The 113,715-nt window shown below is 65.7% G+C and carries 105 protein-coding genes (1 of these 105 only partly in view); 60 read left to right on the forward strand and 45 right to left on the reverse strand.

Annotated elements, in window-relative coordinates; all coding sequences use genetic code 11:
- Positions 1-228: 228 nt before the first annotated feature.
- Positions 229-2,541: a DNA topoisomerase IV subunit A gene (gene parC, locus EZM81_RS13660; RefSeq protein ID WP_211195420.1), complete on the reverse strand. Its 2,313-nt coding sequence runs from the start codon at positions 2,539-2,541 to the stop codon at positions 229-231.
- Between the two features lie 144 nt (positions 2,542-2,685).
- On the opposite strand from parC, the gene EZM81_RS13665 reads away from it, so the two are divergent.
- The 7 genes from EZM81_RS13665 (at position 2,686) to betC (ending at position 8,619) form a co-directional block, all read left to right on the forward strand.
- Positions 2,686-3,324: an SH3 domain-containing protein gene (locus EZM81_RS13665; RefSeq protein WP_136646103.1), complete on the forward strand. Its 639-nt coding sequence runs from the start codon at positions 2,686-2,688 to the stop codon at positions 3,322-3,324.
- 4 nt (positions 3,325-3,328) lie between these two features.
- Positions 3,329-4,159, forward strand: coding sequence for an SDR family oxidoreductase (locus tag EZM81_RS13670; RefSeq protein WP_136646104.1), 831 nt, complete (start codon positions 3,329-3,331; stop codon positions 4,157-4,159).
- Between the two features lie 82 nt (positions 4,160-4,241).
- A complete protein-coding gene (locus EZM81_RS13675) occupies positions 4,242-4,445 on the forward strand; it encodes a twin transmembrane helix small protein (RefSeq protein ID WP_135448018.1) in 204 nt (67 codons plus the stop codon).
- Positions 4,446-4,447: 2 nt separating this feature from the next.
- The gene (locus EZM81_RS13680; RefSeq protein WP_136646105.1) at positions 4,448-5,020 is read left to right on the forward strand and encodes a cob(I)yrinic acid a,c-diamide adenosyltransferase; all 573 of its coding nucleotides are present in this window, start codon (positions 4,448-4,450) and stop codon (positions 5,018-5,020) included.
- 222 nt (positions 5,021-5,242) lie between these two features.
- Complete coding sequence (locus EZM81_RS13685) at positions 5,243-6,004, forward strand: electron transfer flavoprotein subunit beta/FixA family protein (RefSeq protein WP_135448022.1); 762 nt, start codon at positions 5,243-5,245, stop codon at positions 6,002-6,004.
- Position 6,005: 1 nt separating this feature from the next.
- Complete coding sequence (locus EZM81_RS13690) at positions 6,006-6,932, forward strand: electron transfer flavoprotein subunit alpha/FixB family protein (RefSeq protein WP_135448024.1); 927 nt, start codon at positions 6,006-6,008, stop codon at positions 6,930-6,932.
- A gap of 181 nt (positions 6,933-7,113) precedes the next feature.
- Entirely contained in the window at positions 7,114-8,619 is a 1,506-nt protein-coding gene (betC, locus tag EZM81_RS13695; RefSeq protein WP_136646106.1) for a choline-sulfatase, read from the forward strand.
- Positions 8,620-8,686: 67 nt separating this feature from the next.
- Here the strand turns inward: betC and EZM81_RS13700 are convergent, their stop codons facing one another.
- The 13 genes from EZM81_RS13700 to EZM81_RS13760 form a co-directional block, all read right to left on the reverse strand.
- Positions 8,687-10,300, reverse strand: coding sequence for a GMC family oxidoreductase (locus tag EZM81_RS13700; RefSeq protein WP_136646107.1), 1,614 nt, complete (start codon positions 10,298-10,300; stop codon positions 8,687-8,689).
- A gap of 155 nt (positions 10,301-10,455) precedes the next feature.
- Complete coding sequence (locus EZM81_RS13705) at positions 10,456-10,926, reverse strand: OsmC family protein (protein ID WP_136646108.1); 471 nt, start codon at positions 10,924-10,926, stop codon at positions 10,456-10,458.
- A 12-nt stretch (positions 10,927-10,938) separates the two neighbouring features.
- Complete coding sequence (locus EZM81_RS13710) at positions 10,939-11,838, reverse strand: DMT family transporter (protein ID WP_135448032.1); 900 nt, start codon at positions 11,836-11,838, stop codon at positions 10,939-10,941.
- Positions 11,839-12,180: 342 nt separating this feature from the next.
- Positions 12,181-16,431, reverse strand: coding sequence for a DNA-directed RNA polymerase subunit beta' (gene rpoC / locus EZM81_RS13715; protein ID WP_136646109.1), 4,251 nt, complete (start codon positions 16,429-16,431; stop codon positions 12,181-12,183).
- Between the two features lie 81 nt (positions 16,432-16,512).
- Positions 16,513-20,646 (reverse strand): DNA-directed RNA polymerase subunit beta, encoded by a 4,134-nt coding sequence (gene rpoB / locus EZM81_RS13720; RefSeq protein WP_136646175.1) that lies wholly within the window; start codon positions 20,644-20,646, stop codon positions 16,513-16,515.
- Between the two features lie 234 nt (positions 20,647-20,880).
- Positions 20,881-21,264, reverse strand: a complete 384-nt coding sequence (gene rplL / locus EZM81_RS13725; protein ID WP_135448038.1) for a 50S ribosomal protein L7/L12 — start codon at positions 21,262-21,264, stop codon at positions 20,881-20,883.
- Positions 21,265-21,327: 63 nt separating this feature from the next.
- The gene (gene rplJ, locus EZM81_RS13730) at positions 21,328-21,843 is read right to left on the reverse strand and encodes a 50S ribosomal protein L10 (protein ID WP_135448040.1); all 516 of its coding nucleotides are present in this window, start codon (positions 21,841-21,843) and stop codon (positions 21,328-21,330) included.
- 222 nt (positions 21,844-22,065) lie between these two features.
- Complete coding sequence (rplA, locus tag EZM81_RS13735) at positions 22,066-22,764, reverse strand: 50S ribosomal protein L1 (protein WP_136646110.1); 699 nt, start codon at positions 22,762-22,764, stop codon at positions 22,066-22,068.
- Positions 22,765-22,769: 5 nt separating this feature from the next.
- Positions 22,770-23,222, reverse strand: a complete 453-nt coding sequence (gene rplK / locus EZM81_RS13740) for a 50S ribosomal protein L11 (protein ID WP_135448044.1) — start codon at positions 23,220-23,222, stop codon at positions 22,770-22,772.
- A 91-nt stretch (positions 23,223-23,313) separates the two neighbouring features.
- On the reverse strand, positions 23,314-23,847 hold the full coding sequence (nusG, locus tag EZM81_RS13745) for a transcription termination/antitermination protein NusG (RefSeq protein ID WP_135448046.1): 534 nt from the start codon (positions 23,845-23,847) through the stop codon (positions 23,314-23,316).
- A gap of 148 nt (positions 23,848-23,995) precedes the next feature.
- Positions 23,996-24,181, reverse strand: a complete 186-nt coding sequence (gene secE / locus EZM81_RS13750; RefSeq protein ID WP_135448049.1) for a preprotein translocase subunit SecE — start codon at positions 24,179-24,181, stop codon at positions 23,996-23,998.
- Positions 24,182-24,591: 410 nt separating this feature from the next.
- Entirely contained in the window at positions 24,592-26,115 is a 1,524-nt protein-coding gene (locus EZM81_RS13755; RefSeq protein WP_136646111.1) for a cryptochrome/photolyase family protein, read from the reverse strand.
- Positions 26,109-26,768 (reverse strand): SDR family NAD(P)-dependent oxidoreductase, encoded by a 660-nt coding sequence (locus EZM81_RS13760; RefSeq protein ID WP_136646112.1) that lies wholly within the window; start codon positions 26,766-26,768, stop codon positions 26,109-26,111. The genes EZM81_RS13755 and EZM81_RS13760 overlap by 7 nt, the downstream gene beginning before the upstream one ends.
- Positions 26,769-27,159: 391 nt before the next feature.
- On the opposite strand from EZM81_RS13760, the gene EZM81_RS13765 reads away from it, so the two are divergent.
- Complete coding sequence (locus EZM81_RS13765) at positions 27,160-28,734, forward strand: 2-isopropylmalate synthase (protein WP_135448055.1); 1,575 nt, start codon at positions 27,160-27,162, stop codon at positions 28,732-28,734.
- A gap of 350 nt (positions 28,735-29,084) precedes the next feature.
- On the opposite strand, the gene EZM81_RS13770 is transcribed toward EZM81_RS13765, so the two are convergent.
- Both EZM81_RS13770 and EZM81_RS13775 read right to left on the reverse strand, forming a co-directional pair.
- A complete protein-coding gene (locus tag EZM81_RS13770; protein WP_136646113.1) occupies positions 29,085-29,360 on the reverse strand; it encodes a hypothetical protein in 276 nt (91 codons plus the stop codon).
- Between the two features lie 129 nt (positions 29,361-29,489).
- The gene (locus EZM81_RS13775; protein WP_136646114.1) at positions 29,490-30,248 is read right to left on the reverse strand and encodes an SDR family NAD(P)-dependent oxidoreductase; all 759 of its coding nucleotides are present in this window, start codon (positions 30,246-30,248) and stop codon (positions 29,490-29,492) included.
- A 237-nt stretch (positions 30,249-30,485) separates the two neighbouring features.
- On the opposite strand from EZM81_RS13775, the gene EZM81_RS13780 reads away from it, so the two are divergent.
- From EZM81_RS13780 to EZM81_RS13830, 11 genes are all read left to right on the forward strand, one after another.
- Entirely contained in the window at positions 30,486-31,523 is a 1,038-nt protein-coding gene (locus tag EZM81_RS13780) for a rod shape-determining protein (protein WP_135448062.1), read from the forward strand.
- Between the two features lie 40 nt (positions 31,524-31,563).
- Complete coding sequence (mreC, locus tag EZM81_RS13785) at positions 31,564-32,565, forward strand: rod shape-determining protein MreC (RefSeq protein WP_135448064.1); 1,002 nt, start codon at positions 31,564-31,566, stop codon at positions 32,563-32,565.
- Positions 32,558-33,097, forward strand: a complete 540-nt coding sequence (locus EZM81_RS13790; protein WP_135448066.1) for a rod shape-determining protein MreD — start codon at positions 32,558-32,560, stop codon at positions 33,095-33,097. Before mreC ends, EZM81_RS13790 begins: the two co-directional genes overlap by 8 nt.
- Positions 33,094-35,040, forward strand: coding sequence for a penicillin-binding protein 2 (mrdA, locus tag EZM81_RS13795; RefSeq protein ID WP_136646115.1), 1,947 nt, complete (start codon positions 33,094-33,096; stop codon positions 35,038-35,040). Before EZM81_RS13790 ends, mrdA begins: the two co-directional genes overlap by 4 nt.
- A gap of 10 nt (positions 35,041-35,050) precedes the next feature.
- Positions 35,051-36,190, forward strand: coding sequence for a rod shape-determining protein RodA (rodA, locus tag EZM81_RS13800; protein ID WP_135448070.1), 1,140 nt, complete (start codon positions 35,051-35,053; stop codon positions 36,188-36,190).
- A gap of 12 nt (positions 36,191-36,202) precedes the next feature.
- Positions 36,203-37,117: a glyoxylate/hydroxypyruvate reductase A gene (locus EZM81_RS13805; protein WP_136646116.1), complete on the forward strand. Its 915-nt coding sequence runs from the start codon at positions 36,203-36,205 to the stop codon at positions 37,115-37,117.
- Positions 37,118-37,313: 196 nt separating this feature from the next.
- Positions 37,314-38,204 (forward strand): DMT family transporter, encoded by an 891-nt coding sequence (locus tag EZM81_RS13810; protein ID WP_136646117.1) that lies wholly within the window; start codon positions 37,314-37,316, stop codon positions 38,202-38,204.
- 198 nt (positions 38,205-38,402) lie between these two features.
- Positions 38,403-39,770 carry a glutamine synthetase family protein gene (locus EZM81_RS13815; protein WP_136646118.1) on the forward strand — a complete coding sequence of 456 codons (1,368 nt, stop codon included), beginning with the start codon at positions 38,403-38,405 and terminating at the stop codon, positions 39,768-39,770.
- Between the two features lie 69 nt (positions 39,771-39,839).
- Complete coding sequence (locus EZM81_RS13820; RefSeq protein ID WP_136646119.1) at positions 39,840-41,216, forward strand: aldehyde dehydrogenase family protein; 1,377 nt, start codon at positions 39,840-39,842, stop codon at positions 41,214-41,216.
- 4 nt (positions 41,217-41,220) lie between these two features.
- On the forward strand, positions 41,221-42,381 hold the full coding sequence (locus EZM81_RS13825) for an iron-containing alcohol dehydrogenase (protein ID WP_136646120.1): 1,161 nt from the start codon (positions 41,221-41,223) through the stop codon (positions 42,379-42,381).
- A 40-nt stretch (positions 42,382-42,421) separates the two neighbouring features.
- Positions 42,422-43,657: an FAD-binding oxidoreductase gene (locus EZM81_RS13830; protein WP_248298229.1), complete on the forward strand. Its 1,236-nt coding sequence runs from the start codon at positions 42,422-42,424 to the stop codon at positions 43,655-43,657.
- A gap of 481 nt (positions 43,658-44,138) precedes the next feature.
- On the opposite strand, the gene EZM81_RS13840 is transcribed toward EZM81_RS13830, so the two are convergent.
- From EZM81_RS13840 to EZM81_RS13850, 3 genes are all read right to left on the reverse strand, one after another.
- Positions 44,139-44,354, reverse strand: coding sequence for a hypothetical protein (locus EZM81_RS13840; RefSeq protein WP_136646122.1), 216 nt, complete (start codon positions 44,352-44,354; stop codon positions 44,139-44,141).
- Positions 44,355-44,662: 308 nt separating this feature from the next.
- Positions 44,663-44,866 (reverse strand): hypothetical protein, encoded by a 204-nt coding sequence (locus EZM81_RS13845; RefSeq protein ID WP_135448088.1) that lies wholly within the window; start codon positions 44,864-44,866, stop codon positions 44,663-44,665.
- Between the two features lie 142 nt (positions 44,867-45,008).
- Positions 45,009-45,995: a D-glycerate dehydrogenase gene (locus EZM81_RS13850; RefSeq protein WP_135448090.1), complete on the reverse strand. Its 987-nt coding sequence runs from the start codon at positions 45,993-45,995 to the stop codon at positions 45,009-45,011.
- A gap of 139 nt (positions 45,996-46,134) precedes the next feature.
- Between EZM81_RS13850 and EZM81_RS13855 the strand changes: the two genes are divergently transcribed.
- The 5 genes from EZM81_RS13855 to EZM81_RS13875 all read left to right on the forward strand — a co-directional run bounded on the left by EZM81_RS13855 (position 46,135) and on the right by EZM81_RS13875 (position 51,101).
- Entirely contained in the window at positions 46,135-46,707 is a 573-nt protein-coding gene (locus tag EZM81_RS13855; RefSeq protein ID WP_135448092.1) for an SH3 domain-containing protein, read from the forward strand.
- A complete protein-coding gene (locus EZM81_RS13860; protein WP_135448094.1) occupies positions 46,691-47,587 on the forward strand; it encodes a cation diffusion facilitator family transporter in 897 nt (298 codons plus the stop codon). The genes EZM81_RS13855 and EZM81_RS13860 overlap by 17 nt, the downstream gene beginning before the upstream one ends.
- Before the next feature lie 90 nt (positions 47,588-47,677).
- A complete protein-coding gene (locus EZM81_RS13865) occupies positions 47,678-48,337 on the forward strand; it encodes a TetR/AcrR family transcriptional regulator (protein ID WP_135448096.1) in 660 nt (219 codons plus the stop codon).
- A complete protein-coding gene (locus tag EZM81_RS13870; RefSeq protein ID WP_136646123.1) occupies positions 48,334-49,521 on the forward strand; it encodes a pyridoxal phosphate-dependent aminotransferase in 1,188 nt (395 codons plus the stop codon). The genes EZM81_RS13865 and EZM81_RS13870 overlap by 4 nt, the downstream gene beginning before the upstream one ends.
- Entirely contained in the window at positions 49,518-51,101 is a 1,584-nt protein-coding gene (locus EZM81_RS13875; protein WP_136646124.1) for a 5-guanidino-2-oxopentanoate decarboxylase, read from the forward strand. Before EZM81_RS13870 ends, EZM81_RS13875 begins: the two co-directional genes overlap by 4 nt.
- Here the strand turns inward: EZM81_RS13875 and EZM81_RS13880 are convergent.
- On the reverse strand, positions 51,089-52,234 hold the full coding sequence (locus EZM81_RS13880) for an MFS transporter (protein WP_136646125.1): 1,146 nt from the start codon (positions 52,232-52,234) through the stop codon (positions 51,089-51,091). The two genes, EZM81_RS13875 and EZM81_RS13880, sit on opposite strands and share 13 nt — an antisense overlap.
- 190 nt (positions 52,235-52,424) lie before the next feature.
- Between EZM81_RS13880 and EZM81_RS13885 the strand changes: the two genes are divergently transcribed.
- Both EZM81_RS13885 and pth read left to right on the forward strand, forming a co-directional pair.
- The gene (locus EZM81_RS13885) at positions 52,425-53,030 is read left to right on the forward strand and encodes a 50S ribosomal protein L25/general stress protein Ctc (RefSeq protein WP_135448104.1); all 606 of its coding nucleotides are present in this window, start codon (positions 52,425-52,427) and stop codon (positions 53,028-53,030) included.
- Positions 53,031-53,227: 197 nt separating this feature from the next.
- Positions 53,228-53,902 (forward strand): aminoacyl-tRNA hydrolase, encoded by a 675-nt coding sequence (pth, locus tag EZM81_RS13890; RefSeq protein WP_136646126.1) that lies wholly within the window; start codon positions 53,228-53,230, stop codon positions 53,900-53,902.
- A 37-nt stretch (positions 53,903-53,939) separates the two neighbouring features.
- On the opposite strand, the gene hemN is transcribed toward pth, so the two are convergent.
- Positions 53,940-55,295, reverse strand: a complete 1,356-nt coding sequence (gene hemN / locus EZM81_RS13895) for an oxygen-independent coproporphyrinogen III oxidase (RefSeq protein WP_135448108.1) — start codon at positions 55,293-55,295, stop codon at positions 53,940-53,942.
- A gap of 64 nt (positions 55,296-55,359) precedes the next feature.
- Here hemN and fnrL point away from each other — a divergent pair, with 64 nt between their 5' ends.
- A complete protein-coding gene (gene fnrL, locus EZM81_RS13900) occupies positions 55,360-56,097 on the forward strand; it encodes a transcriptional regulator FnrL (RefSeq protein ID WP_136646127.1) in 738 nt (245 codons plus the stop codon).
- A 2-nt stretch (positions 56,098-56,099) separates the two neighbouring features.
- A complete protein-coding gene (locus tag EZM81_RS13905) occupies positions 56,100-57,044 on the forward strand; it encodes a PhzF family phenazine biosynthesis protein (protein WP_248298230.1) in 945 nt (314 codons plus the stop codon).
- A gap of 47 nt (positions 57,045-57,091) precedes the next feature.
- On the opposite strand, the gene EZM81_RS13910 is transcribed toward EZM81_RS13905, so the two are convergent.
- The 3 genes from EZM81_RS13910 to EZM81_RS13920 all read right to left on the reverse strand — a co-directional run bounded on the left by EZM81_RS13910 (position 57,092) and on the right by EZM81_RS13920 (position 59,062).
- Complete coding sequence (locus tag EZM81_RS13910) at positions 57,092-57,523, reverse strand: hypothetical protein (RefSeq protein WP_136646129.1); 432 nt, start codon at positions 57,521-57,523, stop codon at positions 57,092-57,094.
- On the reverse strand, positions 57,513-58,151 hold the full coding sequence (locus tag EZM81_RS13915; RefSeq protein WP_136646130.1) for a DUF5671 domain-containing protein: 639 nt from the start codon (positions 58,149-58,151) through the stop codon (positions 57,513-57,515). The genes EZM81_RS13910 and EZM81_RS13915 overlap by 11 nt, the downstream gene beginning before the upstream one ends.
- 65 nt (positions 58,152-58,216) lie before the next feature.
- Complete coding sequence (locus EZM81_RS13920) at positions 58,217-59,062, reverse strand: universal stress protein (RefSeq protein ID WP_136646131.1); 846 nt, start codon at positions 59,060-59,062, stop codon at positions 58,217-58,219.
- A gap of 204 nt (positions 59,063-59,266) precedes the next feature.
- Between EZM81_RS13920 and ccoN the strand changes: the two genes are divergently transcribed.
- The 20 genes from ccoN to EZM81_RS14020 all read left to right on the forward strand — a co-directional run bounded on the left by ccoN (position 59,267) and on the right by EZM81_RS14020 (position 79,087).
- Positions 59,267-60,871 carry a cytochrome-c oxidase, cbb3-type subunit I gene (gene ccoN / locus EZM81_RS13925; RefSeq protein WP_135448118.1) on the forward strand — a complete coding sequence of 535 codons (1,605 nt, stop codon included), beginning with the start codon at positions 59,267-59,269 and terminating at the stop codon, positions 60,869-60,871.
- A gap of 15 nt (positions 60,872-60,886) precedes the next feature.
- Positions 60,887-61,630, forward strand: a complete 744-nt coding sequence (gene ccoO, locus EZM81_RS13930) for a cytochrome-c oxidase, cbb3-type subunit II (protein ID WP_135448120.1) — start codon at positions 60,887-60,889, stop codon at positions 61,628-61,630.
- 13 nt (positions 61,631-61,643) lie between these two features.
- The gene (locus EZM81_RS13935; RefSeq protein ID WP_135448122.1) at positions 61,644-61,835 is read left to right on the forward strand and encodes a cbb3-type cytochrome c oxidase subunit 3; all 192 of its coding nucleotides are present in this window, start codon (positions 61,644-61,646) and stop codon (positions 61,833-61,835) included.
- Between the two features lie 3 nt (positions 61,836-61,838).
- Entirely contained in the window at positions 61,839-62,717 is an 879-nt protein-coding gene (ccoP, locus tag EZM81_RS13940; RefSeq protein ID WP_135448124.1) for a cytochrome-c oxidase, cbb3-type subunit III, read from the forward strand.
- 235 nt (positions 62,718-62,952) lie between these two features.
- Positions 62,953-64,368 (forward strand): cytochrome c oxidase accessory protein CcoG, encoded by a 1,416-nt coding sequence (ccoG, locus tag EZM81_RS13945; protein WP_169052379.1) that lies wholly within the window; start codon positions 62,953-62,955, stop codon positions 64,366-64,368.
- 1 nt (position 64,369) lies between these two features.
- The gene (locus tag EZM81_RS13950; RefSeq protein WP_136646133.1) at positions 64,370-64,822 is read left to right on the forward strand and encodes a FixH family protein; all 453 of its coding nucleotides are present in this window, start codon (positions 64,370-64,372) and stop codon (positions 64,820-64,822) included.
- A 125-nt stretch (positions 64,823-64,947) separates the two neighbouring features.
- A complete protein-coding gene (locus EZM81_RS13955; RefSeq protein WP_136646134.1) occupies positions 64,948-67,143 on the forward strand; it encodes a heavy metal translocating P-type ATPase in 2,196 nt (731 codons plus the stop codon).
- A complete protein-coding gene (gene ccoS, locus EZM81_RS13960) occupies positions 67,143-67,301 on the forward strand; it encodes a cbb3-type cytochrome oxidase assembly protein CcoS (RefSeq protein WP_136646135.1) in 159 nt (52 codons plus the stop codon). The genes EZM81_RS13955 and ccoS overlap by 1 nt, the downstream gene beginning before the upstream one ends.
- Positions 67,302-67,375: 74 nt before the next feature.
- The gene (locus EZM81_RS13965) at positions 67,376-68,431 is read left to right on the forward strand and encodes a DUF4424 family protein (RefSeq protein ID WP_169052380.1); all 1,056 of its coding nucleotides are present in this window, start codon (positions 67,376-67,378) and stop codon (positions 68,429-68,431) included.
- Between the two features lie 122 nt (positions 68,432-68,553).
- Positions 68,554-70,182 carry a DUF4139 domain-containing protein gene (locus tag EZM81_RS13970; RefSeq protein ID WP_136646137.1) on the forward strand — a complete coding sequence of 543 codons (1,629 nt, stop codon included), beginning with the start codon at positions 68,554-68,556 and terminating at the stop codon, positions 70,180-70,182.
- A gap of 157 nt (positions 70,183-70,339) precedes the next feature.
- Positions 70,340-70,741, forward strand: coding sequence for a MerR family DNA-binding transcriptional regulator (locus tag EZM81_RS13975; RefSeq protein WP_136646138.1), 402 nt, complete (start codon positions 70,340-70,342; stop codon positions 70,739-70,741).
- A 51-nt stretch (positions 70,742-70,792) separates the two neighbouring features.
- Entirely contained in the window at positions 70,793-72,565 is a 1,773-nt protein-coding gene (locus EZM81_RS13980; RefSeq protein WP_136646139.1) for an acyl-CoA dehydrogenase C-terminal domain-containing protein, read from the forward strand.
- Between the two features lie 25 nt (positions 72,566-72,590).
- On the forward strand, positions 72,591-72,803 hold the full coding sequence (locus EZM81_RS13985; RefSeq protein ID WP_136646140.1) for a hypothetical protein: 213 nt from the start codon (positions 72,591-72,593) through the stop codon (positions 72,801-72,803).
- Between the two features lie 19 nt (positions 72,804-72,822).
- The gene (locus EZM81_RS13990; RefSeq protein WP_136646141.1) at positions 72,823-73,449 is read left to right on the forward strand and encodes a glutathione S-transferase family protein; all 627 of its coding nucleotides are present in this window, start codon (positions 72,823-72,825) and stop codon (positions 73,447-73,449) included.
- A 10-nt stretch (positions 73,450-73,459) separates the two neighbouring features.
- Positions 73,460-74,671: an acetyl-CoA C-acetyltransferase gene (locus EZM81_RS13995; RefSeq protein ID WP_136646142.1), complete on the forward strand. Its 1,212-nt coding sequence runs from the start codon at positions 73,460-73,462 to the stop codon at positions 74,669-74,671.
- Between the two features lie 212 nt (positions 74,672-74,883).
- The gene (locus tag EZM81_RS14000) at positions 74,884-75,261 is read left to right on the forward strand and encodes a hypothetical protein (RefSeq protein ID WP_136646143.1); all 378 of its coding nucleotides are present in this window, start codon (positions 74,884-74,886) and stop codon (positions 75,259-75,261) included.
- A 49-nt stretch (positions 75,262-75,310) separates the two neighbouring features.
- On the forward strand, positions 75,311-75,781 hold the full coding sequence (locus tag EZM81_RS14005) for a cupin domain-containing protein (RefSeq protein ID WP_135448140.1): 471 nt from the start codon (positions 75,311-75,313) through the stop codon (positions 75,779-75,781).
- Entirely contained in the window at positions 75,781-76,260 is a 480-nt protein-coding gene (locus EZM81_RS14010) for a cupin domain-containing protein (protein ID WP_136646144.1), read from the forward strand. The genes EZM81_RS14005 and EZM81_RS14010 overlap by 1 nt, the downstream gene beginning before the upstream one ends.
- 188 nt (positions 76,261-76,448) lie before the next feature.
- Positions 76,449-76,901, forward strand: coding sequence for a hypothetical protein (locus EZM81_RS14015; RefSeq protein WP_136646145.1), 453 nt, complete (start codon positions 76,449-76,451; stop codon positions 76,899-76,901).
- Complete coding sequence (locus EZM81_RS14020) at positions 76,898-79,087, forward strand: FAD-dependent oxidoreductase (protein ID WP_136646146.1); 2,190 nt, start codon at positions 76,898-76,900, stop codon at positions 79,085-79,087. The genes EZM81_RS14015 and EZM81_RS14020 overlap by 4 nt, the downstream gene beginning before the upstream one ends.
- 175 nt (positions 79,088-79,262) lie before the next feature.
- On the opposite strand, the gene EZM81_RS14025 is transcribed toward EZM81_RS14020, so the two are convergent.
- The 6 genes from EZM81_RS14025 to trpS all read right to left on the reverse strand — a co-directional run bounded on the left by EZM81_RS14025 (position 79,263) and on the right by trpS (position 84,007).
- Positions 79,263-79,919 carry a sulfotransferase family 2 domain-containing protein gene (locus EZM81_RS14025; RefSeq protein ID WP_136646147.1) on the reverse strand — a complete coding sequence of 219 codons (657 nt, stop codon included), beginning with the start codon at positions 79,917-79,919 and terminating at the stop codon, positions 79,263-79,265.
- On the reverse strand, positions 79,916-80,875 hold the full coding sequence (locus EZM81_RS14030) for a D-glycerate dehydrogenase (protein WP_135448150.1): 960 nt from the start codon (positions 80,873-80,875) through the stop codon (positions 79,916-79,918). The genes EZM81_RS14025 and EZM81_RS14030 overlap by 4 nt, the downstream gene beginning before the upstream one ends.
- Positions 80,872-81,207, reverse strand: coding sequence for a tRNA-binding protein (locus EZM81_RS14035; protein ID WP_135448152.1), 336 nt, complete (start codon positions 81,205-81,207; stop codon positions 80,872-80,874). The genes EZM81_RS14030 and EZM81_RS14035 overlap by 4 nt, the downstream gene beginning before the upstream one ends.
- Positions 81,204-82,016 carry a pyrroline-5-carboxylate reductase gene (gene proC / locus EZM81_RS14040; protein ID WP_136646148.1) on the reverse strand — a complete coding sequence of 271 codons (813 nt, stop codon included), beginning with the start codon at positions 82,014-82,016 and terminating at the stop codon, positions 81,204-81,206. The genes EZM81_RS14035 and proC overlap by 4 nt, the downstream gene beginning before the upstream one ends.
- A gap of 26 nt (positions 82,017-82,042) precedes the next feature.
- Positions 82,043-82,546: a YbjN domain-containing protein gene (locus EZM81_RS14045; RefSeq protein WP_167850909.1), complete on the reverse strand. Its 504-nt coding sequence runs from the start codon at positions 82,544-82,546 to the stop codon at positions 82,043-82,045.
- A 411-nt stretch (positions 82,547-82,957) separates the two neighbouring features.
- The gene (gene trpS, locus EZM81_RS14050; RefSeq protein ID WP_135448159.1) at positions 82,958-84,007 is read right to left on the reverse strand and encodes a tryptophan--tRNA ligase; all 1,050 of its coding nucleotides are present in this window, start codon (positions 84,005-84,007) and stop codon (positions 82,958-82,960) included.
- A gap of 76 nt (positions 84,008-84,083) precedes the next feature.
- On the opposite strand from trpS, the gene EZM81_RS14055 reads away from it, so the two are divergent.
- The gene (locus EZM81_RS14055) at positions 84,084-84,773 is read left to right on the forward strand and encodes a rhomboid family intramembrane serine protease (RefSeq protein WP_135448161.1); all 690 of its coding nucleotides are present in this window, start codon (positions 84,084-84,086) and stop codon (positions 84,771-84,773) included.
- Here EZM81_RS14055 and murJ read toward each other — a convergent pair.
- From murJ to EZM81_RS14070, 3 genes are read right to left on the reverse strand one after another with little or no spacing between them, the layout of a single operon-like run.
- Entirely contained in the window at positions 84,764-86,308 is a 1,545-nt protein-coding gene (gene murJ / locus EZM81_RS14060) for a murein biosynthesis integral membrane protein MurJ (protein ID WP_135448163.1), read from the reverse strand. The genes EZM81_RS14055 and murJ overlap by 10 nt on opposite strands.
- A gap of 43 nt (positions 86,309-86,351) precedes the next feature.
- Complete coding sequence (locus EZM81_RS14065; protein WP_136646149.1) at positions 86,352-89,147, reverse strand: [protein-PII] uridylyltransferase; 2,796 nt, start codon at positions 89,145-89,147, stop codon at positions 86,352-86,354.
- The gene (locus tag EZM81_RS14070) at positions 89,128-90,303 is read right to left on the reverse strand and encodes a penicillin-binding protein activator (RefSeq protein ID WP_135448168.1); all 1,176 of its coding nucleotides are present in this window, start codon (positions 90,301-90,303) and stop codon (positions 89,128-89,130) included. Before EZM81_RS14070 ends, EZM81_RS14065 begins: the two co-directional genes overlap by 20 nt.
- 70 nt (positions 90,304-90,373) lie before the next feature.
- Here EZM81_RS14070 and rsmI point away from each other — a divergent pair, with 70 nt between their 5' ends.
- The 3 genes from rsmI to gshB are packed head-to-tail and all read left to right on the forward strand — an operon-like array spanning position 90,374 to position 92,671.
- Entirely contained in the window at positions 90,374-91,264 is an 891-nt protein-coding gene (gene rsmI / locus EZM81_RS14075) for a 16S rRNA (cytidine(1402)-2'-O)-methyltransferase (RefSeq protein WP_371685757.1), read from the forward strand.
- A gap of 7 nt (positions 91,265-91,271) precedes the next feature.
- Complete coding sequence (locus EZM81_RS14080) at positions 91,272-91,670, forward strand: YraN family protein (RefSeq protein ID WP_136646150.1); 399 nt, start codon at positions 91,272-91,274, stop codon at positions 91,668-91,670.
- A gap of 56 nt (positions 91,671-91,726) precedes the next feature.
- The gene (gene gshB / locus EZM81_RS14085; protein ID WP_136646151.1) at positions 91,727-92,671 is read left to right on the forward strand and encodes a glutathione synthase; all 945 of its coding nucleotides are present in this window, start codon (positions 91,727-91,729) and stop codon (positions 92,669-92,671) included.
- Between the two features lie 48 nt (positions 92,672-92,719).
- Here gshB and EZM81_RS14090 read toward each other — a convergent pair whose 3' ends face one another.
- The 4 genes from EZM81_RS14090 to cobU form a co-directional block, all read right to left on the reverse strand.
- Positions 92,720-94,237: a YifB family Mg chelatase-like AAA ATPase gene (locus tag EZM81_RS14090; RefSeq protein WP_136646152.1), complete on the reverse strand. Its 1,518-nt coding sequence runs from the start codon at positions 94,235-94,237 to the stop codon at positions 92,720-92,722.
- A gap of 264 nt (positions 94,238-94,501) precedes the next feature.
- The gene (locus tag EZM81_RS14095) at positions 94,502-95,374 is read right to left on the reverse strand and encodes a glutathione S-transferase (RefSeq protein ID WP_136646153.1); all 873 of its coding nucleotides are present in this window, start codon (positions 95,372-95,374) and stop codon (positions 94,502-94,504) included.
- 73 nt (positions 95,375-95,447) lie between these two features.
- Positions 95,448-96,011, reverse strand: coding sequence for a histidine phosphatase family protein (locus EZM81_RS14100; protein WP_136646154.1), 564 nt, complete (start codon positions 96,009-96,011; stop codon positions 95,448-95,450).
- Between the two features lie 85 nt (positions 96,012-96,096).
- Complete coding sequence (gene cobU, locus EZM81_RS14105) at positions 96,097-96,660, reverse strand: bifunctional adenosylcobinamide kinase/adenosylcobinamide-phosphate guanylyltransferase (protein ID WP_371685758.1); 564 nt, start codon at positions 96,658-96,660, stop codon at positions 96,097-96,099.
- 67 nt (positions 96,661-96,727) lie between these two features.
- On the opposite strand from cobU, the gene EZM81_RS14110 reads away from it, so the two are divergent.
- From EZM81_RS14110 to EZM81_RS14135, 6 genes are all read left to right on the forward strand, one after another.
- Positions 96,728-97,606, forward strand: a complete 879-nt coding sequence (locus tag EZM81_RS14110) for an RNA polymerase factor sigma-32 (RefSeq protein ID WP_135448180.1) — start codon at positions 96,728-96,730, stop codon at positions 97,604-97,606.
- 171 nt (positions 97,607-97,777) lie between these two features.
- Positions 97,778-98,971: a bifunctional phosphopantothenoylcysteine decarboxylase/phosphopantothenate--cysteine ligase CoaBC gene (gene coaBC, locus EZM81_RS14115; RefSeq protein WP_136646178.1), complete on the forward strand. Its 1,194-nt coding sequence runs from the start codon at positions 97,778-97,780 to the stop codon at positions 98,969-98,971.
- 81 nt (positions 98,972-99,052) lie between these two features.
- Entirely contained in the window at positions 99,053-99,544 is a 492-nt protein-coding gene (gene dut / locus EZM81_RS14120; RefSeq protein ID WP_135448182.1) for a dUTP diphosphatase, read from the forward strand.
- Positions 99,544-100,590 (forward strand): ThiF family adenylyltransferase, encoded by a 1,047-nt coding sequence (locus EZM81_RS14125; RefSeq protein WP_371685759.1) that lies wholly within the window; start codon positions 99,544-99,546, stop codon positions 100,588-100,590. Before dut ends, EZM81_RS14125 begins: the two co-directional genes overlap by 1 nt.
- 120 nt (positions 100,591-100,710) lie before the next feature.
- Positions 100,711-102,126 carry a YcjX family protein gene (locus EZM81_RS14130; RefSeq protein ID WP_135448186.1) on the forward strand — a complete coding sequence of 472 codons (1,416 nt, stop codon included), beginning with the start codon at positions 100,711-100,713 and terminating at the stop codon, positions 102,124-102,126.
- Entirely contained in the window at positions 102,123-103,115 is a 993-nt protein-coding gene (locus EZM81_RS14135) for a YcjF family protein (protein ID WP_136646156.1), read from the forward strand. Before EZM81_RS14130 ends, EZM81_RS14135 begins: the two co-directional genes overlap by 4 nt.
- Before the next feature lie 98 nt (positions 103,116-103,213).
- On the opposite strand, the gene EZM81_RS14140 is transcribed toward EZM81_RS14135, so the two are convergent.
- The 6 genes from EZM81_RS14140 to EZM81_RS14165 all read right to left on the reverse strand — a co-directional run bounded on the left by EZM81_RS14140 (position 103,214) and on the right by EZM81_RS14165 (position 110,947).
- Entirely contained in the window at positions 103,214-104,482 is a 1,269-nt protein-coding gene (locus EZM81_RS14140; RefSeq protein WP_136646157.1) for a glycosyltransferase, read from the reverse strand.
- A 2-nt stretch (positions 104,483-104,484) separates the two neighbouring features.
- Positions 104,485-106,068, reverse strand: coding sequence for an ABC transporter ATP-binding protein (locus EZM81_RS14145; RefSeq protein ID WP_136646158.1), 1,584 nt, complete (start codon positions 106,066-106,068; stop codon positions 104,485-104,487).
- Positions 106,065-107,174 carry an ABC transporter permease gene (locus tag EZM81_RS14150; protein WP_136646159.1) on the reverse strand — a complete coding sequence of 370 codons (1,110 nt, stop codon included), beginning with the start codon at positions 107,172-107,174 and terminating at the stop codon, positions 106,065-106,067. The genes EZM81_RS14145 and EZM81_RS14150 overlap by 4 nt, the downstream gene beginning before the upstream one ends.
- Positions 107,174-108,319, reverse strand: a complete 1,146-nt coding sequence (locus EZM81_RS14155) for a microcin C ABC transporter permease YejB (protein WP_135448196.1) — start codon at positions 108,317-108,319, stop codon at positions 107,174-107,176. The genes EZM81_RS14150 and EZM81_RS14155 overlap by 1 nt, the downstream gene beginning before the upstream one ends.
- 18 nt (positions 108,320-108,337) lie before the next feature.
- Entirely contained in the window at positions 108,338-110,245 is a 1,908-nt protein-coding gene (locus EZM81_RS14160; RefSeq protein WP_136646160.1) for an extracellular solute-binding protein, read from the reverse strand.
- 174 nt (positions 110,246-110,419) lie between these two features.
- A complete protein-coding gene (locus EZM81_RS14165; RefSeq protein WP_135448200.1) occupies positions 110,420-110,947 on the reverse strand; it encodes a cytochrome c family protein in 528 nt (175 codons plus the stop codon).
- Positions 110,948-111,070: 123 nt separating this feature from the next.
- Here EZM81_RS14165 and EZM81_RS14170 point away from each other — a divergent pair, with 123 nt between their 5' ends.
- Positions 111,071-111,904 (forward strand): prephenate dehydratase, encoded by an 834-nt coding sequence (locus tag EZM81_RS14170; RefSeq protein WP_136646161.1) that lies wholly within the window; start codon positions 111,071-111,073, stop codon positions 111,902-111,904.
- Between the two features lie 6 nt (positions 111,905-111,910).
- Here the strand turns inward: EZM81_RS14170 and EZM81_RS14175 are convergent, their stop codons facing one another.
- Together EZM81_RS14175 and nudC are read right to left on the reverse strand one after the other, a co-directional pair.
- On the reverse strand, positions 111,911-112,396 hold the full coding sequence (locus tag EZM81_RS14175; RefSeq protein WP_136646162.1) for an SRPBCC family protein: 486 nt from the start codon (positions 112,394-112,396) through the stop codon (positions 111,911-111,913).
- Between the two features lie 45 nt (positions 112,397-112,441).
- Positions 112,442-113,395: an NAD(+) diphosphatase gene (gene nudC / locus EZM81_RS14180; protein WP_135448206.1), complete on the reverse strand. Its 954-nt coding sequence runs from the start codon at positions 113,393-113,395 to the stop codon at positions 112,442-112,444.
- 295 nt (positions 113,396-113,690) lie between these two features.
- On the opposite strand from nudC, the gene EZM81_RS14185 reads away from it, so the two are divergent.
- Positions 113,691-113,715, forward strand: partial view of a bifunctional 2',3'-cyclic-nucleotide 2'-phosphodiesterase/3'-nucleotidase gene (locus tag EZM81_RS14185; protein ID WP_136646163.1) — the 5' end (the start) only. It continues 1,934 nt past the right edge of the window; only the first 25 of its 1,959 coding nucleotides appear in the window; its start codon is at positions 113,691-113,693; the stop codon falls past the right edge of the window.

A 113,715-nucleotide genomic window follows, 5' to 3' on the forward strand; every position in this document is an offset into this window, starting at 1 on the left:
GTGCGGTTTCGTCCGTTCAAACTTTGCCTTCGCCATTCTCGATGTCCGCCCTTGTGCTGATCGCTTGCATGGTCGGGCCGGAAGGGGCCCGTGATTACACGCGCGGCGACTTAGCCCGCGCGGGCGGGAAATTCAAGCCTGATCGGGCCACGTCGAACTCGTCTTGGCGTTCGACTGGACAGCCCCTCGGCAATGCCGCAGCCATCGCAAAGGCCCGAGGCGGCACCCTCAGGTGAAGCGGTTGTCCCGCGGGAAGCCGCGCGGGGCCATCTTGCCGGCACCGGCGCGGGCGCCCATCCATTCGGCAAGGTCGGTTTCGGTGCGCGTCCGGCCTGCAGGATCCTTCCAGGACAAGCCGTCGGCCTTCGCGAAGGTGATCGCATCCGACAGGCCGCCGTCCTTGTATTTCTGCAACCGGACACCCTTGCCCCTGGCCATCTCGGGCAGCTCTGACAGCGGGAAGACCAGCATCTTGCGGTTGTCGCCCACGACCGCGACCATGTCGCCCGCGACCGGTCGGCAGACTGCGGCCTTTACCCCCTCGCGCACCGTCAGAACCGCCTTGCCCGCGCGGGTCTGGGCGACCAGCTCCTCGGAAGGCACGATGAAACCGTCGCCTGCGGTCGAGGCGACCAGATACTTCTGCCCCGGACGCCAGACCAGAAGATCCGTTATTCCGGTATCGTTGGGAAGATCGACCATCAGGCGAACTGGCTCTCCCATGCCGCGACCACCGGGCAGATTGGCGCCAAGAAGCGTGTAGAACCGGCCATTTTCCGCCACCAGAAGAATCTTGTCGGTCGTTTCGGCGTGAAAGGCAAAGCGTGGGCCGTCGCCATCCTTGAACTTCTGCTCGGCGGCCAGATCCACATGACCCTTCATCGCGCGGATCCAGCCCATCCTTGAACAGATGACGGTGATCGGTTCGCGGTCGATCATCGCCTCGTAGGGGATCTCCTCGATCTCGGCGGCGTCGGCAAACTGCGTGCGCCGCGCACCCAGGGCCGTGCCCTTGCCGTAAGTCTTGCGCAGCTCCTCCAGGTCCGACCCGATCCGCTTCCACTGGCGGGGTTCGTTGGCCAACAGATCCGCCAGATCGGCGCGTTCCTTCGTAAGGGCGTCGCGTTCGGCGTTCAGTTCCATCTCTTCCAGTCGCCGCAAGGACCGCAGACGCATGTTCAGGATCGCCTCGGCCTGAACCTCGGTCAGCTGGCCCGCAGCACCCTTCACCGGGGGCCTGTAATCCTTTTCGGACGTGGCGCGAACATGTGGTTTCGACCAGTCCTCGGCCATCAGCGCGGCCTTGGGGTCCTCGTCATATCGGATGATGTCGATCACCCGGTCGAGGTTCAGGAAGGCGATCAACAGCCCTTCCAGAACCTCCAGCCTGGCATCGATCTTCTCGATCCGGTGCTGGCTGCGCCGGCATAGCACGTCGCGGCGATGGTCCAGGAAGGCGCGCAGCACCTCCTTCAGCGAACAGACCTTCGGCACCTTGCCGTCGATCAGCACGTTCATGTTCAGGCTGAAGCGCACTTCCAGGTCCGAGTTGCGGAACAGGCTGCCCATCAGCACCTCGGGGTCCACCGTGCGGGACCGGGGTTCCAGGATGAGGCGGATGTCTTCGGCGGATTCGTCGCGCACATCGGCCAGAAGCGGCACCTTCTTCAGCTGGATCAGCTCGGCCAGCTTCTCGATCAGCTTGGACTTCTGCACCTGGAAGGGGATCTCGGTCACGACGATCTGCCAGGTGCCACGCCCCAGATCCTCGACCTGCCACTTGGCGCGTGTGCGGAAGGCGCCGCGGCCGGTGCGATAGGCCTCGAGAATCGACTCACGCGGTTCCACGATCACCCCGCCGGTCGGGAAATCGGGACCGGGGATCAGCTGGACCAGCGCCTCGTCCGACAGGCCCGGGTTCTCCAGCAGGGCCTGGCAGCCGTCGATCAGCTCGTCCAGGTTGTGCGGCGGGATGTTCGTGGCCATGCCCACCGCAATGCCAGAGGCGCCGTTGGCCAGAAGATTCGGGAAGGCCGCGGGCAGCACCACCGGTTCTTCCAGCCGGCCATCGTAGTTGGGGCGGAAATCGACGGCGGTTTCGTCAATCCCCTCCATCAGCAGTTCGGCCGCCTGCGTCACGCGGGCCTCGGTGTAGCGGCTGGCCGCCGGGTTGTCGCCGTCGATGTTGCCGAAGTTGCCCTGCCCGTCCACCAGCGGGTAGCGCATGTTGAAATCCTGCGCGAGCCGCGCCATCGCGTCATAGATCGCCTGGTCGCCGTGGGGGTGGAAATCCCCCATCGTGTCGCCACTGATCTTGGCCGATTTCAGGAACCCTCCCGTCGGCGTCAGCCGCAGCCGCCGCATTGCCCAGAGGATTCGCCGGTGCACCGGTTTCAGCCCGTCGCGGGCATCGGGCAATGCCCGATGCATGATCGTGGACAGGGCATAGGTCAGGTAACGCTCGCCGATCGCGCGCGACAGCGGTTCGGAAAGCGTCATGCCGCCTTCGCCGATCTTGGGCTCGTCATCGTCCGAAGTCATGGATGTTGTGTAGGGAAATCCGGGCCGCCGGTCCAGATGGCATCGCAGCAACAGAAGTAACCTGTAGAGGCGCGATGCGTTTTGGACTCAACCCCGCGCGGGGAGTTGTGCTATGCAAGGACGGCTGCCCAACCGGAATTACCCATGCTGCGCCTGACGTTACTGCTTTGCCTTGGCATGCTCGCCGCGCTTTACACGCTGGGCGAGGACAGGGGTCAGTTGCGTCCCGGTCTTGTCAAGGCCAAGGCCGAAGGTCGGCTTGAACAGGTGTGGGCCGAGGCGCGGGCGAAGGCGGCGCGCACGCTGCCTGCTGCGGCAGAAACCGTCCCGGTGCCGGTCGTGGCCGAAACGGCACCCGCAGCGGCCCCTTTGCCCGAACTGCCGCCTGAACCCGAACCCATGCTGGCCAACGCCAGCCCTGCGATCACCCCGGTGGTCGATGTCGAACCCGGGCGCGAGGTGATCGCCGCCGTGGCGGAACCGGTGTTCACACTGTCCGCCCTGGGCAACGAGCCCGTCCCCGGTGCCGACGGCCGCCCGGTCGCAACAGAGGCCCCCGTCCCGGAGACGATTGCCGAAGGCGCGATCCGGTATGTTACCGCCAGTTCGGTCAACGTGCGTTCCGGCCCCTCGACAGCGGCAGATATCCTCGGAAGGCTGGGCAATGGAGAGGCCGCTCTGCTGGTTGCGGCGGTCGATGACGAATGGGGGCGCATCGTGGTTCAGGGTGACGGCATGGAGGGTTATGTTGCCCTGCGATTCCTGAGCGCCGAAGCCCCCTGAAATCATGCCCCCGCGTTCCATTCTCATCACCGGATGTTCATCCGGCATCGGCCTTGACGCGGCGCGCAGCCTGCATGCCCGCGGCTGGCGTGTGTTCGCCACCTGCCGGCAGCAGGCAGACTGCGACCGCCTGCGTGGCGAGGGACTGGAAAGCTTCCGGCTGGACTATGCCGACGAGGCCAGTATCGCCGCGGCGGTGGCCGAGGTCGTGGAACGCACCGGCGGCACGCTGGATGCGTTGTTCAACAACGGCGCCTTCGCCAGCCCCGGCGCGGTCGAGGATCTGCCGCGCGACGCCCTGCGCGAAATCTTCGAAACCAATCTTTTCGGCTGGCATGACCTGACCTGCCGGGTGATCCCGCTGATGCGGGCGCAGGGGCACGGGCGAATCGTCAACTGCTCGTCCGTCCTGGGTCTTGTCGCGCTGACCTGGCGCGGAGCCTATGTGTCGACCAAGTTCGCGCTGGAAGGGCTGACCGATGTCCTGCGTATCGAAATGCGGGGCACCGGGATCGACGTGATCCTGATCGAGCCCGGCCCCATAGCCACGAAGATCCGCGAAAATGCCATCGCGCATTTCGAAAAGTGGATCGACTGGGAAAATTCCGCCCGCCGCGACCAGTATGTCGCCCTGCGCGGGCGGCTCTATGACCGCAAGACGAAGAAGGATGCCTTCGAACTGGAACCTTCGGCAGTGACGGCGAAACTGATTCATGCCATCGAGGCACGGCATCCCAAGGCACGCTATTTCGTCACGACGCCCACCTATCTGATGGGCTTTGCGCGCCGTCTGCTGCCGACCCGGGCGCTTGACTGGCTGATCGCGAGGGGCTGAGGGCCACCGCCGGCCTTGCCGCGAAATTTGGCTTCGCTTTTCTCGGCCGTGCGCCTAGATCAGTCAGAAAGGGAGTCTGCCCATGCTTTCCGATCCAATCTTCATCTTCGGTGCCTTCCTCTGCCTGCTGGTGCTGGTCATCCTGCTCTTCGGCATCGGCAGCTTTGCCAAGGGAGGCGAGTTCAACAAGCGCAACGCCAACAGGATCATGCGCTGGCGGATCGGCGTGCAGTTCGTGGCGGTGGTCACCATCGTGATCTTCGCCTGGGCCAGAGCAAAGGCCTGAGCATGGTTGTCCTGTCGAAGATCTACACCAAGACCGGCGATGCCGGGGAAACAGCGCTCGGCAACGGCGCGCGGGTGGCAAAGCATTCACTTCGCGTCAGCGCCTACGGCACGGTGGACGAGACCAACGCCACCGTCGGCCTGGCCCGCCTGCACGCGACCGACGAGATGGACGCAGCGCTGAAGCGCATTTCCAACGACCTGTTCGATCTGGGCGCCGACCTTTGCACCCCTGACCGGCATCTGGACGCCACGCTGTCCTACACCCCGCTGCGCATGATCGAGGGGCAGGTGACGCGGCTGGAACGCGAGATCGACGCGATGAACGACCGGCTGACACCCCTGCGCAGCTTCATCCTGCCGGGCGGGTCAGTGCTGGCGGCGCAACTGCACCTTTGCCGCACCGTCTGCCGCCGGGCCGAGCGGCTGGTCGTCGAACTGGCGACGATGGAAGACGTGAACCCCGAGGCGGTGCGCTACCTGAACCGCCTGTCCGACTGGTTCTTCGTCGCCGGACGGATCGCCAACAACGATGGCAAGGACGACGTGCTCTGGGTTCCCGGACTGACGCGCTGACGGATAGCCTGCGCGTCGAGCATGTCGTTCGCGGTTCGTGAGCGCCAAGGACGAGTCCACGAAGGTCTTGGTGAGCAGGCCCTGATCGCCCCCAACGATCAAAACGCGGCGTCGTGTCGCCGGAAGGTGTCGCATTTGCTCTGTTCCGGGGGCTTTCGCTGCGGTAACAGGCGGCGGAGAGCTTGTGCGGCCTCGTGTCGCGACGGATGAGGAGTTTCGGCGATGAAGGTGCTGGTCCCGGTCAAGCGGGTGATCGACTACAACGTGAAGGTACGCGTCAAGGCGGACGGGTCTGGGGTTGACCTTGCGAACGTCAAGATGTCGATGAACCCCTTCGACGAGATCGCTGTCGAAGAGGCGATCCGGCTGAAGGAAAAAGGCATCGCCACCGAGGTCGTCGTCGTGTCGATCGGCGTGAAGCAGTCGCAGGAAACCCTGCGCAACGCGCTGGCCATGGGCGCGGACCGGGCGATCCTGATCGAGGCCGCGACGGATGTGCATACCGACATCGAGCCCCTGGCCGTGGCCAAGCTGCTGGCCGCCGTGGTCAGGGAAGAAGCGCCGGGTCTTGTCCTGTGCGGCAAGCAGGCGATCGACAACGACATGAACGCCACCGGCCAGATGCTGGCTGCCCTTCTCGGCTGGAGCCAGGCCACCTTCGCCAGCGAAGTCGCCATCGAGGGGGACCACGCCAAGGTCACGCGCGAGGTGGACGGCGGCTTGCAGACGATCTCGGTCAAGCTTCCCTCGATCATCACCGTCGATCTGCGGCTGAACGAGCCGCGCTATGCCAGCCTGCCGAACATCATGAAGGCCAAGGCCAAGCCGCTGGCGACCAAGACGCCCGCCGATTATGGCGTGGATGTCTCGCCGCGCCTGTCGGTGGTCAAGACGGTGGAACCGGCGGGCCGCAAGGCGGGCGTGAAGGTCGGCTCGGTGGACGAGCTGATCGCGAAACTGAAAGACGAAGCGGGGGTGATCTGAGATGGCCGTTCTTCTTCTTGCCGATGTGGTTGACGGGAAGCTTGCGACCGATCAGGTCGCCAAGGCGCTGACTGCGGTGAAATCGCTGGGTCCGGTGACGGTGCTGGTCGCCGGAGCGGGCGGTGATGCCGCCGCGGCCGAGGCCGCGACGCTGGACGGCGTGTCAAAGGTGCTGTTCGCCGACGACCACGCCTATTGCCACGGGATGGCCGAACCCACCGCCGCGCTGATCGTGTCGCTGGCGGGCGACTACGAGCACATCGCCGCCGCAAGTGGCGCGCTTTCGAAATCGGTCCTGCCGCGCGTGGCGGCCCTTCTGGACGTGATGGTCATCTCGGAAGTGCTGGCGGTCCATGACGGAGCGACGTTCGACCGGCCGATCTATGCCGGCAACGCGATCCAGACGGTGAAGACCTCTGACGCCAAGAAGGTGCTGACCATTCGCACCGCAACCTTCGATGCGGCCGGCAAGGGCGGCAACGCCCCAGTGGAAAAGATCTCGGCCGTGGTCGATGGCAGCCTGTCGACCTGGGTTGAGGACAAGGTGGCATCAAGCGACCGACCGGAACTGACCAGCGCGGGGATCGTCGTCTCCGGCGGGCGGGGCGTCGGCTCGAAGGAAAGCTTCGACCTGATCGAGAAGCTGGCCGACAAGCTGGGCGCCGCCGTCGGCGCCAGCCGCGCTGCGGTCGATTCGGGCTATGCGCCGAACGACTGGCAGGTGGGCCAGACCGGAAAGGTGGTGGCGCCGGACCTCTATGTTGCCGTCGGCATCTCGGGCGCGATCCAGCACCTTGCAGGGATGAAGGATTCCAAGGTGATCGTCGCGATCAACAAGGACGAAGAGGCGCCGATCTTCCAGGTCGCAGACTATGGCCTGGTCGCCGACCTGTTCACCGCCGTGCCGGAGATGATCGAGAAGCTCTGAGGTTCGGCGCTCTGAAGCGCATCTTGCATCAGGTGACATTGGGTCTTCCGCAAGGGAGACCCTTTTCTTTGGCCACCGCTGAAATGGCGGATACGACCGGCTTCTGTCGGTTGGGGGCCAGACCCTTCCCGGTCAAGCCGTCATTCAGGGCGCGATGCCCCACCCACTCGCGGATCCTCACATGACCGGAAAGCCCAACCTTCTGATCTTCATGGTCGATCAGCTGAACGGGACGCTGTTTCCCGACGGCCCGGCCGATTTTCTGCATACCCCGAACCTGAAGCGGCTGGCCGCACGTTCCACCCGCTTTGCCAACTGCTACACGGCCTCGCCGCTGTGCGCCCCGGCGCGGGCAAGCTTCATGTCGGGCCAGCTGCCCTCGCGCACCCGGGTCTATGACAACGCGGCCGAATTCGCCAGCGACATCCCGACCTATGCCCATCACCTGCGCCGTGCGGGCTATCACACCGTGCTGTCTGGCAAAATGCATTTCGTCGGCCCCGACCAGCTGCACGGCTTCGAAGAGCGGCTGACCACCGACATCTACCCCGCCGATTTCGGCTGGACCCCCGACTACCGCAAGCCGGGAGAGAGGATCGACTGGTGGTATCACAATCTCGGCTCGGTCACCGGGGCGGGCGTGGCCGAGATCACCAACCAGTACGAATACGACGACGACGTGGCCTTCCAGGCCGTGCAGAAGCTTTATGACCTGTCGCGCGGGGCCGATCCGCGGCCCTGGTGCCTGACGGTCAGCTTCACCCACCCGCACGACCCCTTTGTCGCACGGCGCAAATACTGGGATCTCTACGAAGGCGCACCGGAACTGGAACCGCCCGCTGCCATCCCCTACGAGGCGATGGATCCCCATTCCCGGCGCCTGATGGATGCCTGCGACTGGCGGAATTTCGACATCACACCCGACCACATCCGCCGCGCGCGCCGGGGCTATTTTGCCAACATATCCTACATCGACGACAAGATCGGCGAGATCCTCTCGGTGCTCGAGGCGACCCGGCAAGATGCCCACATCCTCTTCCTCTCCGACCACGGCGAGATGCTGGGAGAGCGCGGCCTGTGGTTCAAGATGAACTTCTTCGAAGGCTCGGCCCGCGTGCCGCTGATGATCGCCGCGCCAGAGCTGCCAGCGGGCCGGGTCGATACACCGGTCTCCACCATCGACCTGGCGCCTACCCTGGCCGCAGTGGCCGGCATCTCGATGGACGAGGTGATGCCCTGGACCGAAGGCGTCAACCTGATCCCGGTGGCGAACGGCGCCCCGCGCGGCCCGGTGGCAATGGAATATGCCGCCGAAGGCTCGATCACGCCGCTCGTCGCCCTGCGCGAGGGCGCCTGGAAATACATCCGCTGCGCGGCCGACCCCGAGCAGCTCTTCGACGTGGCCAACGACCCGGGCGAGACCACGAACCTCGCCGCCGATCCCCGCGCCGCCGAAATCCTCGCTCATTTTCGCAAGCTTGCCGATGCCCGCTGGGATCTCGCCGCCTTCGACGCCCAGGTCCGCGAAAGCCAGGCCCGGCGCTGGGTCGTCTACGAGGCGCTGCGCAACGGCGCCTATTTCCCCTGGGATTACCAGCCGCTCCGCGCCGCCAGCGAACGCTACATGCGCAACCACATGGACCTGAACGTCCTGGAAGAGCAGAAGCGCTTCCCTCGCGGCGAATAGACAGGGGGCACGCATCCGACGCCCCCTTGCTCTTTCTTCAAATGCTCCCGCCGGAGGCCCGCCGACCCTAACGCGCGTCGGCCAGCACCCGTTCGGCCCCCATCCAGCCCATCAGGATGGAAGGCGCATTGGTGTTGCCCGCGATGATGTTAGGGAAGGCCGAAGCGTCGATCACCCGCAGCCCGCCGACGCCGTGCACCCTCAGCCCGGGATCCACGACCGAAGTCGCCGGATCCTGCCCCATCCGGCAGGTGCAGCTGGGGTGATAGACTGTCCCCGAGCGGGCGCGGAAATCGGCGATCAGGTCGTCGTCCGTCACAACTTTGGGCCCGGGTCGCAACTCCTCCTTGATTAGCGGCGCCAGTGCCGGCTGCGCGGCGATGCGGCGGACGAACTTCACCGCGGCCAGCATCTCCGCAACGTCGTTGTCGGTCGAAAAGGCGTTGGCGGTGATCACCGGATGATCCTCGGGCCGGGCCGAGCGCAGCCGGATATGGCCCCGACTGGTTGGCCGGCAGTTCGACAGGCCGATCGACATACCCGACCAGGGGTCCGGCGTCAGGATCGGCCGCTCGCCCCCGCGCGGGATCAGCGTCGAGAACGCCTGGAAATACAGCTGCATGTTCGGCCGGTCCAGGTCGGGCCGCGTGCGGAAGAAGCCGCCGCCGTGGTTGATCGACTTCGCCAGCGGCCCCCCCCCGCCCAGGACATACTGCAACCCGGCGCGCAGCTTGCCCCACCAGGGGCGCAGCTCGTCGTTGTAGGTCGGCACCTTCATCGACCAGGTGTAGTTCAGCCCCTGATGGTCGCTCAGGTGGTCGCCGACATTCGGATTGTCGCTGACGACCGGGATGCCCAGCGCCTGCAACAGCGCCCCCGGCCCGATTCCGGACAGTTGCAGAAGCTGCGGCGAGTTGATCGCGCCCCCGGCCAGGATCACCTCGGCGCGCGCCCGCAGCACCCGCGTCGTGCCGCCGTGGCGATACTCGACCCCGACCGCCCGCCCGCCCTCGATCAGCACCCGCGTCGCCAGCGCCCGGGTCAGCACGCGCAGGTTCGGCCGCTTCATCGCCGGCCGCAGGAAGGCCCGCGCCGCCGAATTGCGCCGGGCCGCCTTGATCGTCATCTGGTAGATGCCCGCGCCTTCCTGCTGCGCACCGTTGAAATCGGGGTTTTCCGCCAGACCCGCCTGGCCGCAGGCCGCGACATAGCTTGCCACCAGCGGATGCAGACCCGTCCGGTTGGCCGATATGAACAGAGGCCCACCCGTCCCGCGAAATTCGTCCGCGCCGGCCTCGTTGTCCTCCAGCGCTCGATAGGCGGCGAGGCACTCGTCCCAGCCCCAGCCCGGCGCCGCGCGGCCCCAGTCTTCGTAATCCGCCCGGTGCCCCCGGATCCAGACCATCGCGTTGATGCTGGAGGACCCGCCGAGGATCTTGCCGCGCGGCCAGTGGTCCTGCGCGCCATTCAGCCCGGGGTCGGGTTCGGTCTTGTAAAGCCAGTTCACCGCCGGGTCATAGAACAGCTTGCCATAGCCCAGTGGCAGCTGGACATAGAACCGCCGGTCCGTCCCGCCCGCCTCCAGCACCGTGACCCTGTGGCGCCCGCTGGCCGTCAGCCGATCGGCCAGGACGCATCCGGCGGAGCCCGCGCCCACGATGATGTAATCGGTCTCGTCCATCCGCGCCCCCTGACCCCGGCGCGACCCTAGCGGGGCCCAAGGGCGGAGACCGTCCGGTTTGCGACACTGGATGTCGCGCCCGTGTCGCCCCCCCTGCGCCTTCGGCTTGTCGTCGCGGGCCGCCCTGCGAGGAGCGGCGCAGCCTGCGACGAGCGTTACGCCTGGACCTCGAAGGTCGGCGCATAGTCCACCGGAAAGTTCACCGACCGGGCGATGAAGCAGACCTCGTGGATCCGGTGGTGGATCGCCTCGGCGGCAGCAAGGTCCGTCCCCGGCTTCACCAAGACATGCGGCCGCAGCGTCGCCTTTACGAACCGCCCAGCCCCGCCGCGCCCGACCTCGCCCACGGCCACCGGGCTGTCACTATAGCCCGTGACCACGATCCCCGCATCGCTGGCATAATGCAGATACCACAGCATGTGGCAGGCCGAGAGCGCCGACAACAGCAGATCCTCCGGGTTCATCTTCGCCGGATCGCCGCCCAGGAGCGGGTCGTTCGAACAATGAACAAGGGCCTTTCCCGGCACTGCGATGTCCCATGTCCGGTCATAGGCGTGGTAGTGCGCAGTTCCGTCACCCCGGTTGCCAGTCCACTGGATTCGTGTGGTGTAGTCATGGGTCGGCATTTGCCCCTCCTGTCAGCCTTGCAAACCGGGTTGCGATGCACGGTGCAGTCGAAGCCTCCGCTCGCGCCACAGGGTAAACAGCCCTGCGCCGACGACGATCGCCGCGCCAACCAGCGTCCACAGGTCGGGCAGATCGCCAAAGACCAGAAGACCAAGCACGATGGCCCATAGCAGCGAGGTATAGCGGAAAGGCGCAACGATGCCGATGTCGCCATGCCGCATCGCCATGACCGAGGTCAGATAGCCCACGATCAGGAACAACCCCGCCCCCAGCACCTTGCCAGCCTCGGGCGCGCTCATCGGGGCCCACCCCTGGAAGGACGCGCCGACCCAGCCCATCACCGTCACCGCAACCGCCGCCCCGAGGGCCACCAGGGCCGACGGCACCTGCCCCTGCATGGGCCGCACCGACAGATCGCGGACCACCACACAGACGACCGAGGCCACGCCCAGAAGCGCCCAGCGGTCGAATCCTTCCGTTCCCGGCCGGATGATGATCAACACACCCACCAGCCCGGCCAGGATCGCCGTCATCCGCCGCCAGCCGATCCGGTCGCCGAAGACAAGCGCCGCGCCCAGCGTGATCGCCAGCGGCAGCGCCTGCAGAATGGCCGACAGGTTCGCCAGCGGCATTCGCAGCAGCGCCTCGAGGAACAGGATCGTCGCCGCGACATCGGCCAGCGAGCGCAAGAGGATCAGCCATCCGTCGCGACCGTTGGGGCGGAACCGGAATGCCCCGGTGGCCAGCACCAGCAGACCGAGGCCCACAACGGCAATCAGGCCCCGCAGTCCGATGGTCTGGTAAAGCGGCAAGGTCTGCGTCACCGACTTCATGAAGGTGTCGTTGATGGTAAAGGCGGCCATCGAGGCGCACATCAACAGGATGCCGCGCAGGTTTTCGGAAAGGGGCAAGGGCAGGATCCTTCCTGATCGCTGCCTGAGTAGCAGCCCGCCACGCCAAGCGGAAGATCCCTCTGGCCGATACCCGTCGGCCGATGCGGCGACGCTTTCGCCACCGACCATGTGCCCTGCCACGGGGCGATGCCGCGCACCGGGCAGGGCCCACGGACGGTTCATGCCCCCTTTTGCGAAAAGGTGCCGTCACTGGCAGGATCCGTTCTCTGCCCGCAGCAGCGCCGGTCATGGGGGTTCGATACCCCTTGAACGGCACGCCGTCCCGGCAAGTGCGAAACGAAAACCCCTGCCAGCCTTGCGACTGGCAGGGGCAGGTGTTTCGAACGGCGGCCGCGAGGCTCAGTCGCGGCTTTCGATCGTATCGACCAGACCGCTGTCGGCCTGGCCCTGAACGCCCGTTTCTGCCGCATCCATCGGCGCGGCAAGGGCCGCGGCCTTCTCGGCCTCGCTCCGGCGTGCCTCGATCACCAGGTGGTCACGCTCGGCAGCGATGCGCTTCACCCGCGCAGTCGCCCCGCCGGTACCTGCCGGGATCAGCCGGCCGACGATGACGTTTTCTTTCAGGCCCACCAGCTTGTCGCGCTTGCCCTGGACCGAGGCCTCGGTCAGGACGCGGGTGGTTTCCTGGAAGGATGCGGCCGAGATGAACGACCGGGTCTGCAGAGAGGCCTTGGTGATGCCCAGCAGGATTGGCTCGGCCGTCGCCTCGCGCAGGCCGCGGGCGCGGGCCTTGGCGTTCTCTTCCTCCAGCTCCTGCTTGTCCACATGCTCGCCCTTCAAGAGCGTGGTATCCCCGCTATCGAGGATTTCCAGCTTCTGCAGCATCTGGCGCACGATCACCTCGATGTGCTTGTCGTTGATCTTCACGCCCTGCAGGCGATAAACGTCCTGCACCTCGTCGATCATGTAGTTGGCAAGCGCCTCGATCCCCATGATCCGCAGGATGTCGTGCGGAGCGGGGTTGCCGTCCATGATGTAGTCGCCCTTCTGCACGAAGTCGCCTTCCTGCACCGGAATGTGCTTCCCTTTCGGGATCATGTATTCCATGGGCGGCAGCGTCTCATCCACCGGTTCCACGGTGATGCGGCGCTTGTTCTTGTAGTCCTTGCCGAAGCGGACATAGCCATCGGCTTCCGCGATGATCGCGTGATCCTTCGGACGGCGTGCCTCGAACAGTTCCGCCACCCGGGGCAGACCCCCGGTGATGTCCTTGGTCTTGGCGCCTTCGCGCGGGATCCGCGCCACCACGTCGCCTGGCCGCAGTTCCTGGCCGTCCTCGACGGAAAGGATCGCGTCCACCGACATCGGGTAGGTGATCGGATTGCCGCTGTCGCCGCGCACCGGATCGCCCGTCGCCGGATCCATCACGATGATTTCCGGCTTCAGGTCACCTCCCTTTGGAACCGAGCGCCAGTCGGCGACGATCTTCTGGGTCATGCCGGTGGCATCGTCGGTTTCCTCGCGGACCGAGATCCCCGCGACCAGATCCTTGAACCGCGCGACCCCCGCCTTTTCGGCGATGATCGGCAGGGTGAAGGGATCCCATTCGAACAGCTTGGTGCCGCGCTTGACGGTCTCGCCCTCCTTGACGTGGAGTTTCGAGCCATAGGTCAGCTTGTGGACCGCACGCTCGGTTCCTGCCTCGTCGATGATCGCGACCTGCATGTTGCGGCCGATGACGATCTGCTCGCCTGCGGCGTTCTTCAGGATGTTGGCGTTGCGGAACTCGATCCGGCCTTCCTGCGACGCTTCCAGGAACGACTGCTGGCCGCCCTGGGCCACGCCGCCGATGTGGAAGGTGCGCATGGTCAGCTGCGTGCCAGGTTCGCCGATCGACTGGGCGGCGATGATGCCGACCGCCTCGCCGATGTTCACCAGCGTGCCGCGCGCCAGGTCGCGGCCATAGCACAGCGCGCAAACGCCCTCTTCGGCCTCGCAGGTCAGCGGGCTGCGGATGCGGATCGAAGCGATGGACGACGCGGCGATCAGATCCGCCTTGCGCTCGTCGATCAACTCGCCCCTGGCGACGATCACCTCGTCGGTGCCCGGCGCGATCACGTCCTCGGCCGCGACACGACCCAGAACGCGCTCGCCCATCGGCACGATGACTTCGCCATCGTTGACGGCTGCCGAGGCAGTGATCGCATTTTCGGTGCCGCAGTCATGGACCCGCACGATGCAGTCCTGCGCCACATCCACCAGACGGCGGGTCAGGTAGCCCGAGTTCGCCGTCTTCAGCGCGGTGTCCGACAGACCCTTCCGCGCGCCGTGGGTCGAGTTGAAGTATTCAAGAACGGTCAGACCTTCCTTGAAGTTGGAGATGATCGGCGTCTCGATGATTTCGCCCGAAGGCTTGGCCATCAGGCCGCGCATACCCCCAAGCTGCTTCATCTGGGTCACCGAACCCCGTGCACCCGAGTGCGCCATCATGTAGACCGAGTTCGGCTCCATCTCGGCGCCGTTCTCGTCGAACTTGGGGGCCGAGATGGCCGCCATCATTGCCTCGGTCACCTTGTCGTTGCACTTCGACCAGGCGTCCACGACCTTGTTGTATTTCTCGCCCTGGGTGATCAGGCCGTCCAGATACTGCTGCTCGAAGCCGGCGACCTGCTCTTTCACCTCGTTCACGATCTCCCACTTCGACTCGGGGATCACCATATCGTCCTTGCCGAAGGAGATGCCGGCGCGGAAGGCCTCCTTGAAGCCCAGCGACATGATCTGGTCGCAGAAGATCACCGATTCCTTCTGGCCGCAGTAGCGGTAGACGGTGTCGATGACGGTCTGCACGTCCTTCTTGCGCAGAAGGCGGTTGACCAGATCGAAGGGCGCCTTGGCGTTCAGCGGCAGCAGGTTGCCCAGCCGCAGGCGGCCCGGTGTGGTGTCATACCGCTTCCAGACGATGTTGCCGTGTTCGTCCACCTGACGGATGCGCGCCTTGATCCTGGCGTGCAGATGCAACTCGCCGGCGGCAAGGGCATGTTCGACCTCGTCGATGTCGGCGAAGGCCATGCCCTCGCCCTTCATGCCCTTGCGCTCCATGGTCGTGTAGTAAAGCCCCAGAACCATGTCCTGCGATGGCACGATGATCGGGCTGCCGTTGGCGGGCGACAGCACGTTGTTCGTGGACATCATCAGCACGCGCGCTTCCAGCTGGGCTTCCAGAGAAAGCGGAACGTGCACGGCCATCTGGTCGCCGTCGAAGTCGGCGTTGAAGGCCGAGCAGACCAGCGGGTGCAGCTGGATCGCCTTGCCCTCGATCAGAATCGGCTCGAAGGCCTGGATGCCCAGGCGGTGCAGCGTCGGCGCACGGTTGAGGAGCACCGGGTGTTCGCGGATGACCTCGTCCAGGATGTCCCAGACCTCGGGCCGTTCCTTCTCGACCAGCTTCTTGGCCTGCTTCACGGTCGAGGACAGGCCCTTGGCCTCGAGCCGCGAGTAGATGAAGGGCTTGAAGAGTTCGAGCGCCATCTTCTTCGGCAGACCGCACTGGTGCAGCTTGAGTTCCGGCCCGGTCACGATGACCGAGCGGCCCGAGAAATCCACGCGCTTGCCCAGCAGGTTCTGGCGGAAGCGGCCCTGCTTGCCCTTCAGCATGTCGGACAGCGATTTCAGCGGGCGCTTGTTGGTGCCGGTGATGACGCGGCCGCGACGGCCGTTGTCGAACAGCGCATCCACCGCTTCTTGCAGCATCCGCTTTTCGTTGCGCACGATGATGTCCGGCGCGCGCAACTCGATCAGGCGCTTCAGGCGGTTGTTGCGGTTGATGACCCGGCGATACAGGTCGTTCAGGTCGGATGTGGCGAAACGGCCGCCGTCCAGCGGAACCAGCGGGCGCAGTTCCGGCGGGATCACCGGCAGAACGGTCAGGATCATCCATTCCGGGCGGTTGCCGGATTCCAGGAACGACTCGACGATCTTCAGCCGCTTGATGATCTTCTTCGGCTTCAATTCGCCGGTGGCTTCCTTCAGCTCTTCTCTCAGCTGGTCGGCCACGGCCTGCAGGTCGATCGCAGCCAGCATTTCACGGATCGCCTCGGCGCCGATGTTGGCGGTGAAGGCGTCGGCGCCATACTGGTCCTGCGCGTCGAGATATTCCTCTTCGGTCAGCAGCTGGCCATAGTTCAGGTCGGTGAGGCCCGGCTCGATGACGACGTAGTTCTCGAAATAGAGAATGCGTTCCAGATCGCGCAGCGTCATGTCGAGCATGAGCCCGATCCGGCTGGGCAACGATTTCAGGAACCAGATGTGGGCGACGGGGGCGGCCAGTTCGATATGGCCCATGCGTTCGCGCCGCACCTTCTGGAGCGTGACTTCAACGCCGCATTTCTCGCAGACGACGCCGCGATACTTCATGCGCTTGTACTTGCCGCAGAGGCATTCGTAGTCCTTGATCGGCCCGAAGATGCGGGCGCAGAACAGGCCGTCGCGTTCCGGCTTGAAGGTCCGGTAGTTGATGGTTTCCGGCTTCTTGATCTCGCCATAGGACCAAGACAGGATTCGCTCCGGGGAGGCCAGAGAGATCCTGATCTCGTCGAAGGTCTTGGCCGGAGCAACCGGGTTGAACGGGTTGGTCGAGAGTTCCTGGTTCATTTCATCTTCCCAATCAGAGGGTTGCGGTCAGAGGAGCCGGCTTCCTCGAAGAAACCGGCCCGGAATTTTCGAAAATTCCGGTCACTCCTCCTCCGCATCCAGGAGTTCCATGTTGAGGCCGAGGCCCCGCACTTCCTTGACAAGGACGTTGAACGATTCCGGCACGCCGGCCTCGAAGTTGTCCTCGCCCTTGACGATGGCCTCGTAGACCTTGGTCCGGCCCGCCACGTCGTCCGACTTCACCGTCAGCATTTCCTGCAGGGTGTAGGCGGCGCCGTAGGCTTCCAGAGCCCAGACCTCCATCTCGCCGAGACGCTGGCCGCCGAACTGCGCCTTGCCGCCCAGCGGCTGCTGGGTGACCAGGCTGTAGGGGCCTGTCGACCGCGCGTGCAGCTTGTCATCGACGAGGTGGTGCAGCTTCAGCATATACTTCACGCCCACCGTGACCTTGCGGCTGAACTTCTCGCCGGTGCGGCCGTCGAAGACTTCGCTCTGGCCGGATTCGTCAAAGCCGGCGCGGCGCAAGGCATCGTTGACATCGGCCTCCTTGGCGCCGTCGAAGACCGGGGTCGCGATCGGCACGCCGCGGGTTACGAGGCTGGCCTTCTCGACCAGATCCTCGGGCTCCATGCCGGCGAAGGCTTCATCGTAGGTCTCGTCGCCATAGGCCAGCCGCATCGCCTCGCGCACCGGGGTCAGGTCGCCCGAACGGCGGAATTCGGCCAGCGCCTCGTCGATCTTCAGGCCCAGGCCGCGCGCGGCCCAGCCCATGTGGGTTTCCAGGATCTGGCCCACGTTCATCCGCGACGGCACGCCGAGCGGGTTCAGCACCAGATCGACCGGGGTGCCATCGGCCAGGAAGGGCATGTCTTCCATCGGCACGACCTTGGAGATGACGCCCTTGTTGCCGTGACGGCCGGCCATCTTGTCGCCCGGCTGCAGCTTGCGCTTCACCGCAACGAAGACCTTGACCATCTTCATCACGCCCGGAGGCAGGTCGTCGCCGCGGCGGACCTTTTCCACCTTGTCCTCGAAGCGGTGCTCCAGCGCGCGCTTCTGCGCCTCGAACTGGTCGTGCAGTGCCTCGACCTCCTTGGCGTCAGCCTCCTCGCCCAGCGCCAGCTGCCACCACTGACCGCGGCTGAGGGTGGAGAGCAACTCCTCATCGATGGTCGAGCCCGCCTTGATGCCCTTCGGCCCCTTCACGGCGGTCTTGCCCAGGATCAGCGACTTCAGACGCGCATAGATGTTGCGTTCCAGGATCGCCAGCTCGTCGTCCCGGTCGCGGGCAAGGCGTTCGACTTCCTCACGCTCGATCTGCAGCGCGCGTTCGTCCTTGTCCACGCCGTGCCGGTTGAACACCCGCACTTCCACCACCGTGCCATAGGCCCCCGGCGGCAGGCGCAGCGAAGTGTCTCGCACGTCCGACGCCTTTTCGCCGAAGATCGCGCGAAGAAGCTTCTCCTCCGGTGTCATCGGGCTTTCGCCCTTGGGCGTGATCTTGCCTACGAGGATATCGCCCGGCTGCACCTCGGCGCCGATGTAGACGATGCCCGCTTCGTCGAGGTTGCGCAGCGCCTCTTCGCCCACGTTCGGGATGTCGCGGGTGATCTCTTCCGGGCCCAGCTTGGTATCCCGGGCAGCAACTTCGTATTCCTCGATGTGGATCGAGGTGAACACGTCATCGCGCAGGATGCGTTCCGAGATCAGGATCGAGTCCTCGTAGTTGTAGCCGTTCCAGGGCATGAACGCGACGATCACGTTCCGACCCAGGGCCAGTTCGCCCATGTCGGTGCAGGGACCGTCAGCGATGACCTCGCCCCGCTTCACGGTGTCGCCCACCTTTACCAGCGGACGCTGGTTGATGCAGGAGGACTGGTTCGACCGCTTGAACTTGCGCAGACGGTAGATGTCCACGCCCGGCTCGCCCGGTTCCAGCATCTCGGTGGCGCGCACGACGATACGGGTGGCGTCCACCTGGTCGATCACGCCGGCGCGGCGGGCCATGATGGCCGCGCCAGAGTCACGGGCGACCACGGCTTCGATGCCGGTGCCGACGAAGGGGGCATCGGATTGCAGCAGGGGCACCGCCTGGCGCTGCATGTTCGAGCCCATCAGCGCGCGGTTGGCGTCATCGTTTTCCAGGAACGGGATCAGCGAGGCCGCGACCGACACCAGCTGCTTGGGCGAGACGTCGATCAGGTCGATCGCCTCGGGCGGGTTCAGCATGAATTCCCCAGCCTTGCGGCTGGAAATCAGGTCGTCGGTGAAGCGCCCTTCGGCATCCTGCGCCGCGTTCGCCTGGGCGACGGTGTGGCGCATCTCCTCGGTCGCCGACATGTAGACGACCTCGTCGGTCACCTTGCCGTCGATCACCTTCCGGTAGGGGGTCTCGATGAAGCCGTACTTGTTCACCCGCGCGAAGGTCGCCAGGCTGTTGATCAGGCCGATGTTCTGGCCTTCCGGCGTTTCGATCGGGCACATCCGGCCATAGTGGGTCGGGTGCACGTCGCGGACCTCGAAGCCCGCACGCTCTCGGGTCAGACCGCCCGGGCCGAGGGCCGACAGACGGCGCTTGTGGGTGACTTCCGACAGCGGGTTGGTCTGGTCCATGAACTGCGACAGCTGGCTGGAGCCGAAGAATTCCCGCACCGCCGCCGCCGCCGGTTTCGCGTTGATCAGGTCCTGCGGCATGATCGTGTCGATCTCGACACTGGACATCCGCTCCTTGATCGCGCGCTCCATCCGCAGGAGGCCGACGCGGTACTGGTTCTCCATCAGCTCGCCGACCGAGCGCACCCGGCGGTTGCCGAGGTGGTCGATGTCGTCGATCTCGCCCTTGCCGTCGCGCAGTTCGGTCAGCGCCTTGATGCAGGCGATGATGTCCTCGCGGTCAAGCGTGCGCTGCGTGTCGGGCTTGTTCAGGTCCAGCCGCATGTTCATCTTGACCCGGCCCACGGCCGACAGGTCATAGCGTTCCTTGTCGAAGAACAGCGTGTCGAACAGCGCGGCGGCGGCCTCCACCGTCGGCGGTTCGCCCGGACGCATGACGCGATAGATGTCCATGAGCGCTGTGTCGCGGCTCATGTTCTTGTCGATCGCCATGGTATTGCGGATGTAGGGTCCGACGTTGACATTGTCGATGTCGAGGACCGGAATGTCCGTGATGCCCTGGTCGAGCAGAAGCTTGACCGTGCCGCCCTTCACCTCGCCGTCGCGATCCAGTTCCCAGGTCAGCTCGTCGCCGGCCTCGACCCAGATCTCGCCGGTTTCCTCGTTGATGATGTCCTTGGCGACATACCGGCCGAGGATGTGGTCGAAGGGCACCAGAAGCTCGGTGACCGTGCCCTCGTCCTTCCACTTCTTCACCATGCGCGGCGTGGCCTTGTCACCGGCCTTCAGGATCACCTCGCCCGTTGCGGCATCGACCAGGTCATAGGTCGGCCGGGTGCCCTGAACCCGGCTGGGGAAGAACTTGGTGACCCAGCCCTTGTTCTTGACGTAGCGGAAGTTGATCGTCTCGTAATAGGCATTCATGATGCCTTCCTGGTCCATGCCCAGGGCGTAAAGCAGCGTCGTGACCGGCAGCTTGCGGCGGCGGTCGATGCGGGCATAGACGATGTCCTTGGCGTCGAACTCGAAATCGAGCCAGCTGCCGCGATACGGGATGATGCGGCAGGCGAACAAGAGTTTGCCCGAGGAATGGGTCTTGCCCTTGTCGTGGTCGAAGAACACGCCGGGTGAACGATGCATCTGGCTGACGATCACGCGTTCCGTCCCGTTCACGATGAACGTTCCGTTCGGCGTCATCAGGGGCATGTCGCCCATGTAGACATCCTGTTCCTTGATGTCCTTGACCGACCGGGCCCCGGTGGCTTCATCGACATCGAACACGATCAGGCGCAGCGTCACCTTCAGGGGCGCGGCATAGGTCATGTCGCGCTGCTGGCATTCCTCCACGTCATATTTCGGCTTTTCCAGCTCGTACTTCACGAACTCGAGGACCGCGGTCTCGTTGAAGTCCTTGATCGGAAAGACCGACTGGAAGGTGCCTTGCAGCCCCTCGCCGTCCATCGGCTTGTCGCCGTCGCCAGAGCGCAGGAAAAGATCGTAGGAGGATTTCTGAACCTCGATCAGGTTCGGCATCTCCAGCACTTCACGGATTTTCCCGTAATAGCGGCGGATGCGTTTCTGGCCGACATAAGCTTGCGCCATCTTCCTGGTCACCTTTCATTTTCGCTGGCACACCACCCGTCGGGCCACGGGCGCGCGCCGCTTGCGAAGAGGCCGATGGGTTCCATTCGTGCCACCCGTCCCGAAGGGAGGCTCCCGAACCCGTCTCGCACCTGGGGAGAGACCTTCGCGAAGATCCCTTCCAAGATGCGCACGGCTGGGCCCGAATGCCTCGGGCCCAGCCTGCAAATCCGTGGGGTTGTCCCCCGTGACGGATTACTTCAGTTCGACCTTGGCGCCAGCCTCTTCGAACTTCTTCTTCATCGCCTCGGCGTCGGCCTTCGACACGCCTTCCTTGACCTTGCCACCGGCTTCGGTCAGGTCCTTGGCTTCCTTCAGGCCCAGACCGGTGATTTCGCGCACGACCTTGATCACGTTGATCTTGTTCGCGCCGGCGTCGGTCAGGACGACGTCGAATTCGGTCTTTTCTTCTTCGGCGGCAGCGGCAGCACCGCCAGCGCCCGGAGCAGCAGCCATCATGACGGCGCCACCGGCGGCCGGCTCGATGCCATACTTGTCCTTCAAGATGGTCTTCAGTTCCTGCGCCTGCAGGAGGGTCAGACCGACGATCTCTTCGGCGAGTTTGTTCAGATCAGCCATTTTTCAGTTCCGTTTGTTAAGATGGGTTCCAACGATGCGGGGTCAGCCACACCGGGCAAGGGGTCAGGCCGCGGCCTTCTCCTCGATGGTCGACAGGATGCTTGCGATGTTCGACGCAGGCGCGCCAATGGCCCCGGCGATGTTCGACGCGGGCGCACCAATGCACGACACGATCTGAGCGATAAGCTCTTCGCGCGACGGCATGGCGGCCACGGCCTTGACACCGGCCTGGTCCAGAACCGTTTCGCCCATGGCCCCGCCGATGATCACGAACTTGTCGTTCGTCTTGGCGTAGGCCTCGCAGACCTTGGCCGCAGCCACGGGGTCTTCCGAGTAGGACAGCACGGTCATGCCCGTGAGCAGGTCACCCATCTTTGCGCAGGGTTTCCCTTCAAGGGCGATCTTGGCGAGCGTGTTCTTGGCAACGCGAACGGACCCGCCCACTTCACGCATCTTCGCGCGCAGGTCCTGCATCTGTGCAACCGTCATCCCGGTGTAGTGGGCAACCACCACAACGCCAGAGCTTTCGAAGATCTGGCCGAGTTCCTCGACCACTTTCTCTTTCTGGGCTCTATCCACAGTTTCACTCCAAGGTTGGGGGTTTCCCCCCGGCTCATGTTTGCCGCCCTTGCGGGCGGCGTTCGGGTCCGTTTTGGTTCCCGAGCCCAAGACCACCCGAAGGCGCCCCAAATCTCGTTCCCCATCTCAGGCAGGATTTATGGTGTTTGCGCACCACCCGCCGTCTCGGACAGTGCCGGGCGTGACCGCCCGGCCAACCCACGCCTCGCGGCGCGGGATCTCTTACGCGTGGGTCGCCGAGGCGATGTCCACCGACACGCCGGGGCCCATGGTGGACGACAGCGACACCTTCTTCAGATAGGTGCCCTTGGCACCCGTGGGCTTGGCCTTCGACACGGCATCCACGAAGGCCCGGACGTTCTCGGCCAGCTTGCCCTCGTCGAAGGAAACCTTGCCGATGCCGGCGTGAATGACACCGGCCTTCTCGACCTTGAACTGGACCTCGCCGCCCTTCGCCGCCTCGACCGCCGCCTTGACGTCCATCGTCACGGTGCCGACCTTCGGGTTCGGCATCAGGTTGCGCGGGCCCAGGATCTTGCCCAGACGTCCGACCAGTGGCATCAGGTCCGGGGTGGCGATGCAGCGGTCGAACTCGATCTTGCCGGACTGGATCGTCTCCATCAGGTCTTCCGCGCCCACGATGTCCGCGCCTGCGGCCTTGGCTTCGTCAGCCTTGGCACCACGGGCGAAAACGGCCACGCGCACGGTCTTGCCGGTGCCATTCGGCAGCTGGCACACGCCGCGCACCATCTGGTCGGCATGGCGCGGGTCCACACCCAGGTTCATCGCGATCTCGACAGTCTCATCGAACTTGGCCGAGGCCGCCTGCTTGACCAGCTTCACCGCCTCTTCGACCGTGACGTTCGACTTGCCCGCGAAAAGCTCTTTCGCCTTGGCGATGCGCTTTGCAACTTTTGCCATGGTTCTCAGCCCTTCACTTCGATGCCGCAGGACTTGGCCGAGCCAAGCACGATCTGCATTGCCGCCTCGATCGAGTTCGCGTTCAGATCCTTCATCTTGGTCTCGGCGATCTTGCGCAGCTGGGCCGCGGTGATCGTTCCGGCAACCTCGCGGCCGGGCTTCGACGAACCCTTAGAGCGGTTGCGCTTGCCCACGGGCGGCAGGCCGGCAGCCTGCTTGATCAGGAACGAGGCCGGAGGCGTCTTCAGCTCCAGGCTGAAGGACTTGTCCTGATAGTAGGTGATGATGACCGGCGTTGGCGTGCCGGGCGGGATGTCGGCGGTCTTCGCGTTGAATTCCTTCACGAAGGCCATGATGTTCAGGCCGCGCTGGCCGAGGGCCGGGCCGACCGGGGGCGAGGGGTTCGCCTGCTGGGCTTTGACTTGCAGCTTGAGGCTGCCGATGATCTTCTTGGCCATCTGGCCGTCTCCTTTGTCACAGCGTCGGAAAGACGCGGTTTAGTGGTCCGGTCCGTCACCCCTTGGGGCGCTCGCCTCCCACGCGATGCACTCAGGCCCCTTTCGAGACCTGGGTGAATTCCAGTTCCACCGGGGTTGCCCGGCCGAAGATCGAAACCGTGACCTTCAGGCGGTTGTGCGCCTCGTCCACGTCCTCGACCATGCCAGAGAAACCCTCGAACGGGCCGTCGGTGACCTGCACCGTTTCGCCGATGTCGAAACGGATCAGGTTGCGCGGCGCCTCCTGACCCTCCTCGACCCGGTTCAGGATCGCGTTGACTTCCGAATCACGCATCGGCATCGGCTTGCCCTGGGGGCCAAGGAAGCCGGTGACGCGATTGATCGAGGAAATCAGGTGGTAGCCGCGGTTCGACATTTCCATGTGCACCAGCACATAGCCCGGCATGAAGCGGCGTTCGGACGTGACCTTCTTGCCGCGCCGGACCTCGATAACCTCTTCGGTCGGCACCAGAACCTCGTCGATCTCGTCCTGAAGACCGGCTTCGGCGACGGCGGTCTTGATCTGCTCGGCCACCTTCTTCTCGAAGTTCGAGAGAACGCTCACCGAATACCAGCGCTTGGCCATCTGCCTCTTTCCTCAACTCGGGCCCTGCGGCCACTCATCTTCCCCGGAACAAAAAACAGCGCGCACCCCGAATCGATGCGCGCCGGTGTCCCTTTGGTTGCGGGCGGGCTTACCCCCTGCCCGCCGTCATTTCAAGAGGGAACCCGCCTCATGCACCGATGATGTACTGCAGCGCCGTGCGGATCCCGAGGTCCACGAGACTGAAGAAGGTCGCAGCCAGGGCCGACAGGATGAACACCATCAGTGTGGTCAGCAGCACCTCGCGCCGGGTCGGCCAGACGACCTTGGCCACCTCGTTGCGGGTCTGCTGCAGGAACTGAAAGGGGTTCATCATGGCCTGGGGGCTCCGGTCTCGGGTATCGGCGGGACATACGGCCTTCAGCCCGGAATTTCAAGCGCCGGTCGCGCCTCACAGGTCCGGCATTCTCAGCCGGCATGCCCCGTCATCCTGCACTGCGCGCCTCAAGTTGGCGTCCAGGGTCATGATCTGCGCCACGCAGCCCACCCCGTCCCGCGTGATCGCCATGACAACCGAAGCATGGCCCCGGTCGAGGGCATGTCGTGCATGCCTTGCCGAAGCATGGGGCGCACCGGCATGCCCCGGCCCCGGTTCGCCATGCGTGGTCAGTCGCCCCCGCGGCGCAGGCGCACAAGGCAAACGCGAAAGGAGACACAAGAAGGCATCGGTCCACGCCCGGAAGGCCCTGGCCTGCCACAGCACTGCCCAAAGAACGCGCCATCGGCCTAGACCGCTTCTCCTGCGTCGAGACGCCGCAGCAGGCTTTCGGCGTCTTCCAGCACCTTCTGCCGGTGCCCTGCCTCCATCCCGTCCCAGACCCGATACATCTGCGCCATGCGGGGATTGGAGCGGAACCGGTCCCGGTGGCGGGTCAGGAAATGCCAGTATAGGGGGTTGAACGGGCAGGCCCTTTCCCCGGTCTTGTCCTTCACCCGGTAGTGGCATGCCCGGCAATGGTCCGACATCCGGTCGATATAGGCCCCTGACGAGACATAGGGCTTAGATCCCAGAAGCCCGCCGTCGGCAAACTGGCTCATGCCCAGGGTGTTCGGCGCCTCGACCCATTCGAAGGCGTCGATGTATACCGACAGATACCATTCATGCACGGCAGCAGGGTCCACGCCGGCCAGAAGCGCGAAGTTGCCGGTGACCATCAGACGCTGGATGTGGTGGGCATAGGCCAGATCCCGCGTCTGGCCTATGGCGGCAGCCATGCAGGACATGCGCGTCTCGCCCCCCCAATAGACGGTGGGCAGGGGGCGATCATGGCCCAGCGCATTCCCCTGCAGATAGGCAGGCCCCTGCAGCCCCCAGATCCCACGCACATATTCCCGCCAGCCAATGATCTGCCGGATGAACCCTTCAGCTGCGGCGATAGGCACGCGCCCCGCCTTCCATTCGTCCTCCACAGCCCGGCAGACCTCCATCGGTGTCAGCAGGCCGAGGTTCAGATAGGGGGAAAGAAGCGAGTGGCTGAGAAACGGTTCCCCCTCCAGCATCGCATCCTGTTCCTCACCGAAACGGGGCAGTCGCCCTGTCACGAATTCGGCCAGCGCCTGCAGGGCGCCCGGCCGGTCGGTCGCCCAGCGAAAAGGGCGCAGACGGCCGAAATGGGAAAAGCGTTTCTCGACCAGATCCAGCACCTCTGCGACAACCGGATCAGGCGCAAAGTCGCGGGGGCGGGGGCGCAGCAGGTCGGCTTCTGCGGGCTTTCGGTTGTCATGGTCATAGTTCCACTGACCGCCGGCGGGCCGATCGCCCTCCATCAGCAGGCCTGTCCTGCGGCGCATCTCGCGGTAGAACCACTCCATCCGCAGCTGCCTGCGTCCCTTGGCCCACGCTGCGAATTCGGCCTGCGAGCACAGGAAACGGTCGTCCTCCACAAGCCTGACCGGCAGCGGCAGATCCTCCAGCGCCCGCACCAGCCGCCATTCTCCAGGCATGGTTGCCAGCACTTCACTGGCGCCGTGCTCTGCCGCCCGGCGCAGCAATTCCCCCTGGATCGTCTGGGAATTTGCCGGATCGTCCAGCCGGGAATAGGCGACCTGCCAGCCGTCTGCCCGCAGCACCACCGCGAACTTCCGCATCGCCGCCAGGATCAGCGCGATCTTCTGCGGATGGTGGGGGACGCTGGTCCCCTCGCCCATGACCTCGGCCATGACCACCACATCCCGACCGCGATCCGCCGCGCGCAAGGCCGACATTGCGGGCGACAGCTGATCGCCCAGGACCAGAACCAGCCTCACCACGGAACAACCCTGCCCTGCCAGTCGAAGAATCCGCCAGTGTCGGCTGGCCCCAGACTGTCCAGCACGGCCAGCAGGTTGGTCGCCGCCACCTCGGGCGCGACCGCGGGATGCCCCACCCGCAAGGCCGGCGCCAGCCCGGTTTCCACCGTGCCGGGATGCAGGGCCACCAGGACCGATTGCGGGTGCGTGCGCGTTGCCTCGATGGCGGCACAGCGCACCAGCTGGTTCAGCGCCGCCTTCGCCGCCCGATAGCCATACCAGCCGCCCAAGGCATTTTCTCCGATCGACCCCACCCGCGCCGACAGCACCGCCAGCTTCGCAACCCGGTCGCGCGGCAGCAGCCGCAGCGCATGCTTCGCGACAAGCGCAGGCCCGATGGCATTCACCGCGAACTGCGCCGCCAACCCCTCTGCCGTCACCGCTTTCAGGGTCTTCTCCGGCCCCCGCCTATCCAGCACCAGCGCCCCGGTCGCAACCACGATCAGGTCGAACACCCCCTCCAGCGCGCCCAGAGCCGCCGCGACAGAGGCCTCGTCCGTCAATTCCAGCCCGTCGTCGCGCCGCGAGAGCCCTACTACTTCTCCTCTTGCGTTCAGCGCGCGCATCAGCGCCGCGCCGATCCCGCCGGAAGCACCCACCACCAAGGACCGCATCTTCCCTCCACCGTCCATGCGCGCCAGATAGGCCCGCGATCCAGCGCGACCAGTCTTGCTCCTTGCCAGATGCTCCCGCCAATGGCGCCGCCCGCAATCCCCAGGGCACAATGCGGGGTAACCGAACGGCAGCAGCGCCGCCGAGCGGGGGCTCGACGCCCTCGAGGCGGCACGCCCTTTGCGAAACCCCCTTCCCTTCCGCAATTTCCCCCGTATAGTCGCGGCCCATGACCAAGGGATCTCACATTCTCTCCGCCGTCCGGGCCATCCGCCCCGCGCTGCCCCTTGGCCTTCTTCTTCTTAGCCGCCTCTGAGCGTGCCCCAGGGCGCGACCGCTCAGAGGTGACCAGCGCCCGAAGGCACCAAGGCTGAGAGACAAGGATACCCCCCGATGGCCCAGAACGATACGCAACCCCGCGTCCTGATCTTCGACACCACCCTGCGCGATGGCGAACAAAGCCCCGGCGCGACCATGACCCACGAGGAAAAGCTGGAAATTGCCGGCCTGCTTGACGAAATGGGGGTGGACATCATCGAGGCAGGGTTCCCCATCGCCAGCGAAGGTGACTTCGCGGCTGTGACCGAAATCGCGAAGCGGACGAAGAACGCCACGGTCTGCGGCCTTGCCCGGGCGAACTACAAGGACATCGACCGCTGCTGGGAGGCCGTGCGCCACGCGAAGTCGCCGCGCATCCATACCTTCATCGGAACCTCGCCCCTGCATCGCGCGATCCCCAATCTGGACATGGACCAGATGGCCGAGCGGATCCATGACACGGTGACGCATGCCCGCAACCTCTGCGACAACGTGCAGTGGTCGCCGATGGACGCGACGCGGACGGAACCCGACTATCTCTGCCGCGTGGTGGAAATCGCGATCAAGGCGGGGGCGACCACGATCAACATTCCCGATACGGTGGGCTACACTTACCCGATGGAGTCGGCGAAGATCATCCGCATGCTCCTGGAACGGGTTCCGGGCGCCGACCAGATCATCTTCGCGACCCACTGCCACAACGATCTGGGCATGGCGACTGCCAATGCCCTTGCCGCAGTAGAGGCCGGCGCCCGCCAGATCGAATGCACGATCAACGGGCTGGGAGAGCGGGCGGGCAATACTGCCCTGGAAGAGGTGGTGATGGCGATGCGGGTCAGGAACGACATCCTGCCCTATCGCACCGGCATCGACACGACCAAGATCATGAACCTGTCGCGCCGCGTCAGCCAGGTCTCGGGCTTCCCGGTCCAGTTCAACAAGGCCATCGTCGGCAAGAACGCCTTCCTGCACGAATCCGGCATCCACCAGGACGGGGTTCTGAAGAACGTCCAGACCTTCGAGATCATGCGGCCCGAGGATATCGGGCTGACCCAGAAGAACATCGCGATGGGCAAGCACTCCGGCCGGGCGGCGCTGCGGGCCAAACTGAAGGAGCTGGGCTTCGACCTTGCCGACAACCAGCTGAACGACGTCTTCGTCCGCTTCAAGGCGCTGGCCGACCGCAAGAAGGAAGTCTACGACGACGACCTGATCGCGCTCGTCAGCGATGAGCAGACCAGTGATGCCTACGAATACCTGCAGCTCAAGAAGCTGCGCGTGGTCTGCGGGACCGAGGGGCCGCAGGAGGCCGACATGATCCTGACCATCGACGGCAAGGACCACCACATCGACGCCACTGGCGACGGGCCGGTGGATGCGGCCTTCAATTGCGTGAAGATGCTTTTCCCGCACAAGGCGCGGCTTCAGGTCTATCAGGTCCATGCGGTGACCGAGGGCACCGACGCCCAGGCCACCGTCTCGGTCCGGCTGGAGGAAGAGGGGCGGATCGTCACCGGCTCGGCCGCCGATACCGACACGATCGTCGCCTCGACCCGCGCCTATATCAACGCGCTGAACCGGCTGATCGTGCGGCGGCAGAAGACCGCGCCGGGCGAGGATGTGAAGACCGTCTCCTACCACGCCGAATAGGCAGAAGCCCCGGCCATCCACGCAGGACAGCCGGGGCCGATCCCGGAAAATCCGTGACTTGCCTGTGGGCTTTCAGGGTTCCGCAGCCCCTGATCGCCCCGGTTTCGTGCAGGTGATCCGCGATGGCACACGGATGACGGCGCCTGTCTCTTGTCCCTGCACCCTCGGGCCAGCCCCGCGCGAGGGTCAGAGGGTTCGGGAACCGGCCTGCCGATGCAGAAGGCACCCATCATCGGGGTCATGGGTCGCGTGCAGCAACATCTCGCAGGGCATGGCGCGAAACCCGCGGGTCAGGCCATGGGTCGGGCAGTTCGGCCCCTGCCTGCGGATCGGCCAGTTCGCTGTCACGTTCAGACTGCCGCCCGGTTCGACAAGGGGGGGGGCGGGCTTCCGCCACCCGGAAGAACCGGGAACCCCTGCGCCTCGGCGAAGGCGGTGAAGCCCGCCATGCCTTCGGGAAGACCGCCGAGCAGGCGGAACAGGCAGACCTCGGCCTTGGCCTGCGCGGTGGCCCCGGTCCGGTCCATGCGGGCAAGGCCTTCGGCGATGGCCGAACCGGCCCGTGTCTGCAGGCAGGAGGCCGCGCCGGGAAAGCGATGCAGCGCCAGCCTGAAGCTGGCCTTCAACTGGCGGCATATCTGGTGCCGCCGGACTGGCCGGCTTTCCCGGGTCGAGGGAACGACCTATCAGCACGATCCCGGGCAGCCGGTCTTCCTTGTATGGCCAGGAGGGGCGGCCCTTGGGCGGGGGCCGGATCAGCCCACCTTCATCTCTTGCAGGGTGTTCCCGCCGTCCACCACCAGCATCGCCCCGGTGACATAGGACGCCTCTTCCGAGGCCAGGAATAGCGCGCAGGCGGCGACTTCATCCGGGCGGCCCGGCCGGCCAACCGGGGTGGCGCGCCCTGCGCGGATTTCGTCATCGGACGAGCTTTCGGTTTCGATCCACCCCGGCAAGATCGCGTTGCAGGTCACGCCATTCGGCCCGTATTCCAGCGCGATCGAGCGGGTCATGCCGGTTACGGCGGCCTTGGCAGTGGCATAGGCGCTGCTGCCGTCGATGGTCACCACCGGGCCGGTGACCGAGGCGATATTGACGATCCGGCCATAGCCCCGTTCCGCCATGCCAGGCAGTGCGGAACGGCAGCAATGAAAGGTGGTGTTGATGTTCAGCGCCATGTGGTGGGCCCAGGCGGCATCGCTCCACCCCGCCAGCCGGGCGCGGCCCACCTCCTTGCCACTCTGCACCATGCCAGCGTTGTTCACCAGGATCGCCACGGGCCCCAGGGTTGCCGCGACCGCATCGAAAAGACCTCGGACCTGCGCCGGATCGGTCAGGTCGGCGACATGAGAGAAGGCGCCGATCTCTGCCGCGCGCTCGTGGATACGTGGCGTCGTCGCGGTGATCGCGACCCGCGCCCCGGCATCCACAAGCGCACGCGCGATCGCGAACCCGATTCCACCCGGGGCCCCCGCGCCGGTCACCAGGGCAACCTTGCCAGACACACCCGCCATCGCCGTCCTCCTTCAGCCAAATGCGGCGCAACCATGGCACATGCGCCGCCGGCGGCAAAGGCGGATATCAGCGCCGTTCAGGCGGCCGAAGCGCCGGTCTTCCGAAGCCACGCGGAAGTGAGCGCACGGCCGGGAGCGGGGCTTTCGCTTCCCGCACCGCCCCCCTATAAGAAGGCGCCCCGTCGGGAAACGTCCCGAGTCGGGCGTCTTGGTGTTGCCATCTCTGAAGGACCGCTCATGTCGCTTTTCCCCGGCCTCTTTTCTTCCGACATGGCCATCGACCTCGGGACCGCGAACACGCTGGTCTATATCCGGGGCAAGGGGATCGTGCTGAACGAACCTTCGGTGGTGGCCTACCACAACAAGGACGGCAAGAAGGTCGTGCTGGCCGTGGGCGAGGATGCCAAGCTGATGCTTGGCCGCACCCCCGGCACCATCGAGGCGATACGCCCGATGCGCGATGGGGTGATCGCCGACTTCGAGGCGGCGGAAGAGATGATCAAGCATTTCATCCGCAAGGTGCACAAGCGGTCCACGATCTCCAAACCCAAGATCATCGTCTGCGTGCCCCACGGCGCGACGCCGGTGGAAAAGCGGGCGATCCGGCAGTCGGTGCTGTCGGCGGGGGCCAAGCGCGCCGGGCTGATCGCGGAACCCATCGCGGCGGCCATCGGGGCCGGCATGCCGATCACCGAGCCCACCGGCAACATGGTGGTGGACATCGGCGGCGGCACGACCGAGGTCGCGGTGCTGTCGCTTGGCGACATCGTCTATGCACGGTCCGTCCGCGTCGGCGGCGACAGGATGGACGAGGCCATCGTCAGCTATCTGCGGCGGCACCAGAACCTGCTGATCGGGGAATCGACCGCCGAGCGGATCAAGACCAGTATCGGCACGGCGCGGATGCCCGATGACGGGCGCGGGGCCAGCATGACGATCCGCGGGCGCGACCTGTTGAACGGGGTGCCGAAGGAAACCGAGATCAACCAGGCCCAGGTGGCCGAGGCGCTGGCCGAACCCGTGCAGCAGATCTGCGACGCGGTAATGCAGGCGCTGGAAGCCACGCCGCCGGACCTTGCCGCCGACATCGTCGACCGCGGCGTGATGCTGACCGGGGGCGGCGCGCTTCTGGGCGAACTGGACCTTTCCTTGCGCGAACAGACGGGCCTGTCGATCAGCGTGGCCAACGAGTCACTGAATTGTGTTGCCCTGGGCACCGGGAAAGCGCTGGAATACGAAAAGCAGCTTCGGCATGTGATCGACTACGACACCTGAGGCCGGCGCTGACACGCGCGCCGGTTGGAAAGGCTGACACGTGGCCAGAACCCGCATCGGACCGGAAGAGTTCTCTCGCCCGCTTCGCCGCCTTCTCGTGGGGCTGGCGGTGCTGCTGCTGCTTGGCCTGTTCCTGCTGTGGCGAATCGACAGCCCCCGCGTCGAACGCTTTCGTGCGGCGCTGATCGATGCGGTGGTGCCCAACCTGGACTGGGCGCTGCGGCCTGTGACGGCCTTTGCCGGGATGATCGACGACTTCCAGTCGTACACCCGGATCTACGAACAGAACCAGGAACTCAAGCGCGAGTTGCAGCAGATGAAGGCCTGGAAGGAGGCCGCGCTGCAACTGGAACAGAAGAATGCCCGCCTGCTGGACCTCAACAAGGTGCGGCTAGACCCCAAGCTGACCTATGTGACCGGCGTGGTGATGGCCGACAGTGGCAGCCCCTTCCGCCAATCGGTCCTGCTGAACGTGGGGGCGCGCGACGGCATCCGCGACGGCTGGGCCACGATGGACGGGATCGGACTGGTCGGCCGGATCTCGGGCGTGGGCCAGCGCACCAGCCGGGTGATCCTGGTCACCGACACCAACAGCCGGATTCCGGTGACGATCCAGCCGTCGGGACAGAAGGCGATCCTGTCGGGCGACAATTCGCCCCTGCCGCCACTGGAGTTCATCGAAAACACCGACGAAGTGCGCCCCGGCGACCGGGTGGTGACCTCGGGCGATGGCGGGGTTTTCCCCGCGGGGCTTCTGGTCGGGCAGGTGGCCCTTGGCACCGACAAGCGGCTGCGCGTCGTTCTGGCGGCGGATTACCAGCGGCTCGAGTTCCTGCGGGTTCTGCGCAGCCACGAACTTGAGCCGATCACCGACCCCGGCAGCCTTATTGCGCCGCCGCTCCTGCCGCCGCTGCCCGACACCTCGGCCGAAAGCGCGGAACGTGCAGCCAAGGCGCCGCCGGCGCGCACCGAAGGCGGCAATGTCGAGGCGGCAGGTTCCGGCGACGGAGAAGGCCCCGCCGAGGAGGCCGTGGATGGTTGAGGTCTGGCGGCAGACGCACTGGATCTTCCGGGGGCTGTTTCTGGCACTGGCACTGCTTCTGCTGTTCCTGCGCCTGCTTCCCCTGGGTCATGCCCCCGGGGCGCTGCCGGGGCCGGACCTGCTGCTGTGCCTGATCCTTGCCTGGATCGTGCGGCGGCCCGATTTCCTGCCGATGCCGCTGATCCTTGCGGTGATTCTGGTCGAGGACCTCATCCTGATGCGCCCGCCGGGCCTGTGGACTGCGATCGTGGTGCTGGGCACCGAATTCCTGCGCAGCCGGGTGGCCTTGACGCGCGAGCTGAACTTCCTTGTGGAATGGATGCTGATCTCGGGCATGATGCTTGCGATGATGCTTGTCTACCGACTGGTCCTGGGCCTTGCCTTCGTGCCGCAGCCCGCCTTCGGTTTTGCCGTGGTGCAGGTGCTTTGGTCGGTCGGGCTGTATCCACTGGTCGTCGGCCTGTCACGCCTGGTGCTCGACCTGCGCAAGCCCGCCATGGGTGAGGTGGACGATTTCGGGAGGCGCGTATGAGACGCACGGCGCGCGACACCGAGGAAACCACCCGCACGCTGCACCGCCGCACGCTGATGATGGGTGGCGCGATGGCGGCCATGGTCGCCATACTGGGTGCGCGCATGCGCTATCTTCAGGTGGACCAGGCTGACGAATTCAAGCTTCTGGCCGAGGAGAACCGGATCAACATCCGCCTTATCCCGCCAGAACGCGGGCTTATCCTCGACCGCAACGGAAGGGTGATCGCCGGCAACGAACAGAACTACCGTGTGGTCATCACCCGTGAAGCAGCAGGCGACGTCGATCTGGTCCTGCGCCGCCTGGCCGGCATCATCCCGATGACCCCGGAAGAGCTGGAGCGCGCCATCGCCGAAGTGAAATCCCTCCGCGCCTTCGTGCCGGTAACGGTTGCCGAGCGGTTGAGCTGGGAGGATTTCTCGAAGGTCGCACTGAATGCCCCCGCCCTTCCCGGCGTGGTGCCCGAGGTTGGCCTATCACGGCGCTATCCCCTGGCCGAGGATTTCGCTCATGTCGTGGGCTATGTCGGCCCGGTCAGCGAGAAGGATCTTGAAGGGCTGGAACAGCCCGACCCCCTGCTGCGCATTCCCAAGTTCCAGATCGGCAAGATCGGCGTCGAACGCTGGATGGAGGACACGCTGCGCGGCAAGGCCGGCACCAAGCGGATCGAGGTCAACTCGGCCGGGCGCGTCATGCGCGAGCTGGAACGCAAGGAAGGCGAAGCGGGCACCGACATCCGCCTGACCATCGACGCGGGCGTGCAGAACTTCGCCCAGGCGCGGCTGGGCGAAGAAAGCGCCGCAGCGGTGGTGATGGACGTGACCAACGGCGAGATCATCTGCATCGCTTCCTCGCCTTCGTTCGACCCGAACCTCTTCGTGCGCGGGATCAGCCACAGCGACTACAACGCGCTGATGGAAAACGACCACCGTCCCCTGGCGAACAAGACGGTCTCGGGCGCCTATCCGCCGGGTTCGACCTTCAAGATGGTCACGGCCCTGGCCGCGCTTGAGGCCGGCGTCGCCACGCCCGACACCCGCGTGCGCTGCCCGGGCTACATCGAATTCGGCGGCCGACGCTTCCACTGCTGGAAGCGCGGCGGTCATGGCACGGTCAATCTGGTCCGCTCGCTGAGCGAAAGCTGCGATGTCTACTATTACGACATCGCGCAGAAGGTGGGCATCGACAAGATCGCCGAGATGGGCCGAAAGCTGGGCCTTGGCCAGCGCTTCGACCTGCCGATGAGCGCGATCACCGAAGGCATCATGCCGAACAAGCAATGGAAGCTGGAACGCCACAAGCAGGACTGGCGGATCGGCGACACGATCAACGCCTCGATCGGGCAGGGCTATGTCCTGACCTCGCCCCTGCAACTGGCGGTGATGACGGCACGTCTGGCCAGCGGCCGGGCGGTCGTCCCGCGTCTTGTGCGCATGATCAATGACCGTGAACTGCCGATGGACGAGGCGCCGCCCCTGGGCATCCCTGCCGAGCATCTGGCGGCGATCCGCCGCGGCATGTACGAGGTGGTGAACGACGACCGCGGCACTGCAAAGTCCAGCCGCATCGTGGCGCCCACCATGGTGATGGCCGGCAAGACAGGGACCAGCCAGGTGCGCAACATCACCGCAGCCGAACGCGAGGCCGGGGTGATCTCGAACGACCAGCTGCCCTGGAACCGGCGAGACCACGCGCTGTTCGTGGGTTACGCGCCCTATGACAACCCGCGCTATGCGATTGCGGTGGTGGTGGAACATGGCGGCGGCGGCTCCACCGCCGCGGCGCCGATCGCCCGCGACATCATCCTGCGCGCCATGTCTGACGGCCTGCCGCCGCTGGAGGCCTATCCCGCGCCTCAGCGTGGCAGGATCGAATCGATGCTGAACGAACTGCCGCTGCGCGATCCGGCAACCGGCGCGACAACGGTCCGGACCAGGGCATGAGGACCGCACGATGAGCTTCCTGGAATACCGGGTCAAGCAGGTGCCCACGGGCCTGCGCAAGGTGCTTTACCTGAACTGGCCGCTGGTGGTGCTGGTGACCGCCGTGGCCTCGGTCGGGTTCCTGATGCTCTATTCCATCGCGGGCGGGAACCTCGACACCTGGGCGCGACCGCAGATGGAACGCTTTGCCGCCGGCATGGTGCTGATGTTCATAGTCGCCATGGTGCCGATCTGGTTCTGGCGCAACATGGCCGGCGTGGCCTATCTGATCGCCTTCGTGCTGCTCTTGATCGTGGAATTCTTCGGCACGGTCGGCATGGGCGCCCAGCGCTGGATCGACCTTGGCTTCATCCGCCTGCAACCTTCGGAGATGATGAAGTTCACCCTGGTTATGATGCTGGCCGCCTATTACGACTGGCTGGATCACCGCAAGGTTTCGCGCCCGCTCTATGTGCTGATACCAGTGCTGCTGACCGTGGCCCCGACGGTCCTGGTCCTGATGCAGCCCAACCTCGGCACCGCGCTGATGCTGATCCTTGCCGGCGGGACGGTGATGTTCGCGGCGGGCGTCAGCCTGTGGTATTTCGGCGCCGTGCTGGCAATGGGGATCGCAGCCGTGGTGGGGGTGTTCACCCTGCGCGGCACACCCTGGCAGTTCCTGCACGACTACCAGTACCGGCGGATCGACACCTTCCTCGATCCGTCCGCCGACCCGCTCGGTGCGGGCTACAACATCATCCAGGCCAAGATCGCGCTGGGTTCGGGTGGCTGGTCGGGCAAGGGCTTCATGCAGGGCACGCAGTCGCGCCTGAACTTCCTGCCGGAAAAGCACACCGACTTCATCTTCACGACCCTGGCCGAGGAATTCGGCTTTGTCGGGGCCTTCTCGTTGCTGACACTCTATGCGCTGATCATCGGTTTCTGCCTGTTTGCCGCCTTCCAGAACCGCGACCGGTTCTCGGCCCTGCTGATCGTGGGGGTGGCGGCCAACTTCTTCTTCTACATCGCCGTGAACCTGTCGATGGTCATGGGCATGGCCCCCGTCGTAGGCGTTCCGCTGCCGCTTCTCAGCTACGGCGGGTCGGCGATGATGGTGCTTCTGGTGGGCTTCGGGCTGGTACAAAGTGCCCATGTCCACCGACCCCGATAAACCGAGGCCCTGATGACCACCGTCCTTTTCGCCGCGCCCGCGCTTTGGGCCGAATACGAAACCGAACTGCCCAAGGCGCTGGCCGAGGCGGGCGTTGCCGCCCACGTCGTGACCATGGCCGATCCTGCCGAGGTCGATTACATCGTCTATGCCCCGTCCTCTCCGGTGCAGGACTTTGCGCCCTATGTGCGGACAAAGGCGGTCCTAAGCCTGTGGGCAGGGGTGGAGCGGATCGTGAACAACCCGACGCTGACGCAGCCCCTGTGCCGGATGGTCGATCCCGGCCTGACGGAAGGAATGGTGGAATGGGTCGTTGGCCATACGCTGCGCCACCATCTGGGGATGGACCGGCACATCGTGAACCCCGGCCATATCTGGGATCCGACCTGCCCGCCCCTGGCCCGCGAACGCCCGGTGACCGTGCTGGGCATGGGGGCACTGGGCTCGGCCTGTGCTGCGGCGCTGCGGGGGCTGAACTTTCCCGTGACGGGCTGGAGCCGCACGCCGAAGCCCGGCTGCCTGCATGGGGAAGCCGGGTTGCGTCAGGCCCTGGCGACAGCGCAGATTCTGGTGCTGCTGCTGCCGAAAACGCCCCAGACCGAAAACATCCTGAATGCCGAAACGCTTGCCCTTCTGCCCCATGGCGCGGTGGTCCTGAACCCCGGCCGCGGCGCGCTGATCGACGATGCGGCGCTGCTGGCCGCTCTCGAATCCGGTCATGTCGGCCATGCCACGCTGGACGTGTTCCGCGTGGAACCCCTGCCTTCGGATCATCCCTACTGGAGCCATCCGCGCGTCACCGTCACCCCGCATATCGCCGCCGACACCCGTGCCCACAGCGCCGCGCGGGTGATCGCCGAGAACATCCGCCGCGGTGAGGCGGGCGAGCCCTTCCTTCACCTCGTCGACCGCGTGCGCGGCTACTGACCCAGGGCTTGGCGGAGGCCGATCATCGCTTCCTGCGGTCGCTCTTCGCCGCGAGGCGTGCAAGCGAACCCTGGCCTGTCGCGAACAGGACAGAACCCTGCGTCGCTCCGTGTCAGCGATGCGACCGATGCGCAGAGAGCAGCCAGGGCAGGACCGCCTGCCAGGCGGATCAAGCGCAACCGGGCAGGAGACAGGCATGCGATACGGCCAAGGCGTGGCCCTGGTGCTGGCGGCAGGATCGCTGTGGTCGCTGATGGGCCTCGGGCTGCGGCAGATCGAGGCCGCAAACGTCTGGCAGATCCTTTTCTGGCGCTCGGTCGGGTCACTTCCGGTGCTTCTGGCCTTTGTCTGGTGGACTTCGGGCGGGCACCCGCTGCGACAGGTGCGCAAGGTCGGGCTTGCCGGGGTGGCAGGCGGCCTTGGTCTTGTGTTTGCCTTTGCCGGGGCGATCTACGCGATCCAGACCACCACCATCGCCAATGCGGTGTTCCTCTTCACCGCTTCGCCCTTCGTGGCCGCGATCCTGGGCTGGGTTCTGCTGGGCGAACGCGTCAGGGGCTGGACCTGGGCCGCCATCGCGCTTGCGGTCGTTGGCATGTATCTGATGGTGCGCGAGGGGCTGGCGATGGGCGCGCTTGCCGGCAACATCGCGGCGCTGCTGTCGGCGGCAGGCTTCGGCGCCTTTTCGGTCGCGCTGCGCTGGGGCAAGGTAAAGCAGATGCTGCCCGTGTCGATGCTGGGGGGCCTGTTCTCGGCCATGGTGGCAGCGGCGGTCCTGGCCTTTCAGGGCTCGTCCCTGGTCCCGTCCGGCTGGGACATCGGCATTTCCCTGGGGATCGGCGCGCTGATCCTGGCGCTCGGGATGGTCATGTACACGCTTGGCAGCCGTGTGATCCCCGCGGCGGAACTCACGCTTCTGTCGTTGATCGAGGTGCTGCTGGCACCCCTGTGGGTCTTCCTGTTTCTTGGCGAGACGGCAAGTCCCGCAACATTTTTCGGTGGCGGAGTTCTGCTGGCCGCGGTGGCGTTGAACGCCGTGATGGGCACGCGCGCACAACGGACAGGGGGGCTTGCGAAAGCGCCCTGACCTGTGAATGAATGATCAAATTCACGGGGCGCGCAGATCCCGTGACAGGGAGACCATCGGATGCGGTCGGAACCGCAGGATACGGAAAGCGGCCCCTGCTGGCCGCGCAAGCCCGAGTTCGGCGGCGGAGGCCCGGCCCGTCCCGCCACCGGGGCGCATCGCCCCTGACCCGACATCCGATCACAACAGAGAGGCACCATGCCCGGAAATCTGACGCTTGAGGAATTGAAGAAGGCCGTGAAGGCCGGCGAAATCGACACGGTGATTGCCGCCGGCATCGACATGCAGGGCCGGCTGATGGGCAAACGGTTCCATGCCGAGTTCTTCGTGAACGGCGGCTACGAGGAAACCCATTGCTGCAACTACCTGCTGACCGTGGACATGGAGATGAACACGGTGCAGGGCTACAAGTCCTCGTCCTGGGAAACCGGCTATGGCGACTATGTGCTGAAGCCCGACCTGCGCACCCTGCGCCGCATCCCCTGGCTGCCGGGCACCGCGCTGGTCCTGGGCGACACGCAGGACCATGCCACGCATGAGGATGTGCCGCATGCCCCGCGCTCGATCCTGAAGCGTCAGGTCGCCCGCGCCCGCGCCATGGGGTTTGAACCCATGATGGCGACGGAGCTGGAGTTTTACATCTTCGAGAATTCTTACGAGAACCTGCGCGACGGCGGCCTGCGCGATTTGCGCCCGATCAGCGGCTACAACGAGGATTACCACATCTTCCAGACCACCAAGGAAGAAGACGTGATGCGCGCTGTCCGCAACGGGCTTTATGGCGCGGGGATCCCCGTCGAGAACTCCAAGGGCGAAGCCGAGGCCGGGCAGGAGGAGATCAACTACAAATACTCCGACGCGCTGGATACGGCCGACAACCATGTGATCATCAAGAACGGCATCAAGGAGATCGCCTGGTCCAGGGGCAAGTCGGTGACCTTCATGGCGAAATACGACCACCGCCGCGCGGGGTCGTCGAGCCATATTCACCAGAGCCTGTGGACGAAGGACAGCAAGCCCGCCTTCGCCGACAAGGCCGACAGCCACGGCATGTCGGAGCTGATGAAGCACTACCTTGCGGGCCAGTTGCACCACGCCCGCGACATCACCGCCTTCCTTGCGCCTTACGTCAACAGCTACAAGCGCTTCTGCGTCGGCATGTTCGCCCCCACCAAGGCGGTCTGGAGCGCGGACAACCGCACCGCGGGCTTCCGCGTCTGCGGCGCTCACACCAAGGCCGTGCGGGTGGAATGCCGCATTCCGGGCAGCGACGTGAACCCCTATCTTGCCTGCGCCGCGCTTCTGGCCGCTGGTCTGGACGGGATCGAGAAGAAGATGGCGCTGGAGCCGGAACTGAAGGGCGACATGTATTCCGCAAAAGGCATCCGCGAGATCCCCAAGACCCTGCGCGAGGCGGCCGAGCTGATGCATGGCTCGACCATGCTGCGGCAGGCGTTCGGCGACGACGTGATCGACCACTACCACCACGCCGCCCAATGGGAGATTTCCGAGACCGACCGCGTCGTCACGGATTTCGAACGCGAGCGGCTCCTGGAACGCGCGTGATGCAGGGTGGGCAATCTGCCCACCTTCCCGAGCAATGGTCGGCAGATTGCCCACCCTACGAGGACGAAGATGAAACCGATCCAACTGATTTCCCCCGTTGACGGCCGGGTCTATGCCGAACGGATGCCGCTTTCGCCCGAGGCCGCCGATGCGGTCGTCGCCCGCGCCAGGGCCGCACAGAAAGCCTGGGCCGCCCGCCCGCTGGACGAGCGCATCGCCCTGGTCAAGGCCGGGGTGGCGAAGCTGAACGCCATGTCCGATGTGGTGGTGGAAGAGCTGGCCTGGCAGATGGGCCGGCCCACCCGCTATGGCGGCGAGTTCGGCGGGGTAAACGCGCGCACCGACTACATGGCCTCGATCGCGGCCAAGACGCTTGCGCCCGAGATGGTGGAAGACAGCGACAAGTTCCGCCGCTATCTGGCCCGCGAACCCGTCGGCGTCGTCTTCATCATCGCGCCCTGGAACTACCCCTACCTGACCACGATCAATACCCTCGTCCCCGCGCTGATCGCCGGGAACACGGTGGTGCTGAAGCACGCCAGCCAGACCCTGCTGGTCGGCGAGCGTCTGGCCGAGGCCTTCCACGCGGCCGGCGTGCCCGAGGATGTGTTCCAGAACGTCGTGCTCGACCATCCCACCACCGAACGGCTGATCGCGAACCGCAGCTTCGGCTTCGTGAACTTCACCGGCTCGGTCGGCGGTGGCCAGGCGATCGAGCGCGCGGCGGCCGGCACCTTTACCCCCCTGGGGCTGGAGCTTGGCGGCAAGGATCCCGGCTATGTGCGCGAGGATGCGAACCTCGACGTGGCGGTGGACGTGCTGATGGACGCCGCGATGTACAATGCCGGCCAGTGCTGCTGCGGGATCGAGCGGATCTATGTGCACGAGAAACTGTTCGACAGCTTCGTGGAAAAGTCGGTCGCCTGGGTCGGCCAGCTGAAACTGGGCAATCCCTTCGACGCCTCGACCACCCTTGGCCCCATGGCGCACAAGCGGTTCGCGCAGGTCGTTCGCGACCAGACGGCCGAGGCCATCGCCAAGGGAGCGAAGCCTCTCCTCGACCCGAAGAAATTCGCCGATGACGGCGGCGCCTATCTGGCCCCGCAGATCCTGGTCAACGTCGATCATTCCATGCGGGTGATGAAGGAGGAATCCTTCGGCCCGGTGGTCGGCATCATGCCGGTGAAGAACGACGAGGAAGCCATCCGGCTGATGAACGACAGTCCGTATGGCCTGACCGCCAGTATCTGGACCGAGGACTACGACACCGCCGCCCGGATCGGGGCACAGATCGAAACCGGGACCGTGTTCATGAACCGGGCCGACTACCTCGACCCCGCGCTGACCTGGACCGGGGTCAAGGACACCGGGCGCGGCACCTCGCTGTCCTATCTGGGCTATCACTCTGTCACCCGGCCGAAATCCTATCATCTGAAGAAAGTCTGAAGCGATGTCCCACAACGTTCCCAACCGGAACTGGTCCTATCCGACCGCAATCAAGTTCGGCGTCGGCCGCATCGCCGAACTGGCCGAGCATGCAAAAAGCATCGGGCTGAAGAAGCCCCTGTTCGTCACCGACAAGGCCCTGGCCAGCCTGCCGATCACGGCTCAGGCGCTGGAGGTGCTGGAAGCCGGCGGCCTTGGCCGCGCCATGTTTTCCGAGGTGGACCCGAACCCGACCGACAAGAACATGGAAGCCGGCATCGCAGCCTACAAGGCAGGCGGCCATGACGGGGTAATCTGCTTCGGGGGCGGCTCGGCGCTGGATCTGGGCAAGATGATTGCCCTGATGGCCGATCAGCCGAAGAAGCTGAAGGTCTGGGATCTGGAGGATATCGACGACTGGTGGACGCGCGCCGATGCCAGCAAGATCGCGCCGATCATCGCGGTGCCGACCACTGCGGGGACCGGCTCGGAAGTGGGCCGCGCGGGCGTTCTGACCAATTCCGAAACCCACAAGAAGAAGATCATCTTCCACCCCAAGCTGATGCCCGCGGTCACCATCTGCGACCCGGCGCTAACCGTTGGGATGCCAAAGTTCATCACCGCCGGCACCGGGATGGATGCACTGGCCCATTGCCTGGAGGCCTACTGCTCGCCCTTCTACCACCCGATGAGCCAGGGCATCGCGCTGGAAGGGATGCGTCTGGTGTTCGAAAACCTGCCCCGCGCCTACAAGCACCCCGACGACCTTGAGGCCCGCGCCCACATGATGAGCGCGGCCGCAATGGGTGCGGTCGCCTTCCAGAAGGGGCTTGGGGCGATCCATGCCCTCAGCCACCCGATCGGTGCGATCTACAACACCCACCACGGCACCACGAACGCCGTGGTCATGCCGATGGTGCTGGACTTCAACCGCAAGGCGGTGAAGGACCGGCTCGCCGCCGCCGCGGCCTATTGCGGGATCAAGGGCGGGTTCAAGGGCTTCCGCCAGCGGATCATGGACCTGCGGGCCGAACTGCACATCCCCGAGAACCTGACCAAGCTGGGCGTGAAGGATCCCGATCTGGACATGCTGACCGCGATGGCGCTGGAGGATCCCTCCTGCGGCGGCAACCCGGTCAAGATGACGAAGAAGAACACGCGCAAGCTGTTCGAGGCCTGTCTCTGACGGTGCGCTGTAGCGCACCCTACGCCCAGGCGCGATGCTGATGCGCGAGACGACCGACATCGCCGTGATCGGCGCGGGCGTGATCGGCCTGACCATCGCGCTTGAACTGATCGACCGGGGCCGCGAGGTGGTGCTGGTCGATCCGAACCCGCCCGGCACAGGCGCAAGCTACGGCAACGCCGGCACCATCGCCGGCTATGCGGTCAGCCCCGTCGGCACGCCGGATGTGCTGCGGTCGCTGCCCTCGCTTCTGTTCAGCCGCACCTCTCCGCTGGCCATCCGGCATCGCGCCTTGCCCAGCCTGTTGCCCTGGCTGCTGCGCTTCCTGCGCCAGTCCCTTCCCGGTGCGACGGCGCGCAACGCGCAGGCGCTGGCCCTCCTTCTGGCCGATGCGGGCGAACGTTGGGACGACCTTGCCTTGCGCGTCTCGGGCGCAGGCATCCTGCAACGTCGCGGCTGCCTTTACCTTTTAGAGACCCCCGAGGCCCTGCGCGCCGCCGAGGCAGAGATGACCCGCCGCCGTGCGCTGGGCGTCGAGGTGGAGCTGATCGGCCCCGACCGGCTGGCCGAGCTGGAACCCGGCCTGCCGGGGCATCTGGCCGGGGCGGCCTTCTTCCCCGGCGCGACCTTCCTTGATGATCCGGGCCGGATGATGCGGCTGATCGCGGGTTCAGTGCTGGGACGGGCGCGCCTGCTGCCACGGCGTGCCGATCGTCTGACGCGGGGGCCGGACGGGGTGGTGGTCGAAGGGCCGGGCCTGCACCTGCACGCGAAACGCGTTGTCATCGCGGCCGGCGCCCATTCGCGCGCGCTGGCACGGCAGGCGGGCGACCGCATTCCGCTGGATACCGAACGCGGCTACCACGTCGAATGGGACATGGCCGAACCCCTGCTCAATCGCCCCTGCTGCCCCACCGCGCGCGGGTTCTATTTCTGTCCGATGGCCGGGCGTCTGCGGGTAGCAGGAACGGTCGAACTGGGCGGGCTGACACTGCCCCCGTCGCCACACCGGGTGCGCAATCTGGTCGAAGGCGCGCGCGCCTTCTTTCCCGACCTCGGCGAACCCGACCGCGAATGGATGGGCTTTCGCCCGTCGCTGCCCGACAGCCTGCCGGTCATCGGGCCGTCACGCGGTGGGGATGATGTGATTCTGGCCTTTGGTCACGGGCATCTGGGGGTAACGCTGGCGCCGGTCACGGCCAGCATCGTCTTGTCCATGATCCAGGGGAGCACGCCCCCGGCCGATACGCGGGCCATTCGGCCCGAAAGATATTGAAAGGGCCGGAAGCGTGGCTGCACGCTTCCGGCCCCATAGTTAGCTATTCAGGCTAAGTAAGCTTCAGCTCTTATTGCGCAAGCGGAAGATCCTCATTCGGCTGATCTTCATCGTCGTCACCGCCGCACAGCGCGACGCAGAGGACGATGCCGACCAGCAGCAGCGGCAGGATGCCGGCCGAGGATGCGGGCTTTTCGGCCACGACTTCGGGTTCCTCAACAACGACGACCGGGCCGCCGGCATGGGCGGTCGCGGCCGACAGGCCGACGGTGGCGGCAAGTGCAGTAGCAAGAAACTTCTTCATGTTTGGTCCTTTCCGGTNGGGTTCCTCAACAACGACGACCGGGCCGCCGGCATGGGCGGTCGCGGCCGACAGGCCGACGGTGGCGGCAAGTGCAGTAGCAAGAAACTTCTTCATGTTTGGTCCTTTCCGGTTCAGTCCAGATTCCCAGCGGCCCCGATCGACCGCCGAAACGGTGTGTTATTGAGACCGCTGTTCTTCGTCGTCATCGCCGCCGCACAGCGCGACGCACAGAACGACGCCGACCAGCAGCAGCGGCAGGATGCCGGCCGAGGATGCGGGCTTTTCGGCCACGACTTCCGGCTCTTCCGCCACGACGACCGGACCGCCGGCATAGGCGGTCGAAGCCGAGATGGCGAGCGACGCGGCAGCGACAGAGGTGAGGAACTTCTTCATGTGTCACTCCAATAACCGGGGCCAGCACGCAAATGGCCCACCTGACGTCACGGACGCTAACGTCTTGGTGATCGCTTCTCAAACAGATTCGCGGGCATGCAGCGCCAAGGCCCCACGCCTGTTGCAAAATAGCACGATATGTCGGGATGCGCCCGCTGCCCTGTAACGCAGAATCGCGCGTCTGGAGGCACTGACCGGAAACCGGGCAGGACTGCCTCCGGAAAGGAAGACGAAGGGGCGCCCGCAAAAGGTCTTGGGGCGCGCCCCGCTGCAACAGCCGCGCCGGCCGGCTGGCCGGCGGCAGATGATCAGCGCTGATCTTCGTCGTCGTCACCGCCGCACAGCGCGACGCACAGAACGACGCCGACCAGCAGCAGCGGCAGGATGCCGACCGAGGAGGCGGGCTTTTCGGCCACGACCTCGGGCTCTTCGGCGACGACGACCGGGCCGCCGGCAGTGGCAGCCGAGGCCGCAAGCGTCAGGGCCATGACCGATGCGATGATCTTCTTCATGATGTTCTCCGGGTTCCTGGATCTTCCTGCCCGAATGGCAGACGCGCGGCACCCTGGACCCGGCGCAGGGCGACGGCAACGGGGCAAGCCTTCGCCAAGATGGGGCGTTGCATGAATGCCACGCGTGCCGGGAGGGCAGGGCTCAGAACATGCCCGGAACCACCTGATCCGGGGGGCGATGCCCATCGGCGAAGGTCTTGATGTTGATGATCACCTTTTCGCCCATCTCTATCCGCCCCTCGATCGTGGCCGAACCCATGTGGGGCAGAAGAACCACGTTCGGCAGCTCGCGCAGGCGCGGGTTGATGTCGGTGCCGCGTTCATAGACGTCCAGGCCCGCCCCGGCCAGTTCGCCCGCGCGCAGCGCGCGCGTCAGGGCGTTTTCGTCCACCACCTCGCCGCGCGAGGTGTTCACGACCACGGCAGAGGGCTTCATCAGCTTCAACCGCCGCGCATTGAGCAGATGGAAGGTCGAAGGTGTGTGCGGACAGTTGATCGACAGGATGTCCATCCGCGCCAGCATCTGGTCGAAGCTTTCCCAATAGGTCGCCTCGTGCTCGGCCTCGATGTCGGGGTGCAACCGCTTGCGGTTGTGGTAGTGGACCTGAAGCCCGAAGGCCCGCGCCCGCCGCGCCACGGCCTGGCCGATCCGGCCCATGCCCAGAATGCCCAGCCGCCGCCCCCCCAGCCGGCCGCCCAGATTCCCCATCGGCGACCAGCCTTCCCACTTGCCCGACTGCATCAGCGCCAGGCCTTCGGGAATCCGGCGCGTCACGGCAAGGATCAGCGCCATGACCATGTCGGCGGTGTCCTCGGTCACCACACCCGGGGTGTTCGACACCAGGATCCCGCGCTGCCGGGCCGTCGCCACGTCGATATGGTCCACGCCCGAGCCGTAGTTGGCGATCAGCTTCAGCTTGTCGCCCGCCTGGGCCAGCAGGGCCGCGTCGATCGTATCGGTGATCGTCGGCACCAGAACATCGGCACGGCGCATCGCGGCGGCCAGTTCCTCGCGCGTCATGGCAACGTCGGGGTCGCGCAGTTCCACGTCGAAAAGTTCCTTCATCCGCGTTTCCACGGGCTCGGGCAACCGTCGCGTCACAACCACAGTCAGGCGGGCGGCAGGCATGGCATTCTCCCCGACACTTCCAAATCCGGCATCCTTCGGGCAAGGTTAAGCCAAGCGGGGCGATGCACAAGCCCCGGGTTGGGGCAATCGGCCGCGCTGCCTGTCGGGCTGGCGGGCCGGTCAGGCAGGACGGTCGCGGATGCAGCGGTTGATCGCGGGTATGGTGATTGGGGTGTTTCTGGCCCTGCCTCTGGCCGCACAGGACGCCGAAGGGCCGCCCCCATCGCCCGAAGCGTCGCAGGAAGGCGCCGCAGCGAAGCCTGCCGACAAGCAGTGCCAACCCGATGTCGGCTGCGTGACCAACCTGCCCCTGCCCCGCTTTGTCTCGCTCAAGGGCAGCGAAGGGAACGCCAGGCGCGGGCCGGGGCTGACGCACCGGATCGACTGGGTGTTCACCCGCGCGGGAATGCCCCTGCGCATCACCGCCGAATACGAAAACTGGCGCCGGGTCGAGGATTTCGAGGGCGCGGGCGGCTGGGTGCATTATTCGCTTCTGTCCGGTGTCAGGACAGTGCTGGTCACCCTCGACATGGCCGAATTCCGGGCACGGCCATCGGACGATGCGCCGGTGATCGCCCAGGCCGAAATGGGGGTGATCGGGCGGCTTCTGGCCTGCCAGCCCGATTGGTGCCGCGTAAGCCTGGAAGGTGAACGCGGCTGGGTGCGCAAGTCGGCCATCTGGGGCGTGAAGGCCGATGAAGTCTTCGAATAGAAAGCAGACCGGCCGCGAGGGGCTGGCCATCTCGGCCGGACTGGCATCGGTGCTGGTGGCATCGGTGCTGGTGGCGCTGAAGCTCTGGGCGCTGGCCGAGACGGGCGCGCTGTCGATCGCCGCCTCGCTGGCCGACTCGGCGCTTGACCTGATGATGTCGCTGGGGGCTGCGGCGGCCATCGTCTATGCGGCCCGCCCCGCCGACGAAGACCATGCCTTCGGCCATACCTCGGCCGAGGATCTGGCCGCACTGGCGCAGGCGACCTTCATCCTGGCTTCGGCCGGGGTGATCGGCTGGGCCTCGGCCTCGCGGCTTCTGGCGGCCGAGCCACCGGTTCTGGCGTCGGAAGGGCGCGGCATGGTGGTCATGGTGATCTCGATCGCCCTGACTCTGGGGCTTGTCTGGTGGCAGGGCCGCGTGGCCAGGATGACGGGCAGCAAGGTGGTTGCCGCAGACCGGCTGCACTATCTGGGCGATCTTCTGCCAAGCCTGGGCGCGCTGGTCGCCCTGTGGGCTTCCGGTCAGTTCGGCATCGGCTCGATTGATGCCGTGGTGGCGCTGGCGGCGGCCGGGGTGATGGTGTTGGGGGCACTGCGCATCGGCAAGGCCGCCTGGGACGCGCTGATGGACCGCGCCGCCGACCCCGCGATCCAGGCCGGAATCGCCGCCATCGCCCGCGACTGGCCGGGCGTCCGCGGGTTCCACGACCTGAAGACCCGAACCGCCGGCAGCCGGGTGTTCGTGCACCTGCATATCGAGCTTGACGGTGACCAGACCCTGCGCGAGGCGCACGAGATCGGGGCCGGCCTGCGCCGCGCGATCATCGAGGCCTATCCGCAGGCGGATGTCATCATCCACAAGGATGTACATGGCGACTGAGGGGGCGCAGTCGCGCATCCCTGGCGCATCCTTGCTTGACTTTGCCCCTGCAAGGCGCAAATTGCCCGCGCGTATAATTGAGGACAGGCCATGGAACCCGCCCGCCGCGTCTATCGCCGCGAAAGCGAGGAAACCCGCCGCGCCGCGCTGATCGCCGCCACGCAGGAGCTTGTTGCCGAGGGCGGGCCCGAAGCCGCGACCGTGCGCGCCATTGCGGCCAGGGCCGGCGTGACGGCCGGGCTGATCCGGCACTATTTCCAGTCGAAGGATGAACTGACCCGTGCGGCCTATCGTGCGCTGATGGACGGAATGACGGCCAAGGGATCGGACGCGCTGGAAGGGGTCGGTGCCTCGCCCGAGGAGCGGCTTGCCGCCTTCGTGGCCGCCTCGCTGCGTCCGCCCGTGCTGGATGTGGGTTCGGTGGTGCTGTGGGCGGGATACATGCACAAGGTCCGCAACGATCCCGAACTTCTGGCCGTGCACGAAGCCGCCTACACGACCTATCGGGACGTTCTGCAATCGCTGATCGCAAGGCTTCCGCGCGAGGCGACCGAGGCCCAGCTGCGCGGCGAGGCCATCGCCTGCAATGCGGTGATCGACGGGCTGTGGATCGAGGGCTCGATCCTGTCCCACACCTTCGCCCCGGGCGAGATCGTGACGCTTGGCCTGAAATCCGTGGGCGCGATCCTCGGGGTCGATCTGATCGCCCATTCCACCATGTTGCCTGATCCGGGAAAGACGCTGGCATGAGATACGCATCCGTTACCGACCGTCTGGCTGGCCTTGGCGGCGCGAAATGGGCGGTACATGCCCGTGCCCGCGCGCTGAAGGCGGCCGGCGAAGAGATCATCGAACTGACGATCGGCGAACCCGACGTTCCCACGCCGCAACCGCTCCTCGGGGCGGCGGCGCGCGCGATGCAGTCCGGGCGTACCGGCTATTCCAACGGTCGGGGCGAACCGGGGCTCGTCGGTGCGCTGGCCGCGCGCTACACCGCCCGCCGCGGGCGCGAAATCGGGGCTGATCAGGTGATGTGCCTGCCCGGCACCCAGACCGTGCTTTACGGTATCCTGCGCACCCTGGTGGAGGCGGGGGACGAGGTGCTGCTGGGCGACCCGATGTATGCGACCTACGAAGGGCTGATCGCCCAGACCGGCGCGCGCATGGTGCCGGTGCCGCTGCGCCCCGAACACGGCTTCCGCATGCAGGCGGCGGATGTGGCTGCACGCATCACGCCCCGGTCGCGTGTGCTGTTCCTGAACACGCCGCACAACCCGACCGGCGCCGTCCTGCGCCCCGAGGACATCCGTGCGCTGGGCGAGCTGGCCCGAGAACATGATCTCTGGATCGTTTCGGACGAGGTCTACGAGGATCTGGTCTTCCCCGGGGTTTCCTTCATCTCGCCGCTTGACTTTGCCGATCTGGCCGACCGGGTGGTAGTGGCTTCCTCGATTTCCAAGTCGCACGCCGCACCGGGGTTCCGCTCGGGCTGGTGCGTGGGGCCGGCAGAGTTCTGCGAACGCCTGTTGCCGCTTTCGGAAACCATGCTCTTCGGCTCGCAACCCTTCATCGCCGACATGACGGCGCTTGCGGTTTCCCAACCTTCGCCCGTGGCCGCCGGAATGACCGAACGCTTTGCCCGCCGGGCCGGGCTGATCGCAGGGGCGCTGGACGGGACCGCAGGCCTGCGCGTCCACCGGCCAGAGGCGGGAATGTTCGCCCTGGTCGATGTGCGCGCGACCGGGCTTTCGGGCGAGGCTTTCGCCCTTGGCCTGCTTGACCGGGAAAAGGTGGCCGTCATGCCCGGCGAAAGCTTCGGCGCGGGGCTGAACGGGTGGCTGCGGCTCAGCCTGACCCAACCCGACGAGCTGATCACCGAGGCTTGCACCCGTATCGCCGCCCATGCGGCCAAGGCGCTGGAGAACGCAGCATGACCACCGTTGGCATCCGTCTGGTCGAGGGGCTGATCGACCGGGGCATCGAAGTCGTCTTCGGCATTCCCGGCGTCCACACGATCGAACTTTATCGCGGTCTCGCCAAGGCCGGCGACAAGATCCGCCACGTCACCCCCCGGCACGAACAGGGCGCGGGCTTCATGGCGGATGGCTATGCCCGAATTTCGGGCAAGCCGGCCGCGGCCTTCGTCATCACCGGACCCGGGCTGACCAATTGCCTGACCGCAATGGCGCAGGCGCGGGCCGATTCGGTGCCGATGCTGGTCGTCTCCGGGCTTGGGCGCAGCGATACGCTGGGCAAGGGCTGGGGCCGGCTGCACGAGCTGCCCGACCAGGGGGCGATGGTGGCCACGCTTTGCCACACCGAAACCGTGACCGACCCGAAGAAGCTGGGCGAGGTGCTGGACCGCGCCTTCGCCGCGATGACAGCCGGCCGGCCTGGACCGGCCCATATCCAGATTTCCACCAACATGATGGGCCAGCCCTGTCCGGCCCTGCCGCCGCCCGTGGTGGCCGCGGCGGCCGTGCCTCTGCCCATGGGCCGGATGCGCAGCATCGCCACCACGCTGAACAATGCCGAACGGGTCGTGATCCTGGCCGGCGGCGGCACACGCGGCGCAGAGGACGAGCTGCGCAAGCTGGCCGAGATGCTGGATGCCCCGGTGGTCCTGACCGCGAACGCCCGTGGCGCGATGCACGGCCACCGGCTGGCCGTCCCCGCCTCGCCCAGCCTGAATGCCGTCCGCAAACTGATCGCGGCGGCGGATCAGGTGCTGGCCATCGGCACCGAACTTGGCCCCACGGATTATGATGTCTATGCCAAGGGCGGCGTGCCGGATCTGTCGGGCATGATCCGCATCGACATCTGCGCCGATCAGCTGGCCCGCCATCCAGCCCGCATGGCGATCAAGGCCGATGCCGGACCGATGATGGCGGCCCTTCTGCCGATGCTGCTTCCGGCGAACCGCGAGGGCGCCCACCGGGCCGAGACCACCCGCGCCGCGGCGCTTGCCGAGATGGAAAGCCTGAATCCGGTGCTCCTGGATCAGCTGGCTATCGTCGAGTCGATCCGCACGGCCATTCCCGGCGCGATCATCGTCGGTGACAGCACCCAGCCGGTCTATGCCGCAAACCTCTATTACGATCACGACCGCCCGCGCGGCTGGTTCAACGCGGCCACCGGATACGGCGCGCTGGGCTACGCCCCCGGGGCCGCCGTCGGGGCCGCCATCGCGGCCCCCGGCACACCGGTCGTCTGCCTGATCGGCGATGGCGGGCTACAATTCAGCCCCGGCGAATTGCGCACGGCGGTGGATGAAAAGCTGCCCATCACCTATGTCGTCTGGAACAACGCCGGCTTCCGCGAGATCGCCGAGTCGCTGGCGCAGGCCAAGGTCGATCCTATCATCGGCTGCGACCCCTCGCCCTTGGACATGGAACATTTTGCCATGGCATGCGACATGCTGTTTGCGAGGGTTCCGCCCGACCCCGAAGCCCTGGTCGAGATCCTCGCCACGCCGCAGGACGGCCCGCGCTTCCTGGAAGTTCAGGTCCGCTGACGCGCCAGAAGCGGCGCCAGCAGGAGGACGACGCAGACCATCACGGCGGCCCAGACAAAGGCCATGCGCAGGCCGAATGTGCCCGCGATCAACCCCAGAACCGGCGGACCGAAGAAATAGCCGAGATAGCCCAGCAGCGTAGCGCGCGCGACAGCGCGCGCCCTGGCCTTCGGGTCGCTCAGCTGGCCTACCAGCGAAAAGGCCGTGGGCGCGAGGACCGAAGCCCCGATGCCCATGACGAAGAATCCCAGATAGGCCCCGGCCGGGCTGCCGGCCTGGCTGGCGATGAAGGCGCCGATGCCTGCCACCAGCGCGCCGGCACGCAGCAGCGTATAGGGATCTACCCGCCCGGTCAGCCATTGCCCGCCCAGCCGCGCGAAGCCCATGGTCAGGGCCAGCATGGCCGGACCCAGGGCCCCTTCCTCGGGGCTGCCGCCCAGTGTCTTTTCGATATGCAGCGCCGACCAGTTCTCGGCCGCATTCTCGGTCATGAAGGCAATCAGCACGATCCCTCCGCCGATCACGGGCACCAGGCCCAGGGGCAGGGCGCTGCCATCCTTCGGCTTGCGCAACCCTTCGATCCGCCCGTCCGCCTCGATCGACAAGAGCGCGCAGAGCAACCCCAGTCCCGCCATCGTGGCCATCACCCAGCCCGGCCCCCAGCCCGCGCCGCGCAGGATGCCGGTCAGGATCGCGCCGCCTGCATAGCCGAAGGAATAGACCGCGTGGGCCAGGTTCATCAGATGCAGGCCCCGCGCATTCTCCATCGCCGCGACGCGGGCGTTCATCAGGACATCGGTCAACCCCGTCGCTGCCCCCGCGCAGGCCATCGCCAGCGGAAAGAGCCAGATCACATGCACCTGCCCCGGCAACGCAAAGCCCAGCGCCATCAGGGCAACCGCCAGGGGCAATGCGACCCTCCCCATCAGCGACCCGAGGATGGGTGCCGCCAGCATGGCACTGATCGCGGCAAGCGGCGTGAAGAACAGAAGAAGGCCCAGCTGCGACTCATCGACCCCCAGCTGAGCCTTGAGGTCGGGCAGCACGGCGGCAAAACTGCCCCAGAGCACACCCATCGCACCAAAGGCCGCCACGGCGGGACGGGAATAGGCCAGGGTCGACAGGGCGGACATGCGGGGCTCCTTCGCGCGAAGCCGACAGCTAGCCCGGGGTCGCAGGTGCATCCACTCCACCCGCGACCATCCGGCCCGCCGAATGCGACACCGGAACTTCCCGCTTTCCTTCCCGCCGATTCCCCGCTATAGGCCCCCGGTCGCGCCATGCACCCTTGGAGGATGGCGGACCTAACACTGGAGAAAACCAATGGCACGCCAGATCATCGATCTCGTCGCCGAGGTACGGACGGGGACAGGCAAGGGGGCCGCCCGTCAAGCCCGTCGTGAGGGCTACGTACCCGGCATCATCTACGGCGATGGGCAGGAACCCACGCCGATCAAGGTGAAATACAACTACCTGCTGACCAAGCTGAAGCAGGGCCGCTTCCTGCAGACGCTCTTCAACCTCAAGGTCGAAGGCCAGCCGGACGTGCATGTCATTTGCCGCGGCGTGCAGCGCGACGTGGTCAAGGATCTGCCGACGCATGTCGATTTCATGCGCATCCATGACGACAGCCGCATCAACCTGTTCATCCACGTCGAATTCGTGAACCAGGACGCGAGCCCCGGCCTGAAGCGTGGTGGCGTGCTGACTGTGGTTCGCCCGGAAGTCGAACTGGAAGTCACCGCCGGCGACATTCCCGACCACATCACGGTCGATCTGACCGGCAAGGTCATCGGCGACGTGATCCACATCAACGATGTGGTGCTGCCGAAGGGCGCGAAGCCGACCATCGCGCGGAACTTCGTGATCGCGAACATTGCTGCGCCTTCGGGCCTTGTGGCCGAGGAAGCCGCCGAAGCCGGCGCCTGAGTATTGCGATCCCACAGATGTTGCGGGGGGCCTTCGTGCCCCCCGTCCGCTTTCAGAAACCATGGGCCGATCATGCCGCCGCAGGGGCAGGATGCCACGCGACCTACCGCCCGCACGGCCACGTTCCGCCCCCCTCAAGGTTGAGCCCTGCCCGCCCCCGGTCTATATCCGGCTGGGCAACAGGCGGGGGCGGTCAGGTGAAGCTGTTCGTGGGGCTCGGCAATCCGGGGCCGAAATATGCCGGCAACCGGCACAACATCGGCTTCATGGCCGTTGACCGGATCGCTGCCGACCATGACTTCACCCCGTGGCGCAAGGCGTTTCAGGGGCTGGTCAGCGAAGGCCGGCTGGGCACGGAAAAGGTTGCGCTGCTGAAGCCCGAAACCTTCATGAACCTCTCGGGCCAGTCGGTTCAGGCTGCCGTAGCCTTCTGGAAGCTGCCGCTGAGCGATGTCATCGTATTTCACGACGAACTGGACCTTGCCCCCGGCAAGCTGCGGCTGAAGCAGGGCGGCGGCCATGCCGGGCACAACGGCCTGCGCTCGATCAGCGCCCATCTGGGCGACGGCTATGGGCGTGTGCGGCTGGGGATCGGGCGCCCCGGCCACAAGGATGCCGTGGCTGCCTATGTGCTGCAGGATTTCGCGAAGACGGATCAGGACTGGCTTGAAAACCTGCTCTGCGGCATTTCGGAAGGGGCCGAGGCGCTGGCCATGGGCGACGGGCAGAAATTCATGAACGCGGTTTCGCTGCGCACCTCTCCGCCCCGGTCATCGACCACAAGGGAAAGGACCGATCCCCCCGCCCCGCCGGCGCAACCGGCTGAAGATACCCGCAGCCCGATGCAGCGGCTGCTGGATCGGTTCCGCTGACCGCAGGGGCATTGCACCGCACAGTCGGCCAAGCGCACTAAACCGCCGAGGAATGCCTTGCCTGGGCCGAATCATAGGCGTCGAAGGCCCGCGCGATCATTCGGGTCAGGGGCTTCGCACGCTCCGGGATCGCGAAGGTTTCGTCGGTAAGGCGGACCATGTCGCCGAACTGGCCGACTGCCTTCTGGAACATCGCGTCCAGCCGGGCCGGCGTCACGTCGAAGTCGCGCAGCAATTCCGCCTTCGACACGGCAAAGTCGCACATCAATGCCTCGATGATCCGGGCGCGCAGCGTGTCCTCACCCGCGAAGGCATGGCCGCGGTGGGTCGAGAACTGACCCTCGCGGATCGCCTTGGCATGGGCGGCAGTGGCGCTGGCATTCTGGGCAAAACCCTGCGGGAACCGGCTGATCGCCGATGCCCCCAGCCCGATCAGCACCGACGCCGGATCATCAGTATAGCCCTGGAAGTTGCGCCGCAGCCTGCCCGCCCGCTGCGCCCGTGCCAGGCCGTCCTCGGGTTTGGCGAAATGGTCGATGCCGATTTCCTGATACCCGTCCCAGAGGAACAGCTGCCGGGCGGTCTCGAACAGCGACAGCCGCTCCTCGGGCGTGGGCATCGCGTCGGACGGGATCATCTGCTGACGGCGGCTCATCCAGGGCACATGGGCATAGCCGTAAAGCGCCACCCGGTCCGGCGCGAGCGTCAAGAGCTTCTGCACCGAATCCGCGATCCGCGGGCCGGTCTGGCTGGGCAGGCCATAAAGGATGTCGGCATTCAGGCTGGCCACACCGCGCGCCCTGATGCGTTCGGCGACATCGCGGGTCAGGGCATAGCTCTGTTCCCGTCCGATCATCTTCTGAATCAGGGGGTCGAAATCCTGCACCCCGATCGAGGCCCGGTTCATCCCGGCCCGTGCAAGCGCGTCCAGACGCGGATCATCGATCTCGTTCGGGTCGATCTCGACCGAGAACTCGCCCCCCGGCGCCATGGGTGCCACCTCGAACACCGCCTCGGCCAGCATCTCGATCCGGTCGGCCGACAACAGCGTCGGCGTCCCGCCGCCCCAGTGCAGCCGGCTCAAGGTCACGCGCTGCGGCAGATGTTCGCGCAGCATCGCCAGTTCGGCGATCAGCGTCTCGACATAGGCATTCACCGGCTCGTCCGAGGTGGTCCCCTGCGTGCGGCAGGCACAGAACCAGCACAACCTGCGACAGAAAGGCACATGCAGGTACAGCGATATCTCGCTGCCCGCGGGAATTGCGGCGATCCAGCTGGCAAACTCCCCAGGTCCTACGCCGGATCCGAAGTGCGGCGCAGTGGGATAGGAGGTGTAACGCGGCACACGCGCGTCAAATAGCCCGAGACGAGCGAGTTGCGGATCGTGGGTCATCAGATTAGGCTATTGAATTGAGAGGTGATACTCTTTGACGCAGATCAAGGGACAGGAGCGGGACATGCAGGATCATTCGACCCATGTGCAATGCTCGGAATGCCCGATCCGTCACCGTGCGGTCTGTGCCAGGTGCGAATCGGACGAACTGTCCAGACTGGAGCAGATCAAGTATTACCGCAGCTTCCAGGCGGGCCAGACCATCATCTGGTCCGGCGACCGCATGGATTTCGTGGGTTCCGTCGTCACCGGTATCGCAACCCTGACCCAGACGATGGAGGATGGCCGGCGGCAGATGGTTGGGCTGCTGCTGCCGTCGGATTTCGTGGGGCGGCCGGGCAGGTCGGTCGCGGCCTATGACGTGACGGCGACCACCGATCTGGTGATGTGCTGCTTCCGCAAGAAGCCCTTCGAAGACATGATGGCCGCCACCCCGCACATCGCCCAGCGCCTGCTGGAGATGACGCTGGACGAACTGGACGCTGCGCGGGAATGGATGCTTCTGCTCGGGCGCAAGACCGCGCGGGAAAAGATCGCCTCGCTGATCTCGATCATCGCCCGGCGCGAGGCTGCGCTGCATCTGCGCAAGCCAAAGGGGATGCTGTCGGTTGACCTGCCCCTTACGCGCGAGGAAATGGCCGACTACCTGGGCCTGACGCTGGAAACCGTCAGCCGCCAGATCAGCGCGCTGAAGAAGGACGGGGTGATCGCCCTGGAAGGCAACCGCCATGTCCAGATCCCCGACATCGACCGGCTGCTGGAAGAGGCGGGCGACGACAGCGACGGCGGCATGCTGGTCTAGCCATGCCGGCATCGATGCTGGCGTTCCATACCTGGGACGTCTTCACTGACCGTCCCTTTGCTGGCAACCCTCTTGCCATCGTGCTTGGCGCCAATGACCTGACGCCGCCGCAGATGCAGACCATCGCCCGCGAATTCAACCTTTCCGAGACGATCTTCGTCCAGCCGCCCCGAAACCCGGCAAATACCGCGCGCGTCCGCATCTTCTTTCCCACGGCGGAAATTCCCTTTGCGGGCCACCCGACCATCGGCTGCGCGATCCATCTGGCCTGCGCGAGAGAGGCGGGCGATTTCGAACGGAACCTGGTCCTGGAGGAAGAGGCAGGACCGGTCCCGGTACGGGTCTGGCGCCAGGGCGGCACGACGGGGGCAGAGTTCGTGGCCCCCGTCTTACCGCACGAGGTAACCGACGCACCCGATCAAGCGACGGCGCTGGAAGCAGGGCGTCTGGCGGCCGCGCTTGGGCTGGAGGAGGCAGAGATCGGCTTCGGCGCGCAGCGACCTGGCCTCTGGCAGGGCGGGCCGAGGTTCCTTTACGTCCCGGTTGCAGGTCTTGACGCCCTGTCCCGTGCGCGACCGATCGAGCCATTCTGGTCAAGACAGATGCAGGCGGCGGGGGTGGACAGCATGTATCTGTACACGCCCGGAAGCGGATCCGACTACCGCGCGCGGATGTTCTCGCCCGCTGCGGGTATCCCGGAGGATCCGGCCACCGGTTCGGCCAGCGCGATCCTCGCCGCACAGCTTCTTTCCAGCGGAGCGCTGCCTGAGGGCGAAGCCCGGCTGGCCCTGCACCAGGGGGTAGAGATGGGACGACCAAGCCGGATCGGCCTGACGACCGTCGTCAGCGGCGGCGTACTGAAAGAGGTCCGGGTCGCCGGCAGCGCAGTGCCGGTCAGCGAGGGACGGATCAGGGTGCCCATGGTCCAGGGCAAGGGCCGATCGTGAGCACCGGAATATGGGCCCGCCAGTGCACCGGAACCGGCCTTGCGGGCTCAGCGGAACCAGCCGTAAGCGCAGCCGGTTTCCGGATCGAACAACGCGCCGAACCATCCGTCATCGTTGAGGCGATGCGTGCGCGCTGCATCATGGAAGGTGGCGCAGACCGAAAAGTCGTGATCATCTTTCCGAGCATAGGTGTAGGGCTTTCCGGTTTCATCATCGGTCAGGTCTTCACCCGAAATCCCGGCGCTGCTGCAATGGACCCGCAGCGCTTCGACGGTCAGCTCGGCCGGCAATGCGCTGCCCGGAGTGCGGAAGCCCTGCTCGCACAGAAGAGCGCGGGCAAGCCTGCCCAGCTCCAGGTAGCGTTGCCTGTCGAACTTGTCGCGCTGGCCCTGAACCGGCCCTCCGACGATCAGGAATCCCCCGACCACGGCAGCACCTATGGCTGCAATCGCCAGGGCCAGAAGCAGCCTACCGCTCATCGGCGCGTTCCTCGATGTCGCGCAGATAGAAGGCGAAGATCGCGCCGCTGACGAGGGCGACGGTCAGGGCCTTCAGCACGAAGCGCAGCGTCGCCTCGCCGGTCAGAAAGCTGTAAATCACATAGACAGCATCACCGAAGAACACCAGGGCCGCGCCAAAGAGCGCCAGGTAGGTCAGCCACTTGCGTGCAGGCGACCACCACTGTCCGACGTCGCGCCGGATCTGACGGCGGATGTAGTGGGTCATCCAGGCATATACGGGCGTGAAGACCAGAAGTGCGGCAATCGACCAGCGGATGCTGTCCGTCACATACCGCTCCTCGCGGTCGGCGGTCGGGTCGGGTAGGGCCAGGTCCAGGATCCCGTGGACGAGACTGACAAGATTGAAGGCAACGAAGCACAGGCTGGCAAACAGCAGCAGATGTAGGAACGTGTCTCGTGCGGTCAGGTGCTGCCGCGGTCGCGGCACGGGCGGGGCGAAGTCGGTCGCCGCGAAGGCGTCCAGGGATTCGGTGATTTCCGGTTTCGACCAGCCCGCCTCGGCCAGGGTGGCGCGGATCTCCTCGCGCGAGCGACCGGCAGAAAGCGCATCGTGTACGAACTGCAGCAGACGGTCGTCAACAGACATGGCGTGTCTGTTCCCTTTGCGGAACCGATGAAACCGGCGGCCGAGGCGTGCCGCCGGCCCCTTGATCAATGCGCCAGGAAAACCGGCACCTCGGCCTTTTCCAGCATGTCGCGCGTGGCGCCGCCCAGAATGGCCTCGCGGAAGCGCGAATGGCCGTAGGCGCCCATCACCAACAGGTCGGCATTCGTATCGCGCAAGTGGCGCACCAGAACGTCCGACACACGCGGCAGGGTCTTGGCCAGAACCGTCACTTCGGCCCTGACACCGTGGCGCACCAGCATCTGGCAGAGTAGCCCGCCCGGGTCCGAACGCTCCGGCCCGTGGGTCGGCGGATCGATCACCACGATCTGCACATTGTCGGCCCTGCGCAGGAACGGAAGAGCGCGACGGGCAGCGACAAGTGCCTCGCGGCTCTGGTTCCAGGCAACGACGATGCGGCGCGGATCGGCCGTAGCCATGCCCTTCGGCGGCACGACCAGCACCGGGGCCATGCCTTCGAAGAGCGCAGCCTCGATCACCGCCTCGTCCTCGACCCCGCGGCCTTCGCCATAGGGCAGCGGCAGGACCACCAGATCGGCATAGCGCGCCCGGGCGGCCACGACCTCGGTCAGGGCGCCAAGCTGGGTCACGGCCGTATCGACCGCATAGCGCAGGTCCGGCGACTGGGCATTCATCGCGTCATTCATCGCCTTTTCGGTCACGCGCGCTTCTTCCTCGGCACGTTCCATCGCGGCGGCGATCATCACGGCACCCGACCCGACATAGGAATAGCCGATCTGTGTCCGGTCGACGCCAAGGACCAGCGCATCCAGATGCGCGTCTGTCCGAACGGCGATCTGCGCTGCTGCGGATACTACCGGCAAGAGCCCCTCGGAAGAGGTCGCGACAGTCAGAAGGGATTTGTAGGCCATGGGTAAACTCCCGTTTGGAATGCCCGATCATCACACCGAGGCTGCGCCCGCACCTTGACCAAGGTCAACCCCCTTCGGCGAAGGGATTGACGCAGATCAAGGCGACTATCGCCGCCGCACCGCAGAAGTCACACTGTCGGAGTGTCTGGCACGGGTCCGACTCGTATCGCATCTGGCCAGGCAGACAGGACGAAGGGACACAAAATGTGGGATTACCTCAAACTGGCCGGGCTTGGCCTTGTCGCGGTCCTCGCCGCGATAGCCGCCAACTATGCCCGCGACCTGGCCTATCAGGTCAACGCGATCACGGTGATGCTGGCAGCGGGCATCGCCTTTCTCTGGGTGCTGCGGACGGCAGGAGATCCGAAGCCGGACCTCAGCCATGAATACATGGACGGGGTCGTGCGCGCCGGCGCCATCGCCACCACCTTCTGGGGGGTGATCGGGTTTCTGGTCGGAGTGGTCATCGCCTTCCAGCTGGCCTATCCGCAACTGAACTTCGACTGGCTTCAGGGCTACGGCAACTTCGGCCGGCTGCGCCCGCTGCACACCAGCGCCGTCATCTTCGCCTTCGGCGGCAACGCGCTGATCATGTCGTCGTTCTACATCGTCCAGCGCACCTGCGCGACGCGTCTGTGGGGCGGCAGCACCGCGTGGTTCGTGTTCTGGGGCTGGCAGCTGATCATCGTCCTGGCGGCAACCGGCTACATTCTGGGCGGCACGCAGTCCAAGGAATATGCCGAGCCGGTCTGGTATGTGGACTGGCTGATCACCGTGGTCTGGGTGGCCTTCCTTGCGATCTTCATGGGCACGCTGTTCAAACGGAAAGAGCCGCACATCTACGTCGCCAACTGGTTCCTTCTGTCCTTCATCGTCACCATTGCCATGCTGCATGTGGTGAACAACATGGCCATCCCGGTGTCGATCTTCGGCTCGACTTCGGTGCAGGTCACGGCCGGGGTGCAGGACGCCATGATCCAGTGGTGGTATGGCCACAACGCCGTGGGCTTCTTCCTGACGGCGGGCTTCCTGGGCATGATGTACTACTTCGTGCCGAAACAGGCCGAGCGTCCCGTTTACAGCTACAAGCTGTCGATCATCCACTTCTGGGCGCTGATCTTCCTGTATATCTGGGCGGGTCCCCACCACCTGCACTACACTGCTCTGCCCGACTGGGCCTCGACCCTGGGCATGGTGTTCTCGGTCATCCTCTGGATGCCGTCCTGGGGCGGCATGATCAACGGCCTGATGACCCTGTCCGGCGCCTGGGACAAGCTGCGCACCGACCCGATCATCCGCATGATGGTCGTCTCGATCGGCTTCTACGGCATGTCCACCTTCGAGGGCCCGATGATGTCGATCAAGGCGGTGAACTCGCTGTCGCACTACACCGACTGGACCATCGGCCACGTCCATTCCGGCGCGCTCGGCTGGAACGGCATGATCACCTTCGGCGCGCTCTATTTCCTGGTGCCGCGCCTGTGGAACCGCGAGCGGCTCTACAGCCTGTCGCTGGTCAGCTGGCACTTCTGGCTCGCCACCATCGGCATCGTGCTTTACGCCTCGTCCATGTGGGTCACCGGCATCATGGAAGGCCTGATGTGGCGCGAGGTCGATGCGAACGGCTTCCTCGTGAACGCCTTCGCCGACACCGTGGCTGCGAAGTTCCCGATGTATGTGGTGCGCGCGCTGGGCGGAACGCTCTACCTGACCGGGGCGATCATCATGGCCTGGAACCTCTGGATGACGGTGAAGGCCCAGCCGGCAAAAGCCCCGGTGAACGCCAACAACGCCGTTCCGGCCGAATAGGGAAAGGGATCGCAAATGGCTTTCCTTGACAAGCACAAGGCAATCGAGACCCACGCCACGCTGCTTCTGGTCCTGGCCTTCCTGGTCGTGACCGTCGGGGGCATCGTGCAGATCGTGCCGCTGTTCTATCTGGAAAACACGATCGAAAAGGTGGAAGGGGTGCGCCCCTACACGCCGCTCGAACTGGCCGGGCGCGACGTCTACATCCGCGAAGGCTGCTATGTCTGCCACAGCCAGATGATCCGCCCGATGCGGGACGAGGTCGAACGCTACGGCCACTACAGCCTGGCGGCCGAGTCGATGTATGACCATCCGTTCCAGTGGGGGTCGAAGCGCACCGGGCCGGATCTGGCGCGGGTCGGCGGGCGCTATTCCGACGAATGGCACCAGGACCACTTCCGCAATGCGAAGTCGGTCGTGCCGGAATCGGTGATGCCGCCCTATGGCTTCCTGTTCAACCGGGTGATCGACGGGCGCTACATCCGCGATTCGCTGGAGACCCATGCCCTGGTCGGCGTGCCCTATACCGAAGAGATGATCGCAAATGCCCAGGCCGACTTCGCGGCGCAGGCAGATCCGATGGGCGACAGTTCGGGGCTTGAGGCGCGCTATGGCGCCGATGCCTTCGGCACACCGGTGAATGTGCGCAACTTCGACGGCCAGCCCCAGCTGACCGAGGCGGACGCGCTGATCGCCTACATCCAGGTGCTGGGCACGATGGTCGATTTCTCGACCTATACGCCCGTGGCGAACCGGTAAGGGGAGGGCAGGCATGGAAACCTACACCTTCCTGCGCCAACTGGCCGACAGCTGGTTTCTGCTGGCCATGACGCTGGTCTTCCTCGGTGTCTGTGTCTGGGCCTTCCGGCCCGGCAGCCGGGCGATGCACCGGGATGTCGCGAACTCGATCTTCCGCCATGACGACCGTCCGGCGGAAGCCAACCCTGCCAAGAAGGAGGCCTAGCCCATGTGCGCCAAGCCAATCAGGAAAGAGCCGCGGCAGGTGGAAACGACCGGCCACGAATGGGATGGCATTCAGGAATGGAACAACCCGCTGCCGCGCTGGTGGGTCTGGGTGTTCTATGCCACGATCATCTGGGGGATCGGCTACACCATCGCCTATCCCGCCTGGCCGCTGCTGAAGGAGGCGACGCCGGGCCTTCTGGGAGCCTCGACGCGTGCCGATGTTGCGGCCGAGATCGCCCGCGTCGATGCCGCCAACGCCGCAATCAAAGAGCGGCTGATCGCCGCCGACCTGAATGCCATCGGTGCGGACCCGGAGCTTGCCAACTACGCCCAGAATGCAGGCGCTGCAGTCTTCCGCACCAATTGCGTCCAGTGTCACGGGGCGGGGGCGAACGGCTTCGCAGGCAAGGGCTATCCAAGCCTGATCGACAACGACTGGCTCTGGGGCGGCACGATGGAGGATATCTACCTGACCATCTCCCACGGCATCCGCAACACCACCGACCCGGACGCGCGCTATTCGATGATGCCGGCCTTCGGGAAGGACGGGTTGCTCGAGCCCGACCAGATCGCCCAGGTGGTCGAACATGTCCTTGCGATCTCGGGGCAGGAACATGATGCGACGCTTGCAGCGGCGGGGGCCACGGTCTTTGCCGAGAACTGCGCCGCGTGCCACATGGAAGACGGGTCGGGCGACAGGACCCAGGGTGCACCCAGGTTGAACGACGCGATCTGGCTGTATGGCGGGACGCGCGAGGCCATCACCGAGACGGTCGTCAACGCCCGCTTCGGCGTGATGCCGAACTGGAACACCCGCCTCAGCGAAGACCAGATCCGCGCCGTGGCCTTCTACGTCCACGGCAAGGGCGGCGGCGAATAGTCCGTAACGAGTTGTGCGTAACGAGTGAAGACGTGGAAAGGGGCCTTCGGGCCCCTTTCCTGCATGGCGCAGCGCGGGCTGACCCGGGCTTGCAGCGCCCGACGCATCCGTTTGTGGCACCATGTCGCATTCGAACTGCCGGGTTCGGCACGCTTATTGATGCAGGTCAATGCCGGGCGGCCCACAATGCCCGATGGCAAACATGAGTTGCGCGCCTGCGCCAGGAGTTTTCGTCGTGTCCAATTCCGAATCCCCCCCCAGCCTCTACGCCGCCCGAGAGCCGGTGTTCCCGCGCCGGGTGAAGGGCACCTTCCGCACCCTGAAGTGGTGGATCATGGCGGTCACCCTTGGCATCTACTACATCACGCCCTGGATCCGCTGGGACCGCGGGCCCTCGCTGCCCGATCAAGCGGTTCTGGTCGATCTGGCCAACCGCCGCTTCTTCTTCTTCATGATCGAGATCTGGCCGCACGAATTCTACTTTGTCGCGGGGCTTCTGATCATGGCGGGGCTGGGGCTGTTCCTGTTCACCTCCGCTGCGGGGCGGGTCTGGTGCGGCTATGCCTGCCCGCAGACGGTGTGGACCGACCTGTTCATCCTGGTCGAGCGATGGATCGAGGGCGACCGCAACGCCCGCATCCGGCTGTTCCGGCAGAAATGGGATGCGGAAAAGATCCGCAAGCGTGCGATCAAATGGACGGTCTGGTTCCTGATCGGGCTGGCCACCGGTGGGGCGTGGATCTTCTATTTCACCGACGCACCGACACTTCTGCGCGATCTGTTGACCGGACAGGCGCACCCTGTTGCCTACATCACCATGCTGATCCTGACGCTGACCACCTTCGCTTTCGGCGGTTTCGCGAGGGAACAGATCTGCATCTACGCCTGCCCCTGGCCGCGCATTCAGGCGGCGATGATGGACGAGGACACGTTGACCATAGCCTACCGGGAATGGCGGGGCGAGCCGCGCGGCAAGCTCGGCACCCCCGGCGCGGGCGACTGCATCGACTGCATGGCCTGCGTCAATGTCTGCCCCATGGGCATCGACATCCGCAACGGCCAGCAACTGGCCTGCATCACCTGCGGGCTGTGCATCGACGCCTGCAACGACGTGATGGACAAGATCGGCAAGCCCCGCAACCTGATCGGCTATCTGGCATTGACCGACGAGACGCGCGAACGGGCCGGTCAGCCGCCGAAGAACGTCTGGAGCCATGTGTTCCGCGTCAGGACCGTGCTTTACACGCTTCTCTGGGCCGGGGTCGGCGTGGGGCTGATCGTGGCGCTGTTCATGCGCTCGCCCATCGATGTGAATGTGACGCCGGAACGCAACCCGACCTATGTGCTGCTCTCCGATGGCAGCATACGCAACGCCTATGAACTGCGTCTGCGCAACAAGCAGGGCACCGACGCGCGCTTCACCATCGCCGTCACCTCGGATGCCTTTGTGACCCTGTCGCTGGAAGGTGTCGACGGGCTGACCGTCACCGTTCCGGCGAACGAAACCAAGTCGCAGCGCGTGTACCTGACAGCGCCCCCCGGCAGCCGTGCCGCGACCAGCGAAAGGACCGACGTGCGTCTGTGGGTCGAGGAACAGGGGACGACGAACCGCGTCTATCATGATACGATCTTCAACGGGACTGGAGAGTAGGATGGCCGAGCTGAAGGGAAAGCATGTGCTGGCAATCACGGTGGGCTCTTTCGCCGTGATCATCGCGGTCAACCTGACGCTGGCCTTCAAGGCGGTGAGCACCTTTCCGGGTCTCGAGGTGAAGAATTCCTACGTTGCAGGCCAGGGCTTCAATGCGCGCAAGGCCGCACAAGAGGCACTGGGCTGGACACTGGCGCCGAAGTATTCCGACGGGCGGGTAGAACTGGCCTTCACCGACCGTGACGGTCTGCCTGTGCGGGTTGACGACCTGCAGGTGCTGATCGGACGGACGACCGAGGCCGCGAACGATGTCTGGCCCGAATTCGTGCTGGCGGGGGATGTGTATTTCGCCCGCGTCGATCTGGCGCGCGGAAAGTGGATGGTGAAGGTCACCGCCCGGGCACCCGACGGCACGCTGTTCGAACAGCGGTCCGAACTTTTCGTGCAGGGCTGATTCATGACCGGCGATGCATCCCTGATCTGCCGGGCGCGTCCCTCCCACCGCTGCGGGGAAAGAATGGTGTGGGGGGCGAACCTGCCGGGGCTGTCTAGCGACCTGTCTGCCACAGGGGGAACGCGATGACCACGATCGAGGATTTCGGGCGTGCACCCGCGTCAGCCTGCCCGGCCTGCGCGGTGGTTCCGGCCGCCGAACGCATCGCTGCGATGCGCGCCGATCGCGAAGGCCGGATCGTCCTGTCGCTGCCAAAGGCCGAAGGGGCACAGACGATTTCCGCGGTGGAGCGGCTGTTGCAGGATGTGCCCGGCGTCCGTTCGGCCCGGGTCAACCTGACCCTCAAGCGCGTCAGCATCGAGGCCGGCGCCGGGGTCACGGCAAAGGGCCTGGTGGCGCTTCTGGCCGAGGCGGGGCACGAGGCGCACGAACTTGACCCCGGCCTTCTCAGCGCCACCGAGACCGACCGCCAAGGCCGGGACCTGCTGATGCGCCTGGGGGTGGCCTTCTTCAGCATGATGAACGTGATGCTGCTGTCGGTTGCCGTCTGGTCCGGGGCCGAGGACGCGACGCGCGATCTGTTCCACTGGATTTCCGGCGCCATCGCGCTGCCGACTGTCATCTTCGCCGGCCAGCCCTTCTTCAAGTCGGCGTGGGCATCCTTGCGCCAGGGCAAGCTGGGCATGGATGTGCCGATCAGCCTGGCGCTGATCCTCGCGTCTTCGATCTCGGTCTATGAAACGGCGATGTCCGGGCATCACGCCTATTTCGACGCTGCGGTGATGCTGGCCTTCTTCCTGCTGCTGGGCCGCTACCTTGACCACCGCACCCGCGCCATCGCCCGTTCGGCGGCCGAGGAACTGGCCGCGCTGGAGGTGCCCCGTGCCATCGTCCTGGTGGATGGGGAAGAGGTGGAAACCGTGACCTCGGCCGTGGTTCGGGGCGATCTGGTTCTGGTCCGCCCCGGTGCGCGGATGCCGGTGGATGGTGTGGTGGTCGCGGGCGCGTCCGAGGTCGACCGCAGCCTGCTGACCGGGGAAAGCCTGCCGGTGCCGGCGGGCGAAGGCTGCCAGGTCAGCGCGGGTGAGGTCAATCTGACCGGCCCCCTGACCGTGCGGGTGACGGCTGCGGGCAAGGATACCAGCCTGCACCGCATGGCTGATCTCGTGGCCGTCGCCGAAGGGGCGAAGACCCGTTACACCAGCCTGGCCGACCGGGCATCAAAGGCCTATTCGCCGCTGGTGCATCTGCTGTCCTTCACCGCCTTCGGCTACTGGATGTGGGCAACAGGTGGCGACCTGCGGCACGCAATCAACATCTCGGCTGCCGTCCTGATCATTACCTGCCCCTGCGCCTTGGGCCTGGCGGTTCCGGCGGTGGTGACCTCGGCCTCGGGCCGGCTGTTCCGCAAGGGGCTGCTGATCAAGCATGGCACCGCGCTGGAACGCCTGGCCGAGGTCGATACGGTCGTCTTCGACAAGACGGGAACCCTGACCCTGGGCGTGCCGAAACCGGTGGGCCTGGCAGACCATCCGCAGCAGGCGGTGGCTGTGGCCGCAGCGCTGGCGGCGGGGTCTTCGCACCCGCTGGCGCGCGCGCTGGCCGAAGGGGCGCGTACAGCGGGCATCGCCCCGGCCGGGGTGACCGCGATCCGCGAAGTCCCGGGCCACGGGATCGAAGGCGAATGGCAGGGTGGCCGCGTCCGCCTTGGCCGGGCCGAGTGGTGCGGCGCAGAAGCCCTTCCCGAAACCGCGACCTACCTCAGCCTTGCCGGCGAAGCACACGCCTTCACCTTCACCGACCGCCTACGCCCCGGCGCCGAACAGGCCGTGCGGGCGCTGCAAGCCGCCGGCATGCAGGTCGAACTGCTGTCGGGCGATGCGGATGCGCCGGTGCGCGACCTTGCCACCCGGCTCGGTATCGCCGACTGGCGGGCGGGCGTACTGCCGGAAGACAAGGCCGCGCATGTTGCGGCGCTGGCGGCGCGGGGCCGCAAGGTTCTGATGGTCGGCGACGGGCTGAACGACACGGCGGCGCTGGCGGCGGCGCATGTGTCGATCTCGCCCGCCTCAGCGCTGGATGCGGCGCGCGTCGCCTCGGACATCGTGCTGCTGGGCCAGGATCTTTCCCCCATCGCGGACGCAGTGCGCATCGCGCGGCAATCGGCGCGCCGGATCGTCGAGAACTTTGCCATTTCGGGTGGCTACAACGTGATTGCGGTGCCCATCGCGCTTGTCGGCATGGCCACGCCGCTGGCGGCCGCGCTGGCGATGTCGCTGTCCTCGATCACCGTCACCCTGAACGCGATGCGGCTCAAGTAATGGAAATCCTGACCATCCTGATCCCGGTCTCGCTGTTTCTGGGCGGGATTGGCCTGATCGCCTTCTTCTGGGCGATGAAAACGAAACAGTTCGATGATCCCGAAGGCGACGCGAACCGCATTCTGACAAGGGACTGGGACGACCGGCCAAAGCCCTGAGCCCCCGGGTGCGGGGCTTGCGGGAATCTCTCGCGCGGCATCAGATGGCCCGGACCCGTCTCCCGGAGGTCTGGATGAAACCGGCGCATTCCTTTCTGTCCCTGTTTCTCGCCGCCGTCATTGCCGCACCCAGCCTTGCCAATGACGGCTTCGGCGGCCTGTCAGCAACCGGCCTGACCTTCGGCCAGACCGAGGCCGTGGCGATGGAGGAAGAAGATCTCTTCATCGGCATCGACCGCATCGCCGTCGACTACGTCTTCCGCAACCGGACCGGCAGCGACGTGACCGGCGAGGTGATCTTTCCGCTGCCACCGATCCCGGTCTGGCAGCTGGTGGAAAGCCAGTGGAACCTTCCCGAAGACCCCGATCGCGAGAACCTGGTGAACTTCACCGCCACGGCCGACGGCAAGCCTGTCGCCTTGCGCATCGACCGCATCGCGGTGGTCGCACCCGAACCGACCGGGGTCTGGGTGCCCTCTTCCACGCAATACGACACTCCGGGCCGCGACGTGACCGCGGATCTGGCCCGGCTCGGCCTGCCACTTACGCTGAGCGCAGAGAAGATCATGGCTGCGCTGGCCGCGCTGACGCCCCGGCAACGGGACGAGGCGAGCGAACTTGGCCTTGCCGAATTCCACGACGACGGCCCCCAATACGGCTATGCCTTCCCGCGCTGGTCGGTCCTGATCCGCTATCACTGGACCCAGACCTTCCCCGCAGGCCAGACAGTCAGGATCAGCCACGCCTACGAGAACCGTTCGCCTGGCGGAATTTTCGTCTGGGCCCACCCGCCCGAGGACTACATGCAGGAGATTGCGGATCTCTACTGCATCGACGAGGGCACATCGAAGGGGCTGATGCGGGCACTGGCGCAGCCGCAGACAGACGGCAAGGCGCAAGCGGTGGGCCTGTCATGGAACATTTCATACATCCTGAGGACGGCCAACAGCTGGGCCGGTCCGATCAAGCGGTTCCGGCTGACCCTGGACAAGGGCGCGCCGGGCAACATCGTCTCGCTCTGCGCGCAGGGTATCAGGAAGACGGGGCCCACCACCTTTGTCATGGAAAAGGCCGACTATGTGCCCGACCGTGACCTGCACATCCTGATCGCCACACCGCTGGAGAACTGACCCCCTTCGACGCGGGCCGGCGGCCTTGCCTTGGGCTGCGGCCGGGGCGGGTTTCCCGCCTTGTCGCTGCGCCCGGAAGGGGCCTAGGCTTGCGGCATCGTTCCCCGCGAAAGGCCATTTCCATGCGCGCGCTTCTTGCCATCCTGCTTGCCACGACCGCCCTGCCGGCCCTGGCAGAAACCATCGTGGCCACCAGCCGGATCACCGCCGTCACCGTCTATCCCGATGGCGCGCGGCTTACGCGCCAGATCGGCTTTACCGCCCCGACCGCCGGATCGCACGAACTTCTGGTCGCCGACCTGCCCGCCTCCAGCCAGCCAGGCATGATGCAGCTTGCCCCCGGCACGGGCCTGGGGCTGGGGGCCTTTACCCTGCGCGCCGATCGCCTGCCACCCCGGGACGAGCCGCTGACGCCCGACCAGCAGGCCGCCAGGGCCGAGGTCGAACGCCTGGAAGCGGAACGGGTCAAGGCCGCGCTGGCGCTTGACGCCGTGCGGGCCCGTGTGGATGCCGCCGAAGCGCAGGCGCGCTTTCTGTCCTCTTTCACCGGTGCCCTGCCAGATGATGCCACGCCAGAAACCATCCGCGCCATGGCGGCGATGATCGGGGCCGAAACGCTGGCCGCCCGCCAGGCGGCGCTTGCCGCCAGCGCCGACCTCTTCCCCGCCGAGAAGGCGCTGGAAAAGGCTGACGAGGCCCTGGCCAGGGCCCGGGCCGCCTTTGATGCGTTGCCCTCGGCCGACCGCGACTATACCGCACTCTTGGTGGCATTGACCGCCGCCGAGGCCGGCGAACACACCATTACCGTCACGCAATATGTCTCGGATGCCAGCTGGCGCCCCTTCTACGAGCTGAACCTCAGCCGCAGGGGTGGCGACAGGCTGACCATCGACCGCGCCGTTCTTGTCAGCCAACGCACCGGCGAGGACTGGACGGGCGTCGCCCTGACCCTGTCTTCCGCGCGACCATCCGAACAGGCCGCGCCCTCGACGCTGTGGCCCGAACTCCGCCGGATCGTGCCCGAACCGGCGGATCAGGATCTGGCCCGCAAATCCGGCCAAGCCGCAGATGCGATCATGCCTGAAGCCGTGGCCGAAGCTGCGCCTGCGCCGATCACCGCGGGCGCCGCGATGGAAGGTGACACTGTGGTCCACGTCTATCCCCAACCCGTCACCGTTGCCTCGGGTGCCGAAAACCTGCGCCTGCCGCTTGACCGGCTGACTTTTGTCCCCGTGGTCAGGGCCGTCGCCGTGCCGCGCCACGACAGCACCGCCTTTGTCGTGGCAAGCGTCACCAACCCCTCGGGCGAACCCCTGCTGCCGGGCGAGGCGATGCTGTTCCGCGAAGGGGTTCTGGTCGGATCCACCTGGCTCGACACGATCGCGCCGGGGGCGGAAACCGACCTGCCCTTCGGTGCCATCGAAACCCTGCGCCTGTCACGCAGGATGCCAATGGCCAGCGAAGGACAGACTGGCGTGTTCACCACCGCCAACGAACGGACCGAAAGCGCAGTGATTTCCGTCGAGAACACGGGAACCGAGGCCTGGACCGTGCGCCTTCTGGATCAGGTGCCCTACAGCGAACAGACCGACCTACAACTGACCGTCAAGGCCGACCCCAGCCCCGACGAGACAGACGTGGATGGCCAGCGCGGCATCCTGGCATGGACCTTCGACCTCGCCCCGGGCCGAAAGCAGACCGTCACGCTGGAACACAGACTCAGCTGGCCACGGGGCATGGTCCTGCGCTGACCCGGGGGGGGGCCGCCACAAGGCCCGGGCCGCTGACGGCACGTCAGCCGATTTCATGACGTGACGTTACACTGACGTGAACGTCAACGGCTCTGGTAATCTCGGACGCGGGTCCGCATCTGACGCAGGATGATGAGACCAAAGTCACGAGTTTGCCATGAAACCCGAAGCATCCGGTGATGTGATGACAATCCGCGAAATGTGCGAGGCCTATGACGTGACCCCGCGCACCTTGCGGTTCTACGAAGCCAAGGCGCTGCTTGCCCCGATCAGGATCGGGACAAGGCGGCTGTTCACCCGGCGCGACCGTGCGCGGCTGACGCTGATCCTGCGGGGCAAGCGCTTCGGCTTCAGCCTCGAGGACATCCGCGAGACACTGGACCTTTATGACCGCGACGGCTCGGACGCCGCCCAGCGCGACCGGGCCTGTGAACTGGCCCGCAAGCGCCTGGCCGAGATGGAGGCGCAGCGTGCCGAACTGGACCAGGCCATCGCCGAGCTGAAAGAGGCGCTGGCCCATGCCGCCGATGAAGGCCAGGCCCCCCAGCGCGCGGCCTGATGGAAAGACCCGCCCGGAAGCGGGCGGCAAGTACAGGGAAGAGGACCGAGAATGCCGACCTATACCGCCCCCGTGAAGGACATGCAGTTCCTTCTGCATGACGTTCTGAAGATTTCGCAGGCCGACATCCCCGGCTATGCCGACCTTGACACGGGCTTTACTCAGGCGGTGCTGAGCGAGGCCGCCAGGGTGGCGGAACAGGTTCTGGCCCCCCTGAACGCCGTGGGCGATGCCGAAGGCTGCAAGCTGGAAGCCGGCGTGGTGCGCACGCCTTCCGGTTTCAGGGCGGCCTTCGACACCCTGCGTCAGGGTGGCTGGATGTCGCTGGACGCCGCCCCGGAATACGGCGGGCAGGGCCTGCCCTACCTGATGCACACGGCGGTGAACGAGACCTTCGTTTCGGCCAACATGGCCTTCAACATGTATCAGGGCCTGACCCACGGCGCCTATTCCGCAATCCTGGCGCACGGGACCGAAGAGCAGAAGCGGAAGTGGCTGCCCAAGCTCGTGACCTGCGAATGGACCGGCACGATGAACCTGACCGAGCCGCATTGCGGCACCGACCTGGGGCTTCTGCGCACGAAGGCCGAGCCGCAGCCGGACGGGTCCTACCGGATCACCGGGCAGAAGATCTTCATCTCGGCCGGCGACCATGACATGGCGGAAAACATCGTCCACCTGGTGCTGGCCAAGGCCCCGGGTGGCGGCGAGGGGACGAAGGGGATCAGCCTCTTCATCGTGCCGAAGTTCCTTGTGAAGGAGGACGGCAGCCTGGGTGCGCGCAATGCCGTCTCGGTCGGCAAGATCGAGCACAAGATGGGCATCCACGGCAACGCGACCTGCGTGATGAACTACGACGGCGCGACCGGCTGGCTGCTGGGCGAGTTGCACAAGGGCATGCGCGCCATGTTTACCATGATGAACGAGGCACGGCTGGGCGTCGCGCTGCAAGGCTATGCCGTGGCCGAGGCCGCCTACCAGAACGCGCTGGCCTATGCGAAGGACCGGCTGCAGGGCCGGGCCGTCACGGGTGCCGCGAACCCCGACGGCCCGGCCGACCCGCTGATCGTCCACCCCGACATCCGCCGCAACCTGATGGAGCAGAAAAGCTTCGTCGAGGGCGCCCGGGCGCTGACCTTCTGGGGGGCCACGCTGATCGACCGGGCCCACAACGGCGATGCGGCGGCAGACGGGCTGGTGGGTCTTCTGACCCCGGTGCTGAAAGGCTTTCAGACCGACAAGGGCTTCGAGATGGCGGTGCAGGCCCAGCAGGTCTTTGGCGGCCACGGCTACATCGAGGAATGGGGCATGTCGCAGTTCGCCCGCGACGCCCGGATCGCCATGATCTACGAAGGCGCAAACGGCATCCAGGCGCTGGATCTGGTGGGTCGCAAGCTTGCCCAAGACGGTGGCAGGCATGTCATGGCCTTCTTCGAGATGGTGAAGGCCGAATGCAGGGCCCACGACGGCGACGAGCGGATGAAGGGCTTCACCGAACCTCTGAAGGCGGCATCCAGGCAGTTGCAGCAGGCGGGAATGTTCTTCATGCAGAACGGCATGACCAACCCCGACGCCGCGCTGGCCGGGTCATACGATTTCATGCACATGATGGGCCATGTCTGCCTGGGCCTGATGTGGACGCGGATGGCGAAGGCGGCCTATGCTGCGCTGGACGGGGGCGCAGACGACCGCGACTTCCTGAAAGCCAAGATCGCCACCGGCCGGTTCTACATGGCCCGCCAGCTTCCCGCCTGCGCCATGCATCTGGCGCGGATCGAGAGCGGCGCCGACCCGGTGATGGCGCTGCCGGCCGAGGCATTCTGAAGCCCCGGCCAGAGTGGGGGAAAAGATGCCCAGACGCTTTCGACTGACCCGCCGGTTCCCGGCCGCGATGACCGAAGAAGCCCACCGCGCCTTCCGCCGCTTTCAGGCGGAAAGCGGATTGGAACCCGGCGAGGCGCTGAGTTTCATCTTCGAGAACCTGAACGGCCTGGTGGACGCAGACGAACTGGCGAAACGTCTGACGGCCTTTCGCGGCGACCTGGACGAACGCAAGACCTAGCACCGTGGGAGGGGCCGGCATGCAGCTCTATTGTTTCGGCGAAAGCGGCAACGCCTACAAATGCGCGCTGGCGCTGGAAATGGCCGGAATCGCATGGGAACCGGTCCACGTCGATTTCTTCCGGGGCGAGGCGCGCAGCCCGGAGTTCAGGAAGATCAACGAGATGGGCGAAGTCCCCGTTCTGGTGGACAACGACACCACGCTGACGCAGTCCGGGGTGATCCTGGACTACATTTCATCGAGGACCGGCAAGCTGGGGGGCCGCTCGGCCGCCGAACGGCGCGAGGTGCTGCGCTGGCTGTTCTGGGACAACCACAAGCTTTCGACCACCATCGGCACCTGCCGCTTCCTGATGAACTTCCTGCCGCCCGAGAAACGCCCCGAAGGCGTTGTCCCCTTCCTGCAGGGGCGCTTGAAGGCCGCCTACACGGTGCTGAACGATCACCTCGCCGGCCGCGACTGGATGGTGGGCGACGCCCCCACCATCGCTGACCTAAGTTGCTGCGGCTATCTCTACTATCCCGAGCCCTACGGCTTTGCCCGCGCCGAGTGGCCGCACATCGACCGATGGCTGGACCGGATCGCGGCCCTGCCCGGCTGGAAACATCCCTACGACCTGATGACGCGGGCCTTCCCCGCAACCTGAGGAGACGACCATGACCGATGCTTACATCTACGACGCCGTCCGCAGCCCCCGCGGCAAGGGGCGGCCCGATGGATCGCTGCACGAGGTCACGGCCGTCGCGCTGTCGGCACGGATGCTGAACGCGATCAAGGAAAGGAACGGGCTGTCAGGCCATGCGGTCGAGGACGTGATCTGGGGCAACGTCACCCAGATCGGCGAACAGGGCGGATGCCTTGCGCGGTCGGCTGTGCTGGCATCCGACCTTGACGAAGCCATCCCGGGCCTGTCGATCAACCGCTTCTGCGCCAGCGGGATGGAGGCGGTGAACCTGGCCGCGAACCAGGTGAAGGGCGGCGCAGGTCAGGCCTACATCGCCGGTGGGGTCGAGATGATGAGCCGCGTCCCCATGGGGTCGGACGGTGCGGCGATCGCGGTGGATCCGTCTCTGGCGATGAAGACCCATTTCGTGCCGCAGGGAATTGCCGCCGACATCATCGCAACCCGGTTCGGCTTTACCCGTGAACAGGCCGATGCGCTGGCCGTCGAATCCCAGCGCCGCGCGGCACGGGCGTGGAAGGAAGGCCGATTTGCCGCATCAATCGTGCCGGTCAGGGATCAGAACGGCCTGACCATCCTGGACCATGACGAACACATGCGGCCGGACACCGACATGCAGGCCCTGGCCCGGCTGGAACCCAGCTTCAAGGCTATGGGCGAGGTCATGCCCGGCTTCGACAAGGTGGCGATCATGAAGTATCCGCATCTGGAGCGGATCAATCACATCCACCATGCCGGCAACTCGTCAGGCATCGTGGACGGGGCGGCAGCGGTGCTGATCGGCACTGCCGCGTTCGGTCGCGCGCATGGGTTGAAGCCCCGGGCCCGCATCCTTGCCACCGCGAAGATCGGCACCGATCCGACGATCATGCTGACCGGGCCGGTGCCGGTCACGCAGAAGATCCTAAGGGATGCGGGCATGGCGATTTCCGACATCGACCTTTTCGAGGTCAACGAGGCCTTCGCCAGCGTGGTCCTGCGCTTTCAGCAGGCCTTCGACGTCGATCCAGAGGTGGTGAACGTGAACGGCGGCGCAATCGCCATGGGCCATCCGCTCGGCGCAACCGGGGCCATCATCATCGGCACGCTTCTGGACGAGCTGGAGCGTCGGGACAAGGCAACCGGGCTTGCCACCCTCTGCATCGCCAGCGGAATGGGCGCGGCCACGATCATCGAACGGGTCTGACATGACCTTCCGCAACAATAATGCGCGCTGCGGGCAGGCTTGCCATCATGTCGCCACAGCTTTTTGGCAACCAGACCCAATCTGTCGCGTTGGGGGTGATTCTCCAGGGTTCCGGCCTTTTTTCGGCCACAATCCAGCTAGTCAACGGGGTGGGTCGCGGGGTGCAGCATTCGGAGGTTCTGTCCGTATTCGTGAGGCGGGGCGCGCTGTTCATGGCCGGCCGTCTGGACGATCTTGCGGCCGAGTATGCCTATCCGCTGCCTCTGCATCTTGGACAGAAGCGGGTGATCGTGCGTTCGGCGGCCGAGGGGGCAGCAATGCTTTCGGTGCTGCGATCGGCCCTTGTCGAACGCGGCGTCGAACATTTGCAGCCCCGGGTCAGGGCGATGGACATTCCGCGCGCGGGGCGACTGCGTGTCTGGCTGGACTGGCTGGAACTGTCCCCGTCCGAGGAAACGCCGCGTCTGTCATCGGGTGTGTACTACAACCGGATGACGCCGTTCGGCCTGCGGACCGAAATGGTGGCCTACAGCCGTGTCTCCATGCCCGAACTGAAACCACAATTGACCGCACATGCGCTGATCGCCTGACCTTCGGGGTTGCTCGACAGGGCATGGTGCCCGCAGCAGGAGCCCCCCGATGCCCGTGATCGACCCCACGAAGATTCCGGCAAGGACCGGATCGATCTACCCGGAACCCTACGCCAGCATGATGAAGGGGCGGTCGTCGCTGCGCCTCGGGGATGCAGGCGGGCTGACGCAGTTCGGCGTCAATCTGGTGACCCTGGAACCCGGGGCCATGTCCTCTCTTCGTCACTGGCACCAGAACGAGGACGAATTCGTGATGGTGACCGAAGGCGAATGCACCCTGGTGCAGGACGCCGGCGAAACGGTGATGCGCCCGGGCGATTGCGCAGCCTTTCCGGCGGGCAGCACCGACGGGCATCACTTCGTCAACCGCTCCGACCGGGTGGCGCGCTTCCTTGTCGTCGGCACCAAGGCCCCGCGCGAGGTGGCGACCTATTCCGACGTGGACCTGCGGGTAGAGATCGAGGGCGGCAAGGCGCGGTTCACCTACAAGGACGGCACCGACTGGGCGGGGCCGCGCTGATGCCGAAGGTCGTGCTTCCCCCCTGGGCAGAGGAACCCGATCCCGTCCACCCCGTTCTGGGTTCGGGCAACGGGCCATACCGCTATCTGCTGATGTCCGATCCAGGCGGGCTTACGCAGTTCGGTGCCTTCCTTGAGGAGCTGCCGCCCGGCAGCCGCTCAGGCCACCGCCACTGGCACGAGGAAGAGGACGAGATGATCCTGATGCTCGCGGGCGAGGTTGTGCTGGTCGAGGACGTCGAGACCGTCCTGCGCCCGGGCGACGTGGCCGCCTGGCCCGCCGGTCTGGCCATCGGCCACCGGCTGGATAACCGCACCGAGGTGCCCGCCCGCTACCTAGTCATCGGCACCCGCAACACCCGCGACCGCGTCCATTACACCGACCATGACCTGATCACCGAAAAGGACGGCCCCGCCCGGCGCCACCTGCGCCGCGACGGCACGCCCTGTTCTGGCTGTGCGCGCGAGGTCATCAGATGAAACGACAGGCAGTCCTGCGGGCGTCGTCTCATGCGCTTGGAACATGGCGACATTCACATTTTGTTAATTCAACCTCTGATTGCGGTGTAGTATACAATTACTTGTTCCGTGTTCTCTTTCGGCGGAACTCTGGTGATTTCGGTTTATTGCAGGCTCATACGGCCAAACCGGACTCAACGCGAGGGACGATGACCGCAACGGAGACGCTTCAGAAGTTCCTCGACGGCATTGCCCTCGCCTTGATGCAGGGCAACTTCGAGTCCTATCGCGACTTCGTAGAGCTTCCGTTGTCGATCATCACCTCGACAGCAAACCTTATTGTCGGGACAGAGGAAGATCTGGTCGAAGGCTTTGACGAGCTTTGCGACATGCTGTGCTGCCGCGGGGCCAGCGAAGCGCGACTGATCGGGCGCCAGGCTAGGTTCGACGGCGCGGACCGGATCATAGGTCACTATGAATCGCACTATCTCTGCGACGGCATACCGCTGATTCCGACTTTCTACAGCCGGATCTGGCTGGAACGCCGCGATGGCGCGTGGAAAGCCACCAGGGTTCACAACACGACCAGCGAGACCCGTTGGCCGATCCTGCTGACCAGGGTCGAGCCCAATCAAGAATTGCCGATGGAGTTCACGCAATGACCGATTTCACCATGACCTCCGATGCCGAGGGCGTTGCCACCATCACCTGGGACGTGACGTCCAGGTCGATGAACGTGATGTCCACCGAGGCCTTCGCCGCGCTGTCCGACCTGATCGACCGGGCGCTGGCCGACGCGGGGGTGAGGGGCATCATCATCACCTCGGGCAAGAAGGATTTCGCCGGGGGGATGGACCTGAACGTGATCGCGCGAATGCGTGCGGGCGGGGCGCAGGCGATCTTCGATGGCGTCATGCAGATGCACCAGGTCCTGCGCAAGATCGAACGCGCAGGCATGGACCCGAAGACGCTGAAAGGCGGCAAGCCGATCGTCGCCGCGCTGCCCGGCACCGCGCTGGGGATCGGGCTGGAACTGCCGCTGGCCTGCCATCGGATCATCGCGGCCGACAACCCGAAGGCCAAGATCGGCCTGCCCGAGATCATGGTCGGGATCTTCCCAGGTGCTGGCGGCACCACGCGGCTGGTGCGCAAGCTGGGCGCGATGATGGCCGCGCCCTTTCTGCTGGAGGGCAAGCTGTCCTCGCCCAGGGAGGCGAAGGCGGCCGGGCTGATCGACGAGGTCGTGGCCCCGGAAGACCTGCTGAAACGCGCGAAGGACTGGGTGCTGTCGGCCACCGATGCCGACCTGGTCAAGCCCTGGGACCGCAAGGACTACAAGATGCCGGGCGGCGCGCCCTATCATCCGGCGGGCTTCATGACCTTTGTCGGCGCCAGCGCGATGGTGCAAGCCAAGACGATGGGCGTCTATCCGGCGGCGAAGGCGCTTCTGGCGGCGGTCTATGAAGGGGCGCTGGTGCCCTTCGACGTGGCGCTGCGGATCGAGGCGCGGCATTTCACCAGCGTGCTGATGAACCCCTCGTCCAGCGCGATGATCCGCAGCCTGTTCATCAACAAGGAGGCGCTGGAGAAGGGCGCGAACCGGCCCAGGGTCGAGGATCAGGCGGTGAAGAAGCTGGGCGTGATCGGCGCGGGCATGATGGGCGCGGGCATCGCCTATGTGGCGGCGAATGCCGGGATCGAGGTCGTGCTGATCGACGCCAGTCAGGAGGCCGCCGACCGCGGCAAGGCCCATTCCGAGGGGCTGCTCGACAAGGGCATGAAGCGCGGCAAGGTGACAGCGGAGAGACGGGCCGAGGTTCTGGGCCGCATCACCGCCACCACCGATTACGCGGCGCTCGCCGGCGCCGATCTGGTGGTGGAGGCGGTCTTCGAGGATCCGAAGGTCAAGCACGATGTGACGGCCAAGGTCGAGGCGGCGGTGGGGCCGGACTGCATCTATGCCACCAACACTTCGACCCTGCCGATCACCGGGCTTGCCGCCGCCAGCCAGCGGCCCGATCAGTTCATCGGGATCCACTTCTTCAGCCCGGTGGACAAGATGAACCTGGTCGAGATCATCCGGGGCAGGAAGACCGGAGAGCGCGCGGTTGCCAAGGCGCTGGATTTCGTGCGCCAGATCCGCAAGACCCCGATCGTCGTCAACGACGCGCGCTTCTTCTATGCCAACCGCTGCATCATCCCCTACATCAACGAAGGCATCCGCATGGTCGCCGAAGGGGTGGAACCGGCGCTGATCGAGAACGCGGCAAAGCTCGTCGGCATGCCGCTGGGCCCGCTGCAACTGGTGGACGAGACCTCGATCGACCTGGGCGTCAAGATCGCCAAGGCCACCAAGGAAGCCATGGGCAAGGACTACCCCGACGAGGCAGTGGACCATGTGCTGTTCTGGATGGCCGATCAGGGGCGTCTGGGCCGCAAGGCGAAGGCCGGCTTCTATGCCTATGATGACAAGGGCGAGCGTCTGGGCCTGTGGGAGGGGCTCGCGCACAAGTATCCCCTGGACAAGATGCAGCCCTCGCTGGCCGATGTGCAGCACCGGATGCTCTTTGCCCAGGTGCTCGAGGCGGTGCGGGCGCTGGAAGAGGGTGTCCTGACCGACATCCGCGAGGGCGACGTGGGCGCGATCCTCGGCTGGGGTTTCGCACCCTGGTCGGGCGGGCCGTTCAGCTGGCTCGACATGATCGGCGCCGCGCGGGCGGTAGAGATCTGCCGCGGCCTGACCGCGCAGTTCGGCCCGCGCTTCCAAGCGCCTGCCCTTCTTCGCGAGATGGCGGACAAGGGCGAAACCTTCTACGGCCGGTTCGGCGGCGAGAAGGCCGCCGCATAGACCGCCGCTCATCAGCCGTAACCGGCTTCTTCGCTGGCCCCGGCACAGCGAAGAAGCCCGTCAGGGATGATGAGCGGTTCACATCCACCGCTTGAAGGATTTCCGTTCTCACGCGCGTCGGGGCGGAAGGATGATCAGGGAACTTCTCTTGACGCGACAGGTCAACCAAGGGACATCAGGCGCCTGGATCGAAGCTGTATCCGAACCGCGCAACATCCTCGCCGCACAGATCCGCCACCAGCGCCGCATCCGCGTCAGAGTAATAGACCCGCCAGTCCCGTGCCCTGTCGCTGGCATTGGCCTTCGGCAGTGTCAGGCGAAAGCCGAGATTGTCGAACAGCGGCGCGGCATCCGTCTCGAACCTCTCCAGCCTCAGGAAAAGGCTGGGCTTTTCCGATCCATCCGGCCTTCGCATATAGGCGCCATAGGGCCAGAGCCGCAGCGACGCCATCGTCTGCGGGTGGTTCAGGAACCCGCTGAAATCCCGTGCCTTGGCCAGACCCACCGCAGGGTTGGCAAAGCTTTGCGCGCGCAGCCAGTGATAATAGCTTACCACCCGGTCCCAGGGATTTCGAACCAGCGTGACCGTCAGAAATGATTCCACTTCCTCGGTGCTCACCAGCCCGATCACGTCCGCCAAGGTAGAATGCTTCCACACGCGCCCGGCGGTCTTGATCCCCTTCCATCGCCCCGCCCGCTTGCGCGCCTTGGGCGTGTCGCCGATCAGGATGTCGTCCTTTGCGGCCCGTGCCTCGTAGGCCAGGGCAAATGCTGTCCCGCCGGTCTTCGGGGCATGGGCAAAGATGAACCGGCGCGCGCGGGAAATGATCATGGATTCAGCAGGTTGGGCGGCGCCTTCCCCTCGGCCCAGGCGATCAGGTTCGTCACCGCCATCATCCCCATGTCCTCGCGCACCTCAAGGCAGGCGGTGCCGAGATGGGGCAGCAGGGTGACATTCTCCATCGCGATCAGGGCGGCCGGAACCTGCGGCTCGAACTCGTAGACATCCAGCCCTGCACCGGCGATCCGGCCCTCCTGCAAGGCCGCAATCAGGGCGGCCTCGTCCACCACATCGCCGCGGGAGATGTTCACGAAGATCCCGGATTTCCGCATCATTCCCAATGCCTTGGCGTCGATCAGGTGATGCGTGGCCTTCCCGCCCGGCACGGCCACCACCACGAAGTCGGCAGCCATCGCCTCGGCCATCTCTACCTGCCGTGCAGGCAGGCCCGGATCGGGAACGGCCGAGCGGTTGTAGAACACCACCTCCATGTCGAACCCGTAATGGCAGCGCTTCGCAATCGCCTTGCCGATGCGGCCCATCCCGATGATTCCAAGCCGCTTTCCGGTAACATGGGTGCCCAGCATCTGCACCGGTCCCCAGCCTTCCCACCGACCTGCGCGCAGGATGCGTTCGCCCTCGCCCAGGCGGCGGGCAGTCATCAGGATCAGGCTTACCGCAATATCCGCGGTCGCATCCGTCACTGCGCCGGGGGTGTTGGTGACCATCACGCCCGCGGCCTTCGCGGCCTCGATGTCGATGTGGTTGTAGCCCACCCCGAAGTTGGCCAGAATCTTCGCCCGGGGACTGGAAACATCTGCAAAGACATCCGGTTGGAAGCGGTCGCCCAAGGTCGGCAGCACCGCGTCGAAGTCACGCAGCGCGGTGCGCAGCTCCTCTGGCGACAGCACCTCGGTCCGGTCGCGCAATGTCACGTCGAACCGGGCGCAGGCGGCTTCCAGCACGCGGTCAGGCAGTCGGCGGGTGATCAGAAGCTTCGGATTCAAAACAGTTTCCCCCCCAAAGGAACCTCTTGCCCCGGCCCGATCAGCACCACCTCGCCCTCCGCATCCGGCACGCCCAGCACCAGCACCTCGGACTTCACCGGTCCGATCTGGCGGGGCGGAAAGTTCACCACCGCCAGCACCTGCCGCCCGACCAGACCTTCGGGAGTGTAATGGCGCGTCAGCTGCGCAGACGACCGTTTCTCGCCAATCCCGGGGCCGAAATCGACCCATAGCCTGATTGCCGGCTTGCGCGCTTCGGGAAAGGGTTCAGCCCTTGTAATCCGGCCGACGCGGATATCGACCTTTTCGAAATCGGCGTAGGTGATGGTCATTTGCCCAGCTCCCTGCCCCGGTCGGCTGCCGCCTTGACCGCGCGGCGCAGCAGCGCAGGAAAGCCGGTTTCCGGATCCATGAGAACCGCCAGCGCCGCAGCAGTGGTGCCACCGGGCGAGGTCACGTTGATCCGCAACTGGGCAACGCTTTCGGGGCTCTGATAGGCCAGTTCCCCCGCGCCGCAGACCGTGGCGCGGGCAAGCTGCATCGCCACATCGGAAGGCAGCCCCTCTGCCTCGCCCGCTGCGGCCATGGCCTCGATCAGGTGAAAGACGTAGGCCGGCCCCGAACCCGAAACGGCAGTCACCGCGTCGATCAGGTCTTCACGCTCCAGCTCCACAACCTGGCCGACAGCCGCCATCAGGGCCCGCGCCAGCGCCATGTCGTCGGCCGTTGCATGTCGGTTGCCGATCAGCGCGGTTATCCCCCTGCCTACCATGGCAGGCGTGTTCGGCATGGTTCGCACGATGGGCGTGCGATCGCCCAAGACAGCCTCGAAGCTGGCAATCGTCGTCCCGGCGGCAATCGAGACGAACAACGTCGTCCCATTTCCCAGCGCCTGCAGCGACGGCAGCGCCTTGCCCATCATCTGCGGCTTCACCGCCAGAAGCGCCACCGCCGGGGCCGGCGGAAGACCTTCGTTCAGATGAACCCCGGTCTCGATCAGCCAGTCGGTCGGATTGGGCTCCAATACCCAGACCGCATCCGGTTTGACCCCCGCCTTGAGCCATCCAGCCAGCAGGGCAGACCCCATCTTGCCGCATCCAAGCAATACCAGCCCGTCGCGGGCCACACGTTCCAGAGCCATGAAATTCCCCCTTTCGGGGGCCAAGGTTAGGCGCGGCCGTATGCCTCGGCAATGGCGACTTTCATCGCCTCGGCCGGGGACTGATCCCCCCAGGCCACCATCTGGAATGCCGGATAGAAGCGCTCGGCCGCCATCACGGCACTGACGATCAGCCGGTCGATCTGCTCGGGCCCTGCCATCTGCCCCCCCGACAGGACCAGGCCATAGCGCCAGACCATCAGCTTCTGTTCCGCCCACCAGGTGAAGGCACCCGACCAGACCATGTCGTTGCAGCGGTTCAGCAGGTCATAAAGCGCAGGCAGCTTCTGGGCCGGCGGGTCCATCTCGAAGGTGCAGATCAGCCGCAGGGTTTCGTCGTGCGGCGACCAGGCCATGGTCAGCGAATAGGTGCGCCACTGGCCTTCCACCGCCATGGCGATCTGGTCGTCGGTCACCCGATCGAATTCCCACGCGTGGTGTTCGGCCAGGGTCTCGACGATGTCGATGGGGTGCAGATCCTCCATCGCTGCGTAGTCTTCGGAAAGCGACATGCCCGGCCTCATGATGAAGCTTCAGGCGGGCCAAGACCCACTAGAAGCTGGGTGTCTGGCAAGGGTCAGCGTTTGCCCGACGCTGCCCTTACTAGATATGGTGGGACACGAGCGAAAGCCTGTAAAGCGCTTTCTTCCGAAATAAGCTGTGGAGAACCCGATTTCCGCTTTGTCAGCCTTCGCAGAGTCAAGGACTTGGCGATCTGCCCTGCCTGGGCGGGCGCAGCAGGAAAAAAATCGCCCCCATGCGGGGGCGCATGGGGGCATGTCGGCAAGGCGCGGCCATCTCAGGGGACAGAGGGGCCGAACCTCGGGCGATGGGGACAGATCGCGCCACCGGACAGGATCGGTCTAGCGCCGGCCTGAATCAGGTCTGTGACATGGCCGTGTCGCGCCGAACCTTCCTGTGGATTACTTGCGCGACCGGATCATGCCCACGATGTCCTTGGTCTGGTCAAGGATCGGCCGCGCGATGGCATCGGCGCGTTCGGCCCCATCCGCAAGAATGCGGTCGATTTCCGCCGGATCGGCCATCAGCCGGTTCATCTCGGCGGTGATCGGCGACAGTTTCGCCACGGCAAGATCGGCCAGCGCCGGCTTGAAGGTGCCGAACTGGGCACCGGCAAAGTCGCGAATCACCTGTTCCACGCTGTGACCGGCAAGGGCTGCGTAGATGTTCACAAGATTGCGCGCCTCGGGCCGGTCCTTCAGGCCCTCGGGGCTGTCGGGCAAGGGCAGCGGGTCGGTCTTGGCCTTGCGGATCTTCTGCGCGATGGCGTCCGCATCGTCGGTCAGGTTGATCCGGCTCTGGTCCGAAGGATCCGATTTCGACATCTTCTTCGTGCCGTCCCGAAGGCTCATGACCCGCGTCGCCACGCCCTCGATCAGGGGCTCGACGACAGGGAAGAAGTCCACCCCGTAATCGTTGTTGAACTTGATCGCGATGTCGCGGGTCAGTTCCAGGTGCTGTTTCTGGTCCTCGCCCACCGGCACCATGGTCGCATGATAGGCCAGGATGTCGGCGGCCATCAGCGAGGGGTAGGCGAACAGGCCCAGAGAGGCTGCCTCGGCATTCTTGCCGGCCTTGTCCTTCCACTGGGTCATACGGCTCATCCAGCCCATGCGGGCGATGCAGTTGAAGATCCAGCCCAGTTCGGCATGCGCGCTGACCTGGCTCTGGTTGAACAGGATCGAGCGCTTCGGGTCGATGCCCGCGGCGATGAATGCCGCCGCCCCTTCGCGGGTCTGGCGGCGCAGGGCCTCGGGCTCCTGCCAGACGGTGATCGCGTGCAGATCGACCAGGCAATAGATCGTCTCGATCCCCTCGTCCTGCTTTTCGACGAACCGCTTCAGCGCGCCGAGATAGTTGCCGAGGGTCAGCCCGCCCGAAGGCTGGATGCCCGAGAAGATGCGGGGCTTGAAGGTTTTCGGCGTTTGGACCGCCGAAGCCTGCGAGGTCATGGGATCGCTCCGTCTGGATAAAGCTACCGAACCCGCGTAATCCAAGGGCAACAAGCCGTCAACGCCGGGGCAGGGCATGAAACAGGACCACAACGAGGCACCGCTGAATCCCTTGCCGCTGATCGTCTGGGTCTTGGCCCTGCCGCTGATCGCGATGGAGCTGGTGCTGTCGCTGGCGACGGCCGGCTTCGTGGGGGGCCCGCAGGGCGTGGGCTGGCGCCTGCAGGCGGTGGAACGCTTCGGGATGTTTCCCGAACTTCTGCGTTACCAGTGGCAGACCGGCGGCGCGCCCTATGAGGAACTGGTGCGGCTGGTCAGCTATCCGCTGGTCCATGCCAGTTTCAGCCATGCCCTGTTCGCCATCGTCCTGCTTCTTGCTCTGGGCAAGATGGTGGGCGAGATCTTCCGCTGGTGGGCAGTGCTGGTCGTGGTTCTGGGGGCCTCGGCTCTTGGGGCGGTGGCATATACCTTCCTGGTACCCGGGAACCGGATGCAGCTGATCGGCGCCTATCCGGCGGTCTACGGGTTGATCGGTGCCTTCACCTTCCTTCTGTGGGTCAACCTGGCGCGGACCGGGGGCAACAAGTATCGCGCCTTTTCCCTGATCGGGGCTCTGCTGTTCTTCCAGCTCGTCTTTGGCCTTCTGTTCGGCGCGGGCTGGGACTGGGTGGCCGACATCGCCGGCTTTGCCGCGGGGTTCCTGCTGTCCTTCGTCGTCAGCCCCGGGGGCTGGGCGCGGGTGATGGACAAGATCCGTCAGCGCTGACGGCGGAACGCGCCTTTCAGTTCCACCCAGCTCATCCCGCCGATCGCCAGGACGGTGCCGAAGTAGACCACCATCGACACCAGCACCATCGCCCCAAGCGCGGCGGTGCGGACACCCGGCGTGGTCAGGGGCCCGGCCAGCGCGACCGACATGCCCCAGAGCACCAGCCCCATCAGGGCCGAGGCCAGGGCCATGCGCGGCAGGCGATACAGGAACCGGTCATCAAGCCGCGCCGCATCGCCCATCACCCGGCTGCCGCGCCAAAGCTGCCAGACCATGACCCATGCCGAAACCGTGGTGGCAATCGCGGCCGCCAGCCAACCGATCAGCGGCAGAAGGCCCACGGCCAGCGCCGCATTCACCACCATCGACCAGACCGCATAGCGGAAGGGCGACCGCGTGTCCTCGCGCGCGTAGAACAACGGTTGCAGCACCTTGTGCAGCACGAAGGCCGGCAGACCAGCGCCATAGACCGCCAGAGCCCAGGCCGTGTTCACGGTGGCCACAGGCCCGTATTCCCCACGCTGGAACAGCACGCTGATGATCGGCCAGGCAATCACCATCAGTGCCACGGCTGCGGGCAGGGTCAGCAGCAGCGCAAATTCCGTCCCCCGGTTGAAGGATGCGCGCGAACCCTCGTGGTCCTCGGCCCGCAGGCGGCGCGACAGGTCGGGAAGCAGCACGATCCCGATCGCAATGCCGACGACACCGAGAGGCAGTTGATAGATGCGGTCGGCGTTATACAGCCAGACCACCGCGCCATCGGTCAGACTGGCGACCTGACGGCCCACGATCAGGTTGATCTGGACCACCCCCCCGGCCAGCACGGCAGGCGCGGCGATGATGGCCAGACGCTTGAGATCGGGTGTCAGATGCGGCCAGCGAAAACGCATCCGGTAGCCCAGTCGCCGGACCGCAGCCCAGGTGACCAGCAGCTGAAGCAGGCCGGAAATCGTGACCGACCAGGCCAGCGTCCGCCCCATGTCCCAGCCCATCCGGTCAGCCAGGACCATCCCCGCGATCATCGTGGCCGACAGCAGCACCGTCACGACCGAGGTAACCGCGAACCGGCCACGCGCGTTCAGCACGCCCGACAGAAGCGCCGTGAGCGAGATGAAAAGGATATAGGCAAAGGCGATCCTGCCCAGCGTCACCGCCACGGCAAAGCGATCGTCCCCGACAAAACCCGAGGCCATCAGCACGACCAGTCCGGGCATGAAGACGATGCCCAGGGCCGAGAACAGTGACAGGAAGGCCGCCATGCCCCAGAAGGCATCGCGGGCAAAGCCTTCGGCATCCTCTTCTGCCTCGACCTTCTTGGCGAACATCGGCACGAAGGCAAAGTTGAAGGCGCCTTCCGCAAAGAAGCGGCGAAACATGTTCGGCAGCGACTGCGCCACGACAAAGGCCTGCGCCACGATGCCGTCGCCCAGATAGCGCGCCAGGAAGATGTCGCGGATCAGGCCGAAGACCCGGCTGACCAGGGTCCAGAAGCCCACGGTCAGGAAGCCCTTGACGATGCGGACGGGTTTCATGGTGCAGTTCTTTCCGGAGAAGTGGGGCGCGAGTCGGGTCGCATCATGCCTGCGCCCGTTCCGCGCCTTCGGCGATGGCGCTGCGCAGCTTGCGTTCCAGGGCTTCCTGCCTGTGCTTCTGGTGCAATTTGAGCCCGAACATGTCCTTGACATAGAAGGTATCGACCACCTGTGCGCCATAGGTCGCGATCACGGCAGACGCAATGTAGATGTTGTTGTTGGCCAGCGTCCGCGTGAGGTCATAGAGCAGCCCCGGACGGTCGCGGGTATCGACCTCGATGATCGTGTAGATGTCGGACCCTTCGTTGTCGAAGGTGATGTGGGTCGGAAAACGGAACTCTCGGTCGCGCTTCTTCAGCTTGTCGCGGTCCTTCAGCGCCTCGCGGGCCACGACCTCGCCCTTCAGCGTCTTGTCGATCATCTGGCGCAGGCGCGGCAGGCGGCTGACCTCGTAGGGGTGGCCTTCGATGTCCTGCACCCAGAAGACGGCAGTCGCATAGCCGTCCTTCGATGTATAGGTGCGTGCGTCCACCACGTTCGCGCCCACCAGCGCCAGCGCCCCGGCCAGGCGGCTGAATATGCCGGGATGGTCTGCCAACGCGAAGCAGGCCCGGGTCGCGTCGCGGTCGGGCTCGGGGTGCAAGTCGATGCGGATTTCGTCGTCGCCGATGCCTTGCAGAAGCCGGGCAAAGACCTCGTGCGTGTCGGTGGTCAAACCCTGCCAGTAGGGGTCGTAATGGCGGTCGAGTTCATGCTCGATTTCGGCGGCGCCCCAGCCCACAAGCCGCTTTCGCAGGGCAAGTCTCGCCTCGTCCTTGCGGTTCTCGCGGTTGAGCGTTTCGAGCCCCCCCTCCAGCGCCTCGGCGGTCTGCTTGTAAAGCTGGCGCAGCAGCATGGCCTTCCAGTTGTTCCAGGTCCCCGGCCCCACGCCGCGGATGTCGCAGACCGTAAGTACCGTCAGAAGGTCCAGCCGCTTGCGCGTCTTCACCGCCTTGGCAAAGTCGCGCACCGTGCGCGGATCGCCAATGTCGCGCTTCTGCGCCATGTCGGACATCAGCAGGTGATAGCGCACCAGCCATTCCACCGTCTCGCATTCCTCGGGATCGAGGCCAAGGCGCGGGCAGACCCGCCGGGCGATCTGGGCGCCGAGGATGGAATGATCCTCGGGCCGGCCCTTGCCGATGTCGTGCAGCAGCAGCGCCACATAAAGCACGCGGCGGTTCACGCCGGCCTTCAGGATACCCGAGGCGATCGGCAGTTCCTCGACCAGTTCCCCCCGCTCGATCTGGGCAAGGCAGCTGATCGTCTGAATGATGTGCTCGTCCACCGTGTAGTGGTGATAGACGTTGAACTGCATCATCGCGACGATGGGTTCGAATTCGGGGATGAAGGCCGAAAGCACCCCCAGTTCGTTCATCCGGCGCAAGGACCGTTCCGGGTTGCCGTGCTTCAGCAGCAGATCCAGGAACAGCCGCTGCGCTTCGGGGTTCTCGCGCATCTCGTCGTCGATCAGATGCAGGTTCGCCGCCACCAGGCGCATGATGTTGGGATGCAGCAGATAGCCGGTGCGCAGCGCCTCTTCGAAGACGCGCAGAAGGTTCAGCTTGTCCTTCAGGAAGGCTGCGGGGTCGGTCACGTCGATGCGGCCCTGGACCAGCTTGTAGCCGGGCTTGACCCGCTTTGTGCGCTTGAAGATGCCGAAAAGGCTGGCCTCGCGCTTGGCATGGCGGGCTTCAAGCTCGGTCAGGAAGATTCGGGTCAGCTCGCCCACGCGGGTCGCGTGGCGGAAGTAATCCTGCATGAAATGCTCGACCGCCCGCCGCCCGCCCGCGTCGCGATAGCCCATGCGGGCCGCGACCTCGACCTGAAGATCGAAGGTCAGCGTATCGGTCGCGCGCCCGGTGATGTAGTGCAGATGGCAGCGCACGGCCCACAGGAAGTCCTCGGCCCGGGCGAAACTGTCGAACTCTTCGCGCGACAGAAGCCCCGCGCCGACCAGACCTTCGGCCGAAGGCACCCGGTGCAGGTATTTCCCGATCCAGTAGAGCGTCTGCAGATCGCGCAGGCCGCCCTTGCCTTCCTTCACGTTCGGCTCAAGCACATAGCGCTGGCCGCCCTGCCGCTTGTGCCGTTCGGCGCGTTCGGCAAGCTTCGCCTCGATGAACTCGGGGCCGGAGTTCCGGAAGAGATCGCCCCACAGCCTGTCGCCCAGCTCGGTGGCCAGTGGCTCGTGCCCGCAGATGAAGCGGTGTTCCAGAAGTGCGGTGCGGATCGTCACATCCTCGCGGCCAAGTCGGATGCAATCCTTCACCGTTCGGCTGGCGTGGCCGACCTTCAGCTTCAGATCCCACAGGATGTACAGCATCGTCTCGATGACGCTTTCAGCCCATGGGGTGACCTTCCAAGGCGTCAGGAACAACAGGTCCACATCCGACTGTGGCGCCATTTCGGCCCGGCCATAGCCACCGACGCCCAGGACGGCGATCCGTTCGGCCTCGGTCGGGTTGGCAAGGGGATGCAGTTTCTGGGCGGCTGCAAGCGCAACTTTCACCAGCACGTCGGTCAGCGCCGCCTGAGCCGAAATCAGCGCGCGTGCCTGGCGCGGGGCAGCGCGGAAGGCTGCCTCGAAGGCAGTCGTGGCCTGCGTCCGTGCATCGAGCAGGTGGCGAACCACGCCGGCGCGCGCGGCCCTGGCATCCGGTGCGTCGGCAATGCCCGTCAGAATCGTTACCGTCAGGGCATCCAGATCGGGCATCGGATAAGCGGAAGTCGCGGCAGCGGCGGGCGCGGCCGGGGCCTCGGCGGCGCGTGTCACGGTGTCAGAACCCGGCGCCGGCAAAGCTGCGCGGGGCCGGGTCGATCACCACGACCTGATTGTTGCGGATCGTCGCCACGGCCAGGCCACGCTGGTTGGTTCCGTTCGGCAGGAAGCGGAAGACGCCCGATACGCCTGCGAACCCGGCCGACTGGGTCAGTGCCTCACGGCTGATTGGCGCGCCCTTCGATGCGCGGGCCAGGGCCCCGATCGCAGCGATCCCGTCATAGGCAAGGCCCGCGACGGCCACGGGCGCCGTGCCGAAGGCTGCCTGATAGCGCGACTGGAACTGCGCCTGCAGGCCCGGGTCGGGCAGGGCAAACCAGCCGCCTTGCACACCGGGCAGGGCCAGCGTCGCGGGCGGAATGTCCCAGCGGGTCAGACCGATCAGCTGCGTCGTGGCCCGGTCGATACCGTTATCGACCAGAAGCTGGCTGAGCAGCGGCAGCGCCCCGGCCGTGTCGGCCGTCAGGAACAGGGCGGTCGCGCCCGACGACCTGGCGGTTCCGACAATTCCACTGGCCGCCTGCACGATGCCGTTCTGCGAGAATTCGTAGGAGGTCACGCCCACGACCGACCCGCCGGCTGCCGCTACCCCCCGTTCGATGGCAGCCTTGCCGACCTCACCCGCGACGTTGCGGTCGTGAACGATCAGGATCTTCGACTTGCCGTTGCGCACGGCATAGGAGGCCAGCCGCCGCGCCGTGTTGTCGAAGGTCTGGCCAAGCACGAAGACATTTCCACCCGCGATGGCGGCGTTGTTCGAAAAGGCCAGGACATTCACGCCGGAATTCGCCACCGCGACGCCTGCAGCATTCGCCTCTTCGGAATAGAACGGCCCAAGGATCACCTGGGCCCCTTCGTCTACCGCCTGCTTCGCCAAGGCGCTTGCCCTGGCCGGGCTGCCACCGGTGCGATAGACGCGCAGGTCGATGGCTACCCCCGACAGGTCGCGCATCGCCAGACGCGCGGCATTTTCAAGGTTGGCGCCGAAAAGCTCGTCCTGCGCCTGCCCCGAGCCCGAGGGGATCAGCAGTGCCACCTTGACCGAACCGCCCGATCCCTGCGCCGGGCCTGTCGCCGGACCATCCGCCGGAACACAGGCTGCCAGCACCACCGCAAAGAGACCAGTGACCAGGTGACCCAGCGACTTGCGGGCCCGGCTCAGAACGGACAACATCGGACTTCCTCACTTCGGCGCTACGGCGATTGCCGGGCAGGGTAATGGGTTCGGAAAGGGAAGTAAACTTGTGAGCCAGCCGTCCGACCCGCACCAGAACACCCCGAAACCCGACCTGCGCGCCATTCCGCCGGGGTTGCATTTCGTTTCCACCCCCATCGGCGCGGCGCGTGACATCACATTGCGGGCGCTGGACGTGCTGGCCGGCGCCGATGTGCTGGTGGCCGAAGACACGCGCACCCTGCGGCACCTGATGGAGATTCACGGCGTTCCGCTGCGCGGGCGCCCTCTGATCGCCTATCACGACCATTCCGGCGAAGGGGCGCTTTCCCGGATCCTCGCGCTGATTGGCGAAGGCAGAAGCGTGGCCTATGCCTCGGAGGCAGGCACGCCGCTGATTTCCGATCCCGGCTTCGAACTGGCGCGGGCAGTCGCGGCGGCCGGCCTGCCGATGACAGCCGCCCCCGGCCCCTGCGCCGCGATCTGCGCGCTGACGCTGTCGGCACTGCCCTCGGACCGGTTCCTCTTTGCGGGGTTTGCACCGACGGCGCAGGGGGCCCGACGGGACTTTCTGGCCGGACTTGCGGCGGTTCAGGCCACCCTGATCCTGTATGAAAGCCCGAAGCGACTGGCAGCGTTGCTGGCCGACCTGGCCGGAACCCTTGGCGCGGCACGCCGCGCCGCCGTCTGTCGCGAGCTGACGAAGCGTTTCGAGGAAGTTGTCCGCGGAACCCTTGCCGAACTTGCCGATGACTTCAGCCGCCGCGAGGTCAGGGGCGAAGTCGTCGTTCTTGTGGACCGGGCCGCACCCGAAGCCGCAACCGAGGCGGATATCCGCAGGGCACTGGAAACGGCATTGCAGACGATGCGCGTTAAGGATGCTGCAACTTTCGTGTCGCAGACTCTGGGGGTATCGCGCAAACTTGCCTACCAGATCGCCGTCGACCTTCGTCAGGAATAGGGTTGCCATGCCGTTCGATTTTGCTTCAGTACCCGCGCGCCGCGGCCGATCTGCCAGGGGCCTTGCCAATCATCTGGCCGGCCATGCTGCCGAAGCTGCGGTTGCAAGGGTGTATGAAGACCGTGGCATCCCGATCTGCGGCCGCAACTGGCGAGGCAGCCGCGGCGAGATCGATCTGATCGGCCGGAACGGAAACGAGGTCGTGTTCGTCGAGGTCAAGTTCAGCCGCACGCACGACCTTGCCGCCTCGCATGTGACGGCCGCACAGGTTGCGCGGATCTTCGCAACCGTCGATGAATTCGTGGCGCGGGAACCGAAGGGGCTTCTGACCGACGTTCGAATCGATCTTGCGCTGGTCGATGGCAGCGGGCGGATCGAGATCATCGAGAACGCTTTCGCCGGCTGAATTGCATCTTTCCCGGGCTTGGGCCATCAATTCCTGCGACCCAGGCGGAGTGGACGATGAAACTGAAGGTAGCCCTGCAGATGGACCCGATCGGGTCCGTCAACATAAACGCCGATTCCACCTTTCGCATCGCGCTCGAGGCGCAGGCGCGGGGACATCGCCTGTTCTATTACACGCCCGATCGGCTGGCCTATGTCGAAGGGCGTGTGCTGGCACGGGGATGGTGGATCGAGGTCCGGCGCGAAGTCGGCAACCACGTCAGCTTCGGAGAGGAAACCGAGGTCGATCTCGGCGAGGTCGATGTCGTCTGGCTGCGCCAGGATCCGCCCTTCGACATGGGCTACATCACCACGACGCACCTGCTGGAGATGATCCACCCGAAGACGCTGGTGGTGAACGATCCGTTCTGGGTGCGCAACAGCCCGGAAAAGCTCTTGGTCCTGCGTTTTCCGGACCTGACCCCACCCACTGCCATCGCCCGTGATCTGGCGACGATCCGGGCCTTCAAGGCCCGTCACGGCGACATCATCCTGAAACCGCTTTACGGTAACGGTGGTGCCGGGGTCTTCCGGCTGGATCCGAACGACCGGAACCTGTCCAGTCTGCACGAGCTGTTCATGGGCCTCAGCCGCGAACCGGTGATCGTGCAGAAGTTCCTGCCAGCCGTCGAAAAGGGGGACAAGCGGGTGATCCTTGTCGATGGCGAGCCGGTAGGCGCGATCAACCGCGTGCCTCAGGCCGGCGAGACCCGGTCGAACATGCATGTCGGCGGCCGACCGGAAAAGGTGGCACTGACCGAACGGGATCTGGAAATATGCCGGGTCATCGGTCCAACCCTGCGCGAGAAGGGGCAGATCTTCGTCGGCATCGACGTGATCGGAGACTGGCTGACAGAGATCAACGTGACCTCTCCCACCGGCATTCAGGAGCTGGAGCGCTTCGACGGCACCAATGCGGCGGAACGGATATGGCAGGTGATCGAGGCCAGGCGCGGCGCCTAGGATAGGGCGATCCCGCCTTCCTTTCCCCGCGCGGGGTCCGGCAATCCGTCACAACCCGCCGGTGGCAGAGGACAGGCGAAAGCTGATCGCCTCGGCGACATGGGGTCTGCGCACGACCTGGCTTGCATCCAGATCGGCAATGGTGCGGGCCACGCGCAGGATCCGGTGGAATCCGCGCGCCGACAGTCCCATGCGTTCGGCCACGCGCGAGATCAGGTCGCGGCCTTCGGCATCGGGGGTGGCGAAGTGCTCCAGGGCGGCGCCTTCGAGGTCGGCGTTGACGCGCAGCCCATCGTGAGAGGCGTATCGGATGCCCTGCCTTTCTCGTGCCCTGGCAACGCGGGCGGCAATTGTGGCGGAGCCATCTCCGGCAGCAGGAAGGTCGAGGTCGGCAAAAGCCACGGGTGGCACTTCGACACGCAGGTCGAACCTGTCCATCAGCGGCCCCGATATGCGGCCGAGATAGTCCTCGCCGCATAGCGGCGCGCGGCCACAGGCGCGGCCCGGATCGGACAGATAGCCGCACTTGCAGGGGTTGGCGGCCGCGATCAGCAGGAAACGGCAGGGATAGCGGACATGGGCGTTTGCCCGGGCAACCATGACGCTGCCGGTTTCGATCGGCTGGCGGAGGGTGTCCAGCACCGCGCGGGGAAATTCCGGAAACTCGTCGAGGAAAAGGACACCATTGTGTGCCAGGCTGATCTCGCCCGGTTTCGCACCCTTGCCACCGCCGACGATGGCGGCCATCGAGGCGGTATGATGCGGCTCGCGGAAGGGCCGGTCGCGCGAAATGCCACCTTCGGTCAAGAGACCGGCCAGCGAATGGATCATCGAGGTTTCCAGAGCCTCGGCCGCAGAAAGCGGCGGCAGGATGCCCGGCAAACGGGCGGCAAGCATCGACTTGCCCGAACCGGGTGTTCCGACCATGAACAGATGGTGGCGACCCGCGGCGGCGATCTCCAGCGCGCGCTTGGCGCGTTCCTGGCCCTTGACCTCGCGGAAGTCGCGGGGGTTCCGGCTGCCCGTCACCTCGCCCGGCTGCGCCGGGTTCAGGGGCGTGCGACCGGTGAAGTGGTGAAGAACCGCGTCCAGCGCGGGAGCGGCATAGACCTGTGTCGCCCCGACCCAGGCGGCCTCTGACCCGCAAGCCGCCGGGCAGAGAAGCGCGCGATCTTCCACGGCTGCAGCCATCGCGGCTGGCAGTGCCCCGGCCACGGCGATGAGCCGGCCATCGAGCGAGAGCTCTCCGAGGGAGACTACACCTTCGGCATCCTCGCGCGGGATGAGGTCAAGCACAGCGAGCAGTGCCACAGCAATCGGCAGATCGAAATGCGAGCCTTCCTTGGGCAGGTCGGCTGGCGAGAGGTTCACGGTGATCCGTTTCGAGGGCAGTGCAATGGACAGGGCCTGAAGCGCGGCACGGACCCGTTCGCGGGCCTCGGACACCGCCTTGTCCGGCAGGCCGACCAGTGTGAAGGCCGGCGCGCCGGGGGCGACGGCGCACTGCACCTCGACCAGGCGGGCCTCGATGCCTTCGAAGGCGACGGTATAGGTGCGGGCGATCATGCAGCGCCCCATGTCGTCACGGCATCGCGGGTGGTGCCGGCTGTAAAACTGGGCGGCTGCGCCGCAAGCCTTTTGTCTCGCCTCTGCGCGCCGTCGGCGCGCAACCGGCTCGGCGCCTCGCCTCCGGCGGGGATATTTGGGCAGAGAGGAAGACAGGGGTCGGGTATGGCGCGGGAGAGCGCACCCGATAGTCCGTCTGACTGTGCCGGTCCCTGCATTGCGCCCTGCCCGATTCACCTTGGTTAACGGGTAGGGTTGAATGGTTTACGATTGGTAAAGTGCGATGAAGGCGGGCCAGGCCTCGGGGTCGGCGGCGGTCTTGTCGCGACAGAAGGCACTGCAGAATCCGAAGCTGCGGCCGTAAAGCTGCAGCGCATGGGTGACGGGTTGGCCGGAATAGGGGCAGGTCGGGTTCGCGGTATCGGTGCCGGGAACGGCTCTGGCTGGCAGGGGGACGGGGCCGGGCCAGTCGCGACGCGGGTAGTCGCGGCGGTAGAAGCCCTGATCCGGGCCGTCCACCAGCCCCATCGCGCGCCAGCGGCGGAAGCTCGGGTGGGCAAGGTGCGCGTTGACATAGAGCATCGCCTCGGCGTTGACCGGCAGGTTATAGGTGGCAATGCGGCTGGCGACGGGGGCGAAGAAGGCGTCCGCCGCCGAATAGGCACCGCAGAGCCAGGGGGTGGCGGAGCCGGTTGTACGCCGTGCCCAGGACCAGAGCGTTTCGAGTCGCGCGAGGTCGGCCAGCACCCCGGGCGGTGGCGCGCACCCGCTGTAGCTGACGCGCAGGTTCATCGGGCAATAACTGCGCAGGTTGGCAAAACCGGCATGCATCTCGGCGGCGAGCGCGCGGGCGGTGGCGCGGGCATGCGGGTCGGCGGGCCAGATTCCGGCTTCGGGATGGCGGGCGGCCAGTTCCTCGGCAATGGCGAGGGTGTCGGCGACGACGGAGCCATCCGGTGTGCGCATCGTGGGGACGGTGCGGGCAGGGAAGAAGTCATTCAGAACCGAGGCGAATTCGTCGGTGTAAAGACGGGCCGACACGGTGCGGACGGGAATGCCGAAAGCATCGAACAGCAGCCAGCCGCGCAAGGACCAGCTGGAATAGGCGCGGTCGCCGATCACGAGGGTGTTAGTCATGGCATGGATCCTTTCGCGGGTATTTCACCTGGAACGCCGACCGAAGGAAAACGACAATTCGTGGCGCGCCGCATCACGGCCTGTGATTGACGCCGTGGACCCGCGGGGGGGAGATCGTCAGGCAGGTAACCGAGAGGGTGTCGATCCTGTGCGCGAATGTTTCCAGCGCGCTACGGCCCGTGGCACGTTGCAGGGCGGCGAGAATCGGGCCGAAGTGGGCAACGACGACAATCTCGGGCGCGATACCGTGCAGTCGGTCGAGCGCAGCCCAGGTGCGGGCAGTCAGTTCGTTCCAGCTTTCGCCGCCCGGGGGACGGATCTGGCCCGGCTGGTCCCAGAAGGCGCGGATCAGGGCGGGATCCTCTGCCTCGACCTCGGCAAAGCTTCTGCCTTCCCATTGGCCGAAGTGGATCTCGCGCAGGGCCGGGTCGTGCGGCAGGCGAAGGGCTGGCTGCAGCGCGTCGGCGGTGGCCACAGCACGGGCCAGGTCGGAAGAGATGACAGGGGCCTGGGCCGGAAGGTGGGCCCTGAGCCGGGTGAGTGCGGCGATGTCCGACAGGTCGGCGGGCAGGTCGGTCCAGCCGATCATGGTCTTTGCATGGGTGGGCCCGTGGCGCACCAGCCAGAATCGGGTCATCCTTCGGCTCCATTAATCGCTTGAACCAGCCGCCTTTTCACTCGGGGGAAGCGGCGGTGCAGGCCTGCACGCGTCGGGCCCCAGGTCATGCCGGGATCGTTCCCTTCAGGGCCAGGGGCAGGCCCGCAATCACGGTGACGACAAGATCGGCCACATGGGCCAACCGCTGGTTCAGCCGTCCCTGTTCGTCGCGGAACCGGCGCGCGAGCGCGTTTTCCGGAACGATACCCCAACCGGTTTCGTTGGACACGACGACCACGGGCGCGCGACAGGCCGACAGCGAAGACACAAGCGCCTCGGTCCGGGCTGGCAGGTCGTGACCGGCCAGCAACTGGTTCGTCAGCCACAGCGTGGCGCAATCGATCAGCACGGCCTCTTCCGGCCGGGCCGAGGCCAATGCCGAAGGCAGGTCAAGCGGGGCCTCGACCGTGGTCCAGTCACTACCGCGGTCGCGCTGGTGCCGGGCGATGCGGTCGCGCATCTCGGCATCCCAGGCTTCGGCAGTGGCGATGTAACGGCGGGGACGGCCCGATGCCACGACCAATCTTTCGGCGAAAGCCGATTTCCCGGACCGCGCGCCCCCGACGACCAGAGTGAGCGGCGGCAGGTCCGCTGGCGAAAGAAGGTTGCGCGGGGGTGATCCAGGCAAGGGGTTGCCTCGTAGAACTGTCAAAAGATGGCGGAAGCGCCGCAGTCAGCCCATCCAGGAGGTCATCATGGCACTTGACGGATATACTGACCAGACGATGTCGCGCCAAGCGATGAAGGCGGAATTGCTGGATGCCGAAACGGAGCTGCGCCTTGCCTACGCCTGGCGCAATCAGCGCGACGAGGCCGCGCTGCACCGGCTGATCACCGCATACATGCGCCTGGCAATCAGCATGGCCGCAAAGTTTCGCCGCTACGGCGCACCGATGAACGACCTGATCCAGGAAGCCTCCCTCGGCCTCATGAAGGCGGCCGACAAGTTCGACCCCGACCGGGGCGTCCGCTTTTCGACTTATGCGGTCTGGTGGATCAAGGCCTCGATCCAGGACTATGTGATGCGCAACTGGTCGATGGTGCGCACCGGCTCTACCTCCAGCCAGAAGGCGCTGTTCTTCAACCTGCGCCGGGTGCAGGCCAAGCTGGAGCGCGAGGCCAGCCAGCGCGGCGAGGTGCTGGATCAGCATCAGTTGCGCCAGATGGTGGCAGCCGAAGTCGGAGTACCGGTCGCGGATGTCGAGATGATGGAGGGGCGGCTGTCGGGCAGCGACTATTCGCTGAACGCCCCCCAGTCGATGGACGAGGACGGCCGCGAATGGATCGACGCCCTGGAGGACGAAGGCACGCAGGCGGCCGATGTCGTCGAAGGTGCGCACGACGGGGCGCGGCTGCGCGGCTGGCTGGTCAAGGCGATGCAGGGCCTGAACGCGCGCGAGCGCTACATCGTGGCCGAGCGCAAGCTGAAGGATGAGGGGCGCACGCTGGAATCGCTTGGCGAGGAGCTGGGCCTGTCGAAAGAGCGCGTGCGTCAGCTGGAAGCCGCCGCATTCGCCAAGATGCGCCGCAGCCTCGAGGCGCAGTCGCGCGAGGTCCGGCATTTCCTGGCCTGATTCCGGGTCAGGATAGGCCGTGGCCCGACGGGTTTGAACGCACCCTTGCTGCCGCAGGGGCACAGGGCGCCCCCTGCCCGACGGCATTGCCACGGTCAGGGACAGGCGCGAGGTGTTGAGTTTGGCCGCCCGCAACCTTACACCTGAAGGCAGGCCATGGGGGATCTGCCGATGCTGGCGGGCAAGCGCATTCTTCTGATCATCGGCGGCGGTATCGCGGCCTACAAGAGCCTCGAGCTGATCCGGCTGATCCGCAAGGAAGGGGGCTCTGTCACACCTGTGCTGACCCGGGCGGGGGCAGAGTTCGTCACACCCCTGTCGGTCGGGGCCCTTGCCGAAGCCAAGGTACACGAGGCGCTGTTCGACCTGACCGCGGAAGCCGAGATGGGGCATATCGAACTGTCGCGCTCTGCCGATCTGGTGGTCGTGGCCCCGGCAACGGCGGACCTGCTGGCCAGGATGGCGGGAGGGCTGGCGGACGATCTGGCCTCGACCCTGCTTCTGGCGACAGACAAGCGGGTTCTGGTGGCGCCGGCCATGAATGTGCGGATGTGGCAGCACCCTGCGACCCGGCGCAACCTTGCGGCGCTGCGGGGCGACGGGGTGCTGACGGTCGGCCCGGACAAGGGCGAGATGGCCTGCGGGGAATACGGGCCGGGGCGGATGGCAGAACCTTCGGCGATTGTCGCGGCGATCTCGGCGGCGCTGGGTGCCGGGCCGCTTCTGGGCAGACATGTGATCGTGACCTCGGGGCCGACGCATGAACCCATAGATCCGGTGCGCTATATCGCCAATCGGTCGTCCGGGGCGCAGGGCGCGGCGATTGCGGCGGCGCTGCGCGACCTGGGGGCACGGGTGACCTTCGTGACCGGGCCGGCCGTGGTGCCGCCACCTGCCGGGGTTTCCGTGGTTGCTGTCGAAACCGCGCTGGAGATGGCCGACGCAGTCAAGGCGGCGCTTCCGGCCGACGCTGCGGTGATGGCCGCGGCGGTGGCCGACTGGCGGGTGGCGAATGCTTCTGTCCAGAAACTGAAGAAGGATGGATCGGGCAAGGCCCCGGTGCTGGAATTCGCCGAAAATCCCGACATTCTTGCGATGGTCGCGCAGGGTGCCCGGCGACCGCGGCTTGTGGTTGGTTTTGCGGCCGAAACCACCGATGTGGTCGCCAATGCCACGACAAAGCGGCTGCGCAAGGGCTGCGACTGGATCGTGGCCAACGATGTCTCGCCCGGAACGGGGGTCATGGGCGGGCCAGAGAATGCCGTGGTGTTGATTTCCGAGGAAGGGACCGAAACCTGGCCCAGGATGGGCAAGGACGAAGTGGCGCGAAGGCTGGCGGTGCGAATTGCCGAGGCGCTGCGCTGAGGGGGGGCATTGGCACCAGCAACGGGCGATCCTGTCTCGCCAGTCTTGCGGATGTCAGTCGAAAGGGATTTGGGTCAGAAGATGACTGATCGGGTTCGTCTGCTGGTGCGCGTGTTGTGGGAGGACTGGGCCGACCGGAGCCTGCCCCTTCCCTCCTACCAGACACAGGGCGCAGCGGGCGCGGATCTCTGCGCGAACTTTCCGCCAGAGGCCCGGCGGGACGGGCTTACCCTTGCCCCGATGCAGCGGGCGATCTGCCCGACCGGCATACGGGTGGCGATCCCGGAAGGCTATGAAATGCAGGTGCGCCCCCGCTCGGGGCTTGCATCGAAACACGGAATCACCTTGCCGAACACGCCGGGCACCATCGACAGCGATTATCGCGGCCCTCTGGGCGTTTCGCTGATCAACCTCGGGACCGAGCCCTATACCATTCGCCACGGCGACCGGGTGGCGCAGGCCGTGGTCGTGCCGGTGATGCAGGCGGGATTCATGGTGGTGGACGCGCTGGACGAAACGGCGCGGGGCACCGGCGGGTTCGGATCGACCGGTATCGGGGCAGGACAACCTTGATCGGTCTGCTTGGGTTCGCGGGTCTGTGGGCGCTGGGGCGCTGGCGCGGCTGGGGCGACCGGTGGCTACTGCCGGCGACTGGCTGGTGGGCGTTTCTGCTGGCGATCAACCTGCCCCCCGTGGCTGGCAACCCGGTTGCCCGGCTTGTGGGGGGCGATTTCCGGGCCTGGCTGGTCTTTGGCCTGATGGCAGCCCTTGCGCTGGGCTACCGCCAGGGTTTGCGCGCACTGCGCCGGCGGAAGCGGACGGATCCGCGGCCCGAGACCGCACCCGGCACCTTCCGCGAGGCAGAACTGGAACGTTACGCCCGGCACATCCTTCTGCGCGAGATCGGCGGCGCCGGGCAGAAGCGGCTGAAGGCGGCCAGAGTGCTGGTCGTGGGGGCCGGGGGGCTGGGGTCGCCGGTCCTGCTGTACCTTGCCGGTTCGGGTGTGGGAACCATCGGCGTGATCGACCCGGACGTGGTGGAAAACACCAACCTTCAGCGCCAGGTGATCCATTCGGACCAGCGCATCGGCATGCCAAAGGTCTTTTCGGCCGAGCTGGCGATGAAGGCTCTGAACCCCTTCATCGAGGTCAGACCCTACAACCGCAAGCTTGACGAAGAAACGGCGCAGGCCCTGATCGGCGACTACGACCTGGTGCTGGACGGAACGGATGACTTCGACACCCGATACCTCGTGAACCGGGCCTGCGTCGCGACTGGGGTGCCGCTGATCAGCGGCGCCATCACCCAGTGGGAGGGCCAGCTGGGCCTGTATCACCCCCGGTCGGGCGGGCCGTGCTATGCCTGCGTCTTCCCGGTGAAGCCGGCTGCGGGGTTGGTGCCGACCTGCGCCCAGGCCGGGGTGGCCGCACCGCTGCCCGGGGTGATCGGGGCAATGATGGCGATGGAGGCGGTCAAGTGGGTCACCGGGGCGGGCGCGACGCTGTCGGGCAGGCTGATGATCCACGATGCGCTGCATGCCGAGACCCGCGTCATCACCGTGAAACGCCGCGCAGACTGCCCGGTCTGCGGAAGCCATGTGGCCGGTTGGCATGGCTGAGGAGATGAAGGGGGCGCAGCCCACGCCCGACAGGTCCGGCGGGATCGTCTGTGCGGCCCTGGCCTCTACCAATCGGTCTGGCGCCGGCCTATCCTGCGCGGGCATGGGCGAGGGACCGACGTGGCGCTTTCGGGACTGACGGAGGGGATATCGCGTGGCCTCGAAGGGGCCGGGGCGACGCTTTCCGAGACCCTGTTCGACACGACGCTGCGTCTGGGCGTCACGGGACTGGCACGCGCCGGCAAGACCGTATTCATCACCGCACTGGTTGCAAACCTGCTCAATCGCGGGCGGATGCCACAGCTGGTGGCGCAGGCCGAGGGGCGGATTCAGGCGGTCTATCTGCAGCCGCAGCCCGACGTCACCCTGCCCCGCTTCGATTACGAGGCCCATCTTGCCGCGCTGACCGGCGATCAGCCGCGTTGGCCGGACTCGACCCGTGCGATTTCGGAACTGCGGCTTTCCTTCCGTGTGCAGCAGAAAGGCCTTCTGTCATCATGGCGTGGCCCCCGCACGCTGCACCTCGACATCGTGGACTACCCGGGCGAATGGTTGCTTGACCTTTCGCTTCTCGACCAGGGCTACGAAGCCTGGTCTGACGCAACGCTCGCCCGCATGGAAAAGCGCAGCGAAGCGGCCGACTATCTGGCCCTGGCCCGGGCCGAGGACGGGGCGCTTCGCCTGGATGAAGGCAGGGCGCATGCCCTGGCCCGCGCCTTTACCGCCTATCTGGCGGCAGCACGCGAGCTGGGCCGGATCGATGTCACCCCGGGCCGCTTCCTGCTGCCCGGAGATCTGGCCGGGTCGCCGGTTCTGACATTCGCGCCCTTGCCGAGGCCTGCCCTGACCCCGCGTGACTGCCTGTGGCGCGAAATGATGCGGCGCTATGAGGCCTACAAGGCCAAGGTTGTTCGTCCCTTCTTCCGCGACCATTTCGCAAGGATCGACCGGCAGGTGGTGCTGGCCGATGTTCTGGGGGCGATCCATCAGGGCCCACGCGCGGTAGAGGATCTTCGCCGTACCATGGCCGAGATCCTTTCCGCCTTCCGGCCGGGCCGCAATTCCTGGCTTTCCGGCCTGTTCGGCAGTCGCAGGGTGGAACGGATCCTGTTCGCCGCCACCAAGGCCGACCATCTGCACCACGAACAGCACCCGGCGCTGACCGCGATCACTGCGGCGCTGCTGTCCGATGCCAGGTCGCGGGCCGACTTTTCCGGCGCCCGGACCGAAGCTCTTTCCCTGGCCGCGTTGCGTGCCACAGTCGAAGAAACCGTGATCCGCGACGGTGTCGCACTTCCGGCGGTGCGGGGCACGCTTCAGGCCACCGGAAAGCCTGCGGTCATGTATCCGGGCGCCCTTCCCGGCGATCCCGCGCGGCTGCTGTCGCCCGCGCGGGAAGGGGCAGAAAGATGGCTGGATGCCGATTACGAGCTGATGACCTTTGCCCCTGCCCGGCTGAACCTGAAACCTGGAGAGGGCCCGCCGCACATTCGCCTTGACCGGGCGATCCAGTTCCTGATCGGAGACCAGTTGTGAGCCGCCCGCCCAAGCCCTTCGTCCAGGAGATCGACGCAGCACCTGATCCCTCCGAAGCGCCGCCCGTGCCGGACAACCTGCCCGAGGGTCGGGCGATCCAGGGGCTTGCAGCCCTGTCGCAGCCCGGAAGCTCGTCCCTGACGCGTCTCGCGATCTGGGCCTTCGGGGCGCTGTTCACCTTCACCCTTTCGGTCGCCGCCTGGGATTTCGTGACCGGCCTCATGGCGCGGAGCCCTGTCCTGGGATGGATCGCCGTGACGCTGGTGATGCTGGCGCTGTTTGCCGCCGTGGTACTGGCCCTGCGCGAGTGGGCAGCGTTCCTGCGCCTGCGGCGGCTGGACAGTCTGAGGCTTCGCGCCGAGGCGGCGCGGACCGGCGCGGATCTCAGGCAGGCGCGGCATGTGGTCTCGGCGCTTGACGGCCTTTATGCCGGCCGTGCCGATACGGCTTGGGGCCGGGCCCGGCTGGCCGAGCGCAGGGAAGAGGTGATGGACGCCGATGCCCTGCTGTCGCTGGCGGAACGGGAGCTGCTGGCAACACTGGATGCCGAGGCGCGCGCGGTCATCGAAAGCGCGGCACGGCAGGTGGCAATGGTAACGGCACTGGTCCCGCTGGCACTGGCGGATGTGGCGGTTGCCGGCATGGCCAACCTGCGGATGATCCGGCGGATCGCGGAAATCTATGGGGGGCGCTCCGGCAGCCTTGGCAGTCTCAGGCTGCTGCGGCGGGTCTTCGCCTCGCTGCTGGCGGCAGGTGCGCTGGCACTGACCGATGACATGATCGGCTCTGTCGCGGGGGGCGGGATGCTGTCGAAACTCTCGCGCCGGTTCGGCGAGGGGGTGGTGAACGGCGCGCTGACCGCAAGGGTGGGCGTGGCAGCGATCGAACTTTGCCGGCCGATGCCCTTCGAGGCATTAGAACGTCCGGCCGTGTCTTCGCTGATCTCTCGCGCGCTGACCGGTGTGTTCGGAAAGGACACCACGGGCTGAACGTCCGGGACCGAGCCTGCACCGCGCGGTCTACCTTGCCCGAGATATCGCCTGATCGGGGCCCGCGCTTGCGACCGCAAGGGGGCCAGCCCTGCCCCTCATGTGGCAGGCGCCTCCTGGGCCATTGGCCTCGATGCCGTGTGCCAGCCGCGTTCCAGCCTGGTCAGAAGGTCGATCTGTCTTGGCAGGCAGATGCTGCGCAGGTCATAGTTTGCGCGCACCATGGCCCGCGCCGCCTTGCGCATCGACAGATAGGCTTCGGGTCTGGCCAGCGCGTCGATCAGGGCCGCCGACCAGCCATCGACATCGAAGAAATCGACAAGCCGTCCGGTGACGCCATCCTCGATCATTTCCTGCACGGGTGGCGTGCGCGACCCGATGACCAGCGCCCCCGCTGCCATTGCCTCGACCATCGACCAGGAAAGCACGAACGGATAGGTAAGATAGGCATGAACCCGGCTGACATGAATCAGGTTCACCAGACGATCGTAGGGCACCTTGCCGGTGAAATGCACACGGGTAAGGTCCAGCCGGTCCCGCACCTCGTTCAGGATCACGTCCTTCCACTTTCCCCCCTGTTTCGGCGGCTGGCCATAGCTGGTCTCGTCGCCCCCGACGATCACCACCTGCGCTTCAGGGCGTGCCGCCAGGACCGCAGGCAGGGCGCGCATGAAGATGTGGTAGCCGCGATAGGGTTCGAGGTTGCGGTTGACGAAGGTCAGAACCTCGTCGCCGACCTTCAGCACCCGCCCGTTCGGCAGGGAAAAGCTGGCGGCGGGGTTCGGCGTCAGGCGGTTGCAGTCGACCCCGTCGAAGATCACCTCAAGGTTCTGGCGCAACAGCGGCGGATGCGTGCTGGCCTGCCAGCGGGTCGGGGTCAGGCCGCAATCGGCATGGACGACGGCCTGCGCCTGATACGCCGCCCTGCCCTGCGCGATCATCACCTGATCGAAGCCCGCATTCTGGAATTCCGGGTCAAAGCCGGCGTCGGCCCCCCTGCCCTGGTAATAGAACTCGGAATAGACAAGCAGCCTGGCTTCCGGCCAGACTTCCTTCAGGAACAGGGTCTCGCCCCAACCGGAATGGCCCAGGATCACATCCGGCACATAACCCCTTTCGCGCAGACTGCGGCAGTGACGCGCAACGACCACGCCCCGGTCACTGGTCATGGTATAAGTGCGCCCCAACCGTGTGGCGGCAGGATCCACCGGTTGCGGCCTGAAGGAATAGCGCGACAACGGAACCAGAGGGGGGCAGTTGTTCACCGCATCGCAGACCGCACGGACATCATGCCCACGGCGCTGCATCTCGGGCGCAAGGTGCAGGAACTGGCCGGGAAAGTTCTGGTGAACGAAAAGAAGCTTCAAGGTCAGGAACCGAAGGCTGCCGCCATCAGAGCCTTGGTATAGTCGGATTTCGGTTCGGTAAACACGGCCTGGCAGTCGCCGCTTTCCACCACATCCCCCGCCTGCATCACCATGACCTTGTGCGCCATGGCGCGGATCACCCGCAGATCGTGGCTGATGAAGATGTAGGCCAGGCCCCATTTGCGCTGCAATGCGCGCAGCAGTTCGACGATCTGGACCTGCACCGTCATGTCCAGCGCACTGGTCGGCTCGTCCAGCACCACCAGCCTGGGGCGCAAGATCATGGCGCGGGCAATGGCGATGCGCTGGCGCTGGCCGCCCGAGAATTCGTGCGGGTACCGCGCCATCATGGCCGGGTCAAGGCCGACCTCGCGCATGATTTCAGCGACCATCTCGGTGCGGTTGCGGCCCGGGGCAACCCCGTGAACCCCCAGCCCTTCGGCGATGATCTGTTCCACCGTCATCCGGGGGGAAAGGCTGCCGAACGGATCCTGGAACACGACCTGCATTTCGCGGCGCAGGCTGCGCAGCGCCGCGCCACGGCAATCGCGCAGATCGCGCCCCAGAAAGCTCACCCGCCCGGTCGAGGGGATCAGCCGCAGAATCGCCAGCGCCACAGTCGTCTTGCCCGAGCCGCTTTCGCCCACGATCCCCAGGGTTTCCCCGGCGCGGACGGTCAGGCTGGCATCGTTCACCGCCTTCACATGGCCCACGGTGCGCTTCAGCAGACCCTTCTGGATCGGAAACCAGATGCGCAGGCCCTCTGTCCGCACGATCTCTGGCGCATCGAGGGGCACCGGGTCGGGAACGCCCTTCTGTTCGGCGGCAAGAAGCTTTCGCGTGTAGGGATGCCGCGGATCGGCAAAGATGTCTGCGGTCGCCCCCTGTTCGACGATCTCTCCGCCCTGCATCACGCAGACCCGGTCGGCGATGCGGCGGACAATACCGAGGTCATGGGTGATGAACAGAAGGCTGAGGCCTTCCGACCGCTTCAGGTCGGCCAGAAGGTCAAGGATCTGCGCCTGGATGGTCACGTCCAGCGCCGTGGTCGGTTCGTCGGCGACAAGAAGTTCCGGCCCGTTCGCCAATGCCATGGCGATCATCACCCGCTGACGCTGGCCGCCCGACAGCTGGTGCGGGTAGGCGCCCAGGCGGCTTTCCGCGTCGCGAATGCCGACCTTGCCCAGCAGCTCGATGATCCTTGCCCGCGCAGCGTTCCCCGAAAGACCCTGGTGCAGGGCCAGGCTTTCGGCCATCTGCTTTTCGATCGTGTGCAGCGGGTTGAGGCTGGTCATCGGCTCCTGGAAGATGAAGCTGATGTCGTTTCCCCGCACCCGGCGCAACTCGTTTTCCGATGCGCCGACCATCTGCCGCCCTGCATAGGTGACCGAACCCTGCACCTCGGCGGTATCGCCAAGCAGCCCCACGGTCGACAGCGCCGTGACCGACTTGCCCGATCCGCTTTCACCGACCAGGGCGACCGTTTCACCCTTGCCGACAGTGAAGCTGACACCCTTCACCGCCTCGATCAGCCGACCGTCCTGGCGGAATGTCACCTTCAGGTCTCTGACCTCCAGAACGCTCATTTGAAGGTCTTCCGCGGATCGAAGGCATCCCGGACGCCTTCAAAGATGAATACAAGCAGGCTGAGCATCACCGCGAAGGTGAAGAAGGCCGTGAAGGCCAGATGCGGCGCCTGAAGGTTCTGTTGCGCCTGTCTCGACAACTGCCCCAGCGAGGGCGAGGATGAGGGCAGCCCGAAACCAAGGTAGTCAAGTGTTGCCAGTGCGCCGATCGTGCCGGTGATGATGAAGGGCAGGAAGGTCAGAGTGGCCACCATCGCATTCGGCAGCACATGCCTGAACATGATCTGCCAATCGGGTACGCCCAGCGCGCGGGCCGCGCGCACATATTCGAAATTCCTGGCCCGCAGGAATTCGGCCCTGACGACACCGACAAGGCCGGTCCAGCCGAACAGGACCATCAGCCCGACCATCAGCCAGAAGCTTTTCGACCAGACCGCCGTGACGATGATGATCACATAAAGCGTCGGCACCGAGGACCACAGTTCGATGATGCGCTGAAAGATCAGGTCGGTCAGTCCGCCGAAATACCCCTGTACCGCCCCTGCGATGATGCCGATGATCGAGGTCAGCGCCGTGACGAGCAGCGCAAAACTGACCGACAGGCGGAAGCCGTAGATCACCCTGGCCAGCACATCGCGGCTGGTGTCGTCAGTGCCAAGCCAGTTCTGCGCCGACGGCGGCCCGGGCGCCACGCCACCGGTATCCACGATGGTATTGTAGCTGTAGGGGATGAGCGGCCAGAGCAGCCAGCCCTTCGTGACCGGCTGCCCATCCGCCGTGCCGCGCGTCTCAACCTCGGTGATGATGCCCTCGGGGTCGTCCCAGCAGGCCTCGGATCCGCCGGCCTTGATGAGGCATTGCACTTCCACCGTCGAATACTTGGCCTCGGTCCGAAGATCGCCACCGAAGGCTGTCTCGGGGTAGAACCTGAACACGGGGGAATAGAGATCGCCGTTGTAGCTGACAAGGATCGGGCGATTGTTGGCGATCAGCTCGGCGCACAGCGAAATCCCGTAGAGCACAAGAAAGATCCACAGCGACCACCAGGCCCGCCGGTTCGCCATGAAATTCCGCCAGCGCCGCTGGTTCAGGGGCGAAAGCCGCATCAGTCCCGCCTCTCGAAGTCGATGCGCGGATCAACCAGCACGTACATCAGATCGGAAAGGATGCCGACAATCAGACCGATCAGCCCGAAGGCAAAAAGCGTACCGAAGATCACCGGATAGTCACGTTCCACCGCAGAGCGGTAGCCAAGCTGGCCCAGACCATCCAGCGAGAAGATGAACTCGATGATCAGGCTGGATCCGAAGAAGATGCCCAGGAACAGCCCCGGAAAGCCGGCGATGACGATCAGCATCGCATTGCGGAAGACATGGCCGTAAAGCACTCGCGCCTCGGACAGGCCCTTTGCCCGGGCGGTCATGACATAGTGCTTCTTGATCTCGTCCAGAAAGCTGTTCTTGGTCAATAGCGTCAGCGTCGCAAAGGCCGAGATCAGTTGCGCCGTCACGGGCAGAACGATGTGCCACAGGTAATCGGTCACCTTCTGGTACCAGGGGAAGGTTTCCCAGCCCTCGCTGGTCAGCCCGCGCAACGGAAACCATTGCAGATACGACCCGCCCGCAAAGACCACCATCAGAAGGATCGCGAACAGGAAGCCGGGAATGGCATAGGCCGCGATGATGATCCCGCTGGTCCAGGTATCGAAGCTTGACCCGTCGCGCACGGCCTTGCGGATTCCCAGCGGGATAGAGATCAGATAGGCGATCAGGGTTGACCACAGGCCAAGGGTGATGGAGACGGGCATCTTTTCCAGCACCAGATCGACGACCGAAATTGACCGGAAGTAGCTTTCGCCGAAATCGAAGGTCAGGTAATTGCCCATCATGATCAGGAAGCGTTCCGTCGCGGGGATCTGTTCCTTGCGGCATTCGGGCGCGTTGATCGAGGGCGTGCCGGTGAAGCCCTCGTCGCAGACGATGCGGGCGAACCCGAACTGGACTTCAAGCTTCGCCAGAAACTCGGGCGGAAGGCCGCGGGCGCCGACATAGCCCTGCTCTTCGCCCGGGCCCGAGGTCGCGTCTCCCGTGCCGCCAAGGGCCTGGATCGCATCGCCTTCGCCTTGCAGCCGGGCCTGGATCTGGTCGATCGGACCACCCGGGACGAACTGGGTCAGCGCGAAGTTGATCAGCATCACGCCGAACAGCGTGGGAAGCACCAGAAGCAATCGCCGAAGAATATAGGCGCCCAAGATCCCTGCCCGTTCTTCTTATTTCAAGACGCCTGCTGCCCTCAGCGCCTCGGCCTTTTCGGCGTCATACCACCACAGCGAGTTCTGGCCAAGCGCGTAGGGCGGAATGACATCCGGGTGGCCATACATGTCGAAATAGGCAACCCAGTGTTCCGCCTTGTACCACTGCGGCACCCAGAACCGTTCCGCCCGCAGCACGCGGTCCAGCGCCTTCGTGGCAACGGTCAGTTCCTCGCGGCTGTGGGCCGAAATGACCACATCGATCAACCGATCCACCGCCGGGCTCTTCAGGCCCATGGTATTGAACACCGACACATCGGCCGTCTCGGAACCGTAGAACTGCTTCAGCTCCGGCCCCGAGAAGTAGGTGGAATTCGCCCCGTCGGTGATGATGTCGAAATCGTACTGCGGGTTGCGGGTGCGGGCCTCGTATTGTGCCGGATCGACGTTCTCCAGCCTCGCGTCGATGCCAAGGGCGATCAGGTTCTCGACATAGGGCGAGATCACCCTGTCGAATTGCGGGTTGGCATTCAGGAATTCCAGCTTCAGCACTTCGCCCTTGTCGTTGCGACGCCTGCCGTCCTCCCCGACAATCCATCCGGCTTCGTCCAGCAGGGCGCTGGCCTTGCGCAGGTTGGCCCGGTCAAGCTGGCGCTCGCCGCTGGTCGGTGCCATCACCGCGGGTTCGGTCAGGATCGAGGCGGGCAGCAGCCCTTCGTCGACCAAAGGCTTGAGCAGTGCAGCCTCTTCGGGGGTCGGCGGCCCTTCGGCGGCCATCTCGGTGTTTTCCCAGATCGAGTTGATCCGGCTGTACAGCCCGTAGAACAGCGTCTGGTTCGACCATTCGAAGTTGAACATCAGCGCGATCGCCTGACGAACCCTGGGATCCTGCAGGTGCGGGCGGCGCAGGTTGAAGATGAAGGCCTGGCCATTGGCCTTTGCCCCGCTTGGCAAGGTCTCCTTCACCACATGCCCGTTCTGGACGGCGGGGAAATTGTAAAGCTCGGCCCAGGTCTTCGACGAATTCTCGATGCGGAATCGGTAGACCCCGGCCTTGAACCCCTCGAACGCCGCGTTGCCGTCGGCGAAATATTCGTAGCGCAGGGTGTCAAAGTTGTTCTGCCCCACGTTGATCGGCAGATCCTTGCCCCAGTAATCGGGATTGCGCCGGTAGATGATGGATCGGCCGATATCCATTCTGTCGAACATGTAGGGGCCAGACCCGAGGTGCGGCGTGATCATGCTTTCCTCGAGATCCATGTTCTTTGCCGTGTAGTAGGCCTTTGACAGGATCGGCAGGCCACCCACCTCCTGCGGCAGGTCGCGCTTGGGGAAGCCGTCCTTGAAGGTGAACTTGACGCGGTGGGGGTTCAGCACCTCGACACTTTCGACCTGCTGCGCAAGGACGGTGCGATAATCCGTCAGCCCCTTGCTGACGAAGGTTTCATACGAAAACTTCACATCCTCGGCCGTAAGTGGCGTTCCGTCCGAGAAGCGCACCTCGGGCCGCAGGTTGAAGATCACCCACGAACGGTCGGGCGGGTATTCCAGGGTCGAACACAACAGGCAGTAGCTGGCGCCGATCTCGTCAGCCGTGCCAATGAGGATCGATTCCAGCATGATCGAAGACCCCGCCGCAGCAAGGCCCTTGGCGGAAAAGGGATTGAGCGAATCGAAGGTGCCGGCCGCCCACTGGCTGAGTTCGCCGCCCTTCGGGGCGTCGGGGTTGACATAGGGAAGATGAGTGAAATCCGCCGGCAGCTTCAGGTCGCCAAAGGTAGAGATGCCGTGACTGACGATTACCTCCTCTGCACGGACGGAAATGGTCTGCGCCGCAAGTGCCAGGATCAGCGCCCCGGCCGCCGCAACCGGCCCCAGGATCCGCCGAACCGCCACACTTGCCATCGCCTGCGAAGACTTCCGCATCCGCACCCTCCCTGACTGAGCGCCCTGTCAATTCATTTATGCAAAATCCTGCTTTGTCGAGGCAACATGCCGCGATCGCGACACGCTTTTGCGTGAATGCATCCGGGGACAGGGCGACCGAAACGACAAAGCCGCCCCGAGGGGCGGCTTCGGTGCGCGCGCAGTGCGCGGGATTCAGGGATTGGCGGCCAGATAGGCGATCAGGTTCGCCCGGTCCTCGGGCTTCGGCAAGCCGGCAAAGGCCATCTTGGTGCCGGGAATCGCAGCCTTGGGGTTCGCCAGGAACTCGAACAGGGCTTCTTCCGACCAGGGCTCGGCCGATTTCGCGGCCATCGCTTCCGAATAGGCAAAGCCTGCCACGGCGGCATGATTGCGGCCGACGACACCATTCAGGTGCGGGCCGACGCCGTCGGTGCCGTCCAGCTTGTGGCAGGCGGCGCACTTGCGGAAGACGGCTTCGCCTGCCGCCGGGTCCGCCGAAGCCATCAGCGTTGCCAGATCCGGCGCAGCCTCGGCCTCCGCATTCGAGCCGCCGGCATCACCGGTGTCGATCGTGTAGGCCTGGGTCAGCCCCTCGCCGCCATGGCCGCCGCCATGACCCACCGTGTAAAGCGCATCGCCCGCCCAGCCCGCCAGCATGAGCACCAGAAGCGAGCCGCAGACCGCGCCCACCGCCTTGGTCATCGTCATCGTGTCGAACATGGGTCACCTGTCTTGGGTCTGAAGTTGCGCGCTATCTATCCGCTTCCCCCCGCAGGTTTCAAGGTGTAGACGCGCGACGAAACGCCCCTATCCGCGGGTTTTTCGGAACGGAGACGCCAGCAGATGACCGGACGCATCGCATTTCAGGGCGAACTCGGGGCCTATTCGCACCAGGCCTGCCAGCAATCGCGCCCCGACATGGAGCCCGTTCCCTCGACCACCTTCGAGGAGGTCGTGGAAAAGGTCGCCCGCGGCGAGGTCGATCTTGGCATGCTCGCGGTCGAGAATTCCACCTATGGCCGGGTGGCCGACGTGCATTCGCTGCTGCCCAAGGCGGGGCTGCACATCGTGGACGAGGCCTTCGTGCGCGTGCATGTCAATCTTCTGGGGGTAAGGGGAGCGCGGCTGGAGGACGTGAAGGAGGCCTACGGCCATGTCGTGATCCTGCCGCAATGCGCGGGTTTCCTGAAGGCCCATGGCATCAGGGGCCGCGTCAGCAGCGACAATGCCCGCGCTGCGCGCGAAGTGGCAGAGGTCGGCGACCGGACCCGCGCGGCACTGGCCAGCGAACTGGCGGCCGAAATCTACGGCCTGGACGTGCTGGCGCGGCATATCGAGGATCAGGCGAACAACACCACCCGCTTCCTGGTAATGTCGCGCACGCCCGACCACAGCCGCCGCGGCAACGGCAAGATGATCACCACCTTCACGTTCCGCGTGCGCAACATTCCGGCCGCGCTGTACAAGGCGCTGGGGGGCTTTGCGACCAACGGCGTGAACATGACCAAGCTGGAAAGCTACATGGTCGGGGGCACCTTCACCGCGACGGAATTCTACGCCGATATAGAGGGCCACCCGGAGGATCCGAACGTTGCCCTTGCGCTGGAGGAACTGCGCTATTTCACCACCGAGGTGCGCATTCTGGGTGTCTATCCGGCCGACCGGGAACGCGGTTAGGCGGGATCAGTCGCGCGCGGACGCGGCCCTGCTGCGGATATAGCGATCCTGGATCCGGGTAGCGAGCTGGGCAAGCCGGGCCTCCAACCGGGCCGTCACCCGCCCCTTCGCCAGGCGCAGCGTGTTGATGAACAGCCGCGCCGTGATGGTCTTGGGCTTCACGTCAAGCATGACGCGCAGGCGGGTCCGGCCCGGTGACAGCGCCGTCAGTTCCATCACCGATGTCCCCGACATCGCCTGCCCCTCGAATGAGACCGCGATCCTTTCATCCGGGACCAGTTCATCGATGCGCAACACGACCTTGCGCAGCCTGCCGCGAAAGCGGAAACGCACGCGCCAGCCTGCGCCAACACCGGTCAGCGGCATGTCGGCCGGACGCTCGATATCGGCGCCGCGGCGGACGGCCTCGCGCTCCCAGGCCGAATGGTCCGCAAGGCTTGCGTAAGCAAAGCCAATCGGTGCCGCGATATCGGTCCTGGCCGTCAGCTTCATTCGGCTTCCCTGATGTCCCTGTTGCAGAGAGGCATCACCATTACGTCAATCCAGCCGGTCGGCAAGCCAGTTGCGCAGGAGGAAGCCCGCAATCGCGCCGGGACGCGGCGGCCGGATCTGCGGGTGCCGGCCCGCGAAGGCCGCGACCAGATCCTCGCGCGTTACCCATCGCGCGGCCTCGAGTTCCTCGGGATCGGGCGTCAGGGCACTGTCAATTGCCTCGGTCCGCGCACCGATCATCAGCGAGGCTGGGAAAGGCCAGGGCTGACTGGCCAGATAGGTCACGGGGCCGCAGCGCACCCCTGCCTCTTCAAGGACTTCGCGGCGGACGGCGGCCTCGATGGTCTCGCCGGGCTCGACAAAGCCTGCCAACAGCGAATACATGCCTTCCGGCCAACCCGGGCTGCGGCCAAGCAGAACCGAATTTCCCCGGGTCACCAGCATGATGACCACCGGATCGGTTCGGGGGAAATGCCGCGCGCCGCAGGCGGGGCAGATGCGTTGCCAGCCGCCCTCGGCCATGTCGGAGGCCGCGCCGCAGGCCGAACAGAACCCATGGCTGCGGTGCCACTGAAGCACCGCCTTGGCCGTCGCCGCAAGTTCGGCATCCCTGGCTGAAAGCCGGGTCATGACCCCGCGCAGTTCGACGAAGCCTGCCTGATCACCTAGTGCCGGATGGTGCTGGACCGATGGATCGAAGAACCCCGCAACGACAGCCTGGGCGCCGGCTTCGGGTGACCAGTCCGAGATGTCGGCGGCAAAGCGTGCCCTGCCCTCGTCAAGCCCAAGGAACACCGGCGCAGCAGCATGGGCCAGGGCGGGATGGTCCGCGGCCACCCAGCCAAGCGCGTCACCGGGGCCGACCAGCGGCTTGCCACGCCAGACAGGCAGCACGGTGCCGGACGCCAGCGCACTGGACAGGCGACGGGGATCCCTGCGGATCGCCGCGGCCCGATCCAGACCCGACCCGCCGAAGGTTACGGATTCGGCAATCTTCATCCTGTGCGGCCTCCAGAACCGCCGGGTGCTGAAATGCCAGTTCGGATCGGGAATTGCCAGTGAACAGCGCGCGGGAACAAACAGAATTGTCCCGATCGCCGCGCCAATTGGCAGCAGGCCCCGTCAAGGATTGCGACGAAAAAGCAACCCGGGATTGAAAATCATCGATCCGCCATAACCAGGACACAACTTTTGCGATAAAAACCAACAGGTTTCACATTGGCGATCGATTGTCCGGCATGCCCTGGTCCAGCAGAAAAGTCATCGGCCTTGTCGTGGAAGGCTCTTGTTCAGCATGAGCTCGATGTCTGTCGGCAATT

Source organism: Tabrizicola sp. YIM 78059, assembly GCF_004959785.1.
Lineage (GTDB): Bacteria > Pseudomonadota > Alphaproteobacteria > Rhodobacterales > Rhodobacteraceae > Tabrizicola > Tabrizicola caldifontis.

What these genes read in the sequence shown, in the direction of transcription:
- parC (WP_211195420.1), bottom strand. Translation starts at nt 2,541, where the DNA reads ATGACTTCGGACGATGACGAGCCCAAGATCGGCGAAGGCGGCATGACG.
- EZM81_RS13665 (WP_136646103.1), top strand. Translation starts at nt 2,686, where the DNA reads ATGCTGCGCCTGACGTTACTGCTTTGCCTTGGCATGCTCGCCGCGCTT.
- EZM81_RS13670 (WP_136646104.1), top strand. Translation starts at nt 3,329, where the DNA reads ATGCCCCCGCGTTCCATTCTCATCACCGGATGTTCATCCGGCATCGGC.
- EZM81_RS13675 (WP_135448018.1), top strand. Translation starts at nt 4,242, where the DNA reads ATGCTTTCCGATCCAATCTTCATCTTCGGTGCCTTCCTCTGCCTGCTG.
- EZM81_RS13680 (WP_136646105.1), top strand. Translation starts at nt 4,448, where the DNA reads ATGGTTGTCCTGTCGAAGATCTACACCAAGACCGGCGATGCCGGGGAA.
- EZM81_RS13685 (WP_135448022.1), top strand. Translation starts at nt 5,243, where the DNA reads ATGAAGGTGCTGGTCCCGGTCAAGCGGGTGATCGACTACAACGTGAAG.
- EZM81_RS13690 (WP_135448024.1), top strand. Translation starts at nt 6,006, where the DNA reads ATGGCCGTTCTTCTTCTTGCCGATGTGGTTGACGGGAAGCTTGCGACC.
- betC (WP_136646106.1), top strand. Translation starts at nt 7,114, where the DNA reads ATGACCGGAAAGCCCAACCTTCTGATCTTCATGGTCGATCAGCTGAAC.
- EZM81_RS13700 (WP_136646107.1), bottom strand. Translation starts at nt 10,300, where the DNA reads ATGGACGAGACCGATTACATCATCGTGGGCGCGGGCTCCGCCGGATGC.
- EZM81_RS13705 (WP_136646108.1), bottom strand. Translation starts at nt 10,926, where the DNA reads ATGCCGACCCATGACTACACCACACGAATCCAGTGGACTGGCAACCGG.
- rpoC (WP_136646109.1), bottom strand. Translation starts at nt 16,431, where the DNA reads ATGAACCAGGAACTCTCGACCAACCCGTTCAACCCGGTTGCTCCGGCC.
- rpoB (WP_136646175.1), bottom strand. Translation starts at nt 20,646, where the DNA reads ATGGCGCAAGCTTATGTCGGCCAGAAACGCATCCGCCGCTATTACGGG.
- rplL (WP_135448038.1), bottom strand. Translation starts at nt 21,264, where the DNA reads ATGGCTGATCTGAACAAACTCGCCGAAGAGATCGTCGGTCTGACCCTC.
- rplA (WP_136646110.1), bottom strand. Translation starts at nt 22,764, where the DNA reads ATGGCAAAAGTTGCAAAGCGCATCGCCAAGGCGAAAGAGCTTTTCGCG.
- rplK (WP_135448044.1), bottom strand. Translation starts at nt 23,222, where the DNA reads ATGGCCAAGAAGATCATCGGCAGCCTCAAGCTGCAAGTCAAAGCCCAG.
- nusG (WP_135448046.1), bottom strand. Translation starts at nt 23,847, where the DNA reads ATGGCCAAGCGCTGGTATTCGGTGAGCGTTCTCTCGAACTTCGAGAAG.
- secE (WP_135448049.1), bottom strand. Translation starts at nt 24,181, where the DNA reads ATGATGAACCCCTTTCAGTTCCTGCAGCAGACCCGCAACGAGGTGGCC.
- EZM81_RS13760 (WP_136646112.1), bottom strand. Translation starts at nt 26,768, where the DNA reads ATGCGGTCCTTGGTGGTGGGTGCTTCCGGCGGGATCGGCGCGGCGCTG.
- EZM81_RS13765 (WP_135448055.1), top strand. Translation starts at nt 27,160, where the DNA reads ATGGCCCAGAACGATACGCAACCCCGCGTCCTGATCTTCGACACCACC.
- EZM81_RS13775 (WP_136646114.1), bottom strand. Translation starts at nt 30,248, where the DNA reads ATGGCGGGTGTGTCTGGCAAGGTTGCCCTGGTGACCGGCGCGGGGGCC.
- EZM81_RS13780 (WP_135448062.1), top strand. Translation starts at nt 30,486, where the DNA reads ATGTCGCTTTTCCCCGGCCTCTTTTCTTCCGACATGGCCATCGACCTC.
- EZM81_RS13790 (WP_135448066.1), top strand. Translation starts at nt 32,558, where the DNA reads ATGGTTGAGGTCTGGCGGCAGACGCACTGGATCTTCCGGGGGCTGTTT.
- mrdA (WP_136646115.1), top strand. Translation starts at nt 33,094, where the DNA reads ATGAGACGCACGGCGCGCGACACCGAGGAAACCACCCGCACGCTGCAC.
- rodA (WP_135448070.1), top strand. Translation starts at nt 35,051, where the DNA reads ATGAGCTTCCTGGAATACCGGGTCAAGCAGGTGCCCACGGGCCTGCGC.
- EZM81_RS13805 (WP_136646116.1), top strand. Translation starts at nt 36,203, where the DNA reads ATGACCACCGTCCTTTTCGCCGCGCCCGCGCTTTGGGCCGAATACGAA.
- EZM81_RS13810 (WP_136646117.1), top strand. Translation starts at nt 37,314, where the DNA reads ATGCGATACGGCCAAGGCGTGGCCCTGGTGCTGGCGGCAGGATCGCTG.
- EZM81_RS13815 (WP_136646118.1), top strand. Translation starts at nt 38,403, where the DNA reads ATGCCCGGAAATCTGACGCTTGAGGAATTGAAGAAGGCCGTGAAGGCC.
- EZM81_RS13820 (WP_136646119.1), top strand. Translation starts at nt 39,840, where the DNA reads ATGAAACCGATCCAACTGATTTCCCCCGTTGACGGCCGGGTCTATGCC.
- EZM81_RS13825 (WP_136646120.1), top strand. Translation starts at nt 41,221, where the DNA reads ATGTCCCACAACGTTCCCAACCGGAACTGGTCCTATCCGACCGCAATC.
- EZM81_RS13830 (WP_248298229.1), top strand. Translation starts at nt 42,422, where the DNA reads ATGCGCGAGACGACCGACATCGCCGTGATCGGCGCGGGCGTGATCGGC.
- EZM81_RS13840 (WP_136646122.1), bottom strand. Translation starts at nt 44,354, where the DNA reads ATGAAGAAGTTCCTCACCTCTGTCGCTGCCGCGTCGCTCGCCATCTCG.
- EZM81_RS13845 (WP_135448088.1), bottom strand. Translation starts at nt 44,866, where the DNA reads ATGAAGAAGATCATCGCATCGGTCATGGCCCTGACGCTTGCGGCCTCG.
- EZM81_RS13850 (WP_135448090.1), bottom strand. Translation starts at nt 45,995, where the DNA reads ATGCCTGCCGCCCGCCTGACTGTGGTTGTGACGCGACGGTTGCCCGAG.
- EZM81_RS13855 (WP_135448092.1), top strand. Translation starts at nt 46,135, where the DNA reads ATGCAGCGGTTGATCGCGGGTATGGTGATTGGGGTGTTTCTGGCCCTG.
- EZM81_RS13860 (WP_135448094.1), top strand. Translation starts at nt 46,691, where the DNA reads ATGAAGTCTTCGAATAGAAAGCAGACCGGCCGCGAGGGGCTGGCCATC.
- EZM81_RS13865 (WP_135448096.1), top strand. Translation starts at nt 47,678, where the DNA reads ATGGAACCCGCCCGCCGCGTCTATCGCCGCGAAAGCGAGGAAACCCGC.
- EZM81_RS13870 (WP_136646123.1), top strand. Translation starts at nt 48,334, where the DNA reads ATGAGATACGCATCCGTTACCGACCGTCTGGCTGGCCTTGGCGGCGCG.
- EZM81_RS13875 (WP_136646124.1), top strand. Translation starts at nt 49,518, where the DNA reads ATGACCACCGTTGGCATCCGTCTGGTCGAGGGGCTGATCGACCGGGGC.
- EZM81_RS13880 (WP_136646125.1), bottom strand. Translation starts at nt 52,234, where the DNA reads ATGTCCGCCCTGTCGACCCTGGCCTATTCCCGTCCCGCCGTGGCGGCC.
- EZM81_RS13885 (WP_135448104.1), top strand. Translation starts at nt 52,425, where the DNA reads ATGGCACGCCAGATCATCGATCTCGTCGCCGAGGTACGGACGGGGACA.
- hemN (WP_135448108.1), bottom strand. Translation starts at nt 55,295, where the DNA reads ATGACCCACGATCCGCAACTCGCTCGTCTCGGGCTATTTGACGCGCGT.
- fnrL (WP_136646127.1), top strand. Translation starts at nt 55,360, where the DNA reads ATGCAGGATCATTCGACCCATGTGCAATGCTCGGAATGCCCGATCCGT.
- EZM81_RS13905 (WP_248298230.1), top strand. Translation starts at nt 56,100, where the DNA reads ATGCCGGCATCGATGCTGGCGTTCCATACCTGGGACGTCTTCACTGAC.
- EZM81_RS13910 (WP_136646129.1), bottom strand. Translation starts at nt 57,523, where the DNA reads ATGAGCGGTAGGCTGCTTCTGGCCCTGGCGATTGCAGCCATAGGTGCT.
- EZM81_RS13915 (WP_136646130.1), bottom strand. Translation starts at nt 58,151, where the DNA reads ATGTCTGTTGACGACCGTCTGCTGCAGTTCGTACACGATGCGCTTTCT.
- EZM81_RS13920 (WP_136646131.1), bottom strand. Translation starts at nt 59,062, where the DNA reads ATGGCCTACAAATCCCTTCTGACTGTCGCGACCTCTTCCGAGGGGCTC.
- ccoN (WP_135448118.1), top strand. Translation starts at nt 59,267, where the DNA reads ATGTGGGATTACCTCAAACTGGCCGGGCTTGGCCTTGTCGCGGTCCTC.
- ccoO (WP_135448120.1), top strand. Translation starts at nt 60,887, where the DNA reads ATGGCTTTCCTTGACAAGCACAAGGCAATCGAGACCCACGCCACGCTG.
- EZM81_RS13935 (WP_135448122.1), top strand. Translation starts at nt 61,644, where the DNA reads ATGGAAACCTACACCTTCCTGCGCCAACTGGCCGACAGCTGGTTTCTG.
- ccoP (WP_135448124.1), top strand. Translation starts at nt 61,839, where the DNA reads ATGTGCGCCAAGCCAATCAGGAAAGAGCCGCGGCAGGTGGAAACGACC.
- EZM81_RS13950 (WP_136646133.1), top strand. Translation starts at nt 64,370, where the DNA reads ATGGCCGAGCTGAAGGGAAAGCATGTGCTGGCAATCACGGTGGGCTCT.
- EZM81_RS13955 (WP_136646134.1), top strand. Translation starts at nt 64,948, where the DNA reads ATGACCACGATCGAGGATTTCGGGCGTGCACCCGCGTCAGCCTGCCCG.
- ccoS (WP_136646135.1), top strand. Translation starts at nt 67,143, where the DNA reads ATGGAAATCCTGACCATCCTGATCCCGGTCTCGCTGTTTCTGGGCGGG.
- EZM81_RS13965 (WP_169052380.1), top strand. Translation starts at nt 67,376, where the DNA reads ATGAAACCGGCGCATTCCTTTCTGTCCCTGTTTCTCGCCGCCGTCATT.
- EZM81_RS13970 (WP_136646137.1), top strand. Translation starts at nt 68,554, where the DNA reads ATGCGCGCGCTTCTTGCCATCCTGCTTGCCACGACCGCCCTGCCGGCC.
- EZM81_RS13975 (WP_136646138.1), top strand. Translation starts at nt 70,340, where the DNA reads ATGAAACCCGAAGCATCCGGTGATGTGATGACAATCCGCGAAATGTGC.
- EZM81_RS13980 (WP_136646139.1), top strand. Translation starts at nt 70,793, where the DNA reads ATGCCGACCTATACCGCCCCCGTGAAGGACATGCAGTTCCTTCTGCAT.
- EZM81_RS13985 (WP_136646140.1), top strand. Translation starts at nt 72,591, where the DNA reads ATGCCCAGACGCTTTCGACTGACCCGCCGGTTCCCGGCCGCGATGACC.
- EZM81_RS13990 (WP_136646141.1), top strand. Translation starts at nt 72,823, where the DNA reads ATGCAGCTCTATTGTTTCGGCGAAAGCGGCAACGCCTACAAATGCGCG.
- EZM81_RS13995 (WP_136646142.1), top strand. Translation starts at nt 73,460, where the DNA reads ATGACCGATGCTTACATCTACGACGCCGTCCGCAGCCCCCGCGGCAAG.
- EZM81_RS14000 (WP_136646143.1), top strand. Translation starts at nt 74,884, where the DNA reads ATGGCCGGCCGTCTGGACGATCTTGCGGCCGAGTATGCCTATCCGCTG.
- EZM81_RS14005 (WP_135448140.1), top strand. Translation starts at nt 75,311, where the DNA reads ATGCCCGTGATCGACCCCACGAAGATTCCGGCAAGGACCGGATCGATC.
- EZM81_RS14010 (WP_136646144.1), top strand. Translation starts at nt 75,781, where the DNA reads ATGCCGAAGGTCGTGCTTCCCCCCTGGGCAGAGGAACCCGATCCCGTC.
- EZM81_RS14015 (WP_136646145.1), top strand. Translation starts at nt 76,449, where the DNA reads ATGACCGCAACGGAGACGCTTCAGAAGTTCCTCGACGGCATTGCCCTC.
- EZM81_RS14020 (WP_136646146.1), top strand. Translation starts at nt 76,898, where the DNA reads ATGACCGATTTCACCATGACCTCCGATGCCGAGGGCGTTGCCACCATC.
- EZM81_RS14025 (WP_136646147.1), bottom strand. Translation starts at nt 79,919, where the DNA reads ATGATCATTTCCCGCGCGCGCCGGTTCATCTTTGCCCATGCCCCGAAG.
- EZM81_RS14035 (WP_135448152.1), bottom strand. Translation starts at nt 81,207, where the DNA reads ATGACCATCACCTACGCCGATTTCGAAAAGGTCGATATCCGCGTCGGC.
- proC (WP_136646148.1), bottom strand. Translation starts at nt 82,016, where the DNA reads ATGGCTCTGGAACGTGTGGCCCGCGACGGGCTGGTATTGCTTGGATGC.
- EZM81_RS14045 (WP_167850909.1), bottom strand. Translation starts at nt 82,546, where the DNA reads ATGTCGCTTTCCGAAGACTACGCAGCGATGGAGGATCTGCACCCCATC.
- trpS (WP_135448159.1), bottom strand. Translation starts at nt 84,007, where the DNA reads ATGACCTCGCAGGCTTCGGCGGTCCAAACGCCGAAAACCTTCAAGCCC.
- EZM81_RS14055 (WP_135448161.1), top strand. Translation starts at nt 84,084, where the DNA reads ATGAAACAGGACCACAACGAGGCACCGCTGAATCCCTTGCCGCTGATC.
- murJ (WP_135448163.1), bottom strand. Translation starts at nt 86,308, where the DNA reads ATGAAACCCGTCCGCATCGTCAAGGGCTTCCTGACCGTGGGCTTCTGG.
- EZM81_RS14070 (WP_135448168.1), bottom strand. Translation starts at nt 90,303, where the DNA reads ATGTTGTCCGTTCTGAGCCGGGCCCGCAAGTCGCTGGGTCACCTGGTC.
- EZM81_RS14080 (WP_136646150.1), top strand. Translation starts at nt 91,272, where the DNA reads ATGCCGTTCGATTTTGCTTCAGTACCCGCGCGCCGCGGCCGATCTGCC.
- gshB (WP_136646151.1), top strand. Translation starts at nt 91,727, where the DNA reads ATGAAACTGAAGGTAGCCCTGCAGATGGACCCGATCGGGTCCGTCAAC.
- EZM81_RS14090 (WP_136646152.1), bottom strand. Translation starts at nt 94,237, where the DNA reads ATGATCGCCCGCACCTATACCGTCGCCTTCGAAGGCATCGAGGCCCGC.
- EZM81_RS14095 (WP_136646153.1), bottom strand. Translation starts at nt 95,374, where the DNA reads ATGACTAACACCCTCGTGATCGGCGACCGCGCCTATTCCAGCTGGTCC.
- EZM81_RS14100 (WP_136646154.1), bottom strand. Translation starts at nt 96,011, where the DNA reads ATGACCCGATTCTGGCTGGTGCGCCACGGGCCCACCCATGCAAAGACC.
- EZM81_RS14110 (WP_135448180.1), top strand. Translation starts at nt 96,728, where the DNA reads ATGGCACTTGACGGATATACTGACCAGACGATGTCGCGCCAAGCGATG.
- coaBC (WP_136646178.1), top strand. Translation starts at nt 97,778, where the DNA reads ATGCTGGCGGGCAAGCGCATTCTTCTGATCATCGGCGGCGGTATCGCG.
- dut (WP_135448182.1), top strand. Translation starts at nt 99,053, where the DNA reads ATGACTGATCGGGTTCGTCTGCTGGTGCGCGTGTTGTGGGAGGACTGG.
- EZM81_RS14145 (WP_136646158.1), bottom strand. Translation starts at nt 106,068, where the DNA reads ATGAGCGTTCTGGAGGTCAGAGACCTGAAGGTGACATTCCGCCAGGAC.
- EZM81_RS14150 (WP_136646159.1), bottom strand. Translation starts at nt 107,174, where the DNA reads ATGCGGCTTTCGCCCCTGAACCAGCGGCGCTGGCGGAATTTCATGGCG.
- EZM81_RS14160 (WP_136646160.1), bottom strand. Translation starts at nt 110,245, where the DNA reads ATGCGGAAGTCTTCGCAGGCGATGGCAAGTGTGGCGGTTCGGCGGATC.
- EZM81_RS14165 (WP_135448200.1), bottom strand. Translation starts at nt 110,947, where the DNA reads ATGTTCGACACGATGACGATGACCAAGGCGGTGGGCGCGGTCTGCGGC.
- EZM81_RS14170 (WP_136646161.1), top strand. Translation starts at nt 111,071, where the DNA reads ATGACCGGACGCATCGCATTTCAGGGCGAACTCGGGGCCTATTCGCAC.
- EZM81_RS14175 (WP_136646162.1), bottom strand. Translation starts at nt 112,396, where the DNA reads ATGAAGCTGACGGCCAGGACCGATATCGCGGCACCGATTGGCTTTGCT.
- nudC (WP_135448206.1), bottom strand. Translation starts at nt 113,395, where the DNA reads ATGAAGATTGCCGAATCCGTAACCTTCGGCGGGTCGGGTCTGGATCGG.